Origin of the sequence: Sorangium sp. So ce590, assembly GCF_051521365.1 — a bacterium.
Lineage (GTDB): Bacteria > Myxococcota_A > Polyangia > Polyangiales > Polyangiaceae > Sorangium.
In genome coordinates, this window is record NZ_CP150346.1 from 6464328 (window position 1) to 6579670 (window position 115343).

The following is a 115343-nucleotide window of genomic DNA, read 5'->3' on the forward strand; positions in this document are numbered from 1 at the left end:
CAGGCCGGTGGTCACCCAGCAGGCCACGAGCCTCGATCGGCTCATGGGATCCTCGCGAGCAGGTCGACGAGCTTCCCACCCATCATCTTCCAGCCGTAGCGCGCGCCACCAAAGTTCTGCTTCTGGCCCGGTTTGAAGCCCGACTGCAAGAGGGACAGGCGGGTCCCCGACGCCGCGGGCGTGAGCGTGAAGGTCACGACGGTGTCCATGTCGCCGACGACCCATGCATAGCTGAGCTTCCTATGCGCCTCGATCTCGAGGACCCGGCAGTTCACGGTGCCATCCCACCCGGGGTACGGCTGCGTCTTGAACGTGAACGCGGCCCCCGGCTCGAGCTTGAGCTCGACGACGGGCAGGAGCCACTCGGTGAGCAGCACGGGGTCGGTGAGCGCGCGCCACACCTTCTCCGGCGAATGATGCAAATCGAATTCGAATGAAATGGACTCGGTTTGCGATGGGGCGGTCTTGTCGATGGGGTTCATCCGTCCATTTTCTCCAGCAGTTCTTCAAGGCGATCGATGTGGTCCATCCAGAATGCGCGGTAGTGCGCGATCCAGTCGATGAGCGGCTTCATCCCGCGCGGCTCCACCCGGTAGTAGACACAGCGCCCTTCGCGCCGGCCGTTCACCAGGCCGGCGTCTTTCAACGTGGCGAGGTGCTGCGAGACCGCCGGCTGCGAGATGTCGAAGCGCGCCGTGAGGTCCTTCACCGCCGCTTCGCCACGCGTGAGCGACTCGAAGATCGCCCGGCGGCTGGGGTCCGCCAGCGCATGGAAGATCTTGTCTTCGGCCACGGCCGTGCTCATGCACGATTCATAAGCCGACGCTTATCTATTGTCAAGCACGCGGATCGGGCCGCTCTCCTCTCTCCGCCGCCTCCCGAGGACGAGCCCGAGATCTCCGACGTCCTGAAGTCCATCGGAGGACGAGGCGGAGAGCCCCGCCACCGAGCCGTGCGGTGACGACGGGGGCGGCGCGGACGAGCTGCCCTGATCGCCCTCCCGTAGCCCGCGACGAAGCGCGAGGAGACGAGCCAGCGCCGTCTTGAGGCCCTCTCGAACAGCAGCTTGGAGCGCCGGAGCGGTCGTGATGCTCAGGCGCCCTCGGGTTCACCGTCCTGGCCTCTCGGGGTGGGACGCGGTAGGGAGGGCGCCATGCTCAAGCACAACAGCTACTTCAACGGCAATGTCCAGAGCGTCGCCTTCGAGCGCCACGGGCGCCGGCAGACGATGGGCGTCATCGACACCGGCGAGTTTCACTTCTCGACCGAGGCGCCGGAGCGCATGACCGTCGTCGCGGGCGAGCTCGCCGTCCGCCTCGACGGCTCGCAGGAGTGGCGCGTGTACCCGGCGGGGACGTCGTTCGAGGTGGCCGGCAAGAGCGGCTTCGACGTCAAGGCCTCGCAGCCCGCCGGGTACTTCTGCGAGTTCCTCTGAGCGCAGGCGACCGCCGACTACGCCCCCAGCCACCTCCGCTCCAGCTCCAGCGTTGCCGCGTTGTCCGGCACATTGCCGAGGAACTTCGCGCGCCACACCGGATCGCCGATCTTCCTCGCCCGCTCGATCAGGCGCTCGCGCGCCGAGGCGACCGCCATCATCGCCTCCCGCCGGTGGCCGCACGCCGAGAGCGCCTCGGCGTGCGCGAGGCGCACAAGCGACTCGCCCATCTCGGCGCCCACCGACTCGAGCAGGCAGAACGCCTCGGTCGTCGCCGCCAGCGCGTCCACCGCCTGCTCCGCGTCGAGCAGCGCTCGCCCGAGGACCGCATACGCGAACGCGCGCAGCGGAGGCGCGCCGTACAGGATCGCCACCGCGGCGCGCGCCTCGCGCTCCGCCCCTCCGAGATCGCCCGACTGGAGCAGGACCCTCGCGAGGCAGGTCCGCGCGGCGCCCTCCCGGCGCGCGTCGCCGAGGCCCTGGGACGTCGCGATCGCCTCCTCCGCCGTCCGCTGCGCCTCCTCGACGAGGCCGAGCCGCGCGAGCACAGGGCCCAGGCCAAGGAGCGCCCCGAGCCGCGCGTCCGACAGCCCCATCCGCTCCGCGTCCGCGAGCGACGCGCGCAGCGCCGCCTCGGCGCCCTCGAAATCGCCGAGCTCCGCGTAGCAGGAGCCCAGGTTGTTCCTCGCCCAGCAGGCGTTGCGCCGATCGCCGGCGTGCTCGAACGCCGCGAGCGCCGCCTCGAAGCCCGCGAGGCAAGCGCCGGGATCTCCGCCCGCCATCGCCCGGTACGCGCGCGCCTCGTGGAGACGCGCCAGCACCTCGACCTCCTGCTCGGTCTCCTCGGCGTCCTGCTCGATCGCGTCGAGCACCTCGTCCGCGAGCAGGTACCGCCCGCCGAAGACGAGGCGCCCGGCGCCCGCGCACAGGCACACGCTGCGCGCAGGGCGCCCCGACCTCCGCGCCTCCGTGCTCTGCGCGACCCGCAGCAGGCGCTCGACCTGGTCGTGATTCCCGCGCTTCGAGGCCGCGAGGATCATCTGCGTGAGCGCCGAGAACCACGGCGCCGACCCGGGCGAGAGCCGCTCCAGCGCCTCCATCCCCCGCCGCTCCGCCAGCGCGAACTCGCCGCGCCAGAGGTGCGCCTCGGCCTGGCAGAGCCGCAGCGCCCCCGCCGTCGCCTTCGAGGCGCCGCGCGCGATGCCGCGCTCCACCCGCTCGATCGCCGCGCCGAGATCGCTCCCGAGCAGCGCCTGCTCCGCCGCGCGCAGGGTCGCCGTCGCCGCCCGCGCCGGCTCGCCGCCCCGCTCGAAGTGCTCGGCCAGCGCCATCGGGTCCGCCGCCCCCGCCCGCTCCAGCCACTCGCCGGCGAGCCGGTGGCCGAGGCGGCGATCGTGATCGGTCAGCATCCCGTACGCCGCCTCGCGCACGAGCGCGTGCCGGAACCGGTACTCGACCGCCTCCGGCGCGCCCTCGACCGAGCGCCGGACGATGAGCTCCCGCCCCTCGAGCTCGGCGAGCAGCGGGTCGACCTCCGCCCGGCCCACCAGCGCGGCGACCCCGCTCCGCGAGAACGTCTCGCCGAAGACCGCCCCGGCGCGCAGCACCCGCCGCGCCGCGCCGTCGAGCGCGTCGAGCTCCGCCTGCACCATCGCCAGCACCGTCTCCGGCAGGTCCGCGCCCTTGCCCGCCGCCGCGGCGCGGATCTGCTCTTCCAGGTAGAACGCGTTGCCATCCGCGCGCTCCACCAGCGTCGCCACGAGCGTCTGGCTCTCGCCCTCGCCGAGCGCCTGCCGCACGAGCCGCTCGCTCGACCGGCGCGAGATCCCCGCGAGGCGGAGCTTGTGCCCGCGCCGCTCGTCCCACAGCTTCGGGAAGAGCTCGTGCACCTCGGGGCGGCCGAGCGCCATCACCATGAACGGCCGGTCCTTCAGGTTCCGGAGCGCGGCGTCGACCATCGAGAGCGTGGGCAGGTCGCCCCAGTGCAGGTCCTCGAGCACGAGCAGGACCGGGTGCACCGCGCACTCGGCGCGCAGGAAATCCTCCCAGGCGAGGCGCAGCTGGTCGCCCATGAGCATCGGGTTCCGCCGCGCCGCCCGGAGCTGGACGTCGTCGTCCGGGAACGGCGCGCCGACGAGCTCGCCGAGGAACGGCGCGACCCGCGCGGCGTCGAGCGCCGCGTGCCGCTCGACCCGCGCCCGCACCTTGCGCCGCCGCTCCTCGATGGAATCGCCCTCCGAGAGGCCGATCACCCGCCGGAGCGCGTGCGCGAGCAGGCCGAAGGTCGTGCCGGCGCTCATCGGGTCCACCTGCCCGAGCCACACCTCGACCGGCTCGCCGTCCCCCCGGATCGCGCGGACGAGCTCGTGGCGGAGCCGCGATTTGCCGATGCCCGCCGGCCCGGTCACGAGCACGACGCTCGGGGTCGACTCCTCGACGCACCGGGCGAGCTCGTCCCGGATGAGCGACAGCTCGCGCTCACGCCCGACGCACGACGTCGCCTTGCCGAGCAGGTGGGGCACCTCGTCCGGCTCCTCGCGCGCGCCGTGGAGCCACGGGCCGGACTCGCCGGAGGTGATCTCGAACCGCGCCCCGAGCAGCCCCGCCGTCACCTCGTCGATGCGGATCGCCGCCGCGCGGGACGGGGCGCGGCTCCCGGGGAGCAGCTGGACCACGCGGTCGATGAGATCGCCGATCGGCATGCGGGAGGCGATCTCGGCCCGGCCCGTGACGACCGCGACCGGCGCGCCGCCGAGCAGCGCCTGGACGGCGAGCGCGCAGCGCGCCGCCCGCGCCGCGAGGTCGGTCGTCGCGCCGGCGCCGGAGAGCACGACGAGCGGCAGCCGCGCCTCGACGAGCTCGAGCTGGCCCCTGTAGCGCGCCGCCGTGGCGGAGAGCGCCTGCGCGCGCGCCTGCTCGTCGACCTCGGGGAGCGCCGGCTCGGAGGCGGCGGGGGCGAGGCCGTCGCGCGCGAGCACGAGGCACATCACCTTGCGCTCGCCGGTCGTGAGCTCCGGCGGGCGGATGGAGCTCGACGGCGGGCGGACCGAGAGCGTCGCGGGATCCATGAGCGAGGCGAGCTCGGCCGCGACCGCATTGCCGTCGCTCGGCCGACCGTCGGGCGACTTCGACAGCATCCGCGTGACCAGGTCGTCGAGCGCCTCGGACACGTCGTCGCGGAGCCACCGGAGCGACGGCGGCTCCTCGATGAGCACCTTGACGAGCACGGCGAGCCCGCGCGCGCCGCGGAACGGGGCGCGCCCCGAGACGCACTTGTAGAGCACGCAGCCGAGCGCGAAGACGTCGGCGCGCGCGTCGACCTGCGCCTCGCCGCGGGCCTGCTCCGGCGCCATGTAGCCGGGGGTGCCGAGGATGGCGCCAGGCATGGTGAGCTGCTGGTCGAGGCCGGACATCCGGACCACGCCGAAGTCGATGAGCGTGATGCGGTCGATCGCGCCGCCGACGAGGAGCAGGTTGCTCGGCTTGAGGTCGCGGTGGACGACGCCGAGCCGGTGCACGGACCCGAGGGTGGTCGCGATGCGCCGGGTGAGCTTGAGGCTCTCGTCCAGGGTGAACGCTTGCCGGGCGAGGCGCTGGGAGAGGGTCTCGCCGGTGAGCCACTCCATGGCGAGGTACGGGTGGCCGAGGTCGGTGAGGCCGTGCGCGATGTACCGCACCACGCCCGGCACCCGCAGCGTGGCGAGCGCCTGCGCCTCGCGCGCGAGGCGGCTCGAGTCCTGGGAGGCGGCGTTCTGGAGGACCTTGAGGGCGACGGTCTCGCCGGTGCTGAGGTCGCGCGCGCGAAAGACGTGGCCCATGCCGCCGGCGCCAGCGAGCTCCGCGATCTCGAACCGGCCGTCGATGACGTTTCCCGCTCGCATTGCCCCTACCGCCGCTCCCGCGGATCGTCCGTCCTGTGTGGGAGCTACGCGAAGTTTACGAGAATGACCAGCGGTTCGGGGGTGCTGGCGTGTCACCGGAGCCGGGCGCCCCGAGGCTCCGCCTCCCCCATGCAATTCCCACCGATTGCCGCGCTTCGATCGGCATCGTCACCAGAGAGCGCGGCCAGGGGCAACTCTACAGCGTCGAGGCGCCCGGCGCGCCCCCGCCCGCGCGTCCGGCCGCGAGGACACGCCGGTATTCCTCCGCCGCCCTCCGGGCGCGCCGAGCGGCCTTTCCAGCGGCTCACGAGGCCGGCAATGCGGGGACATCGGAGCGACCGCGGCGCCCCTCGCCGGTCGTCCCCGTCGCGGCGACGCCCCGCGCCGCCGCGGCGCGCCTGGCGGGTGGCGCTCACCTCACCTCGCCCGCCTCGCCCGCGCCACGGGACTTTTTCGTCCAGGCGACCTCGAGCGCAACGGCCGGGCGATGCGAAGTGGCAGGTGTAGGCGTGGCCTCCTTTTCACGTCGCCCAGCGCGCGATGCTTCCTCTGTCGCGCCCGCGTGATAAATGAGCTTGTCTGGGGACTGGGGGGGGCGACCAGAATGCGCTCGACCCCTTTTTGTCAAGCGAAGGAGGCCGCTCTTGTCAATCGTGCCCGGAACCGTACTGGTCCAGCGCTACCGCGTGGTGCGCCATCTCCGCCGCGAAGGCCTCGGTGAAGTGTTCAGCGCCGAGGACGCGAGCGCTGGCCGCCACGTCGGGGTGAAGGTGCTCGGCGAGCCTCCGATGCGCCTCGACCCGGGGGGCGTGCTCAGCACGCCGGAGCGCATGCCCCTGGAAGAGGCCCAGGCGCGCTTTCAGCGCGAGGCGGCGGCGTGTCAGCGGCTGCGGGGCCCGCACACGCTGCCGTCGATCGATGGAGGCAAGGACCCGGAGCACGGACCGCTCCTCGTGTTCGAGCTGCGCGAGGGGGAGCTGCTCAGCGACCGCCTCGCCCGGCTGGGGCCGATCCCGTTCGGCGCCCTGCACCCGCTGTTCGAGCAGCTCTGGCTGGCGATCGCCGAGCTGCACGAGATTGGCATCATCCACCGCGACATCAGCTCCACGAACGTGCTCCTCGATCGGGGTCCGCACGGCGAGCGGCTGACGCTGCTGGATCTCGGCTCGTGCAAGCTCCCGCCCGCGCAGTCCGACGAGGCGGTGAGCCCGCCGAGCCGGTGTCTCGGCGATTTCAGGTTCGCGTCGCCGGAGCAGCTCGTGAAGGGGAAGACGGTGGATCACCGGGCCGACCTCTATGCGGCCATGACGGTGGTCTTTCAGGCGCTCACCGGCGAGCTCCCCTACGCCGCGCGCAATCTGATGATGCTCGCCGACATGAAGACGAGGACGCCGCCGCGCCGCATCGGCAACCTCATGCCTCCGCCGGTCGACAAGCATGTCGAGGTGTTCGTGAACCGGGGTCTGGCCCACAGCCCGGACCGCCGCTTCGCGAACATCGCCGAGGTGATCGACGGCTGGCGGACGCTGCGCCCCGCCACCTGAACGTCGCGACGGCATTCGCGCGGCGCCCCACCGCTCCAGGCTGGACACCCCCATCAGCGCTCGCTCCGCGGCGCGCCCTCCCGTGAGCCGGAAGGCGGCCAGGGGGCGTCGTGCGCTCCTGCCTTCCTGCTCCCCTGCCGATTTCTCCGCGAGACCAGCGCTCGTCTGCGTGGCTGAGACGGTCGATCCAGCGGCGCGCCTGACGCTCCGCTCGACCGGCAGCCACGACTGACCCATTACGGCAACGCTCCCATTTTTCTCATCATCGCTTCGGATCGGCCCTGTGCCGCACAGGCCGGTTGCCTTGCTGCGCGACGGCGCGCGCCGACGGGTGCTTTGCGCGATCGAGCCGCTTTATCCCGTAGCAACTTACGATCGTGCGCCGTTCCTTGTCTCGAAATCAGTCCGGGCCTTATCGCCTAGGGTCTTGATGGGAATACGCATCTTGGGACGAGAAACCGCATCTCACAGGATTGCAGAGCGTGAGCACGCATGTTAATCCGGGGTCCACACGCTCGTCGTCGCGCCCTCTTGCGCGGCGCCAGAGCAACCGGATCGACGTGCTGCTCTCTCTGCCGGGTTACCAGGCCAGGACTGGCCTGGGCTGCCTGGCGTGGCCTGGCCGCGCGACGCGAGGCCCGTTCCGGCCTCTCGGGCGCCGCCGCGGTGTGTCTCGGGACCGGGCCATTCGGGGCCGGCACGTCTTCTGGGATCTCTCAACCTTTGCCGCCACCACGTTATGACGACACCTACCTACCGCTATGTCTTCCTGGGTCTCTCCATCACGTCTTCGTGGGGCAATGGCCACGCCACGACGTACAGAGCGCTCCTCCGGGCGCTCGCCTCGCGCGGCCACCACGTGCTCTTTCTGGAGCGGAGCCTCTCCATCTACGATCAGCACCGCGACCTGCCCCACCCGCCTTACGGCACGACCGAGCAGTACTCGAGCATTACCGAGCTCCGCGATCGATTCTCGCGCGCGATGCGCGAAGCCGATCTCGTGGTCGTCGGCTCCTTCGTTCCGGAGGGGGCGACCGTCGGAGCGTGGCTCACGGAGGAGGCCCGCGGCAAGGCCGCGTTTTACGATCTCGACACGCCCGTGACGCTGGGCCGGCTCGCTCACGGGGATCACGCGTACCTCACGCCGGCGCTGATCCCGCGGTACGACCTCTACCTGTCGGCGACGGGGGGACCGACGCTGGAACGGCTGGAGCGCAGCCACGGCGCGGTGCGCGCGCGGGCGCTCTATTGCGCGGCCGATACCGACGTGTACTACCCGCAGCCGACGCCGATGCGCTGGGATCTCGGCTACCTCGGCACGTACAGCGATGACCGGCAGGCAGCGGTCGAGCGACTCCTGCTCGAGCCGGCGCGGCGCATGCGCCGCGGGCGCTTCGCGGTGGCGGGCGCGCAGTACCCGTCGTCGCTCGCGTGGCCCGAGAACCTCACCCGGACGGAGCATCTCCCGCCGGACGAGCACCGCATCTTCTACAACGCCCAGCGCTTCACGTTGAACCTGACCCGCCGGGCGATGGCCGAGTCCGGGTGGTCGCCCAGCGCGCGCCTGTTCGAGGCGGCCGCGTGCGGGACCCCGGTCCTGAGCGACACCTGGCCGGGGATCGAGACGTTCTTCCAGCCCGGCGAGGAGATCCTCCTCGTCCGCTCGCCGGAGGACGTGCTCCGGAAGCTGAGGGAGATGAAGGAGGACAAGCGCCTCACCGTGGGCCAGCGGGCGCGGCAGCGCGTCTTCGCCGAGCACACGGCGATGCACCGGGCCGAGGCGTTCGAGCGCTACACCCGCGAGGTGCTCGAGGCCACGAGCCGGACGCGGGCGCGCCGCGAGCGCGACGGGCAGCTCACGGCGGCGCACATCGAGAGCCAGAGCGGCTGACACCTCGGTCGGGCGCGGGCGCCCGCGCTCGTGCTCCCTTGCCGCTCGGGGCGGCGCGCATTACGCCACGGAGGTGCGCTCCACCCCGCTTCACCCTGTCGCCCGCCTGCCTGAAGACTGGTCGGCCTCGCTGGCTGCCCGCGGAGAGCGGTCGTTCGCGGCGAAGCAGGTATTCCACTGGATCCATCGCCGCGGCATCCTGGATCCGGCGGCGATGACGAACCTCCCGGCGCGGCTGCGCGAGCACCTCGCCGCGGAGGGGCTCGGCGAGGTGCTGACGCCCGAGCGGGTCCACCGCTCCGAGGACGGCACGCGCAAGCTGCTCCTGCGCCTCCACGACGGCGCGACCATCGAGACGGTCCTCCTCCCGTCGGTGTCGGGCCCCGGCTCGCAGGCGCAGCTCGACGCCGACGCGGCGGCGGCCGACGACGAGGACGACGACGCGGACGCGGAGGCCGGCGCGACGCCGCGCGTCCGCGTCACCCAGTGCATCTCGACGCAGGTCGGCTGCGCGATGGGGTGCGGGTTCTGCGCGAGCGGCGTGGCGGGGCTCAAGCGCCACCTCGGGGCCGAGGAGATCGCGGGCCAGGTGCTCCTCGGACGGGCGATGCTCGAGGAGGGCGAGGCCCTCCGCAACGTCGTTTACATGGGCATGGGCGAGCCGCTCCACAACTACGAGGCCACCGCGCGCTCGCTGCGCCTGCTCACGCACCCGGAGGGGATCAACCTCTCGACGCGGCGGGTCACGGTGTCCACGTCGGGCCTCGTCCCGGAGATCGCGCGGCTCGGCGCGGATTTCGGCGGGCAGATCGCGCTGGCGATCTCGCTGCACGCCGCGGACGACGAGACGCGCTCGGCGCTGATGCCCATCAACCGCAAGTACCCGCTCGACGCGCTGCTCGCGGCGCTGCGCGCCTACCCGCTGCCCCGGCGCCGGCGCATCACCGTCGAGTACACGCTCGTCGCCGGGCAGAACGACGATCCGGCCGAGGCGCGCCGGCTGGCGAGGCTCCTGCGCGGGCTGCCGGTGAAGATCAACCTCATCCCGATGAACCCGATCGAGGCCTCCTCGCTGGGTCCGCCGGGCCAGGAGCGCGTGGCGGCGTTCCAGGAGGTGCTCACCCAGGCGGGATACTCGTGCTTCGTGCGCCGGCGGCGGGGCGACGACGTCTCGGCGGCGTGCGGCCAGCTCGTGCTGCTCGGCGCCAAGCCGAAGGTGCGGCGCGCGCTGGGCTGATCGCGCGGGCGCTCGGCCCGGCCCGTGCGTCCGGCCAGCGAGCCGGGGCGGCCGTGGGTCAGGCACGGCCGTCCGCGCCCGTCCGACAGCGCAAGAAGGGCCGCGGCCTGCCGCGAGCGCCTTGACGCCCCCCCGCGCGGGAGCGTAGCTGTCGGCCGTGTTGAAGAAGATCCTTGTCGCCAACCGTGGAGAGATCGCCTGCCGCGTCCTCCGGACCTGCAAACGGCTCGGGATCGCGACGGTCGCCGTGTACTCCGACGCGGACGCGGGCGCGCCGCACGTCGCGATGGCCGACGAGGCGGTGCGCATCGGGCCGCCGCCGGTCCGGGACAGCTACCTGGTCGTCCATGCGATCGTCGAGGCGGCGCGCGCGACGGGCGCCGACGGCATCCACCCCGGGTACGGGCTGCTCAGCGAGAACGAGGCGTTCGCCGAGGCGGTCCTCGCCGCCGGCATCACGTTCATCGGCCCGCCGCCCGCGGTGCTCCGCGCCTTCGGCGACAAGATCCTCGCGCGCGATCACGCGCGCGGCGCCAACGTCTTCCCGCCGCCCGGCACGGGCGGCCCGATCGACCTCATCGACGCCGAGGCCGCCCAGCGCGCCGCCCAGAGCATCGGCTTCCCGCTGCTCGTCAAGGCCGCGGGCGGCGGCGGCGGCATCGGCATGCAGGTCGTCACCGAGCCGGGCAAGCTCTCCCGCGCCATCACCACGTGCTCGGATCGCAGCCGCTCCGCGTTCGGGGACGCGCGCGTGTACATGGAGCGGTACATCGAGCGCCCGCGGCACATCGAGGTGCAGGTGCTCTGCGACGGACAGGGCGGCGCGGTCGCGCTCGGCGAGCGCGAGTGCAGCGCGCAGCGCCGGCACCAGAAGATCATCGAGGAGACCCCGTCGCCCGCCGCGTTCTTCGAGGGAGACGTGGGCGAGACCCGCCGGAAGAGGCTCCTCGACAGCGCCCTCCGGGTCGTGACCAGCGCCGGCTACGTCGGCGCCGGCACCGTCGAGTTCGTCGCGGCCGAGAGCGGCGAGCTCTTCTTCCTCGAGGTCAACGCGCGGCTCCAGGTCGAGCACTGCGTCACCGAGATGTGCACCGGGCTCGACCTCGTCGAGCACCAGATCCGCATCGCGTCGGGCGAGCCGCTCGCGCCGGAGGTCCTGGGCCACACGATCCGCGGCCACGCGATCGAGGCGCGTCTCTGCGCGGAGGATCCGGCGAAGAAGTTCGCCCCCCAGCCCGGCCGCATCACCGCGCTCCGCTGGCCGGCCGCGGGCGACGACCTGCGGATCGAGACAGGCGTCGCCGAGGGGCTCGAGGTGACGCCGTTCTACGATCCGCTGCTCGCCAAGATCATCGCCCACGGGCCGACGCGCGACGACGCGATCGCCCGCCTCGACCGGGCGCTCGCCGAGACGGCGATCGAGCTCACCGGCCCGACGGGGCCCGCCGCGACAAACCTCGCATTCCTCCGCCGGATCCTGGCGGACGGCGACTTTCGCAGCGGGCAGTACGACACGCACTTCGCCGAGGCGCTCGCCGCCGGCAAGAAGGCCGGATAGCGCCGGCCCGGGCGGACCAGGGCAGCGCGTCGCGCTCGCCGCCCGCGCCGGATCGCGCGTGCGCCTGGTGCAAACCGCGGCCGGCTTGAATTAAAGATGATGTCGTGAGCCACGACTTCGTCCTCGAGCCCGCCGAGCGCTGGCTTGCCCACGACCCCGATCCGGAGACCCAGAGCGAGCTGCGCCGGCTCATCGACGCGGCCAGGGCGGGCGAGGAAGGCGTCCGCGCCGAGCTCGCCGAGCGCTTCGCCGGTCCCCTGGAGTTCGGCACCGCCGGCATCCGGGGCGTCCTCGGCGCCGGCGAGAGCCGGATGAACCGCGCCGTCATCCTCCGGACGACCGCCGGGCTCGCCCGTCATCTCCTCGCCACGCTCGGCGACAAGGCGCGGAGCGCCGGCGTCGTCGTCGGCTACGACGCCCGCCGGATGAGCCGCGAATTCGCGGAGGACACCGCCTGCGTCCTCGCCGCCGCCGGCATCCCGAGCCACCTCTCGCCCGTCCCCTGCCCCACCCCGATCGCCGCGTTCGCGGTCGGCCACCTCGGCGCGGCCGCGGGCGTGATGGTGACGGCGAGCCACAACCCGCCCGAGTACAACGGCTACAAGGTCTACTGGGACAACGCCGCACAGATCATCCCGCCGCACGACACCGGCATCGCGACGGCGATCGACGCCTCGCCGCCGGCGGACCAGGTCCCCCGCATGCCCTTCGACGAGGCGAGGCAGAAGGGCCTCGTGCGCGACTTCCCCGAGGAGCTCGAGCCGAGCTACCTCCGCGCGATCCGCGGCCTCGCGGTGCGGAGCGACGGCGATCGCAGCCTGCGCATCGTCTACACGCCGCTGCATGGGGTGGGCGACCGCCTCGTCCGCAAGGCGCTCGAGGAGGCTGGCTTCACGCGCGTGACGAGCGTGCCCGAGCAGGCCGAGCCGGACGGCGCGTTCCCCACGGTCGCGTTCCCGAACCCCGAGGAGAAGGGCGCGATGGACCTGGCGTTCGCCCTCGCGAGGAAGGAGGGCGCCGATCTCGTCCTCGCCAACGATCCGGACGTCGACCGGCTCGCCGTGGCGGTGCGGCGCCCTGACGGCGATTACGTGCAGCTCACGGGCAACCAGGTCGGCGTGCTCCTCGGCCATTACCTGCTCACCGAGGGGCGCGCCGGGAACGCCGCGAACGAGCGCCGCCTCGTGCTGGCCTCCTGCGTCTCGACCCCGCTGCTCGGCGTGATCGCCGCGGCGCTCGGGGTGCATTACGAGGAGACGCTGACCGGGTTCAAGTGGATCGCCAACCGGGCGATGGACATCGAGCGCTCGACCGGCGCCCGCTTCGTGTTCGGGTTCGAGGAGGCGCTCGGCTACACGATCGGCCCGCTCGTGCGCGACAAGGACGGCATCAGCGCCGCGGCGGTGCTCGCCGAGCTCGCGGCGGTGCGCAAGGCCGAGGGCAAGACGCTGCTCGACGAGCTCGAGGCGATCCACCGCAAGCATGGCCTCTATGTGAGCGGGCAGCGCTCCTACACGCTGCGCGGCGTCGACGGGGTCGAAAAGATCGCCGCGATCATGGACGCGCTGCGGAAGAGCCCGCCGGCCGACATCGGCGGCGTCCCCGTGACGGCGTGGCGCGATTTCGAGGCGCACACGCGCACCTTGAGCGACGGCCGGACCGAGCCGCTCGTCCTGCCCCCGAGCAACGTGCTCGTGTACGAGCTCGACGGCGGCAGCCGGATCATCGCGCGCCCGAGCGGCACCGAGCCGAAGATCAAGTTCTACGTCGACGTGCGCGAGGCGGTCGCCGCGGGCGAGCCGCTGGGCGACGTCGAGGCCCGCGCGGCGGCGCGGCTCGACGCGCTGGCGAGGGCGTTCTCGGCCCTCGCCGGCATCGGCTGACGGGCCCCTTCAGCCGCCGGGGCTGCGGAAGGCGGCGCGGCCGACGAAGAACGGGCCCATCTGGCTGATGAACTCCGCGGTCTGCCGGGTCTTTCGCATCGCCTGCACGATGTGCGAGAGCGGGTGGAGCTCCTTGCCGACGAGCCCGATCACGAACTCGTTGTCGCGGGCGTCGAGGCCGTAGCATGCGAGGCGGACGTCGTGAGCGAGGTCCTGTGCGCCGTAGGCGCGGCCGATGGTGCCGTGCTCGCGCAGGATGCTCCCCTGCTCGCGCCCTTCGAGCTTGGCAAAGCCGCCGCTGCGGCGCAGCGGGTACCACACCGCCCAGGGCCAGGCGGGGTTGAGGACGGTCTCGAACGGGCGCCGGAGCAGCCAGTAGTCGAGGTCCTGCTCGTAGCCGGTCGAGTACGTGCGCCCCAGCATCGTGAAATCGGGGCGAAGCTCCAGGGCGCGGAGCTCGCCGCGGTTGAGCGCCGGCCGGACCGTCTGAACGAAGACGGCCGGGTCCTCCGCCCACGTGAGCACCGCGATCCCGCGCGGATCGCTGATATCCTCGTAGACGACCGCGCCGATGCGCTGGGATGAAAGCGCCTGGCCGACCGCGGCGGTCAGCTCCGCCGGATCGGCGGCGCCGGGGCAGCGGAACACGAGCAACTGCATGAACAGCCGGCGGTCGATGACCTGCGGCCGCCCGTCGCGCGGCGCCCCCCGCTCGGTTACGTCGATATGCGGCAGCTCCGGCTCCGCGTGCCCGGCGCCGGGCCGGCCCGTCGTGGATTCGCTCATGGGCATAGGGGTACCGAGGTTCGCGGAGGACGGCAACTGCGAGGCGCAGCACCCCCGCCGCTCGTCCCGGGTTGCGGTCCGCTCCCCTCCCGGGTTGCGGTCCGCTCGTCCCTCCCGGGTTGCGGCTCGCTCGTCCGGTCGAGCCCGCCGTGCGAAGGCGCGTGATGCGCATTACACATTTACCCACCCCCGACGCCGATGGTGCCTCCCTGAGGTATGGCCTCTCGGGTCGAAAGGAGAGCTGGACAACGGTGTGAGCTTGCCCAGGGCCGCGGCGGCTCGTGTCGCGCGCCTGCTCCTGCCAATCATCTCTTGCCATCGAGCCCGACTCACGCTCCCCTGCAAGGTACAACCACGACTCCTGGAGTTGCCCCGACGATGTGCTCCCGGGAAGAGCTTCCCGCCCGAGGTTGCACGCGCCTCCGCCCGCGATCGGGCTCGGCTTCGCCGGGGCTTCCCCGCCGTAGGTTCGCCGCGATGAAGACGCACGATACGAAGAGCAAGTCCTCGATCCCCCCCGGCAAGTGCAAAGGAACGTTGCTGGTCAACCTCCGGTCGTTCGTCAATACGAACCGCGACGCCGGAGCCTGGGAGCGGCTGGTGACCTCGCTGCCCAAGTCAGACCGGGACGTACTTTATCAGCCGCTGCTGGCGAGCAGCTGGTACCCGATCGGCGTCTGGAACCGGGCCCTGCGAACGCACGTGCGGACAGCGAACGACCAGGCCGCCGAGATCAAGCGGTTTGCTCGCTACGTCGCGGACCGCGACCTCAATACGGTGTTGAAGTTCGCGCTCTCGATCGCCATGCCCGACACGATCGTCGCCCGCACTGGAATGTTCTGGTCGCGCTATTTCGACGCCGGCAAGGTCTTCCCGCGCATGGTGAAGCCGCGGGAGTGGATGCTGACCATCACGGGCCCGACGGGGGACGACGAGGGGCCCTCGGCGATGAACTGCGGAGACGGCGTCTGCGGCTGGGTCGAGCAGGCGCTGCTCCTGTGCGGCGCGTCCACCCCCAAGGTGACGCACCAGCGGTGCCGGTTCCGCGGCGCCACCGAGTGCCTCTCCGAGGTGGTATGGTGAACGACCTGAGGGAGCTCGGTCTTCCCGTCGTCTTGCCGGCGCCCTCGTTTGCCTATTGACTTGTTCCTTCGCCCTGATCCAAACTGGATGCAGGCGGGACACATATGTACACGAAGCCTCTCATGGTGAGGTCGTCGTGCTGGCTCCTTCGTCCCCCGAGCGTGGGGGTCAGCATCGTGCCCGCGCCGCGACTCGTCTCCTGACGGCCGCTGGCCGGTCAGCCTGAGGGGATGTGGTGGGGGTGGAGACCGGCGGGCAGGTACGAGGGAGATTGACCCTGTAACCCTCCAGGTATTTTCATGCTGTCACCTCGCTCGCAGCGGCACAAGGAAGTCAAGGACAGCCTCAAGGCGACGCCGCATCCGGTCTGGGTCGAGGACATGATCGAGTCCCTGGCCGATCAGTGGAAGGCGGCGGTCTACACGCCGCCGATTGCGCGAACGTTGACGGAGCCGATCGACCACGAGACCTGGGGCGTGCTCATCCGGGAGTTCTTCTGCGTGGTCGAGGCGTTCCCGAAGTACATGGGTCTCAGCCTGGCCAAGACGACCTACGGCCAGACGCCGCGCGATTTCCTGGTGCGCGACTGGCTCATCGGCAACATCCGGGTCGAGGCGCTGCATGTGCGCTGGTACCTCGACTGGGCGGCGGGGCACGGCATCAGCATGTCGGACATCACGAGCCACCGTCCGACGCCGGAGGTCGCGTCGCTCTTCGAGTGGCTCTGGTCGGTGTCCTACCGCGGCTCGCTCGCGGAGGCGGTTGGCGCCGTCAACTATGCGATCGAGGGGATCACGGGGGAGTGGTCGCGCGTGGTGCTGCCGGCCTTCACCAAGCTCTACGGTGAGGGGAGCAAGTCGCTGACGTGGCTCGCGGCGCATGCGAACTACGATGACGCGCACCCGCGCGAGGCGCTCGAGATCGTGAAGCTCGCGACCACCTCGGCCGAGGAGATCCGCCGGGTGAATTCGAGCGTCGCGCGCTCGCTCGAGCTGTTCGAGCGCGCCCTCAAGTCCTGCAGCGTCCCGCCCCGCGGCGGCAGCTGACCCGGGGCGCCCCCTCGGCGCTGGTCTCCCGGCGTACGACCGGCGCTCGACCTGCCGTGAAGGAGACAAGAGCTCTCCTGACAAGCCAACAGGAAACGGGGTAACAGCCGCGCAGTCCTGCCCGGACGCGGAAGCCGTCACGGTTCCTGGCGCGCGGCACTACGTGGCACGCCAGAGACCGATTGGCTCGAAACGAGAAACGTCCAAGACGCCAATAGGCCCAAGCGTTCTTCTTTACCCATCTTCTCGCATCTTCACATGAAGGCCATAGATCGGCGCCCGATCACCCGCCGCCATCGTGCCGACGCCTCGAGAAACCGCCCCGCCCCCCACGCATCCCGCTCCCCCCCCGCGCCCCCGCACGCCCCCCCAGATCCCAGAGCGGGGCTCGCCCGCACAGGAGACGGGCCCAGATCGGCGTTTTCGGCACACAGGCGTACTCCTGTCTCAGGATCCTACACATCTCGCTTGATGTGTGCTGGGCGGCGTGATCAAAGCTGCGGATGGGTTCACCTGCAGCAGAGCACGCGGCGGCACTCGCCGAGGAGATGAGCGAAGCGCACTTCGGTGATGCGCGGCTTTCGAAGCGTCAGAGCAAGCTGGTGCAGAAGCTGGCGCAGGCGCCGGACAAGCGCTTCCCCTCGCTCTTGTCCGACAGCGAGCTGGAGGCGGCGTACCGCTTCTTCGGCAACGACGCCGTCTCGCCCGCGGCGATCCTGGCTCCCCACGTGCGCGCCACCCTGGCGCGCATGGAGGCCGAGCCGGTCGTGCTCGCCATCCATGACACCACGACCCTCTCGTTCCGCTCCGACGGCCAGCGGCAGGGGCTCGGCCGTCTGCGGTCCTCTGGGCAGACGTTCTTCGCCCACTTCACCTTGGCGGTCAGCGGCGATGGAACGCGCCGCCCGCTCGGCGTGCTCGATCTGAGCACGCACGTGCGCGACGACCGCACGACGGGCAACGAGCACGACCGCTGGGGAGAGCAGGTGGAGCGAGTCGCGGCCCTGGGCTGCGCTCCTCAGCCCTTGGTGCACGTCATGGATCGCGAAGGCGACGACTACGGCCTGTTCGCTCAGCTGCTGAGCGCAGGGCATCGGTTCGTGATCCGACTCGCCCACAATCGCCTCGTGCAGGCGACGGCCTCCGGAGAGGAGGCGAAGCTCGAGCAGGCGCTCGCACCCGTCCGAGCGGTAGCCGTGCGCGAGGTGGAGCTTTCCTTAAGGCCGGCAGGCAACCGCAGCCCTCAGCAGAAACGCCTGCATCCCTCGCGCGCCGGACGCTTGGCGAAGCTGGCCCTCGGAAGCACGCGCGTGACGCTACGGCGACCGAGATCCCAGCCGCGCGAGCTGCCTGCGACGCTCTCGCTCCAGGTCGTACGCGTCTGGGAGCTCGAGCCGCCACCGGGCGAGGCGCCCGTCGAGTGGGTGCTGCTGACGAGCGAGCCGGTCGAGTCCGATGAGCAGCTGGCCCAGTTGGTCGACTGGTACCGCGCGCGCTGGATGGTGGAGGAGTTCTTCAAGGCCCTGAAGACCGGATGCGCCTACGAAAAGCGCCAGATCGAAGACCTGCACGGCTTGCGCAACGTGCTGGCGCTCTTCGCTCCCATCGCCTGGCAGTTGCTGCTGCTGCGCAGCGAGGCCCGGCGCGCTCCAGAGCAGCCGGCGAGCGCCGTGCTCACGCCCACCCAACTCGACGTGCTGCGGGTCTTCGCCCGCAAGCCGCTCCCCGACAACGCCACGGCCCGCGATGCCTTCCTGGCGATCGCCGCGCTCGGCGGACACCTCCGGAGAAACGGCGAGCCCGGCTGGCAGACCTTGGGGCGTGGCTACGAGCAACTCCTCATCCTCGTCCAGGGCTGGAGCGCCGCGAAGAAGGAGGGGGAAATATGATCAATCCTGAGACGAGAGTACGCCGAGCACCGAAAACGCCGAGATGGGCCCGTATCCGAAGCGGGCGAGCCCCGCTCTAGCGGCCGTAGACGGCTTTGCGGACCTTTTTCTTGAGATCGTCGAGCACGAAGGGCTTCGTGATGTAGTGACGAGCACCGGCCTGGATGCCGGCGATGACGTCCATCGGATCCGACTTCGCGGTCAGGAAGATGATCGGCACGCGGCGCATCGGCTCGTTCTCGCGGAGCCGCTTCGTCATCGTCACCCCGTCGAGCTTCGGCATCATGATGTCCACGATCACCAGATCCGGCCGCGGCTCCTGCTGGGCCAGCGCCAGACCCTCGACCCCGTTCGTCGCGATCACGGTGTCGAACTCGTCGCTGAGGAACCGGGCGATCATCGCCGCCGTGTCCTCCTCGTCCTCCACCACCAAAACTCGCTTTTTTGTCGCGGTCACCATCTGCGCCGGGAAAGAGTAGCGCGAAGCGGACGACGGGGGCCGTGTCCCGGGATTTTTTTCCAGCACATCGGAAACCCATCAATTTTCTTCACCGTCAGTACAATCGCCGCGTGCGCCGGCGGCCCGCGCAACAAGGGTGCGCGGCGCCGCACGGGCGCCACCAGGAGCTGGGCAGTCCCGGGCACACCGCGTGACGCGTGTGAGAGTGAGAGCCGGCGGCGCCGATGTCAACACCGCTCTTGCCAGGCGCTCCGCGGAAAAGAAGGCCGACCTGCCCGCGCCCGCGCCGCCCGGAGCGCTCCCCGAGCGGCGCATCGCGCCCGGCAAGGTCCGAGAGCGCGTATCACGCCCGGTAAGGGAGCGCCCCGGGCGTGAGCGCAGCACCCGGCCGGAAACCGACGGGATCGCGGGGGTTCAGGCGGGGCCCGCCGCCGCGCGCTCGAGCAGCGACGCGAGGCGGTCGAGCGGCATCGGCTCCACGAACGTGCTGCCGATGTCGCGCATCAGCACCGCCCGGACCGACGAGCCGCGGCGCTTCTTGTCGAGCGACAGGAAGCGCAGCGCGGCGGAGACCGGCTCGTCCTCGATCCGGGTGGGCAACCCGAGCCGGTCGAGCAGGCGGATCACCCGGTCGGCCGCCGCGCGGTCGGTCACGCCGAGCGAGCAGCCGACGCGGAGCATGGCCACCATGCCGAGCGACACCGCCTCGCCGTGGGCCAGCCGGACGAACCCACCCTCCGCCTCGAGGGCGTGCCCGAGCGTGTGGCCGAGGTTGAGGAGGGCGCGGTCGCCCGACTCGCGCTCGTCCCGGGTGACGATGGCCGCCTTCACGGCGATCGAGCGGCGGATGATCTCGGCGAGCAGGCCGGGGTCGCGCGCGAGGACACGGTCGGCCTCGCGCTCGAGCAGCGCGTGCAGCTCCGGATCGCCGATGCAGGCCGACTTCACCACCTCGGCGAGCCCGCTCCGGTAGGCGCGGTCGGTCTCGGTCGCGAGCGCCGCCGGGCTCGCGACGACGGCTGACGGCTGGTGGAAGGTGCCGACGGCGTTCTTCGCGGGGCCGAGGTCGACCCCGGTCTTGCCGCCGACCGAGGCGTCGACCATCGAGAGCAGCGTGGTCGGCGCCGCGACCCAGCGAACACCGCGGAGGAGCGTGGACGCAGCGAAGCCGCCGATGTCGGTCACCACGCCCCCGCCCTGCGCGAGCACCACCGCGTCGCGATCGGCCCCCGCGTCGATCATCGCCGTGAGCGCCGCCTCGACGGCCGCGAGCCGCTTGTGCTCCTCGCCGGGCGTCAGCACCGTGACCGCCGCGGCCGGCTTCCCCCGCGCCGCGAGCGCGGCGAGCAGCGGCGCGCCCCAGAGGCGGCTCACGTTCTCGTCCGTGACGACGAAGACCGACGACGGCGCGAGCGCGGCGACGGCGTCGGCCGTGGACGCCGCCCCGTCGGAGGCGATGCGCACCGCGTAGCTCTTCTCGCCGAACGGCACGAAGAGCGGGCGATCCGCGTAGGCGCGGAGGACGCGCGCGGCGACGTCCTCCGGGGAGACGCCGTCCGTCACGACGCGCGCGTGGGCCTCGGCGTAGACGGGCGCGCGCGCCGTCAGGAGCTCGCGGATGCGCGCCTCCCGATCCGGCGCGCCGTCGAGCAGCGGGCGGGTGCCGCCCGGCGTGCGCGCGGCGATCGTGCGCGGGGACGCGCTGAGCGCGACGACGCAGCCGCGCTCGAGCGCCTCGAGGCGGAGCGCGGGATCGACCAGGGCGCCGCCGCCGAGGGCGATGACGCGCGGGCCCCGCGTCGCGAGGAGCCGGCGCAGGGTCGCCGCCTCGAGCGCGCGGAAGCTCGCCTCGCCGCGCGCGGCGAAGAGCGACGGCACGCTCTCGCCGGCCTCGGCCGCGATGGCGTCGTCCAGGTCGATGAACGGGAGGCCCGCGCGCGCGGCGGCGATGCGGCCCACGGTGGACTTGCCGGCCCCCATGAAGCCGGTGAGCAGGAGCGGAGGTGCGTCGGGGTGGAGTGCCATGGCCTTCAGTAAGAGCGGACCTGCTGGAGGTAGCTGTCGACGTTGCGCGAGAGCTCGGTGAGGCTGTCGCCGCCGAACTTCTCGAGCAGGGCGGCGGCGAGCGTGATCGCCACCATCGCCTCGCCGACGACCGAGGCGGCCGCGACGGCGCAGACGTCGCTCCGCTCGAAGGCGGCGTCGAACTGCTCCTTGGTGCGCACGTCGACCGAGGGGAGCGCGCGCTTGAGCGTGGCGATCGGCTTCATGGCGGCGCGGCAGATGAGCGGCATGCCGTTCGTGATGCCGCCCTCGAGGCCGCCGGCGCGGTTCGACGGGCGGGTGAAGGCGTGCGACCCCTGGTCGTACGCGATCGGGTCGTGCACCTCGGAGCCCGAGATGCGCGCGGCCTCGAAGCCGATGCCGATCTCGACGCCCTTGATCGCCTGGATGCTCATCAGCGCCTGCGCGAGCCGGCCGTCGAGCTTGCGGTCCCACTGCACGTGGCTCCCGAGCCCGGGCGGCAGGCCGGTGGCGATCACCTCGAAGACGCCACCGAGCGTGTCGCCGCGGTGCGCGGCCTCGCGGATGGCGTCGCGCATCGCCTGCGCGGCCGCGGCGTCGACGCACGCGAGGTCGGAGGCGCGGGCGCGCTCGCGGAGCTCGGTGAGCGGGAGCTCGCCGGTCCCGGAGGCCGCGGAGGTCTGCGCCTGGACCGGGCCGATCGAGAGGACGTGGGCGAAGACCTCGACGCCGACCGACCGGAGGAGCTTGCGGCAGACGCCGCCCACCGCGACCCGCGCGGCGGTCTCGCGCGCGCTCGCCCGCTCGAGCACGTCGCGCAGGTCCCGCCGGGCATACTTCAGGCCGCCCGCCAGATCCGCGTGCCCCGGGCGCGGGCGGGTCAGCGCCTCGGGCGGCTCGGGGAACGGCTCGGGGCCCATCCGCCCGGCCCAGCTCGCGTGATCGCGGTTCTCGATCACCATGGCGATGGGGCCGCCGAGCGTCTCGCCGCCGCGCACGCCGGCGACGAGGCGGACGCGATCGGTCTCGATCTTCATCCGCCCGCCGCGCCCGTAGCCGCGCTGGCGCCGCGCCAGATCCTCGTCGACGTCCTCCGCGAGGAGCGGCAGGCCCGCCGGAATACCCTCGACGGTCGCCACGAGCTCCGGCCCGTGCGACTCGCCGGCCGAAAGCCACCTGAGCTGCGTCATCGTGTGGAAAACCTCCTCTGCGCCCGGAGCTCCGGGCCAAGCTTGCTGCGTATTACAGGTCGATCTGCTCCACGTCGACGCCCTGGGTGGAGGAACGGCCCGCGCCGTCGTTTTCCGCTTCGATCGGGGTCAGAGACCGGCCCGCGCCGTCCGCGTCAACGTGGGTCGGGGATCGACCGGCGCCTCCGACGATCGGCTCGCCCAGGAACCGGGTCGCCACCGCGGCGAAGCTCTTCGGCAGGTCGGTGACGAGCAGCGCGAGGCTGCCCGGCGCAGTCCGGGACGTGGCGAGCCCCCGCTCGGCGAGGAACGACGCCACGTCCTCCGCGGTCGCCGACGCGCTGTCCACGATGGGGAGAGGGCCGCCGGCCAGCGCCGCCGCCTCGGCCTCGATCGCGGAGCGGAGGAGCGGGAAGTGCGTGCACCCGAGCACGACAGAGCGGGCGCCCGCGCCGATGAGCGGCTCCAGGTAGCGCCGCGCGACGAGCCGCGGGACCTCGCCCTCGACCCAGCCCTCCTCCGCCAGCGAGACGAGCAGCGGGGCCGCCTGGCCGGCGACCTCGGTGCGGGTGCTGAGCGACGCCACGGCGCGGGGATAAGCGCCCGACGCGATGGTCCCGGCCGTCCCGAGCACGCCGATCGTGGCGCCGCGCGACGCGGCGACGGCGGCGCGCGCGCCGGGCAGGATGACCCCGAGGACGGGCAGATCGAGCTCGACCCGGAGCATATCGATCGCGACGGCGCTCACCGTGTTGCACGCGACGACGATCGCCTTGACGCCGCGCCCGATGAGCACGCGGGCGCAGCCGAGCGCGTAGCGGACCACCGTCTCGGGCGACCGGGTGCCGTACGGGACGCGCGCCGTGTCGCCGAGGTAGACGATGTCCTCCGCCGGGCAGCGCCGGCGCAGCGCGCGCACGACCGTGAGGCCGCCGAGGCCCGAGTCGAACACGCCGAGCGGCGCGTCGCGCTGGGACGTCACGGCTCCTCGATGCGGAAGAGGTGCACCGGCTCGCGGAGGAAGTGCTCGCGCGCGACCGCGTCGATCGCGCCCCGCACGAGCCCCTCCGGCGCGTCGTGCGTGATGAGCACCACGTCGACCGCGGGCTCGCGGGCCGCCGGGCCGCCCGCGGACGCCGCGCCCGAGCTCCCCTTGGTCGGCCCCTGCTGCACGATCTGCTCGATGCTGACGCCGGCGTCGCCGAGCGCGCCGGCGAGGCGACCCATGACGCCCGGGCGGTCCTCGACCGCGAAGCGCAGGTAGTACCGCGAGACGGTCTCGCTGAGCGGACGGACCGGGCGGGGCTTGATCGACATGCCGCGGCCCTGCATGCCCGCGACGCCCGAGGCGATCGAGCGCGCGACGTCGAGGATGTCGGAGACGACGCTGACCGCGGTCGGCAGGTCGCCGGCGCCGCGGCCGTAGACGAGCGACGGACCGACGGCGCGCCCCTCGAGGAGCACGGCGTTGAGCACGCCGGAGACGTTGGCGAGCACGCTCTGCTTCGGGATCAGCGTGGGGTGCACGCGTAGCTCGATGGAGTCGCCGAGGTCGCGGCCGATCGCGAGGTGCTTGATCGTGTAGCCGAACCGATCGGCGTAGCGGTGGTCGGCCTCCTCGATGGTGCGGATCCCGGACGTGGGCACGTCGGCGCTGTCGACCTGCGCCCCGAAGGCGAGCATCGCCAGCACGATCAGCTTGTGCGCCGCGTCATGGCCGTCGACGTCGAGCGTCGGGTCGGCCTCGGCGTAGCCGAGCTCCTGCGCCTCGCGCAGCGCGACGTCGAACGACGACCCCGTGTCGCGCATGCGCGTGAGGATGTAGTTGCAGGTGCCGTTCAAGATCGCGGTGACGCGCTCGACCCAGTCGCTCGCGAACGCGTCGCGGAGCGTCCGGATGATCGGGATGCCGCCGCCGACCGCCCCCTCGAACGCGAGGTCGACCTGGCGCGACGCGGCCCGCGCGAGGAGCGCGGGGCCGTGGGCGGCGAGCAGCAGCTTGTTCGCGGTGACCACGCCCTTGCCGCGATCGATGGCGCGCTCGATCAGCGCGCGCGCGGGCGTATCGCCGCCCATCACCTCGACGACGACGTCGATCGCGGGGTCGTCGACAACGTCCTCGGGCTTCGTGGAGAGCAGGCCGCGATCCAGGGCCGCGACGCGCTCCTTCTCGAGGTCGCGCACGACCACGCGCTTCACAACGAGGGGCACGCCGGCGCGCTCCGCCAGGTAGCCGGAGTTCTCGGCGAGGAGGCGGAGGACGCCGCCCCCGACCGTCCCGCAGCCGAGGAGCCCGATCTGGATGGGGGCGCCGCCACGCAGGCGCCTGCGATCGCTGGCGGCGTGGGGTTCAGGGTTCAAGTTCAGGGGCGAGGCGCCTTCCGTCTTCATGCGCGCGGAGCTTAGCGCTTCTCGCGCCGAGAGGTGACGCCTATGCTGCGAGGGCCATGGCGGAAACGATCAAGGGCGTTCTGGGCGACGAGTTCAGGTTCCACGTGGGCGAGGACGGGGGCGCCGTGGAGCGGGGGCCGCTGCTCCCGCTGCGCGTGCTCGTGGTCGCCGATCTCACCCCGCGCGATCCCCACAACGCCGGGGCGAGCCCGCCCGCCGGCGCGGCCCGCGTCGACGCGAGCCGGTTCGATAACCTCTTCGCGATACTCCGGCCGCGGATCGCGATCGAGGTGCCGAGCGTGCTCGCGGGCGGCCGGGCCGCGCGCGTCGACCTGTCGCCCACCGGTTTGAAGAGCTTCCGGCCCGACGCGCTGTGCGCCGAGGTGCCGCTGCTGCGCTCGCTCCTCGACGGCCGGCGCGTCCTCGAGCGGCTACGCGACGGCTCGGCCACGCTCGATCAGGCGCGCGCCGAGCTCGATCGGCTCTGGGGCGGCTCCCCGCTCGTGCGCGACATCCTCGGCCTGCTCCCGGCGGAGCGCGAGGGCGCGTCGCCGGGTCGACCCGCCGCGCCCGCGCCGGAGCGACCCGCCGCGCCCGCGCCGGCCTCGGACGTGGACGCGCTGCTCTCGATGGTTGATCTCGGCGGCGGCGGGGACGCCGGCGCGGCGCCCCCGCCGGCGGAGGCGGGCGGCGCCGGTCAGAGGCCCGCGGAGGGGGGGCGGTTCTCGGAGCTCATCGCGACCGTGGCGGCGAGCGCCCGCCCCCGCGCGGGGCAGGCCGCTCGGCCCGCCGAGGCGATCGGGCAGATCGAGCGCGCGATCGGCGCGCAGCTCGGCGCGATCCTGCAGCACCCGGAGGTGCGGCGCCTCGAGGAGGCGTGGCGGGGGCTGAGCCTGCTCGTGGACCGCGTGAAGGCGGCGGAGGGCGTCCGGGTCGAGGTCGTCAGCGCCCGGCCGGACGAGGCGGCCGGCGCGCTCGCGCGGGTGCTCGCGCAGACGGCGAGATCCGAGCCGCCGGCGTCGGTCGCGATCGTGGACGTCGCGATCGACGGCAGCGCCGCCGCGCTCGCGCGGCTCGAGGCGATCGCGCGCGTCGCCGAGGCGCACGCGCTCCCCGCCGTGGTGAACGGCGACGCGCGGCTGCTCGGGGTCGACGATCTCGACGGCATCGAGCGGCTCGACAACAAGGCCGCGCTGTTCCGCGCGCCGCACCGGGCGCCGTGGCGCGCCGCGGCGGCGCGGCCTTGCATGCGGTGGGTCGCGATCGCCATGAACCACGTGCTCGGCCGGATGCCCTACGACAAGTCGAGCTCGCGGATCCGGGAGGCGGCGATCGTCGAGCAGCCGGGCGACGAGGGCGGCCGCGTCTGGATCGCGCCGGCGTACGTCGTCGGCGCGCTGATCGCGGCGAGCTTCCGCGAGACGGCGTGGCCGTGCCGCATCGCGGGCGCGATAGGCGGCGGCGTGGTCGGGGACCTGCCGGTGCACGAGGTGAAGGGCGCGTACGAGGGCGACGAGGGCGTCGCGATCCCGACAGAGGCGTTCGTGTCGACGGAGACCCAGCGCGATCTCTCGAAGAGCGGCGTGCTCCTGCTCGCGTCGGCCCCGAACAGCGACGCCGTGTACGTCCTCACCGCGCCGACGGCCTATGTCCCTCCGGAGAAGCTCACGTACGACAGCCCGACGGCCGAGCCCGAAGAGCGCCTCGAGCGCGTCTCGCTCGTCGACCAGCTCTTCGTCGCGCGCGTTGTCCAGTTCCTGCGCGCGCTCTGCGCGAAGCTGCCCGCGGACAGCGACCCCGCGGAGGTGCAGCCGGTCGTCGAGGGGGCGCTGTGGACGCTGTTCGAGCGCGCGCCCCCGGCCAGCATCGAGCTCGCGGTGAAGGCCGGCCGCGGCGAGGGCGGGGCGCAGATCGCGGTCACGGTGCGCCCGCGCCGCTTCCTCGGGGTCGGGCTCGACGAGGTGTCGCTCGAGCTGCCGCTCGGCTGACGCCTCGGCAGGATTGACGCCGCCCGGCCCGCGGGGGAAGAATCGCCCGCATGCGGCTCCGCGTCGCGATCCTCATCTCCGTCCTGAGCACCCTCGTGACGACGTGCGAACGGCCGCCGGCCCCGCAGGCGCCGACGGCCGAGTGCGGCTGCCGCAAGAAATAGCCGCCGGGTTCGCGCATCTCGGCCGGGCCCTCCTCATCGGCCGTCTCGCGAAGAACGACACGGCGGCCCCCCGGGCCGAATCGGCCCCTGTCGCCGCGGAGCACGAGCTCCTCGGGCGGAGTTGACCTGTCTTGCGGGGGGATGAGCTTCCGGAAGACCTGAGATCGCTCACCCCACCTCGGCGGAGCTCCGGCGGAGGAATCCTGCGTGGCGCACTCACACGCACCGCAGAATCGCCACCCGCCATCCGGAGGCATCGTCTCGACACGATCTCTCCGAGGCGGTCGGCCGGCGCTTCTCCGGTGACGACGATGCGCGTGGAACGATCGCCTCTCTCGTCCCGACGGAGCGCATCGGATTGCGCCTTTACGCAGATGCTCCGCCACGCAGTCGCTCATTGCGCAGTCGCTCCTCGGCGCAGTCACCGATTGCTCAGTCGCTCCGCGGTGCAGTCGCTCCGTTGCTCAGTCGCTCCGTTGCGCGGTTGCGCGCGAATTGCGCAGCTCGCGCGACGCGCGCTGACCGACTCCTCAGGAGGCGGGCGTTGCGTCCGCCCTGCGTTCGTCGGGAACGGCCCGCGTATTGCAATCCCGACGCCGCATGAAGCCTTGCACCCAGCAGAACATCCGCTCCAACCACTCGTTCGCCGGCCGCAGGGCCGTGGTGATCGGTGGGAGCATCGCGGGCCTGGTCGCAGCCCGCGTGCTCGCCGACCATTTCGACGAGGTGGACGTTATCGAGCGCGACGGCATCCCCGACGACCTCCGCGAGGCCCGCAAGGGCGCGCCGCAAGCCCGCCACCTCCACGGCCTGCTCGCCCGGGGAGAGCGCATCCTGAACGACCTGTTCCCCGGGTTCACCGAGGACCTGATCCGGGACGGGGCCGTCGCGTACGACTTCGGGGTCGGCCTCGCCTGGCACCACCTCGGCGCGTGGAAGCCGCGCTTCCATACCGGCGTCCAGACCGTGTGCATGACCCGGCCGCTGCTCGAGGCGCACGTGCGCCGCCGCACGTTCGCGCTGCCCGCGGTGCGGCGCCTGGATCGGCGCGATGTGATCGAGCTCTCGGCCTCTCCCGATCGCTCCCGGATCACCGGCGTCGTGGTCCGGCGGCGCGACGACCCGGGCGGGCTCGAGGAGCTCTCGGCGGACCTCGTGGTGGACGCCAGCGGGCGCGGCTCGCGCGCGCCCGCGTGGCTCGAGGCGCTCGGCTACGCGCGGCCCGACGAGTCGACAATCCAGGTCCGGGTGGGATACGCCGGCCGGCAGTACCGCCCGCGGGATCCGGCGCAGGTCCCGTGGACGTCGCTCTACGTCCTCGGCTCGCCGTCCGACAGCCGGCGGTTCGGCTGTATCGCGCCGGTCGAGGGCGGGCGCTGGGTCGTGGTGCTCGCGGGCCTGTTCGGCGACCACCCGCCCGCCGATCCCGAGGGCTTCCTGGAGTTCGCGCGCGGGCTGCCGAACGACGCGCTCTACCGGGCGCTGCTCGGGGCCGAGCCGGTGACGGACATCGCCACCTACAAGTTCCCGGCGCACCTCCGGCGGCACTACGAGCGCATGGCGAGGATGCCCGAGGGGCTCGCCGTGCTGGGCGACGCGCTCGCGAGCTTCAACCCCGTTTACGGACAGGGGATGACGTCGGCCTGTCTCCAGGCGCTCGCGCTCGACACAGCGCTCGCGGAGCAGCGCCGCCGCGCGGGCCCCGGCGCGATCGCGGGGCTCGCGCGCCGCTACCACGTGGCCGCCGCGAAGGCGGTCGATCTGCCGTGGCAGATGTCCACCGGGGAAGACCTCGCCTACCCCGAGACCGACGGCCGGAGGCCGCTCCTCCAGCCGATCCTGCGCTGGTACACCGGCATGCTGCACCGCGCCGCGCAGGTCGATCGCGAGGTTTACGTGCGCTTCGTGCGCGCGATGCACATGCTCGACGGGCCCGAGGCGCTCGTGGATCCCCGCCTGATCCTGCGCGTGCTGCGCGCGGGGAGATCGCCCTCGCCGCCCGGGGTGGCCGCGGCCGCCCCGACCCACCGGCAGCCCGCCGACGCCTGAGCGGCCCCGGCTGCCGCCTCGCGGCGGAGCGCGGCGGCAGGCGTTGCCTGCCCGTCCTGTTCTGGTAAGAAGTACGCGCATTTACCCATCACCGCTCGGCGCGCGAGGCGGCTCCTCGCGGAGGCAGGACATGACCGACCCGATGAATCCGCTGCTCGAGCTCGTCACCCGGGATCGAGAGCACGACTGCGATGGGTATGGCCACGTGAACGTCTGTGTGCGGGTGGTCGGCGTCGCCGAGCTGCCGACGCGCGCCGGTCATTTCCGCATCGTCGCGTTCTGGAACAACCGCGACGCCAAGGAGCACATCGCGATGGTGCACGGCGACGTCGTCGGCGCCTCGAACGTGCCGACAAGGCTGCACTCCGAGTGCCTGACCGGCGACGCCATGGGCTCCTTGCGCTGCGACTGCCGCGATCAGCTCCTCGAAGGGCTGAAGAAGATCAAGAGCATGGGGCGGGGCATCCTGCTCTATCTGCGCCAGGAGGGCCGCGGGATCGGCCTCATCAACAAGATCCGCGCGTATGCGCTGCAGGATCAGGGGCTCGACACGGTCGACGCGAACCTCGCGCTCGGCTTCCGCGACGATGAGCGCGACTACGCCGTGGCGGCGCACATGCTGCACAGCCTGAACGTGAGGTCGGTCGAGCTCATCACGAACAACCCGGACAAGATCCAGCAGCTCACGCAATACGGGGTGTCCGTGACCGGGCGTATCCCGCACGTGATCCGGCCGAACGATCACAACCGCTTTTATCTGGAGACCAAGGCGAAGCGGTCGGGTCATTTCATCGATACGTGGGGCAAGCCGCACCTGGTCGAGCAGAGCGATCCGGTCGTTGTCGACGGGATGTCACCGCCCCGGTCCGAGCCGCCCCCCGCGAGCTGAGGCGCCGCGGGAGGGGGCCCGGGCAGAGCGGCGTCTGCGCCCGGCGGCCTCCATCGAGGTCGGTCAGACTCGGTCAGGCTTCGCGGGCGCCGCGCGGCGCTGTCGTCATCGTCTCACGGCGCGGCGAGCAGGCGGCGCACCCGGCCCGCGTGGGGGCTCGACGGGAACTGCGCGAGGAACGCGTCGGCGCGGGCGCGCGCGTGGTCGGCGCGCCCGCGGCGCAGCAGCGCGTCGATCGCGATGAGCTCCCGCTCCGCCGCGAGCCGGCCGTGGGGGAACTCGGCCCGGTGCTCGTCGAGCAGGGCGAGCGGCGCCTCCGGCGACCGCGCGAGCGCGGCCCTGATCGCCGCGAGCCGTCCGGCCTCCCGGAGCAGCTCGTCGCGCTCCAGCAGGGCGGCCCCCGGCGCGGCCGGCCGAGCCGCGGCACCGCCCTGGCCGGCGCTCCTCGAAGCCAGCTCCCCGCGCGCGGCGGCCCGCGGCGGCGGCTCGGCGCCGGGCACAGGCGCCCCGAGCGCCTGATCGCTGCAGCCCGCGAGGAGGACAGGGAGCGCGGCGGCGAGGCCGCCTGCGATCCATCGATGGCGTGACGAATGGTGAACGACGTTCATGTCGCCGGACTCCTTCATGCGGCCGAGCTGACGGATCTCCGCTGACACGGGCTCGCGCCGAGGCGCGCGCCCATTCCCGGCCGCAGCTCGCCGTCGCCGATGCCGCGGGGGCGGCACGGCGTAGTCGACGTGTTCGGTTCGCGCTCCAGCAACGGCGGCTCGAGCGCCAGCATCCGTGGCTGACAGGCGTAGTGTAAAAATCGAATACCGCTTTGTCAACTCTACTTACATAGGTCGTCTGAAAGCAGCGTGGGCTCTTGTCGAAGGCGGCGGTCGCCGCACTCGGCTCACACTCGGCTGAAAAACGCTCAAAACGTGCCGGCGATGCCCGCGCCGACGCCGCCGCTCGCGGGTGCGAGCGAGAGGCGGAAACCCTGCGTGTCCGGACCGGCAACGCCCGGGCGCGGACCGTGAAACAGAGCTGGAATCAGCACGCCGGCGGCGGAGCCGAACACGGCGCCCGTGAGCACATCGGTGGAATAATGGCGGTCGCCGGCGATGCGCAGATAGCCGGAGAGCGCGGCGATCGCCATTCCTTGCGCCCATACCCACGGCGCCGCGCGATAGCCGCGCATCGACGCCACGGTGCCGCTCGCGGCGGCGAGGGAGAAGGCGGCCGTGGCGTGGCCGGAGAAAAAGGAGAGATCGTCGTCGTGCGGGACGGGGCGCGAGCAGCTCTCGCCCGCGCAGAGCACATCCTGGTTGTCGTGGTGGGAATAGGGCCGCTGGCGGCCGACAATGTACTTGGTGAGCTGGTTCAGGCCCATCGCCACCACCATCGCTTCGGTGACGATCACGAGGTCGGCGGCGGTGTTCTCGGAGCGGCCGTCGTACCACGCGGCGAGCGCGGTGAGGCCCAGCGCGGAGGTGGGCGCGACACCGAAGACGGTCACGTTGCTGAGATCATGGGCGGTTTCCGGGTCGCCGCTCCAGACCAGCGCGTCGCGGATCGACGTGTCGAGCGCGTTGGCCGCGCACCAGCGGCACGACGCGGGCGCGAGGCCCTTCTTGGAGAGCTCGGAGATGACCCACCCGGCGCCGCCGACCACGGTGATCGGCAGATCGATCTCCGGCCGGTACGTGAGCTCGGGAGACGGCTCGGCGGCGGCGGCGGCCGGCGACAGGGTGGCAAGGAGGGCGGGCAGAGCGATCGCGGCGGTACGCACAAGGAGCGCGAGCGTAACCCGGGCGGCACGGCGCTGGAATCGATCCGCGGCGGGGATCGCCCCTCCCCTCCGCAAGGTGCCGCCGCTTGCCGGTGGCGCCCGCCTCGGGTCGCCGGCGGCGTCCACCGGGGTCGCCTCCCCGCTCAGGCGCGCGACGGCCCGGGCGCGGTGACGAGCAGCCCGTCGAGCAGGCGCGCGTGGGCGTCGTCGACCAGGCGCCGGAGCTCCACCGGGCCGGCCTTGGACAGCGCGCCCGCCGCCGCGAGGGTCGCGAGGCCGTGGTGCATCGCCCAGATCGGGACCGCCAGCGCCATCGGATCGCCCGGCGGGAACGCCCCGGCGCGCTGCGCCTCCTCGATGAACCCGAGGAGCACCCCGAGGTTCTGCGACGTGGCCGCCGCGACCCGCGGGTCCTCCACGTTCACCTCGCCGGAGTACATCACGAGGAAGGGCGCCGGGTGCTCCAGCGCGAAGCGGACATAGGCGAAGCCGGCGGCCAGGAAGCGCGCCCGGAGCTCGCCGCCGGCCTCCTCGAGGGCGGCCGAGATCTGCGCGCCGAGCGCCGCGCTCGCCTGCACCGCGAGCTCCGTCATCAGGGCGCGCTTGTCCGCGAAGTGACGGTACGGCGCGGCGTGCGAGACGCCGATGCGCCGCGCGACCTCGCGCAGCGTGAAGCTCGCGTTCCCCTGCGCCTCGATGAGCGCGAGGGCCTCCTCCAGCACGGCGCGCCGGAGGTCGCCGTGGTGGTAGGGCCGGTCGGCGGCGCGCGACGCGGGAGCAGGAGGGGTGCGCGCGCGCGGGCGGCGGCGCTTCAGGGGGGGAGCCACAGCGCAGGCGCACGGTACCACGAAGTCGGCCCGCCGCAGGGCCCGCGGGACGGCCGCGGCGAAAATGTTGGCAGTGGAAACTTTCGAATGTTGCCAGTGTCATCATCAGGCGCGCGGGCGGCCCGGAGGGGCCGGCGCGCCGTACCCCCGTCCAGGAAAGGAGCCCCGTATGTCCGAGCCCCGTCGATCCCCCGATCGCGAACACCTCCTCGCCGCGGTGGAGCGCGTCCGCGGCGTCGCCGCCGCCCACGCCGAGGCGTCCGAGCGGCTGCGCACGCTCGCGCCTGCGGTCGTCGACGCGCTGCGGTCGAGCGGCCTCCTCGCGATGGCCGCGCCGCGCGCGCTCGGCGGCGCGGAGAGCGATCCGCTGACGCAGCTGGAGGTCTTCGAGGCGATGGCGCGCGCGGACGCCTCCGCGGGGTGGTCGCTGATGATCAGCGCGCTGCTCGCCGCCCTCGCCGGGGGCACCTTGCCCGACGACGGGGCCCGGCAGGTGTTCGCGGGGCCGTTCCCCACCTTCGCAGGGCTCCAGGTCCCGAGCGGCCTCGCGCGGCGCGTCCCGGGGGGCTACGTGCTCGAGGGCCGCTGGGCGTTCGGCAGCGGCGTGCGGCACGCGCGCTGGGTGTTCACCTGCGCCGTCGTGGCGCCGGAAAACGGGGCCCCTCCGGCGGGGCCGCCCGAGATGATCAGCCTCGCCGTCCCCATCGAGCAGGTGGTGCTCGAGGACACGTGGGATGTCGCCGGCCTGCGCGGCACCGGGAGCGATCACTACCGGATCGAGGGCGCGCTCGTGCCCGAGGCGCTGACGTGCCCCTTCCCGGGGGCCCCGCGGCGGCGCGGCGGCGCGCTGTACGCGATCCCCCTGATCGCCCAGCTCGCGGCCGGTCACGTCGGCTTCGCGCTCGGCGTCGGGCGGCGCGCGCTCGACGAGATCGCCGCGGTCGCTCCGCGCCGCATCAAGGCGTGGCCGCAGCTCGCGCTGGGCAGCCACGCGGCATTCCACATGGACCTCGGGCGCGCGGAGGCGAAGCTCGCCGCGGCGCGCGCCTATGCGTTCGACGCCGTGGGGCGGATGTGGGACCGGGCGCGCGCGGGGGAGGCGCTCTCGATCGAGGACTGGGCGGCGATCCGGCTCGTCCAGACCTACGCGACCGACGTCGCCGCGGAGGTCGCGGGCTTCGCTTACCGGGCCGGCGGCGGGGGCGCGCTGTACGCGGCGAGCCCGCTGCAGCGCTGCTTCCGCGATATCCACGCGGCGACGCAGCACATCGCCGCGACCGACGACGCCTACGAGTTCGCGGGGCGCGCGCGGCTCGGGATCGCCGAGCTGCACCCGATGCTCGCCCCGCGACAGGCCGCGGGCGGCGACCAGGAGCGACAGGCCGGCTGAGCGAGCTCACGCACGGGGCCGGGGAACCAGCAGCGGAAAAGCGGTGGCCGTGATCCGTGCGTGATTCGACCAGCGCGGGCAGCTTGCCACGGCGTCGGGCGAGCCGCCGGCGACCGGCCAGGCATCGTGAATGTCGTGCTGCACGAAGCGGACGCGGGGGGAGACCACGCGGGCCCTCGCCTGCCGCAGCATCCCTTCGGAGAAATCCAGCGCGAGGACGCTCCCCGCGCGCTCGGCGAGCCACTGCGTGTTGCGCCCGGTGCCGCAGCCGATCTCGATCACGTCACGGCCGGCCAGCTCCAGGCCCCGTTGCCGGAGGACCGCGGCCGAGAGCTCGCGGGTCCGGTTGGGATCGTCATCGTACGTCGCGGCCCAGCGATCGTACGCCGTGGCGATCTCGGGCCTGCTCGGAGAGGCGGTCATGCGCCTGCCCGCCGCCTAGAGCCCGAGCTCGCTCAGCCCCGGGTGATCGTCCGGCCGGCGTCCGAGAGGCCAGTGGAACTTCCGGTCCTCCGCCGCGATGCGCACGTCATTGATGCTCGCCTCGCGCCGCCGCATCAACCCGTGGGCGTCGAACTCCCATTGCTCGTTGCCATGGGCTCGATACCAGCTCCCGCTGTCGTCGCGCCATTCATAGACGAAGCGCACCGCGATCCGCTCCTCCGTGAACGCCCAGACCTCCTTGATCAGCCGGTAGTCGAGCTCCCGCTGCCATTTGCGGTGCAGGAACGCCTCGATCGCCTCCCTCCCCTGGAAGAACTCCGCCCGGTTCCGCCAGCGGCTATCGACGGTGTACGCCTGAGCCACGCGAGCGGGCTCACGGCTGTTCCAGGCGTCCTCAGCCAGCCGCGCTTTCCGGGCGGCGGTCTCGGCGGTGAAGGGCGGCAACGGCGGACGCGGCGCGGCGGGATCCTGGCTCAAGGTGCACCTGAACGAACCTTCGTCCAATCTCCCCTTCCCGGCAACCCCCTTTTCGCGCTCGGCTCCCCAGCGGCTCTCCGGGGCTCCCCCGCTCCCCTCCTGCGGCCGGTACGCGCACGGCCGGCTCAGCGCGGGAGGGGCATCCACGCGCCGTCCACCGGAACGTGGATGTGCGCGGACAGGCGCTTCGTCGCGGCGCGCTGCACGAACGCCGTGACCGGCTCGCGGTAATGGCCGAAGGTGGTGTGGTGGATCGGGATCACGTGGCGGGCGCGGAGGAGCGCCGCGGCGGCCACGGCCTCCTCGGCGTCCATCGTGCGGAGGCCGCGCGCGCCGTCGACGCCGACCGCGCCGAGGTGCGGCAGCCAGAGGTCGATGGGCGCGAAGCGGGCCGCCACCGCGCGCATGGGATCGGTGAAGACCGAATCGCCGGTCCAGTAGATCGAATAGGGATTCTCGCCCTCCCAGCGCAGCACATACCCGTTCCCCTTTCCTAGCGTCGCGTCGAGCGCCGCATCGTGGGTATGGTTCGCCGGGACGGCGAGGATCCGGAGGCGGCCGGCGCGGGTCGGAATGACCGTCTCGCTGTCCCAGTCGAGCGGCGTCAGCCTCGTGAACCCCGCGGCGCGCGCCGCCTCGGCCGCGTCGGGCGGGAGGACGAAGGGGACGTCCTTCGGGAGCGTCTCCTTCGCGACCGCATCGAAGTGGTCGGCGTGGTTGTGGCTGAGGAGGATGACGTCGAGGCGCCCGAGCGGCTCGGCGGGAGGATCCGTGTAGCGGGCGACCGGCGCATTCTCGACGCCGGTCGACGGGTGCTTCGGGAAGACGAACGCGGCAGGCCCGCGCGGCCCGAGGACGGGATCGGTGAGGAGCCGGAGCCCGTCGCGCTCGAGGATCGCCGTCGGACCGCCACGCCACTGGAGACGCGCGCTCGAGGCCTCGGCGGCGGTCGATGCGCCTGCCGAGGGCCCGGCGGCGGCCGATACGCCGGCCGATACGCCGGCCGGCGGCGCGCTGGCGTCGACGCGGTTCGCCGGCGCGCACGCGGCCAGGGAGAGCGCGAGCAGCGGTGCGGCGAGGGCGGCCGCGCGCGCCGGCGGCGTCCGCGGGAGGCGCGCAGAGCGCTCGCCGTACCCGGGCACCGCCCCGGTGAGATGAGGGTCCGGAAGCTGCTCGGCACATCGAATCGACCCGCTCGGGACACGCATGCTCTGGTTCATCGTCGTCGCCTTCCTGGCCGCGCTGTGGCGAGGAGCACCTCGGCGAGGGAACGCGCGCGCGCGGCGGCGCCCGGTCCCCCCTCGCGGACGGCGGTCACCGTCGCGCCGTCGATCAGCAACAGGAGCTGCGGCGCCAGCGCGCCGGCGTCCGGCACGCCGGCGTCGCGCAGGAGCCCCTCGAGATAGTCGATGAGCCGCTGCTTGTGGCGCTGCGACGCCTCGTGGGCGGGGTGGCTCCGGCTCGCGACCTCGACCATCGTGTTGAGGAACGCGCACCCGCGGAAGTCGTTCGCGGCGAACCGCTCGGCGAACGCGTCGAAGACCGCGAGCGGTCGCTCGCACGGGTCGCTCGCGAGCTCCTCGACGCGCCCGGCCAGCCACGCGCGAAAGCGCGCGTCGCGCGCGTCGAGCACCGCCACGAGCAGCTCGTCCTTGGTCCGGAAGTGGCGATAAAAGGTGGCCTTGGCGACCTCCGCCTCGGCGATCAGGCGATCGACGCCGACGGCGCGATACCCCTCCGCATAGAAGAGGCGCTCCGCAACCTCGAGGATGTGCCGCCGGGCGTCGCTCACGTCCCTGATTAAGACAGACAGGTCTGTCTTGTCAAGGGCGCGTCGCCGCCGGCGCGAGCGCTCGGCGTGGAGCGCCAAGAAAGGAAGGGAGAAGACCCCTGTTTCTTCTCTTCCTGTCCTGGCGTCCTTGGCGCCTCGGCGGTTCACCCGCTCTGTGTCGCTGTACCCGACGCGGCCAAGCGCCGCTGCGCGGCGCGAACCCTCCCTCGCACCGGCGCCGCCCCTTCACTTCACGGGACGCTCATCTCGAACGCCACGCTGTAGTTCGGCTGGGCCTTGCCCGTGACCGAGCCGACGAACGGATCCGAGTCGCGCAGCTGACCCCAGCGCGTCGTGCCGCCCGCCATCGACGTTCCGTCGGTCGTCGCCGCGTAGCCGACCATCACGCCGGAAGCCGGGAGGCTCCGCGCCGTGATCTTCACCGCCTCGCCGTCAATCTCGACACCGCTGATCTCGATCCGGGTGTTGCCGCTCCAGACCTCGAATCCGCGGCCCTGCGCCCACTCGGTGAACGCCGTCTGGTGGGGAGACGGCAGCGCGCTGTCCCAGACGAGCGGCGGCACCGGGACGTGGAAGCGCACGGTGACGACGTCGCCGCTGCGCTCGACGCGCGTCGGCTGGAGCGGCTGCCAGTCCTTCCCGAGGACGACCTTCTCGAAGTAGACTTGGCCGTACTTCTCGCCGAGCTGCTGGTACCCGCTCGCGTTGAGGTGGATATGATCCGGCGCGTACGGATACTGGTACTTCGGACCCGAGCAGACGATATCGCCCGGATGGGTCACGCCCACGCGCCACTGCGCCAGGGTCGATGTCGACCGCGAGCCCACCTCGGTGTGCACCGAGTGCTGCTGAGATACAAGCATCGGGATGCTCCGCGACTGCCCGGTGAGCGGCGGGATGTCCTGGTTGTAGTCGGACCACAGCTTGAACAGCTCGTCCTCGTAGGTCGCGCTGCCGGCGTCAGACTCGCCGTGCGTGATGAGGATGGCGCCGACGCCGAAGGTCTTGCCGGCCTGGCTGGCGAGCCGCGCGATCGCCTCGGCCTCGAACAGCGTCGCCGCGTAGGCGCGGCCCATGGACGTGGCGCCGCTGGCCACCTCGGTGGCGCCCTTCCGGAGGACGCTCATCGGCTGGCCGCTCTCGCCGACGACGGTGTGCACCGTGACGTGATCGCCGCCCGCGGCCGCCTTCACCAGCGACGAGATCTGGTCGGCCATCGCCGTGTGGGGCGTCTCGCCGTAGAGGTTCTTCGGGTAGGCGCTCGGGTAGGTCGTCGCGAAGTTGCGGATGGGCTCGACGAGCGGCACAAGGGAGAGGGCGCTGCTCTCCGGATCGAACGGCGGCACGCTCGCGTCCCCGAGGGACAGCTTCAGGTTGTTGAAGCGCTGCTGCGTCCCGATGGGCGGCGTCCCCTCCGCGCCGACCGACAGGCTCTGTCCCGTGCCGACGATGCCGGTCCAGTCCCAGGCCGGCGCCGGAGGTACGCCGCCGCCGGTGCCGCCGGTGCCGCCGGTGCCCACCGAGCTGCCCCCCGTCCCTGTGCCGCCCCCCCCTTCCGCCGCGCCTCCGGAGCCGGCGGCGGCGCCGGAGCCGCCGGCGCCGCTCCCGCTGCTCGTCGCGCCCTGACCGCCGGCGCCTGCGTCACCCCCTGCGCCGGAGGATGAATCGCTCGATGAACCGCACCCGAGCCCCATCAGGAGAAGAACGAGGATACCTGACGAGCTGAGGCCCAAGAACGATGGTTTTCGCATGATGGCTCCTTGTCGCCCACGAGCTGGTCCGCAGATCCCTGCATGCGGGAGAGTGGATCACCGGTCCTCGCGATCGAGGCGGGACCGGCGATGCTGCGGAGGCGATCCGCGCTGGCGTCAGGCACGGCTGTCCAGGGCCGCGGCGCAGGGCGCGGGCTGTGGTGCGCGGTAGGCGCATAGTAGAACCAAACCGGTTAAGCTTGTCAAGTTTTCAAGGCTCCACTCGATACGCTCTCACTGTAATACAAACAACACGTGCTCGCTCCTTCGCCTGCGCACCGTGAGGGGCCGCTTTCACGCCACAGCGCTGCCGGGCGAGCCATGAGGAGGAGGATGGACTAGGCCCTCCCCCTGTCGCGCGGGGAGCGGCGTCGCCCCCCGCGCCGAGGAGGACCCATCATGGACCTGCGAATTTCTGGTCAACGAGCGATTGTCACCGGCTCGACCGCCGGGATCGGGCACGCCATCGCGCAGCGCCTCGCCGGAGAGGGGGCCGAGGTCATCATCACCGGGCGCACCCAGGCTCGCGTCGACAAGGCCGTCGCCGCCCTCCTCGAGCAGGCGCCCTCGGGGCGGGTGCGCGGCCTGGCCGCGGATCTGGGCACCGAGGCGGGCTGCCGCACGCTCATCGAGGCCACACCCGACGCCGAGATCCTCGTCAACAACGTCGGCGTCTACGGCCCCAAGCCGTTCGAGGAGATCACCGCCCGCGACTGGCAGGAGATCTTCGCCACCAACGTCATCTCGGGCGCGCTGCTCTCGCAGCACTACCTGCCCCGGATGCTCGCCCGCGGCGCGGGCCGGGTCATCTTCATCTCCAGCGAGTCGGCGGTGCAAATCCCGGCCGAGATGATTCACTACGGCGTCACAAAGACCGCCCAGTCGGCCCTCGCCCGCGGCCTCGCCGAGCTCACCCGGGGCACGGCGGTGACCGTGAACTCGGTCCTGGTCGGGCCGACCCGGTCCGAGGGCGTCGATCGCTTCGTGACCGATCTGGCGTCGAGCCGCGGCGCGAGCGTCGCGCAGGTCGAGAGCGAGTTCTTCACCACCACGCGCCCGACCTCGCTCCTCGGCCGCTTCATCACCACCGAAGAGGTCGCCAACGTGGTCGCCTTCCTGGCGAGCGGGCTCGCCGCGGCGGTGAACGGCGCCGCCGTGCGCGCCGAGGGCGGCCTCTTGAAGGGCGTCTTCTGAGATGAGCGACAAGGGATTTCTGAGCTGGGTGACGCGGCTGGTCCTCCTGCACCGCCGCGATCTGCTGGGGGTCGCGAGGCACCAGGGCCTCGCGGCCGAGGACGCGCTCGACGCCGTGCAACAGGCCTTCGTGACCTTCCTGCGATTGCCCCACGCGCGCGCCCTCACCGACGAGGAAGAGGACAGCCGCAAGCTCCTCACCGTCCTGGTGCGCAACGAGGCCCGCAATGGGCGGCGCCGGCATCATCGCAGCCGGCCGCACCTCGGCGACCCCGCGGCGATCGAGGAGCTCGATGCCGGCGCTCCCTCGGTCGAGGCGCTGATCGCTGCGGCCGAGGCGCACGTGACCGCGCTCGGCTGCATCGACCGCCTCGGCGAGGTGCAGGCGCGGGTCGTGACGTTGCGGCTGCTCGACGAGCTCCCCGGAGAGGCCGTGGCGGAGCAGCTCGGCCTCACGGCCAACCACGTGGCCGTGCTCCTCCACCGGGCCAAGCAGCAGCTCCGCGAGTGCATCGACGAGCGAGCCTGAGCGGAGCGATCGCTCACGCCGCCGGGCCGACGGCTCCGGCGGGCGCTCTCCTGGGCGCGCGTCGCGCCATGTACTCTCGAGCGGACTGGGCCATGGTGACCAGCGCGGCGCCGAGCATGATCGCGTCCTTGATCACCAGGCGGCCCCGCCCGCTCAAGTACGGGAACCCGTGCTCCGCGTCGCCGAGCTTCGGCACCCAGCTCTCGGGCGTGGTGATCAGGAACGACAGGGTGACGACGGACATCCCCACCACGAGGAGGCTGCCCACCGCGCCGAGCTCGGGCCTCCAGTAATGCGCGGCGATCAAGAGGCCAAGGCCGACGATCGCCGCGCCGAGCCCCCACGAGAATCGATAGGTCCCGTTGGCCTCGTGCCAGGCCCGGTTGGCCGCCACGAGCTCTCCCTCCTTGTTCATGTGCCTCGTGTACTCGGGCGCCGGGTGTTCGTAGAAGAAGCTCATCGCCGGGCTGTTGGCGACGAAGGGCACGATGCCATCGGCCTCGTAGGGAAACGCCTTGAGCCCGCCGATCCACAGGAGCACGGTGATCAGCCCGATGCGCAGCGCGTGCATTCCGAGGCGCTCGGCGCGCGCGGCCCATCGCATCGCAGCTTGGAACCAGGTCATGGGAATGCCTCCAGTCAGGGGAGCCCGGGGCCGGAGACTGCCCGGCCACGGGGATCACCCGCAGAGGTCGCGGAGCCGCCGGGCGTTACAAGGCGCCGCGACTTTCTGTCGGCGTGCGTCTCCAGCCCGTGCTCTCCACCCACGCCGCCAGGTAGGGCGCGCTCGCCTCGCGCCGCTGGAGCAGCACAAGGAACGGCGACGTCACCTGGAAGGACCGGGGCGGCGCGCGCTCGGCGAGGCGCTCGCGGCGTGGCTCTGGTCGCGGGGGGTCCGGGAGGACGCGCGGGGCGTGTCGCTCCAGGGCGAGCGGCTCCCGCGCGAAGAGAGCCCGCTTCGCGGCTGCTTCTTCAGAGTGCTTCGAGGAATTTCACGACCTGGAGCTGCTCTTCACGGCTCAGGCGGCGCCACCTCTCCATCACGTTCTTCGCCTCGCTCCGGTTCGGGCTGCTCCGGCGGCATATGTCGTACTCTGCGATGTCGAGCGTCGGCCTCGGGCAGAGTGAGTCATCGGGCCCGCCGTGCGCGTTGGGCGGCGGCGACGGCAGGTCATGGAGCTCGATGGCGGCCAGGAGCGCCTCATCGAGGTTCGTGATCACCAGACGCTCGTTGACGGCGCCCGCGTAGCTCGCCACGGTCTCGGCAGGGCGGAGGACGTTCAGGAACACCCGCGCGTCATGCAGGAAGGGCGCGCCCGTCTTGCCGATGCCCATGAGCGGCGGCGTCCTCCACTCGTTGCCCATCGCGCGACCCTGATCGGGCAGGGCGAAGTCGGCGAGGTTGCGGCTGATGCCGGGGTAGGGCGCCGGCCTGAGCGCCTCTGGGCGGACGAACGGGAACTTGCCCATGTCGTGGATCAGAAGATCGGAGAAGAGCGGCGCCCAGCGGTTGCTGAGCAGCTCGCCGCCCACCCTCGCCGGCGATCTCCCCGTCCTCATGATCGGGATGTGGCAACCGACGCAGTTGAGCTTCCGGTCCGCTGCGATGCCGCGGTCGGCGTCCGGATCGCCGAAATTCGTCGGCGTCATCCCGGGCACCATGCGGCTGCGGAACGCCTCGAGATCGACGCCGAAGAGCCTCGCGCCTGCGTGGATGTCGGCGGCGAGCGGCGTCGACGGCGTGGGTTCGAGCAGCTCGGACGCAACGTCAGGGATCCCGAGCAGGCGCAGGAGTGTGCGCAGATCTTCCACCGCCTCGGCGGTGAGCTCCGGATCGGGGACGATGTCGCAACCTCGGCCCTGGTTTTCCTGGTTCAGGGGTTGCTCGGTCGGAAGGAAGGGGCTCGTGAGCCCGATCTCCCCCTGTGTGCCGCCGACGTCGAACTGAAGGAGCGTCGGCCCTGCCGCCCGCAGCCCGAACCGCGAGAGCCGCACCTCGGAGTCGCCCCCGACGAACGCGAGGTCGGCGCGGTTCTCGTTGTGCCTTCCGGAGATGCAGTCGTTTGCACAGAGGCGCGAATCCGGGGATGGCGGGAGCGACGATGTGCTGCCCTCGACATCCTCTGGATCTTCGTTGGCCAGGATATCGCCGGCGTAGACAGCCTCCATCAGACCGCGCCCGATGTAGGGCGGAGCGGCCCGCTCACCCACCGCCCGCACGAACCCGAGGTCGCTGATCCCGGTGACCGGATCCGCGCCGCCCGCGAAGTTCGGATCGATGGACTCGGGCGGGATGGTGTCGATCTCGCAAAGTGGGACGGACCTGACGTGTTGAATGGGTCCGCCGAACTGCGTGAGCGGATCGAACCTGCCGGTGATGACGTTGAAGTCGCCGAAGAGCGTGAACGAGGCGGTTGGCGGCGGCTGCGAGCGCGAGATCTCCGAGTAGTCCGTCACGCCCTGCCGTCCGGCACGGGAGACGGGGGTGCTCTCGAAGTTGAGGTCGGCGGGCGGGCTCCAGAGCCTGCCGAGCGCCTCGGACTGGTTTCTCTCGATGTCGTCCGAGTTCAGATGGCAGCCGAGGCACCTCGGCTGGTTGAACATGGGCCCGACGCCCTCTTCTTGCGTGTGGATGGTGATGAAGAAGTGAAGCGGGCTGTTCGCGTCATCCGGGTCCAGGAAGCGGCGCTCGGCCGGCGTGGCCTCGGGGTACGTGAGGTGCTCCGCGTCGTTCCTCGCGCCGAAGAGCTCCCGCGGTACGCGCACGACAGGACGGAGCGCGCCCGGATCCGACGGACCTGCGATGCCGGCGAGGTCGTCTTCAGTCCCCGGGCCGCCTGCCCCGCCGGTGATCTCGCCCGTACATCCTGCCGCAGCCAGGGTGGCGAGCACGCTATGCATCAAGAATCTAGTCTTCAATGTCCCCTCCTCATAACCGACCGTGGTGGATCGCCGGCAATCCGTCCGTCCGGCGCCTGCGCGCGTCCGACGTCTCTGGAGGACTGCGGAGGACGCGTTCTGCTCCCTCCCGTCGGTCCTGCGGCGCGCCCAGTGGCCTGACGGCGCAGGCATGACGGGGACACTCGCGGATGAGCTCCTTCTTCGTGTTATGGGCACAATGCATCATTTGCGCGCAGCGCCTGTGTGATAAGGAGCCAGCGACTATCTCGACAGGCAGGAAATCTGCCAGGATGACGAAAAAATCTGCGACGGTGTCCGATGTTCGGAGCGCATGAGGCGTCTGAACCGTCGTGGTCGCGACCGCCGTGGCGGCTACCCCAACCTGGGTCGACGCGCGACGGTCGCCGCTACCGGATCGCGGCGCAGTCGAAGAAGGGAGGCGTCGTGCCCCGGGGTCCCTCACATCCGTGGGCCGACGGCTCGCTGCGGCTCCACACCTTTGCGACGGTGCTCGGGCTGATGCTCGTCAGCCTGGCACGCATCGCCCTTGGCACCGACGCCTCCGCCGCGCTGAGCAGCGCCATGATGGACAGCCTCGGCGACATCCGCGCCACGCTGGTCCGGACCGCAACGGGCGCCCAGGGACGGCGCCCCACGATCCCGCTCGCGCCCGAACTGAACCCAGAACAGCGCCAGCCTTGCGCCGGATTCCCAGCTTCTTGATCGCGAGCGCCCGCAGGAGGTGCTCGCGGCCGCACGTCGTACGGCGGCCGCGGAACGCGAGCTTGTGCATCAGGCCCTCCGCGATCCAGTGCTTGATCGTGCCGGTGCTCACGCCGGCGGCGCGCGCCAGCTCGACGGCGCTGTAACCGCGCGGGGCGACAGGGGGCGCAGGGACCAGGGGCATCGAGACATGCCTAGCCGAAGAACCAGACAAAACTCGACGTAATCTAGAAAATGCGTCCTGGATTCGAGGTACATGGAAGCTACAACGAGAGTTTCGTCGCTCTGATCTGGATAAATACGTGCTTGATCCAGAGAATTAACTCAAAAAACTGGGTCGAATCACCCTGGATCTAGAAAAACAGCTCAGAAATCGAGCAAATCGGGCACTCTTCGTGCCCGCTCGATGAAGACATGGCCCGGCTCGACTTCCGGGCGCCGGCCTCTCGACGCGCTGCTGCCGCTGCTGCTGAGTCGCACACCGATATCAAGCCGTCCCGCGAGGATATCCGCATGGTTCCTCTCGTCGTCGCCCGAAATCCCAGGCGCTCTCTCCGGGATAGGTCCTAAGCTCTCGGGCCGATGGATGTCGTCTCCGACCCTCCCCTACGAGGAGGAGGTCTTCGAGCACCGTCGTCTCCGGCGGGCGCTCCGTGGTACACCCTGCCGGCATGACGACGGGCGTGCCGCGATCCATCTACCTTCCCAGGGTCTTCGAGGCACACGACCTCGCTGGTCTCCACGATCTCGTCGACGCGCACCCCTTCGGCATGCTCGTCGCGCCCGGGGAGGACGGCGTGCCCATGATCGCGCACCTGCCCTTCCTGCTCGATCGCGACAGCGGCCCTCACGGCACCTTGCTCGCGCATGTCGCGCGGGCCAACCCGATCCGGCGCGCGCTTGACGGGAGCACGCCGGTCCTGGCCGTCTTCCGCGGGCCGCACGGGTACATCTCGCCCGGGTGGTACGCCTCGCGCGACGACGTGCCGACCTGGAACTACGCCGTCGTCCACGCGCACGGCGCGCCGCGGGCCATCGAGGACCACGACGCGCTCCTCGCGCTGCTCGCGCGCCTCTCCGACGTGAACGAGCACGGGCAGCCCGACCCCTGGAGCGTCGCGGAGCTCTCGCCGGAGAAGCGAAGCGCGCTGCTCCCCGCGATCGTCGGCCTCTCCATGGAGATCACGCGGATCGAGGGCAAGCTCAAGCTCTCGCAGAACCGCCGCCCCGAGGATCGTGACGGCGCCATCGCCGGGCTGCGCGCGCGGGGCACGCCCGACGACCGCGCGCTCGTGGATCTGATGGAGCGCGCCCGCCCTCGCTGAGCCGTCAGACCTCCGCGCTCTTGCCGACCTGCGCTTGAGGCGGAGGTGGTCAATGGCCCGTACCATGTCTCGAAGCCCCCCTCCTCGCGCCTCCCCGCGCGTCCTCTCGCCTACGGCGCGGCGAGGGCCGCCATCTCGTCGGCCGAGAGGGCGCGGTCGTAGATCCGGAAGTCGTCCATGTACCCCTTGAGGAAGGGATCCGCCTCGAACTGCGAATCGCCAAGGAAGTTCCTCATCGTGGGCGCCAGCTGGGACGGCTTCACGTCGTCTGGAGGCGCCGGCGTGGTCGATGCAACGGAGACACCATCGATCCATATCTGGTACGTGCCGCTCGAGATCGTGACGGCCACATGCTTCCAGACGTCGACGGTCAGCGGGTTCGGGACCGCCACGATCGCCTCGTTTTCGTCGTTGTAAACCGCGAAATGCAGCTCCCCGGCAGCGTTGGACGGGGTGAGATACATGAATCCGTTACCGCCGAAATCGAAGATGCGAGACCACATGTCGATGCTGCTCAGGTTGACCCAGGTCGCGATGGTGAGATCGTCGAGGCCGTCGATGAGGGCGTCGGGGAGATCGACGAAGGGGTCGGCGCCCTGCAGGCTGAGCGCGCCGCCGATTCGCCCCGCCGGCGACCATCCGGCGCTCCCGGCGAGCGTGGCGTCATTCGCGTTCCCCGACGCGTCGCTGGCGATGAGGCCGGCCTCCTCGTCGAACGTATAGTGCACGACGAGCGTCGGAGCCGGCCCGGCGCCGCCGCCGCCGCCCGCTCCGCCGCCGCCTTCACCACCGCCGCTGCCGCCGCTGCCGGTCGCACCACCGCTGCCGCCTGCGCCGCCGCTGCCGGTCGCACCACCGCTGCCGCCTGCGCCGCCGCTGCCGGTCGCACCACCGCTGCCGCCGGCGCCGCCGCTGCCGCCATCACCACCGCTGCCGCCGGCGCCGCCGCTGCCGCCATCACCACCGCTGCCGCCGGCGCCGCCGCTGCCGCCCGCGCCGCCGAGGCCGCCTGTCCCCTCGCCGCCCGCGCCCCCGATGCCGCCCGTCCCCTCGCCGCCCGCGCCGCCCGTGCCAGGCGTGGTCCCGCCGCTGCCGCCTGAGCCGCTCGTGGTGGAGCTTCCACCCGACGTCGTCCCGCTGCCGCCGCTGCCGCCGCCTCCCGGGTCGTCATCGCTCGATCCGCATCCGGTGGCGACTGTTCCGAGCATCACGGCCGTGAGCAGCATGGCCCCGAGACTACCCGACAAGATCGATGCCTCTCTCATAGCATCCTCCAATGAAGCGATTCCTCGAGCATCACGGAACGGTCCGACGGTGCTCGAGAAGGGTTGTTAAAGTGGAGCAGGTCGCGCCGACGACGGCGACCCTCGTCAAGATTCCAGCGTCCGGTCGAGAGATGATACCATCTCACATACCGCGGAACGACACCGTACCATACACTCCGGTCCGGTTCGGCTCCACGGACACCGTGATCGGCCGCTCCTCCGTGGGACGGAGCAGATAGGTCAGCGCGGCGCCCGCGAACGCCGCTGCGCCTACACCGAGAGAGATGTCGGCGATCAGGTACCGCGTATGCACGTTGGCAAGATCGCTGTCCGTGCACTTCGGCCTGCAGGTCTGTTCGAGGTGGTCCTGCTCGGATCGACCCATGAGGCCCCACACCGCAAAGCTCGCCGCGCCCGCGACCCCCACGCCCGCCAGCACGTAGGTCCACGCCGGCACCGGACGGTAGCTCTCCGTCATGAGGGCCTGAGCCACCGGGGCCTGCGGGACCACGACGGGCTCGAGCGCGACGTTCAGCTGCCGGAAGCGCTGCCCCTCGAAGAGGATGAGCTCCTTGGCCACCGGCCTGTGCCCGTCATGCTCGACACGGTACGTATGCTTCCCCGGATCGAGCCTGAGCGGCGCACCGCTCGACGACAGCTCGACCGGCTGGCCGTCGACCAGGACCCTCGACCCGGCGACCTGCTCGCCGCCGCTCGTCACGTTGAAGACGACCGACGGCGTCGCCCTCTCGATCTCGTCGACCCACGCGACGCAATCGCGAAGGACCGGCGCCGGGCATTCGGATCGCGCGCAGCCCTTCAGCACACGGCGCGCCTCGAGCAGCCGCTGATTCCTCCGGAGCGCCTGCACCTCGGCGTGCGCCGCGACACACTGCTCCACCCCCGAGGCCGCTCCCGCTTCCGGCACCACGGGCTCGTCCGCCGGCGCCGAGAGCGGCCAGAGAGAGGTCGCCAGCAGCGCGAGCCCCACGCACCCGCCGCGCCTCATCCCGAGAGGCTTCGCCCATCGCAGCACGTCCGTCTCTCCAGCCATCACGCCGAGCTCCTCGTGTCCAGCACACTCGCATCCGACAGCCCGTGGAGCAAACTTCCGACGGTCCGCCGGCCGCGGTCGCGCGCGGCCGCCGCCCCCGGTCACAGCGCCGCGAGGGCCGCCACCTCGGCCGCCGAGAGCGCACGATCGTAGATCCTGAAGTCGTCCACGATCCCGTTGAAGTAGGGATCCGTCGGGAACTGGGAGCGGCCGATGAAGTTCTGGGTCGTGTTCCCCACCTCCGAGGGTCGGGTGTAGATCAGATCGCTGGTCATCACCTCGACCCCGTCGACGTAAATCGAAGAGCGATTCGGGTTGAAGGAGGCCGTCACCGCGACGTGCCTCCACGCCCCGACCGTCAAGGTCCAGTCCGCTGTATACTCATCGACGCCCGCAAGGGAGTTCACCGAGAAGCGGAGGCCCGGCGGATCCGCCGCCTTCGGGCACAGGTAGATCCACGCCGATTCCCCGGATCCGAAGTCGAAGATCCGCTGCCACAGCTGCTGCCGGCCGAGGGAGACCCAGAGAGCAAACGTGATCTCGTCGAGCGTCTGCAAGATCCCGGGCGGAACCTCCACGTACTGCTCGACCCCCGAGAGGGACAGCGCGTTTCCGATGTGCCCCGGCACCCACGTCCCACCCATCACGATCGCGTCGTGCAGCACGTCGCCGGTGGCGTCCGCCGCGAGGTCCCCCTCGGTCTCGTCGAACGTGTAGTGCAGGAAGAGCCCGGATTCGAGATCGACGAGGGGACCGCCCCCGGCGCCGGCGCCGCCATCCCCGCCGCCATCCCCCCCGACACCGCCGGCGCCCCCGGCAGCGCCGGCACCGCCATCCCCGCCGGCGCCCCCGACGCCGCCATCGCCCCCGACACCGCCGGCGCCCTCAGCAGCGCCGCCATCGCCGCCGGCCCCGGCGAGGCCTCCCGAGCCACTGCTGCTCTCGCTGGAGCTCTGCGTCGAAGAGCCGCCCCCGGCGCTCGTCGTCTCCTGCTGGAGATGGGACAGGTCTTCGACGAACGAGCACGCCCCGAGGAACAGGGGAGCGATCGCCAGGAGCGCACGTGCCGCCGGACGAAGAGCCGCAGGGCCGGCCAGCATCCTTCCATGACCTGCCATGTTCATGTCACCTCCCACACGATGGATGTCTCCTGAGCGCGCGCGATGCAGTGGTCGTGGCCGCGGGGACCACGGCCACCGCGGGAGTATAGGGGAAGGAGCCCGGCGCCCGCGACAAACCGACGTATGAGCCACCCCCGAGCGCCAGCTCACGGCCCGCCGGACTCCGGCCAGCCATCGGTGCCCCAGCTCAGCTCGGCGACGCGAAGGGCCCACATGCCGTCCGCGTCGGCGTCGTACGAATGGTAGATGTGATACCAGGACTCACCATCTCGGATCAAGCCGTTGCTGCCAGGCCCACGCCACCTCGAGCTGCTGGTCAGCACGCGCGAGCCGCCGCCGTCGAGCATGCGGCTCCCGAGCCTGTCCACGTAAGGACCGGCGAGCGCCTGGGACCGGCCGACCATGATCTTGTACGTGCTGCCCGAGCCGGCGCAGCAGGTGTCGAACGAGGCAAACAGGTAATAATGTTCGCCTCGCCTCACGACGAACGGCGCCTCGATGGCCGTGCTCGGGCGTGAGGCGATGGACGTGAGCGTCCCGTCGACGGGAGCGCCTGCGAGGGTGAGCTGCATGAGCTTGAGCCCCGACCAGAAGCTCCCGAACACGAGCCAGGGTGTGCCCCGCTCGTCGATCACGACGTTCGGATCGATGGCGTTGTAATCGGTGCCCTCGCTGCAGACGACGGCGCCGTGATCCAACCAGCGGGTATGCGCGTCGTCCAGAGACGGCCTTGTCGCGTGACCGATGCAGGAGCGGTTCGTCCCGAAGTACGAGGCCGCATAATACAGATGATAGAGCCCGCCCCAGTAAGAGATGTCCGGCGCCCAGAGCGCGTCGACGTCTCCCACCGCGCTCGCGACCCATTCTGGCGTGGAGCTGAATACGGCGCCGGCGAGGCCCCAATGCACGAGGTCCGCCGAGGTCCGGATCGCGATCCCGGGGCCGGTGGAGAAGACATAATACAGATCCCCCGCCCGGAGGATCGACGGGTCGTGCACTCCCTGGACGTCCCCGCTGAGTACAAGCGCGACCGGAGGCAGGTCCGTCGTGACGGGCCCGCCGCCGTCACCCCCCGCACCCCCGGTGCCCGCGCCTCCAGAGCCCGCGCCCCCGGTGCCCGCGCCTCCAGGATTCGCGCCCCCGGTGCCCGCGCCTTCGGAACCCGCGCCTCCGGTGCCCGCGCCTCCGGAACCCGCGCCTCCAGTGCCCGCGCCCCCGGTGCCCGCGCCTCCAGTGCCCGCGCCCCCGGAACCCGCGCCTCCAGTGCCCGCGCCTCCAGTGCCCGCCGAGGAACCGGACGACACGCTCACCGTCGCCGGTCCGCCGGCGCCGCCCTGTGTTCCGGCGTCTCCGCCTGTCCCGCAACCGCTCATCACAGCCAGGGCCAGCGCGGAGAGCGCGCCCATACCCGAGGTCGTGTCGACAGACGACCTCACATGCACTCGACCTTGAAGCGTTTGATCCCATCGGCGTCGATGGTGTACGGCGGGTCGCATCGCACGCTCGGCGGGCTGACAGGCGCGGCGGGAGCTGGCTTGGCCGCCGACGCCGGAGGCGAGGCGACCTCGTCCGGCGCCTTCGCGGACGACCCGGCCTGCTTTGCCGTCGGCCTGGCCGGCTTCGCCGACGGCCTGGCCTGCTTCGCCGACGGCCTGGCCGGCTGCGCCGACGGCTCGGCGGGCTTCGCCGACGGCTCGGCCTGCTGCGCGGATGGCGCAGCGGCCACCGCGACGGAGGCAGAGCCCGACGAGGGAACGGTCTCCTCGCGCAGCGGGGGCGCCGGCTCCCCGGACGCCGTGACGGCGGCGGGCGCAACGGGTGTGGGCGACGGAGGCGGCGGCGCCAGCGCAGCACCGGCGTCCACGGACGGGCTCGGGGAGCGCGACGAACGGAAGGTGACGCCGAGGACGACGCCGACGCCGATCGCGAGCACGGCCGCGGCGAAGAGCGAGCGGGACGCCCGCTTCAGCCACGGGCGCGACGCCTCGCCTTGCGCGTCCGTGCGCCGCGAGTCCGAGCTCGTCATCGTCGCGTAGCCGGCGCGCGCGAGCGATTGCGACAGCGGCGGCGGCGACGACGACGCGACGTCGACCGGCGCGGACGAGCGCACCGTGGAGGCCCGGCGCTTCATCTCCTCGCCGATGATGCGCCTCGTCTGCGTGCGGAGCTCCTCGAACTCGCGCGACACGAACCTGCCGATGTCGCGGTTCGTCACGGGGATCATCCCGGCGAGGAACACCTCGAGGTCGACCTCGAGCTCCGGCGCGGTGGCATAGCGTGCCTCCCGCGAGAACGACAGCGCCTTGACAATGATGCGCTCGAGCTCCTCGGGCACGTCGGGGTTGGCGTCGCGCGGCCTCGGGATGTTCCCGTTCAAGACGCGATTCATGATGACGACGTCGCTCAGCCCCTTCCACAGCCGCTCGCCCGTCGCGGCCTCCCAGAGCATGACGCCCACCGCGTACAGATCCGCCCGCCGATCGACCTTGTTCCCCTCGATCTGCTCGGGCGGCATGTACCCGATCTTGCCCTTGATCACCCCCGTCGCCGTCTCGGCCCCCGTGCCCAGGAGCTTCGCGATGCCAAAATCGATGAGCTTGACCTGACCATCGTAGGTCACGAAGACGTTGTGCGGCGAGACGTCGCGGTGCACGACGTCGAGGGGCTCGCCGTCGAAGCCGGTGAGCTCGTGGGCGTAATGAAGGCCGCGAAGCACGTCGATGATGATGCGGAGGTGCATCTCCAGCGGGAGCTTGGTGCGCGCCTTCGACCGGACGACCGAGAGCGGCTGGCCCTCGAGGTACTCCAGCACGATGGCGGCCCCGCGGGTCGTCTGGACGATCGCGCTCGTCTGGACGATGTTCGCGTGGTTCAAGCGAGCCGAGAACCGCGCCTCGTTGATGAACATCTCGCGCAGCTCGGCGTTGTCCTGGAAGTCGGGCCTGAGAAACTTCAGGACGACGAGCTTGTCCACGCCCTCCGCGCCGCTCTGCACGGCGAGGAAGACGTGCGCGGTTCCTCCCCGCCCGAGCTCGAGCAGGAGATGATGCCCCTCCTCGATCGGACGACTGCTGGACGGCCCTACGTTCACCTCGTCGATGATGGCACGAAGAAAACGGCCACGACCAGACGGTTTCAACGAGCTCTCGAGCCATCCGCCGCGAGGCGCTGCATTGTTCCACCTCCCTGCGAAAACAAAGGTGAGATATTGTCGTAGCTCGTCGCGTCAACGCGGCGTACGCCCGAGCACCAGCATCCGCGATACGCGGGTGGGCTCACATGCGCATTGCCTTGCGGCGCCGGCTCGCCACAGGGCCCGCGCGCTCGACGGGGTGGGCACGCCTCGCGCCGAGTCTAGTTGACCCCCGCGGCGCACTGGCCCCAGGGGGCGCAGCGCAGGCCCGCGGCGCACGCGCCGCACGTTCCGCCGCACCTGTCGTCGCCGCACGACACGCCCGTGCAGTCCGGCTGGCAGGCGCGGTCCGCCGTGCCGAGGTAGAGGTTATCGAGGGTCACCTCGGTGCCGTCGTGGCGGCTCGCGCCGTCGTTCCCGAGGTCGATCTCGAATTTGTAGGTGCCGGCGCTCTCGGGCGTGAAGCTCGGCGGGCTGCAGGTCGACCAGGCGGTCCCGACATCGCAGTCGAACGTGGCGAGCGTCGTCCAGGGATCGTGGGCCAGCACGATCTTGATGGGCACGACGCGGGGCGCGCTCGCCTTGACGTCCACCTGCCATGTGTGCTCCGTGCCGGCTGCCAGCGGGAAGCCCTCCTGCCGGACCTGGACATTCCACGGCTGCGTGCCGCCGTTATCGATGCGCACCCACTGCACGTGGCCGTGGTCGCCGCCCTCGTCGATGATCTCGGTGAGGCCGCCGCCGCCCTCGAAGAAGATGTCGCTGCGGTGGTACGTGTGGTCCTCGTTGAACCCGCAGTTCTTGAGGAGGTTGTCCGGCGCGCCGTCGCCGTCGCCGTCCTGGCACGCGGCCGACGGCAGCCTGGGGTACCCCGAGGCGCGGTGATACCAGCGGACGTAGTCGACCTCGAGCCTGGCGAGGTCGCCCTGGGTCGCCCAGTCGACGTCGATGCACGACGCCGCGGTCTCGTCGCACTGGCCGTCCACGCACGCGGCGCCGTTCGCGCACTGGGCGGCGGAGGAGCACGCTCGGTCCTTCCACCCGAGGCAGCCGAGCTCGCCGCCCACGGCGAGGTTCATGATGAGGTACATGGGCTGGCGGTACTCGGTCGCGCCCTCTCCGATGCTGAACACGCCGACGGGCGTCCCGCCGTTCTGCGGCAGCTCGTCGATGTAGATCGCGAAGCGGTCCTCGTCCCAGAGGAAGCCCCAGGTGTGCCACGCGCGATAGTCAAGGGTCACGCCGTCCCAGGTCGACCTCGCGCCGCCGACGTCGGCGTCGCATTTCGCGTCGCCGCCGTTGGGCCACGCGCTGCAGGCGTTCGGCTCCCAGCCGCCGGGGCTCGCCGCGATCTCCCCCGCCTCGGGCCGCTCGCGCCAGAGCGCGTTGAAGCCCATCGCCCGGTTGTCGGGGTAAAGGGCGGGGTTCTCCTTGATCTGGGTGTACTCCATCACGTCGATCTCGCCGTTCATCGGCCAGCCGACGCTGTCGTCCACCCCGCCGTCCTTGAGGGCGCCGTTCGCGCCGAGCAGCCAGATGGCGGGCCACATGCCGCTCGGCGGGACGTCCCCCGCCGCGAGCTCGGCGAAGGGCATGCGCGCCCGGAACTCGAGGTAGCCGTACCGGAGCTCGATCTTCTCGTCCGTGCTGAGGCGGCCGGACGTGTACGTCATCCCGTTCGCGGGCGGGTTGGCGATGCCGGTGTGCGGAGCGCACTCGTCGTGGTCCCAGACGCTGTTCTGGTTCTTGTCGCTCAGGCAATACCCGTCCATGCAGGTCCCGTTCGCGTCGCAGTCCGCCGCGCCCGCGCACGTCTTCCAGACAACGCAATCGAGGGGCTCTTCGCGCGCGAGGAGGGTGAGCTTTCCCTCCTCGACGCAGTAGTTCCAGGTGTCGGGGTGGTCGGTGCACTCGCGGTTCGTGTAGGCCTGCTGCTCGAAGTTGACGCCCAGGTTTTCTTTGCTCCAGGAGCCGGCGTTGACCCGCGACCTCGGCTGGCCTGCGCCGAGATCGCCGCCGAACTCGTCGGCCCAGGTGAGCGTATGCGCCTCGCCGTCGATGACGATCGGCGGGCCGGCAGGCGCGCTGCCCCCGGCCCCGCCGCCCGCCCCACCGGCCCCGCTGCCCGCGCCGCCGCCGCCGCTGCCCGCGCCGCCGCCGCCGCTGCCCGCGCCGCCGCCCGCACCACCGCCGCCGCTGCCCGAGGTCGCCTGCGTCGCGCTGCCCGTGCTCGCGGTGGTCCCGGCGGCCTCGCCGCGGCCGTCCTCCCCCCCGCAGCCGAGCACGACGAGGCCGAGCGCGAGCGCGCCGTGACCGAGGGCGCCAGGTCGCCGGGTGCTCGCGCGGGAGCGCGCGCGTCGTCCGTGAGATCTCGCGTCGCGGTCTTCGTTGCGCATGGGGGGCAACGATAGACAGGAGGGAGAGCGAGCTCCAGATCGAATGAGGAGCCCCCGGGAGCCCGTTGCCCCAGCCCGTCGCCTGAACCGCTTAAGCCTGTCCGAGGGCCATGAAAAAACGCGCGCTTCTTTCCTCGGGGCGCGCGCACGTCGTTCGTCGCCACACCCGGGCGACGGCTCGAGTCCTCGGGTGCGCTCCGGCTTTCGTCGAGGAGCATGCAGGACCGCTCGCTCGCGCTCTGCTCTGAGGGCCGGAGGGGGTGCCGAGCCCGGGCAGGCGCTCTGTTTTGCGGTCCGGAGGGGTCCCTACCCCCCCTCTGGCACAAGATCCAGCACGTTCTCGGCGGTTCTGGCACAGAATTCCGGTGTAAAACGCGAATTCTGGCACAATCTGGCTCCCGGAGACGCTCTGCAGAGCGTCCTCGAGGGGTCCGGACCCCTGTGTGTCGCAATGCATTGCGTTTGTGCCAGTGCCGGACCCCCCTCGTCTGGCACAGATCACGGGGGTTGGCACAGGGCTCGGGCGCGCCGGTCGGCAGCTTGGTAGGAGCTGCTCGCCGAGCGCCATCGCGGGGAGGATCCGGTGGCGAGGGGGCGGTTCGTGCCGCCCAGCAGCGCGCCTCGGTCGTCGGCCCTTGTTGGGCGAGCGTGGTCCGGCTACGGTGCGTCGCCTCGCGGCATGCTCGCGCCGATCGGAAGGGGAACACGTTGAAGCTCGAGGACGTCACGAACGGCGCAAGCCTGGAAGGCGTGGAGCCGTCGAGCGTCGTCACCCTGGTCGCGACGATCCTCATCTCGCCGGACTCGCTTCAGCTCATCTACCGGCTGCCGGATGGCGCGCTGCGCGAGCGGCTCGTGTCGCGCGCCGACGAGGCCGTGCTCGCGCTCGCCACCTCTGCGCGTCCGTGGTCGTTCGACGGCGATGGCGCCGCCTTCCAGCTCACCGCGGAGGCGAAGCGCATCGACCTCGCCTTCCTCTTCGACCCGATGATGGCGGTCCACACGTCGAACATCGTCGCGCCGGCGGCGTCGTCGAGCAGTGGCGCGACGAGCTCTTCGAGAAGCTCGGCGCGCACACGCGGCACCTGCTGCTCATGACGGCGACGGCGCACAACACCCTGTGCGAGCGCCGCGGCGAGGCCGAGAGGGCGCGCGCCTGCAACGAGCTCATCACCTCCTGGTCCGCCATCGAGGCCGCGGCCGGCGAGGTCCCGGAAACGAAGGACCAGCTCGCTCTGTTCGAAGGCAAGCCATGATCAGGTCGCTTCATATCAAGAATTTCACCGCCTTCAGCGAGGCGGACCTCGACTTCGGACAGCACCTCAACGTGTTCGTGGGAGAGAACGGCACGGGAAAGACGCACGCGCTGAAACTCGCCTACTCCATCCTCGCGACGAGCTGGGAGGAGGGGCGCAAGCCGAACGCCGCGCCCCCGACCAAGGCGGCTCTGCAGACCCGCCTCGCGGACAAGCTCGTCAGCGTCTTCCGCCCGGAGGCCCTGGGGCGCCTCGCCCGGCGGAAGCAAGGGCGTGAGCGCTGCGATGTGCGGATGACCTGCACCAACGAGGCCTGGGATATCTCGTTCGGCTTCTCGACGCAGAGCAAGTCGGACGTCTCGATCGACACGCTCCCCACGGAATGGGTCGACGCGGCGCCGGCCTACCTGCCGACCCGGGAGCTCCTCACGATCTACCCAGGCTTCGTGTCCGTCTACGAGAACCACTATCTCGAATTCGAGGAGACATGGCGCGACACCTGCTTGCTCCTCGGCGCGCCCCTGAAGAGGGGCATCAAGGAAAAGCGCGTCCGGGAGCTCCTCGGGCCGCTGGAGGAGGCGATGGGCGGATGGATCGACCTCGACAGGAACGGTCGATTCTACTTCCGTAGCGGGAGCGGCCGCATGGAGATGCCGCTCGTCGCGGAGGGCCTCCGCAAGCTCGGCATGCTCGCCCGCCTCATCGCGACAGGGGCCTTGCTCGACAAAGGGTGCCTGTTCTGGGACGAGCCGGAGGCGAACCTCAACCCGCGCATCATCAAGAAGGTCGCCGGCAGCATCGTCGATCTGAGCCTCGGCGGCATCCAGGTGTTCATCGCGACGCACAGCCTGTTCTTGCTGCGCGAGATCGAGATGCTGCTCGCGCGCAAGGAGGGAGAGGTCGACGCGCGCTTCTTCGGGCTGCACCTGTCGGACGCGGGTGTCTCGGTGCAGCAAGGGCCCTCCGTGGACGACATGGGAACCATCGCCGCGCTCGACGAGGAGCTCGAGCAGTCCGACCGTTTCCTGAGCCCGGAAGGCTGAGCCATGCCGACCGTCGCCGTCGATGGCCTGAATTTCGAGTTCCCGAGCACCTGGGTGGTGAGCAAGTACGACGAGTGGACGTTCTACCGCACGCAGTTCTCCGTGGTGCGGGTTGGGCTCAAGGCGCTCGACCTGCTCGCCGTCGATCCAGACCGGACCGCGTGGCTCATCGAGGTCAAGGACTACCGGATCCACGCGCGCACGAAGCCGTCCGCGCTCGACGATGAGGTCGCGGGCAAGGTCGTGGATACGCTCGCGGCGATGCTTCCGGCGAAGATCAACGCCAACGACGCCCAGGAGGCGGAGGTGGCCATGGCCGTGCTCGACGCGAAGAAGCTGCGGGTCGTGCTCCATCTGGAGCAACCCAGCAAGCACTCGACGCTGCGGCCGCGCGCCATCAATCCCGCGGATGTTCAGCAGGCGCTGCGGCGCCGGCTCAAACCCATCGACGCCCACCCCTTCGTGGCGGAGACGAGCCGCATGGGCTCCCTCGCCTGGAGAGTGACATGACCCTCACAAAGCCCTGGCGCGAAGTCGGGGGGTTGGCACAGGGCTCGGGGCGTTGCGCGCTGTCCGGCAGGCATGAGGAAGCGGGACGGGACGCCCGGACGGCGGGACGCCCGGATTCCGGTGGCGCCGGTGGCGCCGGTGGCGCCGGGGGCCGCCACGGCGGCGGACAGGGCGTGCTCCTGGGCGGGTGACGCGGGGGCGAGCGGGCGTCTGGCGGGGCGGTGTTGCGCGAGCGGGCGTCCGGTGGGCGGCGTTACGCGAGCGGGCTCAGAGGTCGACCGGCGCCGGCTGGGCGCTCGGCGCATCGGGCGGAGGGGGCGTTGCGGGCTCGCCCTCGGGCTTGTCGTTCTTCCGGGCGGCGCCGCGACCGCTCGGCCCGACGCTCCAGGTCGCGAGCGGCGCGAGCAGCTTGTCGGCGAGCTCCTGCGTCTCCGGCTCGTCGGGCTCGACCGCGCCCATCACCTTGATCACGTACGCGCGCAGCACCTCGGTGAAGGCGTCGAGCGCCTCGCGCACGCTCGGCGGCGCCGCCGCGGCCGCGGCCGTGGGCGCCGTGACGCCGAGCGCCTTGCCGTAGGCGGCGTGCGCGGACTCCAGGACGACGAGGAAGCGCTTGCCGCCGAGCGCCTCGAGGCGCGCGTCGAGGCCGTTCTTGCGGATGCGCTGCAGCCGGAGCTCGCTCTCGGACCATTCGAGGACGTACGTGAGCTGGAGGAACTTGAGCCCTCCCGTGAAGATGGCCGCCTTCAGCGCGCTCGCCTCGGCGACCTCGGGCGCGTCGGACGGCAGCTTTGTGAACGCGGTCAGGAAGTCGTGGAGACCGCTCCAGCAACCGTCGATGACACGGTCGCACTGGACGGCATCCTCGCTCGCCTCCCCTCCTCCGGACAGCGACACCTGATCGCGCAGCGCCGACGCGAGCTCGCCGTGCCGCGACGAGAGCACGGCGAGCGCCCGCGCGATGCCCTTCGCGAGCTGCTTCTTCGCGGGCTTCGCCGCCGTGAGGAGCTGCTCGCCGAGCGCCATCGCCCCGACGGCGGTGAGGCGGGGGAGCTGGATCACTTCAGAAGCGGTGTATTTGCTCATGAGATCATCCTCGTCCGTGGCAGGAGCGCGGGATTGCGCTGGAATGCCAGACGGGCAAGCGTGCTCTATTCATGATGGGAAGAGAGGTGTCCAGAGAGAAGTGGAGGAGAAGATGATTTATAGAAGACGCGAGGGTGTCGAAATCCTGCGGTGTCCGGGGGAGCGCGGGGGATGGATGGGTGAGAAAAACGAGGGATGTTGCTGGGATAGCTTGGCTGGCATCGTTCTGGCCAGGAGGGAGGCCGGAGGCGCGCTGTGCGGCCTCGGGAGGCCCCGTCGAAAGGTTGCTCTCGGCAGCGGCGGCAGGGACGTCCCGGGCCTGGTGGTCGCTCCGCGCGACGCACGGGTCTGGCGGCGAGGACGCCGGTGGGCGCCAGGATCCCGACGGTCTAGCGGGATGAGCCAGCCCGGAAGACCGAGGCGAAGCGCCCGGCGGGCGTCAGGATGACGTGGTCCTGGAGGGGAACGCCGATCAGGTGGGCGGCGTGCTCGATCTCCCGGGTCAGCTCGACGTCGTCGTCGGACGGGGCGGGGTCGCCGCCGGGGTGGTTGTGGGCCAGCACGAACGCGACGGCGCCGAGCTCGATGGCGGCGCGAAGGACATCGGGGGCGCGGACGGAGCCGCCCAGGAGGCCGCCGCGGCAGACCATGCGCGCGCCGCGGACGCGATCGTGGGCGTCGAGCGCGGCGAGCCAGACCTCCTCGTGGACGAGCGGCGTGAGCGTCGCGTGGAAGAAGCGGGCGACGTCGCGCGGGCGGCGCAGTAGGGCCGGGGAGGATGGGGACCTTGCCCGGGATCGGGGAGAATGCTGCGCATGCGGACGTCGTACCTTCGGACGTGACGCAATAAAACAACGCATAGGTCATGTTAGGGTATCGTTCAGGTGAACGGCGCTCGACGTGCTCGGACGGGCACCACGACCCCTGCCCTCATGCCTCCGGCGGGGCATCGTCGGGCGGCGTGTCCTTCGCACCTCCGGCGGGCTGCTCGACGGACCCCAGCGGCGCCAACAAATCGGCGACCACGATCACCTGGTCGAGGAGGTTCTTCACCACGGTATCGCGCTCGGCTCCGACCGGCACCTGGAGCGCCACGGTCGGGAAGCCATCGCCGGCCATGAACATGCGCGGGGGCGTCACGGACTCGAGCGGAGCGAGCGCGCGTCGAGCCGTCGAGGCATCGCTCTTTTCCCATCGCACCCCGTAGACGGAGAGCCAGAGCGGCGTCGGGGCAAATTTCATCCACTTGCGGATGTCGCAGACGAGGAAGCAGCCCACACCCCGCAGCCGGAGGTAGCGGCCGGAGTACCCGTTGCCCGCAATGGCGCGAAGCCCGTTCATGTTCGCGATGCCCTGATGCCTGAGCGCCGTGCAGACCTCGTCGACGAGGCGTCCGAACTCGATGACGCGCCGGTAGATCTGCGTGGTGAGCTCCTCGGAGGTGACCGGGAGGAAGGCCTCGGCATCCATGCGTTCACAGAGGCCGCGCAGCTGCGCGACGTCCTCACGCGCCCGACGGTCGTCGGCCGCCTCCAGCCGGAAGCCGATCGGATCGAGGAGCGCGCGCCAGCTCACCAGCACGAGCCTCCTGCCGTCCACGAGCGCCCCCTGCCGGACATCGGGGATGCCGGTCTGGCTCTCCTGCACGCTGAGCTCGGCGTCCTGGCACCGTCGCAGAAGCTCGCCCCAGATCAGCATGACACGCGCGGCGGGGACGACGAAGACGAGGGTGCCTCCGTCGCGCGGGAGGCGCTCGAGATAGGTGACCGGCTGGTGCGATGTCAGCCCCGCCCAGAACTTCGCTTCGATGATGAGGCGCTGGTCCCCCTTGTCATCAAAGCCCACGAGATCAGGTTGCGCCTCGTCGCCTCCGGCAACCTGGTTCTGGTAGATGAGCGAGGAGGGGGCGACGGCCCCGACCTTGCCCAGGAGGTCCCGCACGGCCTCGCGAGCAGGGAGCGAGCGTCGTAGGATGTAGCCAAGCGCCTCGGTCGCAAGGTTTTCCGGGTGCGGGCCGAATTTCGTGGCGAGATGTGCGAAGAGGGTCTCGTTCATGGCGCCGAGGATACCCCAGATGAGGTCGCGCTCGTCGCCCGCACGCGGGGCGCGGCCGCCGTCCTCGGCTCGCTGGCGCTGGCGCTCGGGTGCGGCTCGGCGAACACGGCTTCGCCGCCGGTGCCGCCGGCCGCCCAGCACCCTTCCCCTGCGGCCGCCCAGCCACCATGGCCAGCCAGCGCCGCCGGGGCGCCTGCGCGTCCCCCCTGCGCAATGCAATAAGGGCTCAGGAGCGGCCGCCAGGTGGAAGATCTCCCGCCGGTAGGAAACCAGGGAAGATCGACCCAGGGCAGCGTGCCCGCACCTTGCCGGCCCTCCTGGTGCTAGACTCGGAGCATGGCCGAACCTCTGGAGCATGCCGCCGAGGAGCGAGACGACAGCCCCTACGACGAGAACGGCGTGGACCGCTCCCTCGTGCGCTGGATGCTCAGCCTGTCCCCCACGGAGCGGCTGGCGCAGGTGCAGAGCTCGATCGATCTGGTCATGAGCGTGCGCGAGCCATCCGATGGCGCTCGCTGATATCCTTCACGCGCTGGTATTGTCGTAGGAGGCATGCAGCAACGCTGCAGGGCCTCCGGTGAATACCGTCGATCCCCAATCGGCAGCGTGATGGATACGCCTGAGGTCCAGGAGATATTGAGGATGCGAGCAGACAGGATCATATTCGCCGCTCCTTTCTCCTTCTCATGGAAGCAACAACTGATCACACAGCGCCACCGCGAGCTAGGCGTGGCGCGACGCAAGGGCGGCGAGCGCCCGCGCTGCGCGCTGCATTAACTGCTAATAGTTGGGCGAGCGGCTGCCGGTGCTCGGGCGATCTGCCAGTTCTCGGGTCAGCGGAGCCCGGGGAACGGCCGGCGCCCGGCTCTCAACGACCACAAACCACCGTTGCCTAGCCCCCTGACACTACGCCTGTGAGGCTCTGTGTACTGGCGCAGCTCGGTCGGCTGCTGGCGCATTCAACATGACGCAACCTCTCGCGCTCTCGTCGTCATCGCTGCCGCAGCGACTTGTCTCACGAACCCGGCCTTGACACATACCATCTACAAAATCAAGCAACTGGACCAACATCTGAGCTACACTACCGCGATTCACCGGAGGCAGACCCGATGGCGTTGGGCAGGAGCATTCGAATTTATTTAGACGGCGGCGAAGTATCCGGCATTCGCCATGCGGAGCTGGTAAACTGGACGGGCCAAGCCCTTCTATGCCCTCGCAGCCGCGTAATCGAACTCACACAATGGGAAACAGCCGTCCGGCGCCCAGGCGTCTACCTGTTGATAGGCAGTGAAAACATCGCGCAGAGAGACGCTTACATCGGTGAGGCCGAAATCGCTGCAGAACGCATCAAGACACACTTATCAGGAAAGGACTTCTGGCAAGAAGCGATAATATTCACGAGCAAGGACGAGAACCTGACCAAGGCTCACATCAAGTACCTCGAAGCACGCATCATCCAGCTGGCAAAAATCGCCGGTCGCTATCGCCTCATCAACCAGAAGGACGAGACGCCGGTCGTGCTGCCGCGTGCTGACAAGGACGCGATGGAAGAGTACCTCAACAACGCCAGGATCCTACTAGGTGCCCTCGGCCATAGGATACTGGACCCCATCATAGGCCAACCGAGCAGTCACAATTCGCAGCTCATGCGACTGTTTTACGCCATCAAGGGAGCAAGCGCGTCCGGCACGGTAACGGACGATGGCTTCGTGGTGTTCAAAGGCTCGACCGCGCTCACACAGGTACATGAGAGCATCCGACCGAGCGGCTATGCGGCGCTCAAGGAAGGCCTGATCAAGTCCGGAAAGCTCATCAAGCGCGGAGATGCGCTTCAATTCACATCTGACACACTATTCTCAAGCGCGAGCGCTGCAGCCGCGGTCGTTTACGGCAATTCGGCAAACGGTCGAATCTGCTGGAAGACTCAGGAAGGACAAACCCTGAAAGACATCGAGGAGGAGCAGGCGCGCCGCATTCCCGCCAGCTCTATTGATGAAGCGGACTAGAAGACTACCTGTCGAGAACGCGGAGGGGTCCAATCGCACTCGAGGCATAGAACTCGGCCGCACGCGAGCACCGAGCTCATATCACTGAACCGAGACCGAACGGCGCCGCATGAGAGGACAACTCGGAGCTCCCCCTCTCTACTGCCTCACCGGCAGCTCAACAACGAAGCTCGCCCCCTCCCCCGGCGCGCTCTCCACCGTCACCGCCCCGCCGTGCGCCTCGACGACGCTCTTCACGATCGCCAGCCCGAGCCCCGTCCCGTTGCGGCTCTCGTCGGTCGTGAAGAACCTGTCGAAGATCCTCGCCCGATGCTGCGCCGGCACCCCCGGCCCCCGGTCGCGCACCGAGATCCTCGCCGTCCTTCCACCTCCCCCGCCCTCCCTGCCCTCCCCGCCCTCCACGGTCACCACCACCGCCTCCCCCGGCGGTGAGAACCTCACCGCGTTGTCCACGAGGTTCAGCAGCGCCGTCTCCAGGTCCGTCGGCCGCGCCCGGAGCAGCCGAGTCCGCATCTCGTACCGCAGCACGACCGGCTGCCCGGGGGTCGCGCACCGCTCCACGACGCGCGCCACGAGCGCCTCCAGGTCGAGCACCGTCATCGCCTCGCTCGAGGCCTCGATGCGGCTCAGCTCCAGGAGCCTCGACACAAGCCGGTCGAGCCGCGCCACGTCGAGCTCGATGTTCCGCAAAAAGCGCCGCCGCGCCTCGAGATCGTCCGCCGCCCCCTCGTCCAGCAGCTCGGCAGCCCCACGGATCGACGTGAGCGGCGACTTGAACTCGTGCGCCACGTCGGCCGCGAAATCCGAGATGTACCGCAGGCGCGCCCCCAGCCGCTCGTTCATCGCCGCGAACGACGCGCCGAGGTCGCGGATCTCGCCGCTGCCCGAGACGGGCACCACGATGTCGCGCTCCCCGGCCGCGATGCGCTTGGCCGCCCGCGAGAGCTTGCCGAGCGGCCTCGAGATCGACCACGCGAGCGCCAGCGTGACGAGGCCGGTGAACAGGCTCGCGATCAAGAGGACGCGGAGGAGCCCCGAGCGGATCCGGTGCAGCTCGACAAGCACCGGCTGCGTCGAGCGCACAACGTAGACGGCGCCCAGCACCTCGCCGCCCCGCCGGATCGGCTCGGCCAGGAACAGGAGGACCGCCGGCTGCCGCTCCCGGACGCGCGTCCTCGCGGCGCGGCGCCCGGCGAGCGCGTCGCGCACCTCCGGGCGGTCCGGGACCTCGGGCCAGCGCTCGCGCGCATCCTCGCCGAAAGACCGCACCTCGTCGGCGAGATCCGCGAGGCCCCGGCCCGAACCACCCTGGCTGCGCGGCGAGATGAGCCGGGGGGCGGCCGGCTCCGGCCCCTCGGGCGGACCGTTCTCGTGCGAGTCGGCGACCACCACGCCCGCCCCGTCGAGCACCCGGACGCGCGTGCGCGTGTGCCTCGCGGCCCGGGTCAGGACGTCGCCGTGCTCCGGCGCGTCGAGCTCGAGCCCCCGGTCGAGCGCCGAGGTGAGCATCGCCGCGACCAGGACCGCCTGGTTCGCCATGTCGCGCTCCAGCGAGCCGAGCAGCTGCCGCTCGTAGAGGCGCGCGAACTCGAGCCCCGCCACCGGCACGAGCAGGACCACCAGGTTGACGATGAGCAGCCGGACACGGATCCGGCCGAGCTCGCGGCGCAGGCGCTCGGTCATCGCAATGCCCGGCATCGCGCGGCCCGGCTACGCCCCGTGCACCTTGTAGCCGACGCCGTGGACCGTCGCGATCGGATCGCCGCCAACTACGCGAAATTTCGCACGAATCCGGCGAACGTGGGTGTCGATTGTGCGCTCCGTGATGAGGTTGTCGTAGCGGTAGGCGCGCTGCATGAGCTGGCCGCGCGAGAGCACCACCCCCGGCCGCTCGAGCAGCGCGCCGAGCACGCCGAGCTCGGTCGCGGTGAGGGACACGAGCTGCCCGAGGTAGCGGGCCTCGTGACGGTCGGTGTCGACCTCGATCGGGCCGTGGCGGAGCACCGCCGTGCGCGCGTCGGCGGGCGGCGGCGCGGGCGGCGGCGCCTCGGCCCGCCGGAGCAGCGCGCGCACGCGCGCCACGAGCTCGCGCGGCGAGAACGGCTTCGTGAGGTAGTCGTCGCCGCCGAGCTCGAGGCCGACGATCCGGTCGACCTCGTCGCCGCGCGCCGACAGGAAGAGGATCGGCATCCTGCTCGCGGCGCGCAGCCGCCGGCACACCTCCAGGCCGTCGAGCTCGGGGAGCATGACGTCGAGCACGATGAGGTCCACCTGCCCCGCCCCCGCCGCGTCGAGCGCGGCGCGCCCGTCGGCCACCGCCGTCACGGTGTAGCCCTCCTTCTGCAGGGCGTAGAGCAGGACCTCGCGGATGCGCGCCTCATCGTCGACGACCAGGATGTGCTTGCTCACGTCGCGATCGGTTCCTCTGATCCAGCGCCGCCGTGCGCGTCGATGGCCGCGCCGAGGCCCTCCACGCGCGCCCAGACCTCGGACACGATACCACCGACGCCCTCGACCGAGGATCCGGCGAAGCGCGCCAGGACGAGCTGCGTGCGCAGCGCCTGGACGAGATCCGCGAGCTCCTCGAGGGCGCGGGCGTCACGGTCGCGCATCGCCCGCAGGCGGCGGATGTTCTCGAGGTGGAGGTGCGCCGTCGCCAGCGCGCGCCCCCCGGCGCCGCCGCGCTCGATCTCGGCGACGCGCGTCGCGGCGGCGGCCTCGTCGAAGCCGTCCTGGCGGAGCAGCGCGTCGAGCTCGGCGTGGCGGGCGGCGGCGCGCGCCACCTCGGCCTCGATGCGCGAGGCGGCCTCGCGCGACAGGAGCGCCTCGAACGAGGTGCCGGCGCACGCGCTGACCCCCTCGCGCAGGGCCCCCTGGACGCGCGCGGCGGCGGTGCCCGCGCCGGCGTCCGGTCGCCCGCCGCCCTCCCCGCGGCCCGCGGTGAGCGCGACGGGCGCCCAGATGGGCCAGAGCGGCACGCAGAGCGCCGCGGAGAGCGCGGCGCGGCGGCGCGCGTCGCCGCGATCGCGCGAGGCGCGGTACACCGCCACGGCACAGGCGAGGCCCGCGATCAGGTACAGGATCGAGAGGTCGCGGAGGCTCATCGCGCCCCCTCCGGCAAGCCGCCGCGCGCGACGTCCTCGCCGCTGGCATAGGCGGGCGCGCCGTCCGGCTGCGACGCTCGGCCGTCGTCGTGCCCCTCGAGGGAGCACGGGTCGTCGTCGTAGATCCCGAGCGCCGAGCGGCAGCTCTTCACGAACGCGTCGGCGAAGCTCCCCTCGCGGGCGCGCAGGAACGGGACCTCCGTTTCGCTCGGACGGCCGAGGTACGGCCGGAGGATCCACGCCGCCTGGCCGCCGATCGCGAAGAAGACGGCCATGAAGGCGACCGCGGTGAGCGCGCGGCCCGGGCCCGCGCCGATGCCGCGCACGAGCACGCCGAGCGCCGCGAGGCCCGCGACGGCGTAGGCGAGCCAGGCGGCGACCGAGGAGGCGTGGTAGCCGAGCCCCAGGTCGATGAGCAGCCAGAGCACGGGCGCGAACGCGAGCAGCACGAGCGAGGAGCGGCCCGCCGACGCGAGGACGAGGGCGATGACGGACCGCATCGGCCAGGGTCGGCCGAGGACCGCCGCGAGCGCGTGGAACGCCGGGGCGCAGAGCGCGAGCGTGATCAGCATCGCGAGCGGCACCTTGACGGCCGCGTAGAGGATCTGCTCGTCGCCGCGGAAGCTCCCGATCACGCCGCCGAACACGGCGGAGCCGAGGGCGATGGCGCCGAGCGACGCGAGCGCGATGGCGCGGACGTCCCTGTCTTCGCGGCAGCTCGCGGCCACCGCGGAGGGCGCCCGGAGCAGGCGGCTCAGGACGACGGCGCTCACGAGTTACCCCCGTCCAGGAGCGGGAGCGCTTCCCACCAGACGCGCAGGGCGAGCACGACGGCGAACGCTGCGAACCCGAGGAGCGCCGCGGTGTACCCGGACCGGGTGAAGAGGCCCTGATCGCGCCGGAGCGCGGCGCCGAGGTCGCGCAGGAAGACGCGCACGCCGAGGGCGCCGCCGACCGCGAGGCCGAGCAGCCCCATGAGCGCCGCCGTGTCCTGCGACCCGCTCGTGACGACGAAGAGCGCGGCGGCGGGCGCGAGGCCGCCGAGCACGAGGCCTGTCGTCGCGGCGGCGCGCGCGGTGGCCGACAGGACGCGCGCGGGGTCGAGCGGCGCGTCGAAGAGGGTCAGGACGATCGCCAGCGCGGGGACGCCGAGGCAGGCGACGGCGACCATGGCCGCGGGGACGCCGGCGGCGTGGTGGACGAACGACATGCCGCCCTGCCGCGCGCCGAGCGCGAGGCCATAGACCGAGGCGAGGCCGACGCCGACGCCGAACCTGGACAGGTCCTGACGGAGCTCGGCCGCCGGCCGCTCGACGAGGAGAGCGGCCGTCCAGCTGGGATGTCCAGCGCGCGCCGCGGTCTCGGCGACCGCGCCGGCCGCGGGCGGCGGCGGCGCGTCGTCTCGGGGCGCCGCGGGCCCGGGATCACCGGCTTCCATGCCGGGCTCCGGCGAGGGTGGGATGAGAAGACAGGGAGCTTGCGCGTGCACAGGACCTCCGGGGTGGTGAGCGCTGCGCGGCACGCTCGACCGAGCCTCCTGGACCGATCGCCCGGGAGGCCCGGCCTGCTCGCTGCCGCCGCAGGCCTCGATGGGAGTACCCCCCGGGCGAGGCGCGCCCGCGCCCGCGACAAGGAACGGACGCGGAGAGGTTGTGGCGAAGTTGTGGCAGGTCGCCCGCCGTGGCCGGAGCCACCCGGGAGCAGGGACGTCGTCCACCCCCGGACAGGCGCCGGCCGCCGTCGGCCTGCAAGCGAGCGGCAGCGCGCGCTATGCTGGCGGGATGTCGGTCGCCTTCCAGCTCGGGCCCCGGGCCGGCCTCGCCGATCTGCTGGCCATCCCGGAGGAGCAGCGCTTTCACGAGATCCTCGACGGCGAGCTCGTGCGCAAGGCCATGCCCAGCGGCCCCCACGGCAGGGCGCAGCGCGTCCTCGGAGGCCGCATCGGCGATCCGTACGACCGGCGTCCAGGCGGGCGGCTCCCGGGCAGGTGGTGGATCGTGACCGAGGCCGAGGTGCAGCTCGAAGAGGATCAGGTCTATCGCCCCGACGTTGTCGGATGGCGGCGGGAGAGGTTGCCCGAGCTGCCCAGGACGACGCCGATCTCGGTACGGCCCGACTGGGTGTGCGAGGTGCTGTCGCCCTCCAGCGCGCGCAACGATCGGGTGAAGAAGATGCGCGTCTATCAGCGATGCGGGGTGCCACGATTACTGGATCGTGGATCCCGAGGACCAGACGCTGACAGTCCACCGCTGGACGTCCGAGGGATATCTGCTGATCCTCACCGCCGAGCGCGGAGAGCGCGTCAGGGCAGAGCCGTTCGGGGAGGTGGAGCTGGAGATGGACGCGCTCTTCGGAGACGAGGCCCCGTGACAGCGGTCGATCGGCCGTCAGCGTGGCCGGCGGGTGACGTCAACGCGGGACGGGCGGGGCCACGACGTCGTTGATGCTCTCGACGTTGCCGCCGGCGGGGTAGCCGTACGAAGCGAAGAAGTCCGTGCCCCAGACGGTGACGCCGAAGGCGCCCGCGCTGCTCGCCTCGTGCTGACTCGTCTCGCACGCGGGGGTCGCGCCCACGAAGCCGCGGCTCAGATCGACGTGGGCCACCTCGAACGCGCCCGCGGTCCCGACAGGGCGCCACCCGGTCACCGGACCGAGACAGCTCAGCTCCACGTCCGCGAAGCCGTTCGGGCCTCTGACGCGGGTGATCACCAGGCTTGTCGTGGCATAGGTCGGATCGGTGAAGAACACGTATCGCTCGAGGAACTGCTCGGGCGGCAGCTGGATGACCCACTCCTCGTCCCCGAGCTGGCACGGTGAGCCGGAGACCGGGATCTCCGCCACGCAGCCAGGGCGCGTCCAGGCGGGGGCGCCGGGCATGTACTGCGTGAGCATGAAGGGGTGATCGCCGCCCTGCGACCGCACCGAGAACAGCGACGTCGTCTGGAACTCCGCGACCTCGCCCGCCTCCAGGGTGACGGGCGCGCCGGCCGGCGGCGCCGGATCCCAGGAGAGCGTCGTGTCGTCGGCCACGCCCAGGAGACGGTAGACGACGCTCTCCGGCTCCTGCGAGGACAGCCGCGAGACAACGCCGGCGCCGACGTACTCGCCGCCGAGAGCGCTGATGGGGACGATCTGCTGGTGGGCGGCGTCCTGACCGCCGCCGGCCGGGGACGTCTTTGTCGCCACCTGCAGGTACGTGTTGCCGGTCCACACGCCGATGGGCTTGCTCGACTGGAGCACGGCGCCGCTCGGGTCGACGCCCATCCACTGGACGACATCGCCGGCGCCGAGCTGGATCTGCGTGGCGGTGTTGGCCGGAGCGCCCGGGACGCCGGGACCACCGGGGAGGCTCGACGGGGGAACGAGATCCACCGTTGTGTCGTCCTCGGCGGCGACGAGCATCATCCACGGAACGCCGAGGCCGTGGAGGTGCGGCGCCAGGGCGTAGTAGTTGGTGCCCCACGTGCTGCGCGGGAGCAGGAGCGAGGCGCTGGGGAGGAAGCTCGACGCCCCGCCGTACGGCAGGATGTCGTACGCCGAGACGGGCGTGTCCGACGCGACCTGAAACGCGGCGCCGGTGCCGCTGTTGTGCACCGCTACATCGGCCAGCACGGCGGGAGGCCGCGGGCACTCGAGCGAGTCGAAGCCGGTCGATGCACCCGTCCGGTGCGAGAGGAACAGCACCGCCACCTCGCCCGGCGGGATGCCGTTCTTGGGCAGGCGCGTGTACCTGGTGCTCGGACCGATGCCGCTCGGGAGGTAGGTGAACCCGGTCGCGTCGAGCGCCTCGCCGTCGTAAGCGACGCGGAGCCTGGCGTGGCGATCCCAGGTATTCGCGAGGAAGACCGCATGGCACGCGCCGCTGAACGTGGAGCCGGCGAGATCGTTCTGGAAGAACGGCGGCGACGGCGCGAGGTAGTCGCAACCGATCGAGCCGCCCGCCTTCTCGGCGGCCTCGCAGGCGGGGATGCACTGCCCCTGGTAACACCCCAGCTGGGGCGGGCACGCGCCGAGGACGTTCCCCTCGGCGTCCACGACGTCTCTCATGTCCGCGGAGCATCCGCTCCCCGTCAAGCCGCCGCTGATGCCGCCGCCGACACCCAGGTCGCCGATGGTCCCCGAGCCGCCCATCCCGTCCTCGGCCGCCGGTCTGGGCGGGTTCCGGAACGGGTCGGCCCTGGGGGTGCAGGCGGCGGCGAGGAGGGACGGCGGCAATAGCGCGACGAGAAGATAAGTGAGGGAGAACCTCATCTCCTGAAGTCATCGTGTCGCCGGAGAACTGTCAAGCGCTGTCGGGCCGTCGGCTGGCGAGGCGTGCCGCAGCTGCGCGAAGTTCCTCAGCAAAATCATCGTCGTGCTCCCGCGCGAAGCAAGAAGCCGACGGATCGCGGCCAGCGCGCGCAGAGCCCCCTCGCGCCGCCGCGCTGGACAAGCAAGAGCACGTTCGCTAGGCTGCCCCGCGATGTCTGTCGTGCCCGCGCGCTCCCTTTGCCCCCGCCTAGGCCTACGGCCTCGGGGGCTCTGCGCGCGCTGCTGACGACGTTCATCCTCGCAGCTCGGCCCCCCTCGGTCTCTTGTCCCGGTGGGGGTCCTCGCATCGTCGTCGCGACGACTCCCATCTTCATCTTCCAGGGAGTCCTGTCATGTCCACGATGCCCGTCCACAAGTACAAGCCGTTTCAGCCCATCCATCTGCCCGATCGGCGCTGGCCCAGCCGCGTGATCGAGAGGGCGCCGCGCTGGTGCAGCGTGGATCTGCGCGACGGCAACCAGGCCCTCGTCGAGCCCATGGGCCCCGAGCGCAAGCTCCGCATGTGGCACGAGCTCCTGCGCATGGGATTCAAGGAGATCGAGGTGGGCTTTCCCAGCGCGTCACAGCCCGACTTCGACTTCGTGCGCCGGATCATCGACGAGGGGCTCGTCCCGGACGACGTGACCCTCCAGGTGCTCACGCAGGCGCGCGCCGACCTGATCGAGCGGACCTTCGAGGCCATCCGCGGGGCGCGCCGCGCCGTGGTTCACCTCTACAACTCCACGTCCACGCTCCAGCGGCGCGTGGTGTTCGGCCTGGACCGCGCGGGCATCGTCGACATCGCCGTGCGCGGGGCGAGGCTCGTGAAGGAGCTCTCGGCGCGCATGCCCGAGACCGAGGTCGTGCTCGAGTACTCCCCCGAGAGCTTCACGGGCACCGAGCTCGATTTCGCGAAGGAGATCTGCGAGGCCGTGATGGACGTGTGGCACCCCACCCCGTCACGGAAGATCATCCTGAACCTGCCATCCACCGTGGAGATGGCCACGCCGAACGTCTACGCGGATCAGATCGAGTGGATGCACCGGAACCTGAAGCAGCGCGACTGCATCGTGCTGAGCGTGCACCCGCACAACGATCGCGGGACCGCGGTGGCCGCGGCGGAGCTCGCCGTGATGGCGGGCGCCGACCGCGTCGAGGGCACGCTGTTCGGCAACGGCGAGCGCACGGGGAACGTCGATGTCATCACGCTGGCGCTCAACCTGTTCTCCCAGGGCGTCGATCCGGAGCTCGAGATCCACGACGTCCAGGCGATCAAGGAGACGGCAGAGCACTGCAACCGACTGCCGGTCCACCCGCGCCACCCCTATGTCGGCGAGCTCGTGTACACCGCCTTCTCGGGCTCGCACCAGGACGCGATCAAGAAGGGCTGGAAGGCGCTGCGCGAGAGTGGGAGCACGGTCTGGGAGGTGCCCTACCTGCCCATCGATCCGCAGGACGTGGGGCGCGGCTACGAGGCGGTGATCCGCGTGAACAGCCAGTCGGGGAAGAGCGGCGTGGCGTACGTGCTCGAGCACGACCATGGCTATGCGCTGCCGAAGGGGCTCGCGATCGAGCTGAGCCAGGCGGTGCAGCGCAGGGCGGAGCGGACCGAGGGCGAGGTGCAGAAGGCCGAGATCCTGGCGATCTTCGAGCGCGAGTACGTGAACCGCAGCGGGCCGCTGCGCGTGACGGCGCACAGGCGAAGCGGCCAGGGCGAGGGTGAACGACACGAGTTCCACGTCCAGATCCGCGGTGTCCCCCAGGTGCTGAGCGCCGCCGGAAAGAGCCCGGTCGAGGCCTTCGCCAGCGCGCTCTCGCGTCACGCCGGGATCGCGATCGCGCTGGACGAGCACGCGGAGCAGGCGGCCGAGCGGAGCGCAGGCGCCGAGTCCGTGGCGTACGCGGCGATCTCGGTCGGGCGCAAACGCACCTTCGGGGTGGGGACGCACCGGAGCGCCGTCATGGCGTCGCTCGCCGCGGTCGCGTCGGCGTGGAACCGCGCGCGGCCGGCGGAGCCGGCGCGGCTCGCGGCGGCGGCGGCGGAGTGAGCGGGCGCGCGGCCGGGCAGGCCGCGGCGCCCCGCAGCAAGCTACCTCGCGAGAGGCCCTACGCCGTTGACGAGACGATCGCCAAGCGGCTACTCATCGGTCCCTGACGAGACACGCTGCCCAACAAAGGAATGCAGTCAACGCGTGAACAGCCTCGCTTCGCTCGGCAGCGCACGCGCGACGGATTGCCTGGCTCGCTGGGCGGACGGGAGGATGCGGATGGATTGGCGCGCGGAGTACAAGATATTGACCGACGCGGGAGTCACGATTGCGCCCGGTTTGACGGAGGCCGAGATCACCCGAGCCGAGTCCGCAATCGGCGCCGGATTTCCGCCAGATCTGCGCTCCTTTCTCTCGAAAGGGCTCCCGATCGGTGCGCGATTTCCCGACTGGCGGGAGCCAGACTCGACGGAGATTCGTCGTCAGCTCGACTGGCCCTTCGAAGGCATGGCGTTCGATATCGAGCACAACGTGTTCTGGTGGGACGCATGGGGCGTTCGGCCCTCGGAGCTTCCAGCGGCGTTGCAGATTGCGCGGGCCATGGTCGCAGAGGCGCCTCGCCTGATTCCAGTTGCGGGCCACCGCTACATTCCGGCCGAACCAGCGCTCGCCGGAAACCCCGTCTTCTCAGTCTACCAGACCGACATCATTTACTACGGCAACGATCTCGCAACGTACCTGCGTCGCGAGTTTCTTCGACATCCTCGCGACGCCGCCGTCCGGGGAGAGGTGCGCAGGATCCGGTTCTGGAGCGAGCTCGTGGACGCCAACGAATAGCGGGCCGCTCAACGTAAGGACACCTTCCTGCACGGCGCGCCCGCCGACGACGGTCGACGCTGTGTCCGGCCATCGACGTGGCGCTGCACGGGCCGGCTAGGCTCAAGGCCCTCTCCCCGCGCGGTCGCCCCGTCGATCTCCTTCCAGGAACGCGCGCGCTCGCGCAGATGCTTTATCGCAACGAGCAGCGCTCGTACCGGTCGGGCCCCGGCCTTTCGCTGGCGCTCGCGGCTGAACGCCGGTACCTTGAGCAGACGCATGGCCCCGGCGCTGGTCGCGGAAGTGTCTCGCCTCTATCAGGCAGCGTGGAGGGATCCCGCTCAGTGGAGGTCCGCGCTCGATCGCGCTGAGCGCTTGTTGCGCCAACATCTCGAAACGGAGCCGGACTGCATCGATGCGCTGACGTCGCTCGGTGCTGTTCTGTCCGACGCGGGGCGGCACGCTGAAGCCCTGATAGCGCTGCGACGCGCCGAGGGGCTCGGCTCCACCGACGCGAACACGTATTACAATCTGGCCGTCGCCATGATGAACACGAGCGAGCGCGGCGAAGCGCGCGGCTACTTCAAGCAGGCCGCTCGGCTCGAAGCGGGGGCAGGCACCCTGCAGGCCTACTTTGATCCACACGCACACTGAACAAGCACTCCGGCCCTGAGGGCCGATGCGCCGTCAGGCCCGGGCGCCGTACGGGCAGCCGTTGGACCTCGCGGCGGGCGTCGCCGCGGGGGCGACCGCGACGGGCTCCGCGGCCGCGGGCTCGCCCCGAGTCGCCGGCGCCGCGCGCGCCGTCCTCACCGGCTCCCGCCGCTTCAGGATCATGCGCATGCCGTTCACCGGCTGCAGCGAGATGAAGCCGCGGCAACGCGGGTCGAAGCCGGGGACCAGCCGGAGTCGATACCGCTGGAGCGCCATCACGACCATGATCTTGCCTTCGAGCTGCCCCATGAACTCGCCCAGGCAGATCCGCTGGCCGGCGCCGAAGGGGATGTAGGCGAGCTTGTCGTCCGCGCTCCGCCGGTGATTCGCGAAGCGCTCGGGGTCGAACCGCAGCGGATCGCGCCAGAACTCCGGGTGCCGGTGCGTCACCCACGGGACGATGGCCACCGTCGACCCCGCGGCGACGTGGTGGCCGCCGAGGACGTCATCCTCCAGCGGGCTGCGGAGGATGAACGGCACGGAGGGCAGGAGCCGGAGGCACTCGTTGAAGACCATGGCGAGGTACGGCATCGACTCGACGTCCTTCGCCGTCGGGGCCCGGCCGCCGAGGACGCGGTCGATCTCGTCGGTGAGCCGGGCGGACACCTCGGGGTGCTGCGCGAGGAGGTACAGCGCCCAGGAGGCGGTGACGCTCGATGTCTCGTGCCCGACCATCAGGATGGTCTTGATCTCGTCCCGCAGCTGCGCGCGGTCCATCGTGGCGCCGGTCTCGGGATCGACCGAGCTCATGAGGCGCACGAGCACGTTGTCCGCGTCGCCCGCGCCGCGCTGATAGCCGTCGATGATGCCGTCGATCACGGTGTGCACGCGGTCCATGGCCCGGCGGAAGCGCAGGTGGCTGGGCAGCGGCCAGGACAGGGGCGGGTTGACCAGGGAGTACATCCGGTTGAGCGCGATCGACAGCGCGTATTTGAACGCCTCGCGGACAGTGTCCGTGTGGGCCTGCAGCGCGGCGCCGAAGAACGCCTCGCCCGCGATACCGAACGTCACGTCCATCATGTCGTCGTTGATGTCGCGCTCGAACTCCCCCGGCTGGGCGTCCCAGCGCCGCAGCGCCGCCTCCATGTGGTCGACGATGATGGGCACGAGCTTGAGCGTGTTCGCGTGGTTGAACTGGGGCTGCACGTGCCGGCGCTGGCGCCGCCAGAGCTCGCCCTCGCTGTTCACGAGGCCCCAGCCCAGCACGTGGGCGAGCTCGTGATACCGCTTGCCCTTGGGGTAGTTCCGGATGTTGGCGCGGAGGACATGCGCGATGTCGTTCGGGTGAAACGCCATGACGAAATCCTCGGCGCCGGGCGCCCGCAGGCGCACGACGTCGCCGTACCGCGCGAAGAGGTGCTCGTAATGGCGCATGTCGCCGGTCCTGAAATTCGCCAGGTACCGCAGGCTGGCCAGCGGGCCCGGGCCCGGGGGCTGCCGGTAGAGATTGGCAATCATGATTCCTCCTTCTCCGCTATCTGAAAGGGAGCTTTCGCGCGCTCACGCGAGATTCCGCGCGCCGAGACCAGGCCGGTACCCACCATCGCAGCCGTCAGATGCACAGCGAGCCCCCGCCGTCGACGGTGAGGGTCGCGCCGTTGATCATCCGCGCCCCGTCCGACAGGAGCAGCAAGACGGCCTCGGCGACGTCCTCCTCGGTGCAGAGCCGGCCGCCCGGCGTGCGAGACTCCCAGTAAGGCAGGATCCGCTCGTGATCCGGGTAGTTGCTCGTCACGTGGCCGTAGATCGGCCCGGCGGAGATGCAGTTGACCTGCACGTTCCGCGGGGCGAGCTCGACGGCGAGCGCGCGGCTGAGCGACTCCACCGCGGCCTTCACGGCGCCCATGGCGCCGAAGTGCTCCAGGTACCGCGACGACCCGTTCGACGACAGCGCGACGATCCGCCCGCCGCCGTGGCGCTCCATCAGGCGCGCCGCGCGCATGGCGCACTGGTGATAGCCGATGACGTTCGTGCGGAACGCGAGCTCCCAGTGCTCCGGGGTCGTCTGTTCGAGGGGGCCGAACCGGCCGTTCGACGCGTTGCTGACGAAGTGGTGCAGCTCGCCCACGTCGCGCGCGATCGCCTCGAAGAGCTTGTCGACGTGCGCGGGGTTGGCGACCGAGCCCCAGACGTGCACCGCGTCGCCGCCGGCGCCGCGGATCTCGTCGGCGACCGCGTCGCCGTCGTCCCGCGAGTGGAAGCTGTTGATGACGACCCGCGCGCCGGCGCGCCCGAGCTGCGTCGCGATGGCGCGGCCCAGCCCGCGGCTCGATCCGGTCACGAGGACCGTCTTGCCCGCGAGCGCTGCCAGAGGAGCTAGGTTCGCGCGCTGCGCGACGGGAGCCGCCGGCGCGCGCGCCGCGGCGACCTGCGCGGACGGCGCGGGCGGCGTCGCGCCGAGGAGGCGCGCGAGGCCGCCGACCGTGCGGGCCTCGTCGAGCGCCCCCGCGAGGGCGTCCGGCAGGGCGCCGCGCTGCCGGAGGAGCGCGTGGACCTCGTCGCGGCGGCGGCGGTCGATCCCGAGGTCCTCTTCGAGCCGCGCGTCGGGGACGAGCAGCTCGACGGGGTGGCGCGTCACGTCCGCGAGCGCCTGGACAACGACGCAGAGCGCCTCGCCCGCTGACTCCGGCGTCGGCCTTGCCGTCAGGCCCGCCGGCTGGGCGGCGCTGCTCGCCGCGCCATCGCCCGCAGCGTGGCCATTGACGTGCCCGGCCGGCTCCGCGTGGCCGTTGGCGTGCCCGGCGAGCCCCGCGTGGCCGTTGGCGTGCCCGGCGAGCCCCGCGTGGCCGTTGGCGTGCCCGGCGAGCCCCGCGTGGCCGTTGGCGTGCCCGGCGAGCCCCGCGTGGCCATTCCCATGCCTCCCGCCCCCCGCAACGTCGGTCCACGGCGCGGCGTCGGAGTGCGCCGCGAGCGTGCGCGAGAGGAAGTCGCTGACGCGGGCCACCGTGCGCAGCTCGTCGGGCTTCGCCTTGAGCGCCTCCGAGAGGCCGAAATCCGCGCGCAGCGTCGCGAGGATCTCGCCGCGCTTCACGGAGTCGATACCGAGATCCTGCTCCAGGTCGGCGTCGGCGACGACGACCTCGTCGGGGTAGCGCGTCATGCGCACGAAGACGGAGCGAACGTGTTCGAGGAGATCTTGAGCTTGCATCGTCGAAACCTCGTGGTTGTGAGAGCCATTCATCCCAGAGCGGCGACCGGAGAGACCGGCACGGTCGCGACGAGCGCGAACGCACCGGTCAGCACGGCCCGGCCGAAGAACTGCCCGCCGCGCGCGGTCAGCGCGAAGGCGCGGACGGAGGGCGGCGCCAGGCGCACGCCTCCCGGCGGGAGCGCGATGTCGATGTCCCGGAAGGAGAACCGGGCGGGCAGATCGAGCGCTCCCGTCTTGTAGAGCGCCTCCTTCGCGCTCCAGAGCAGCGTCTCGAGCGCGGCGCGATCGACCCCCGCCGCGGCGCCGCGCGCGAGCCCCCGGCGCTCGCGCGGCGTGAAGTGCTCGTCGGCGAAGACCGCCGCGCGCGCCTCGACCCGCTCGACGTCCACGCCGACGGCGCGCGCCGTGGTGACCGCCGCCGCCGCGAGGTCGCCCGCGTGGGAGAGCGACAGCGCGAACGCGCCGTCGTCGAAGCGCGGGGGACCGCCGCCGGGCCCCGTGATCGCGCAGGCGAGGTAGTCCGCCGGCCGGTGCGCCGCGAGCGCGGCCGCGTCCAGCGAGACCAGCGGCGCGCCGCGGCCGGCGGCGAGCTCCAGCCGCAGCCACTTCGCGGCGACGCGCGCGCACGCGGACTGCGCCCGGCGGGCAGCGACGCGCTGGCCGGCGCACGCGCGGCGCTCGCCGGCGGTCAGGTAGGGATCGAGGCGCGCCGCCGTGCATTCGTCCGCCCGGACGACCGCGATCGCGAGCGGCGGCGTCACGATGCCCCCAGCGGCAGCGACGCCGGCGCGGCCCCGCGCGCGTCCGCGGCCACGCGGCCCACCACGAGCCCCTCGAGCCCCTCGACGTCGAGCAGCACGCCGCCCGCCGGGTCGAGCGCCTGCGCCCACGCGCCGAGGACGCGATCGCCCGCCGCAGCCGGGACCGCGGCGACGAGCCGGACCGCGCCGCCCGCGTCGCGGATCGCGAGGTCGTTCGCGGCCGCTCCGAAGCGGATGCGATCGACGCCGCCCGCGGCGCACACCGGGAACGCGCCCGCCTCGTCGCGGCGCAGCGTGCCGAGCGTCAGGAGGGCGTCGAGCAGGAGGAACGGCGTGGCGGCCGCGCGCAGCCGCCCGAGGGCGCCGTCCTCAGGGGCGCGGAAGCGGGCCGATTTGAGCGCGTCGCCGAGCACGAAGGTGCCGAGGTGATCGAACCAGCCCGCGTGCCGGAGCGGCGCGCCGGGGCTCGCGTAGGGATCGCGGACCGCCGGCCCCTCGACGCGCCCGGCGTGGCGCGGGGCGAGGGCGTCGCGGCGGGCGTCGATCGCGCCGAGCTCGACGACGCAGGTCGCGAAGACAACGTCGGCGCGGAGGAGCACGCCCGACCTGTGGACGAAGTCGCCACGGACCTCGACGGCGCACGCGGCGCGGCCGCCGGCGAGCCGCTCGTGGCGGGTCGTCACCGTGCGCACCTCGCGCGCCGCGTCGTCGGGCAGGCGCAGGAACTCGAGGAAGCGCACGTCGCGGACCTCGCGGACGAGCGCGCCGCCGTCCGCCGTCGCGAGCGCGTGCCGGACGGCCAGCTCGACGAGGAACGCGCCGGCCGCGACGGCGCTCGAGCGCGCCCGGTGGTCGGAGAGCCACGGATCGACGCGCGGATCGAGCGTCCACGTGCGGTCCGGCGGGCTCGCCGCCGCGATGCGCGGCGCCGGCGCGCCCGCCGCCGCGATGCGCGGGGCGAAGCGCTCGATCTCGCTGTCGGTGAGCAGGACATGGGCCCCGCCGGCGGGGCGCTCGGCCACGAGATCGATGAAGATCTGCCTCCCCTCCTCCGGCTCGATGCCCCGGAGCCCGCGCGCCGCGCCGAGCGCGCTGTACTCCGACCCGGCGGTCATGCCGACGCCGTTCCAGCCGAGCCACGCGATGCTGGACCACGGGCCGGCGTCCGCCTCGGCCGCGAAGTACGCGGCGGCGCGGTTCAGCGCCTCGTTGGCCGCGCCGTAGTCGGGCTGCCCGTCGTTGCCGAGCACGCTGAACGCCGACGTGACGAGGTGGACGTGCGGGCGGGCGGCGGGCAGGTGGCGCGCGAGGGCGCGCCGGAGATGGCAGAGGCCCGCGAGCTTCGTGTCGACGATCCGCTCGAAGAGCTCGAGCGACTTCGACGTGAGCCGGCTCGACACCTGGATGCCGGCGCCGTGCACGATCAGGTCGACCCGGCCGTAGGCGGCAGCGACCGCGGCCACGGCGCGATCGACGTCGGCGCCGCTCGTCACGTCGGCGGCGTGGTAGTCGACGCTCCCGCCCCGCGCGCGCAGGTGGGAGAGGACGCGGTGCGCCTCGCGCGCCGCCCGGATGCGCGCGTAGCGCTCGCGCAGCGCGGTCATCCGCACGCCCCGGCCCTCGCGCAGCGCCTCGGCGTAGAATTCCCGCTCGTACGCGTCGAGCTCCGCGTCGGTCATCGCGAGCGTGCGCGGGGGAGCGTCCTCCAGCCGCGAGCGGCCGAGGAGCACGGCGCGGCAGCCGAAGCGGTCGAGCAGGCCCTCGACGAACTGCGCCGTGATGCCGCGCGCGCCGCCCGTGACGATCGCGACCGCGCCGGGGCCGAGCGGAGAGGCCGCGCGCGGGGTCAGCTCCGAGGCGGCGCGGGCGAGCTGCACCACGTGCCGCACGCCGCCGAGATCGACCACCTCCTCGGGGGCGGCCGGCCGGGCGCGCCGCCACTCCTCGAAGAGCGCGCCGAGCGCCGCGGCGGCGCCCTGCGCGTCCGTGTGGACGACGCGCACGTCGCCGCCCGGGAGCTCGCGCGCCAGCGACTTCATGAAGCCGCCGACCGCACCGCTCACCGGCGCGAGCCGCCCGGCCGGGTCCACCGCGCCGACGACGACGGCGGCGAAGGCCACGTCGCCGCGCGCCACGGCGTCGTAGTAGCGGCGCGCCGCGCCGAACAGCGCGCGCAGCGCCGGCCGGTACGAGCCCGGCGCGCCGTCGAGGAACGCGCGCGCATCCCCGGCGCGGGTGAGCACGACGACCGCGTCGACGTCGTCGGGCGCGAGGGCCCCGAGCGACGCGCTGAGCCGCTGCTCGTCGCGGGCGTCGATCGACGGCCCCCCACCGCCGCCGGCCCCGGATCCCGGCGCCGCGAGATCGCGCGGGGCCCCGGGCGCGGCGTCGGGCGCCGCCTCGCCGGCGAGCTCGAGGACGCGCGCGCGCTCCTCGGCGGAGCGTGCGGCGCGCCGCACGTCCGCGGCCAGCGCCGCGTCGGCGCAGACGTAGAGGACGCGGGACGGGACGCGCGTCGCAGGCCCTGACGCCGGCACGCGCGCGATCTCGGGGACGTAGCGGTGGATCGGCGTGCCCGTCGCGAAGCCCGAGGGCGGGGGCGCCGGCGCGACGCGCACCCCCTCGGGGGGCGTGACGTGGACGGCGCGGGCGTCCGAGGGCCAGCGCACGACGGCGGCGCCTTGCGCGCGCGCGTCGCGGATCGCCGCGAGGAGCTCGACGGCGCCCTCGGCCCCGCGCAGCCGCGCGCGCGGGCCGCGCGGGTCGTTGACGACGAGCTCGCGGCCGGCGAGGCCGCCCTCCGCCGCCCCGGCGCCTGTCGCGACGTGGAGGCGCGCGAGCACCGGCCAGGCGTGGCGCGCGGCGGTTTCCTCGGTGCACAGCGCGACGAGCAGCGCCGCCTCGCCCACCGGCCGCGGGTCACGGGTCGCGGACGCGCCGCGCGCGACGTCGTCGCTGAACGCGTTGACGGCCCCGGCCAGCACGACCTCGCAGTCCTCGTCGAGCACGAGATCGGCGGCCGCGAGCGCGTCGAGCAGCGAGGTCGCGGAGGTGTCGACGACGAAGTTCGGCCCGCGCAGGCCGAAGACGTTGGCGACGCGCCCGGAGATGACGTTGGGCATGTTGCCCGGCTGCGCGTACGGCCCCGTCGCGGGCGAGCCGGCGCGGAGCGCGCCCACCGTCGCGGAGGCCAGCGCGGGGCTCACGCCGCGCGCGCGGAGGGCCCGCGCCACGCGGTCGGCGAAGAGCCGCTCGTTCGCGCGCGCGCCGCGGCGCGTCTTGCCCTCGTGGCCGACGACGACGCCGATGCGCTCGCCGAGCTCGCGCGCGGGCAGCGCCGCGAGCGCCTTCTCCGCGGCCATCGCCGCGAGCAGCTGCGTCGGGTCCATCGCCTCGAGGGCGTCCGGGAGGACCGGCGCGCGGGCCGGCAGCCGGAGCGCGCGCTCGTCGAACGCGAGGGTATCCGAGGGCGTGTCCGCGGGCGCGCCCTCGGCGCCGGGGAACACGGCGCCCAGCCCGACGACGCACAGCGCGCGGGCCTCAGGGCGCGGCCGCTGCCGCGGCGCGTGGCGGCCGGGCCGGTGCTCCTCGACGATGAGGTGGGCGTTTGTGCCGCCGAAGCCGAAGCTGTCGAGCGCGGCGCGCAGGGGGCCGCCGCCGTCGGCGGCCCACGGGGCGGCCGTCGTCGAGATGGCGAACGGCGAGCGCGGAAGGTCGATGCGCCCGCTCGGCGCCTTGAAGCCGTGCTGCGCGAAGAGCGTGCGCTCGCGGATCGCGAGCACGACCTTGATGAGCGACGCGACGCCGGCGGTCCAGCCCGTGTGGCCGAGCAGCGACTTGACGCTGCCCAGGGCGATGCGCGGCGCGCCCTCCTCGCCGGCGAACACCTCGGCGAGCGCCTGGAACTCGGTGGCGTCGCCGACCGGCGTCGCGGTCGCGTGCGCCTCGACGTACTGCACGGATCGCGGCGCGACGCCGGCGCGCTCGTAGGCGCGCCGCATGGCCAGGCTCTGCCCGCGGCTCTGCGGCACCGTGACCGACGGGCTCGGGCCGTCGCTCGACACGCCGCTGCCGAGGAGCACGGCGTCGACGCGATCCCCCCGCGCGCGGGCGTCGTCGAGCCGCTCGAGCACGACCACGGCGGCGCCCTCGCCGAACACGACGCCGTCGGCCGACGCGTCGAACGGGCGGCTGCCGGTCGCGGAGAGCCCGCCGAACTGCGAGAACTGGCAGGCGTTGGTCGGGCCGGGCTGGTAGGCACCGCCGGCGATCACGACGTCGGCGAGGCCGCGGCGCAGCATCGCGGCGCCGAGGTGCACCGCGTGCATCGACGACGCGCAGGCCGCGTCGACGACGACGGTGTGCACGCCCTCGCGCACGACGTCGCGCACGACGCGCGCGAGCGGCTCGAGGTGGCCGCGGCACGCGGCGCGCCGCTCCGGGTCGAGCCCGAGCTCGCCCGCGAGCGCCTCCGCCACGGCCGCGCTGTCCGCCGGGCCGGCGGCGATGCCGGCGAGCGCCCGCTCGACGCCGAGCAGCAGCGTCGCCTCGTCGTGCTCGATCGAGCCGTCCGCCGTGGACCCGAGGAGGCACGCGATCCGCAGCGGCGCGCCGTCGCGGAGCACCGCCGCCTGCGACCTGGCCTCGGCGAGCGCGCACGCCAGCATGCGGGCCGTCTTGGGCAGCCGCTCGAGGGTGGGCCCGTCGTACCCGGTCTGCGCGGCGTACGGCCCGAGCGCGTCGACCGTGCCGACCAGCAGGCTGTAGGTCTTGTCGGCGGCGCGGTCGGGGTTCAGAAAGTCGGTCGCGAGCTCCGGGTGTCGCGCGCCGGTGTCGGTGATCCCGCACGTTCCCGCGCGCAGCTGCGCGAGGTAGGCGTCGACGCCGCCGGACCCGGGCAGCACCGCGCCCATGCCCACGATCGCGATCGGGGTGGCGCCCGCCGTGGAGGCGTCGTCCGGGGTCGCCGCGGGCGCGGCGGGGGTCGCGGGCGGCGCGGCGCTCGCGGGCATCTCGGCGCTCACGGGCGCGGCGTCTCCGCGCGGGCCGCGGTCGTCCCGGTCCTCCTCGGGGAGCGGCGCGACCGCCGTCAGCGCATGTCCAGCGGCGCGCAGCGCCTCGACCGCGCGCCGGTGCTCGGCCGCCACGTCCTCTCCGGCGCGGAACGTCGCGATCACGCGCAGGTCGGGCCCCGGCGGCGCGTTCCGCCGTACGAGGGCGGTCAGGGTGCCGCCGCCGCCGCACTCGACGAAGGTGCGGCAGCCCGCCGCGTGGAGGTCGCGCACGGCCGCTCCGAAGTCGAGCGGCGTCACGAGGTGCATGGGGAGCAGGCGCGCGGGCGCGAGCGGGCCCTCGCCGTAGTGAACGCGGTCGATCGGCGAGTACGTGGCCAGCGCGGGCCGCGCCGCGCCGGCGCGCCCGACCGCGCGCGCGAACGGACCGACCGCCGTTGCGAGCAGGGGCGAATGGAAGGCGTACCGGCTCGCGAGCACGGTCGCGCGGACGCCGGCGCCCTCGAGCCGCCGCTCCAGCGCCGCGATGCCGTCCGCCGTCCCCGAGGCGACCGCCTGGTCGGCCGCGTTGACCACCGCGACGAACACGTCGTCCCGGCCGAGCGCCTGCACCTCGTTGCGCAGCCGCTCGGCGCCCGTGTGCGCCGCGAGCATGCGGCCGGGCGGCGCGCCGCGGAGGGCGAGCACCCGCCAGCACACGATCTCCGCGGCCGTCGCGAGGGAGAAGGCGCCCCCCGCGGCCAGCGCGGCGATCTCCCCGAGGCTGTGACCCGCCACGACGTCCGGCTCGAGCCCGGCGGACCGGAGCAGCGCGACGGCGACGTAGTCCTGGACGAGGATGCCGAGCTGATCGAGGTCGGCGCACGCCTCGAGGGCGCCCCGCGCCTCCGCCTCGCCGGCGGCCACGAGCGCCGCGAGCGACGCGCCGAGCAGCGCTCGCGCCACGGGCTCGGCCGCGGCGACGGCCGCGCGCGCGGCGTCAAAGCGCGCGTGGAGCGCGCGCAGCAGCCGGAGGTCGAACGAGCCCTGGCCGGGCAGGAGCAGCGCGACCTTCGCGGCGCCTTCGCGGCCCTCCCGCGCGGGCTCCCCTTCCCGCGCGGGCTCGTCCGCCGCGCCCCTCCGCGTGCGGTGCGGGCGCGACGCGTGCAGCGGCCCCCGCGCGACCTCGACGGCGTGCCGGAGGAGGTGCTCGGGGAAGAGCTCGCGCAGCGCGGAGCCGCCGCGCAGGGCCAGCTCGACGAAGCGCTGGTGCGGCGCCTGCTCGTCGAGGGCCCCGGCGTGCATCGTCACCGAGCGCGGCAGCGGCGCGAGCTCGTCGCTCGTCGCGGAGACGGCGACGATCCGCTGGTAGCCGCACGCCACGGGCTCGCCGTCGAAGCGGACCGTGCGGAAGTAGCCGTACGCGCTCGAGCGCGTCACGGCGCCGAGGGTCATGAAGATCGCGACGCGCTCGCCCACGCGGACCGGCGCCAGGTTCCGGCTGTAGCCCTCGGTGGTGAGCAGCCGGATCGCCGCGCGATCGTCCTCGTACGGGAGCGTGCCGTCCGCGGCCTCGGCGAAGTAGAGCGTCTCGCGCGCGATGCACTGGAAGCGGAAGTTGGTGAGGTAGTGATGGCTCCCGTAAGCCATGCTGTCCTCGAACTTCACGCAGTACGGAACGACGAAGTACTCGCCCATGGGTCCTCTCCACGCAGCCCACCCCCGCGCGCGGCGACGCACGTCGTGCGTCCCTCACCGCCGCGCGGTCCGGGCCATCGAAATAAGTGTACCTACACGCAAATGCGCACCGCGGGCCCACGGCCTCCGACCGCGCCACGCGCCGCGGGTGCGCACCTCGGCGCCTCGCGGCCCGAGCAGCGATCCATCGGCGGATCGGTCAGAGCGCGCCGGAGCCCTGAGAACCCCGGCGCCGAGCCAGCGATCGAGCGGAGAATGCCGCCCCGCATCGTGGAGATAGGTGTACCCGCACCTGAACATATGTCAAGCAGTTCAGGGCGTCCCAGTTAGCCGGTCCGCTCGAAATGGTGTACATACACTTGTGGTTGATTTTGCTCGGGCCTCCGAGATCATCGCGAGCCAGTGCGCCCTCGTGCGCGTGCGCCGCGCGTCGCGCGCGCTCACGCGGCTCTACGACGAGAGCCTGCGGCCCTCGGGGCTCCAGGCGACGCAGCTCACGATGCTCGTCGCGGTCGCGACGTGCGGCGACGGGGGCGTGAAGCTCGGCGCGCTCGCGGACGGGCTCGTCATGGATCGCACGACCCTCACGAGGAACCTCGTGCCGCTGGAGAAGGCGGGCCTGCTCCGCGTGGCGCGCGCGCCCGACGACGCGCGCGTCCGCCTCATCTTCCTGACGCGCCAGGGCGAGCGCGCCATCGAGGCGGCGTTCCCGCTGTGGGAGCGGACCCAGAAGCACGTCCGCGAGCGGCTCGGCGCCGGCAAGGCCGACGCGCTCCGCGAGGAGCTCGGCCGCGTCGTGGCCCTGGCCGCGCGACCCGAGAGGGCGCCGGCGCCGGAGCCGCCGCCGCGCCCGGCCAGGCGCAAGGCGAAGTGACACGAGCGCCTGAGGTGCGATGGCAAGGAGCCGGCGGGACCGCGCGAGAGGCGCTCAGCGCGCCCTGAAGGTCTGGAAGAAGACGTCGGCCTGCGAGTGCTTCTCACCCGAGATCGGGTTCTCGGGGTGGCGAGGCTCCCTGATGAGATTGCGCAGGTCGCCCCAGGCCGAGTGGAGCTTCCTCCGCTCCGACGTGACGTCGAGATACTCGCCGAGGTTGTAACAGGGCCGGACGACCCGATCGAAGTTCGTCGTCGGGAAGACGTCATCGACAGGCACGTCCAGCGGGATGTTCGTCGGCGAGAGGCGGAAGGAGGTGTCCGTGACCTGCTGCCTGTCGCCGTCGCCGAACGATGCCCCGTATTCGAACGAGCTCGCCATCTCCACGTCGATGGACCTGTCACGATTCTGCGTGTAATAAACGATGTGCACGTCGCTCTGGCGATTGCCGATGGTCACGGCCGGGAGCACATGATGGATGTTCTCCCCGGCCGTGGAGGTGACGGGGATCGGCGGCGTCCACGTCCCCCCGCGGTCGTCGGAGCGGATGAGGAAGACGTTCGAGCCCGAGCCCGCTTCGCCGACGGTCTCGCTGGTGGAGGCCGACCAGGTCAGGTAGAGGACCCCACGGAGCGCCGCGAGCGCCGGCTGAACGATGAGGCGAGAGGCGTGCACGTACGTGGGCAGACCTCGCCGCCCCGTGCGGCGCGGCCCGTCGGTGATGGCCAGGCGGATACCGCCGTCGTTGCCGCAATCGATGCGCTCGCCGGGCTGGACCACGGGCAGGAGCGTCGGGTCCGGGGCTCCCGCGAGGTTGAACTCCACGAACTCGAACGTCTCGCCGGCGTCACGGGACACCAGCATCCGGATGAAATCGGCGTTCGCGCCGCTGAACTGAAGGAACGGTAGGTAGAGCGCGCCGTCGTAGGGATCCACGACGGGGTTCGTGAACTGGATCGAGTCCTGCGGCAGCGTGGGATCCGGGTTCGCTTCGGGAGCGAAGACGACCTTCGATGTCCAGGTCGCGCCGCCGTCGGTCGAGCGCGCGAAGCGGAGCTCGCTCCGGACGGGAGCCTCCGGGGGCTCCAAGCTGGTCCAGGTCACGTAGATGTTGTCGCGGCGCCGGCGCACCGGGTCCGGGCCCACGGCCAGCCAGCTCTTGTCGGCGCCGTCGTCCTGGGCCACGAGCGCTCCCTCGCTCCACGTGCGGCCGCCGTCGGTCGACCTGTTGGCCTGCACGGCCCTCCGGCCCTCCGCGTCCTGCGCGAGCCCGGCGAAATGGAAGACCCCGCGGCGGTCCACGCGCACGACCGGATCGCCGAGCGTGGTCGTGCTCCCGGGCAGCGGAGGGATGAAGCCGCTCTTCCAGGTCACGCCGCCGTCGTTCGAGGTCGAGAAGCCGGAGAAGAACAAGGGATCGAGCACGATTGTGTTGTCGACCAGAACAGGTTCCACCCCCGAGGACGTGTTGTAGGCAACGACGATGTCGTGGCCGTGTGCGGCGATCGAGGTCTCGCTCTGGGTCACGTTGACGAAGGGACGTGTCGGCGGGCGAGTGAAGAATTTATGAATCTCGTCGAGCGCCGGATCGTTGACCTGAACGTTCTCTCCGCTCGGCCGGATCGACGGCGTGTATTCCGGCCAGTGGTACGAGGATGTTCGCTCGGTGATCCTCGCCCACTCGCGGCCGGTGAGCCTCTCGGACGCGGCGGGGTTCACGGTGCGGACAGACAGCGCGACGCCGTTCTTCATCACGCTGCCGAGCGCGAGCTCCTGGCCGTCCGCAAGCGGCGCTCCGTCGAGCTCCGGTCCTTGCGAGCACGCTGGGAGCGCTGGCAGGGCAGAGAGGAGAAGTGCGATGAAAACGATGTTCGATTGTGAAGAACGCATACGATCTCCTTGGGCTGGGCGCTCCGTCGAGCACACGCTCGCGCTCGCGCTCATCGCCCGCGTCGAAGCGGCAGTGCGCAGCAGCCGCCGAAGAGAGCGCCCCGCGGCGATCTGCGCTAGGCGCGGCGGCCCCCTCGCCCGGCCGAGCGATCGCGAGATCGCGGAAAGCCCTGCTTACTACTCCGTACGGCGGAGTCGCGCAACTCACAGAACACACGAACTCCGCCTTTGACTCGGACACTCGCTCAAGCTCGGACGCTCCATGGCGTGTCGCAGGGATGAACAGACGGAGGAGGTCAATTCACGGGATCATCGACGCTGCGACGCCGGGCAGTTCCAGCGTCAAGGTGACCACAACGTCGCGGCGAGCCCCGCTCAACGGAGATCCCGCCCCACGGGGGCCGGGCTTGGCGACGGGCATGCTCCCTCGCTGGCGCCCGGAGATTCGAGCGGCCGGGGCGGCGCGTGGCGCGCCGGCGTCCCGCTCCGGCTGTCGCGGGCTGTCGCAGCGTAGAGCGCTGTCGGGCTCGTCAGCCCGGATATTTGGTGTACGCTCCGGCCTCAGCGAGGCGCCCCCCCCCATGAACGCGAGCGATCCACGCCCCCCCGGGCCGAGCGACGGCGAGGGCATCACGGTCCTCCTTCACGCCGCCCAGGAGGGCCGGAAAGACGCCGCGGACGCCCTGCTCCGCGCCGTCTACGCCGAGCTCAAGGCGATCGCCCTGGCCCGTGTCCGCCACCTCCGCGCCGGGCAGACCCTCGGCCCCACCGCGCTCGTCCACGAGGCGTACGAGAAGCTCTTCCGGGACGGCGAGGCCCGCTTCCAAAGCCGCGCCCATTTCTTCGGCGCCGCCTCCCAGGCCATGCGCGACCTGCTCGTCGATTACGCGCGCCACAAGGCCGCCCGGAAGCGGGGCGGCGACCAGGAGCGCACCCCCGAGGAGGCCATCGACGCGCTGGCCCTCCCGATCGACCTCCCCTTCGAGGACATCCTCGCCCTCGACGAGGCCCTGCGCAGGATGAGCCGGGAGCACCCGCGCAAGGCCGAGATCGTGATGCTGCGCTACTTCGCGGGCCTTACCGAGGGCGAGATCGCCGAGCTCTCCGGCGTGACGACGCGCACGGTGGAGCGCGAGTGGCGGTTCGCGAAGGCGTGGCTCTACCGGGCGCTGCACGGCGGAGATGAGTCAGCTCCTTGATCCGAGCGAAGTAGAGGCGCTCTTCGAGGCAGCGATCGACCAGAGCCACGGCCTCCGCCGGGCGTTCCTGGAGGCCCGGTGCGCGGGTCGCCCGGAGCTCTTCCGGGAGGTGTGGAGCCTGCTCTGGTGCGACGGCGCGCAGCCGGACGGGTTCCTGCAGGGCGCCGCCGTGTCCCTGCCCGCGCCGGGTGAGCCGCTGAGCCCCGGCACGCGCATCGGGCGGTTCACCGTGCTCGCCCGGGCCGGCGAGGGCGGCATGGGCATCGTCTACGCGGCGTACGACGCGGAGCTCGACCGCCGCGTCGCCCTGAAGCTCATCGCGCCGGGGGGCTTCGATCCGGAGGATCGGGCCCGCCTCGTGCGCGAGGCGCAGGTGATGGCCAGGCTCTCCCACCCGAACGTCGTCCCCATCTACGAGATCGGCGAGCACGGGGGGAGCGTGTTCGTCGCGATGGAGTTCGTCGACGGCCGGACGCTCCGCGACCTCGGCCGCGAGCCGCCGCGCGCGTGGGAAGCCGTGCTCGCCGCGGGGATCCAGGCCGGCCGCGGCCTCGCGGCGGCGCACCACGAGGGGCTCGTCCACCGCGACGTGAAGCCGGACAACATCCTGATCGGCAAGGACGGCCGGGCGCGCATGGCCGATTTCGGGCTCGCGCGCCTCCAGATCGAGGAGGACCAGCTCCCCTCCGGGGGTGGTGAGCGCGGCGGTGCGAGCGCCGATGTGCCCGGGAACGGCCTGCTCCATGCGCCGCTCACGGCCGGGGGCGCGCTCATGGGAACGCCGGCCTACATGGCTCCCGAGCAGGCCGAGCGGCTGCCGGCGACGGAGAAGAGCGATCAGTGGAGCTTCTGCGCGACGCTCCACGAGGCGCTGTACGGCGAGCTGCCCTTCGAGGGCGAGGACCTCCACGCGCGGCTCGATCGGGCGCGGCGAGATCTCCTGAGGCCGGCGCCGCCCGGCTCCAAGGTGCCCGCGTGGGTCCGGAGCGCGCTCGCGCGGGGGCTCCGCGCTCGCCCCGAAGAGCGGTGGCCGAGGCTCGACGCGCTGCTGGACGCCCTCGCCGAGCAGCTCGCGAAGAGCTCCGACATCGATCTCACCGTATCCAGGCGCGAGCGGATCCGGTTCGGCCTCACGATCGGCGCCGTCGGCATCGTCATGGCGACGATCGGCGTGGGCCGCCTCGTTCCGGTGGTGCGCCCGGTGGACCTCCTCGCGATGGGCTGCGTCACGGCGCTCGCGGGGCTCTCGCTGCTCTGGGCGTTCCGCCGGCCGCTCTCGAAGAACGCGGTGAACCGGCGGATCGGCCATGTGGTGAAGGTGCTGTTCGGCGCGATGCTCCTGCACCGGGCGATCGCCGTGATCACGGACGAGCCCGTGGAGCGCGCGCTCGCGACCGATCTGGTCCTGTTCGCGGCGGTCCACGCGACCGCCGCGCCGAGCCTGCCGAAGGCGAGCTGGCTCTCGGCGGCGCTCTGCGCGGTGTGCGCGGTGGCCGCCGCGGGGTTCCCCGAGCACGCGGCCGTCCTCTACGTTACCGGCGTGCTGGGCTCGCTGGCGAACTCGCTCGTCGCGTGGCACCTCGACTAGCGCGCGGCGCGACGAGCACGGACTCCGACGGCCTACGGTGATTCAGGGCGAGCTGCCCCACATCGGCGCTCCCCGCGCGACGAGCACGGCCCCCAAGGGGAGAGCTCTAACGATGTGTTATTCCGTCACGATAGAGATGGGGTTGAAATAGACCCTGACTCCCGTCTTCGTCCCCGCGTCGTTCCCCTTGGTGTCTCCGACGTAGTCCAGCTTGTTGACGAGGCTCTCCGGCGCGAACGAGAAGATGTCGTGGGCGTGGTCCGTGTCCGTGTACGAGTGGCTGAACTCGACCGGACTGACCACCTCCACGATCGGGCGGCTCGCGGTGTGCAGCCGGTACCAGGCGGTCCCCGCGGCCCGGGTCCAGTTGCTCTTGGTCTCCAGCGCGTCCATGTAGACAGCCGCCCAGAGCTCGTTGCCGTTGAAGACGCTCAGCTCGACCTGGAGCGACACGCTCGGCCCGTGGCCGTCGTACTCGGCATCTCCGCCGACGCGCGGGGGGACATAGAATCCCGTGGAGAGGCCGACGAGCGTGCTCGCCGACAGGAGCGCGTCCGCGCCGGCGCCGGCCGTCGAGAGCTCCGCGCCGTCCTCGATCGCCAGAGGGGCCATGGTGGCTGCGAGCTCGGCGGAGTCGGTCCCGGTCTCCGCGCCATCCGACGCCGGGGCGTCCTCGGCAAGGGAATCGACCTGCGTCTCGGCGGCCGTGGCCACGCAGCCGGGGGCGGCGACGAGGAGGGCGAGGGCGAGGGGCGAGCAGCTGCGGAAGAGGGCAATGTGGTTCATGATGGCTCCCAGGGATTTCGTTCGGGTGTTGAGCGCAGGCGCGCGGCCCCGGGGTGGCCTCACCCCGGTGTTCGCGCGCCTCACCACGTCATCCGGAGGCCGGGAGAAAAACCCGACAGCGGGTCGATCGATTTTCTCCGGAACCGCCCACGGCTCGGGTCCAGGGCGAGCCCTCCGCCGCCCGGCGCTCCCGCCGGGGCGGGCCCGGCGGGGCCTTTCCGGTTGCCCTCTCCGGCGCCCGGGCGCCTACGGCGCAGAGCCGCCGGACGACATCCCCCTCGCGAGCAGCTTCATGAGCGCCGCCGGCTCGACCGGCTTCAGCAGGTGGTGATCGAACCCGGCGTCGATGGCGCGCTGTCGGTCGGCGTCCTGGCCGTAGCCGGAGACCGCGATGAGCATGCACCGATCGAGCGACGGCTCGCCCCTCAGCCGCCGCGCGAGCTCGCATCCATCGATCCCCGGCAGGCCGATATCCAGCACCGCGACGTCCGGCCTGTGCTCCCGCACCAGCTCCAGCTCCAGCTCCAGCTCCAGCTCCAGCGCCACGAGCCCGTCGTGCGCGACCACGACGTCGTGACCCCACCGCTTCAGGGAAACGGCGAGCAGGTTGGCCGCATCGTGGTTGTCGTCCACCACGGCGACGTGCAGACGCGCCGCACGCATTGCCGGTTCGCGCTCGCGGGCGCCCACCGCCGCCCCGCGCAGAGCGCCGCCGAGAGCCAGCTCGCCGAACGGGCACGCGCGGTTGCCGAGCACGAGCTTCTCGTCGCTCTCCTCGATGACGTAGAGATCACCCTGGATCCGCCGCTTGAGGTCCACCAGCACCTGGGTGACCTGCTCGCGTGTGAGCGTCGGCGCCTGAAACCCCGACCGGTACTCCTCGTTGAGCCTGTCGCCGATCTTCTGGCCCACGATGCTCACGAAGCCCTCCGTGACGGGGAGATCCGAAGCCCGGCGACCGCGCTCCGCGGGCGCGCCGAGACCTGCGGGCGAACCCTCGCCGGCGCAGCAGGGCCGAGGCGCCGCAAGCGCGTAGTTGATGCCAGGGAGATCAAGGAGCGCATATGACCACGGAGCCGAGAGCGGCAGTCGAGATCGGCGCAGGAGCACTCGACCTGTCAGGTGCGCACACCTCGGCTCGGGTCTGACGACGAGCTGGAGGAGCAAGCCGGCAGGCGGCGCGGAGCTCCGTCCCGGCGTGGCGCAGCGCGACGCATGGACCTCGCGACGAGCGTGTCCAGCGCGGACGCGCCCTCGCGGACGGGCCACCGCGACGCGGTGTGGCCGGCGCCTCGACACATGACGAGCGCGCCCTCGCATTACGTCAGGAACTGATCGGGAACGCCGGTGATGCCGGTGATGCCGGTGATGCCGGTGATACGACGAGAACGTATCTGCCGACATTATAAATGGCTCTATCGAAGCGATGGCCTGCTGGTATAAACAGGGACAGGCGCATCGATCCCATCGTGCCTGTGGAGATCGAGGCGCCGCGGAACAGCACAGCCCTGTGGGTGAGTCTGCCCCAGCGAGCGAGGTCTATGAACACGCAACCGACCGCGCAGCCTTCCTTCGAGTTGTTCTTCGAGGCCTGCCAGCACCCCTTCTGCGTCGTGACGGCCGAGGGCCGCCTGGTGAAGTGGAACGCGGCGTGCGCGCGGGCGCTCGGCCGGTCCGACCTGGATCTCAGCGGCAAGCCGCTCGACGAGCTCGTCGTCGAGACGGATCGCGCGCAGGTGCGCTCGACGCTCGGCGGCCTCTTCCCCGGCCCCTCGACGGCGGACATCGAGTGTCGCGTGCTCCGTGGCGACGGCTCGACGCGCCTGCTCTCGCTCCGCGCCTCGACGTACGGCCGAGGCGACCTGGCGTACGGCGTCTTCGAGGACATCACCAACCGACAGGCGAGCGCGGACGGGCGCTTCCTCGCGGGGGAGGTCTATCCACGATGCCGATCATCGGCGTGGTCGACAGCGTCCGCGCGGCCGAGATGATGACCGCGCTCCTCGAGGCCGTCAGCGTGCGCAGGGCGCGGTTCACCATCGTGGACCTCACCGGGGTCGACATCGTGGACACGGCGACCGCGAACCACCTGCTCAAGCTGGTGCGGGCCGCGCGCCTGCTCGGGACCACGTGCGCGCTCTCCGGCATCTCGGCCGCGGTGAGCAGGATGCTGGTGGGCCTCGGCGTCGAGCTCGGCGAGCTGCGCACGTTCAGCACGCTGCGCGCCGCGCTGCGCCATGTGCTCGGCCAGCTCGGCGTCTCGGTCGTCCAGGTGCGCGCGTGAGCCGGGGCAGGCCGCGCGCTCGCGTGAGCCGGGGCAAGCCACGCGAAGCCGCAGACGACCCGGGGGATCGGCGGCGCGTCGTGGCTCCACACATCGGCTGAGCCCGGCGGGCGCGGCCCGCGGGTGCGGCGCCGGCGCTCGGTTGCGGTAAGCTCCGCGAAAAGCACGGCTGCTTCCTGGCGGCACACGAGGCAGAATCCGCGCTCCCCCCCCCCCCCCCCTCTCTCTCGCCCGAGCAAGAGCACCTCCTCATGGCCGATCTGAACGATCCCGCGCGCCTCGCCGAGCTGCACCAGGTGCTGCTGCGCGACGACGCGGACGCCATTCTCGACTCCTGCGTGGAGCGTGCGGCCGAGCTCGCCCAGGCGCCGATGGCGCTGGTGAGCTTGATCGTCCGTCACATCCAGCTGTTCCGCGCGCACCGCGGCCTGCCGCCGGAGCTGTGCGTGAGCTGCGCGACCTCGCGGAGCAGCTCTTTCTGTCAGCTCGTGGTCCGCCAGGAGGCGCCGCTCATCGTCGAGGATGCCGTGCACGACGAGCGCGTGCCCAAGGAGCTCGTCGAGCGTTATGGCATCCGCGCCTATGCGGGGGTGCCCATCCGGGTGCGCCGGCACGTGGTCGGCTCGTTCTGCGTGCTCGACGTCGTCCCCCGCGGGTTCGGCCCGCGCGTGCTCGAGGGCCTCGAGCGGCTCGCCGCCGAGGTCGGCGCGCGGATCGAGGTCCTGGAGAGCGACGCGCCGCCGCCGAGCCGTACCGTGAGGGAGCGCCTCGCGTGGTTCGAGCAGACCGCGCGCACGCTGGAGCACGCGCTCGGGGCCATCGCTCCGGTGATCGCCGAAGCGCAGAGCGCCGCGGCGACGCTGCCGGAGGCGCCCCCGGCGTCGCTGAGCCCGGCCGACCTGCGCGCGGCGGTCGACTGCTACAGGGACATGTTCGCGATCGCGGCGGAGCTGGCCGAGGACGCGATGCTCCTTTCGCGCTCGTCGCCGGCCGAGACGGCCGCCGAGATCGCCCTGGCGACGCGCTCCCTCGCGCGGGACATGGTCGAGATCAGCCCGCTCATCCGCCTCGCCGAGGGCGTGCTGCAAGGCACGCTCGACGAGAGAGCCGCCGCCAGGGCGGCGCACGTCGTGCGGGACGCGCTGGCGGCGCACGAGACCGCCTCTGCCGCGGTGCGCCGGATCCTTGCCACGGTCGAGCGCGCGCGAGCAACGGAGGCGTGGTGAAGGGCAGAGCCTACCAGCTGCTCCGTTCCTGTCTCGGCGACAAGGATCCTCCGAGCGCGCGCGATGCGTTCATCTATGCGCGGATCATCATGCGCGCGCGCGTGGTGCCCGAGGAGATCACGCCCGTGCTCGACGACCCCGAGGTCGAGCGCCGGCTGGAGCACGCGCTGGAGGAGATCCTCCGCCGCGCATAGGGCCACGGGCGCGCGCGCCATGAGGGGCCGGGCAGCGCGCTCACGGGCACGTCGAGTGAGGCACGAAGGAGCGGGACCGGACGGGCGCGCCTCGGCGGCCTCGGATCGCCGGGCCGGCCGGCGCGCTTCGATGTCGGCAGGCGCCCTCTGCGACCGGCGCGACCGGCGGCCGGTGCAACCTGTGTGACCGAGTCGATAGCTCTCCCGCTTTTACCTTCACCCTTCGGGGTGGGCCTGCTATGCAGCGAACCTGTCTTCTTTGCTGACGCGCCTGCTTGACATCCCTTGCTCGATGCCGGGCGCTTCGATCGAGAGCCTTCCTTGGAGAGTACAATGAGCCACGATGTGACGACTGGACTGTTCGCTGGGCCGAGGTGGACGCGCGGCTTTCTACATCTCGCGCTGCCGGCGATGATGCTGCTCGGCTGTAATGGCTCGTCGGGGGACTCGGCATCAGGGGGCGGCGACGCGACGACATCGACGTCCTCGGGAGGCGGCGGCGACGCGTCCACGTCAACCTCGACGTCCTCGGGGAGCGGAACGGGCGGCGCCGGCGGAACGGGCGGCGCCGGCGGAACGGGCGGCGCCGGCGGAACGGGCGGCGCCGGCGGAACGGGCGGCGCCGGCGGAACGGGCGGCGCCGGCGGAACGGGCGGCGGCGACGCATCCACCGTGGCGTCCACGTCGGCCTCCTCGGGCGGCGGCATGGGCGGTTCCGGCGGAACGGGCGGCGACGACGCATCCACCGTGGCATCCACGTCGGCCTCCTCGGGCGGCGGCGCGGGCGGCGCCGGCGGCATGGGCGGCGGCGATTCCTCCACGTCGAGCGTGACCTCCACGTCGGCCTCCTCGGGCGGCGGCGCGGGCGGCGCCGGCGGCATGGGCGGCGGCGATTCCTCCACGTCGGCCGTGACCTCCACGTCCGCCTCCTCGGGCGGCGGCGCCGGCGGCATGGGCGGCGGCGACGCGTCCACGTCGAGCGTGACCTCCAGCTCCAGCGGCGTGACCTCGACGACCTCGACCGGGACAGGCCCGGCCACCGGAACGCCGGTCGAGCGGCACGGCCGCCTCCGCGTGATGGGCAACCGCGTCGTCGATGAGTACGGGGAAGAGCTCCAGCTCAAAGGCATGAGCATGTTCTGGAGCATCTGGGAGGGAGAGAAGTTCTACAACGCTTCCGCCGTCAACACGCTCGTGGACGACTGGGATGCGACCATCGTCCGCGCCGCGATGGCCGCCAGCATGTCGGGACTCGGCTACGTCCACAGCCCGGAGGCGGAGAAGAACAAGGTACGAGCGGTCGTCAACGCCGCCATCGCCAAGGGCATTTACGTGATCATCGACTGGCACGATCACAATGCAGCCCAGGATCCGAACAGGGAGGCAGCAAAGCGCTTCTTCCGGGAGATGGCCACGGAGTACGGCGACGAGCCCGCGGTGATCTTCGAGATCTTCAACGAGCCGGACAACGAGAGCTGGGCAGAGGTGAAGTCGTATGCCGAGGAGGTGATCGGCGTGATCCGCAACGCCGGCTCCGACAACCTCGTGATCGTCGGGACGCCGACCTGGTCGCAGGACGTGGACGTGGCCGCCAGGAGCCCGATCACGAGCGACGACAACGTCGCCTACACGCTGCACTTCTACGCCAACACGCACAGGGGTGCGCTGCGCACCAAGGCGACGAACGCGATGGCCGCGGGGCTCCCGCTCTTCGTGACCGAGTGGGGCACCTGCGACGCCAGCGGGAGCGGCACGCTGGATCTCGACGAGGCGCAGAGGTGGCTCGACTTCCTGAACAGCAACAACATCAGCTGGCTCAACTGGTCCATCGTCGACAAGGCGGAGGCCTGCGCCGCGCTGAGGCCCCGGGCGAGCACGGGCGGCCCGTGGTCCGATGGGCAGCTGACCGAGTCGGGGCGGTGGGTCAAGGAGAAGCTCAAGGCGCCTTGACCCGGACGGGGATGCGGAGCTCATCGCTGGAGATCGAGCTCCGCTCATGACCGTGTGGGTCCGTGTTCGTACGACATCGCGGAGCGCCCTTGCGGCGACGTCCGCGTGAGCGTGGGTGCGGTCGCTGGGCCTACCGCGCCCTCGAGAACGACGCGCTCCACGTCGGCGCCACATCGGCGATGATCTCCCTGTACCGCGGGGGGATGTCGGAGAGCTCCGTCATCTGCTGGATCGTGAGCACCTCGTCGCTCCCGAGCCCGACGGGGCAGCGCAAGGCCCATTCGATGGCCTCTTCCTTGGAGCTCACCTCGATCAGGTAGAAGCCGCCGACCAGCTCCTTCGTCTCGATGAAGGGCCCGTCGAGGACGGTGCGCTTCCCCCCGGAGATGCCGACGCGGGCGCGGGCCCCGCTGGGATTGAGCCCCTCGGACGCGACCAGCACGCCGGCCTTCATCATCTCCTCGTTGAATTTCATGTACGCGGCGAAGAGCTCGTCGTCCGGAGGCCCATCCGCCTCCGCCTTCGCCTCGTTGGTGCCAGGTGCTGCGGTGATGATGAATCGCATCGTCGTGTCTCCTTCGGGTGGGATGCGGGGCGCCCGGACGGCCTCGACCGGCTGAGCCCTGCCACTACCGTCACGACGAACGAGGGGGCGCGCGATCGACAGGGCGGACGCGCTTTTGTGCGGGGTCGGAAGATTGCGACAGTGAAGGAATTTTGCAACTGTGCTGTTGTGATCGGCTGATGTGGGTTCACCTCGGTTCACCTCAACCCGGGTGGCCGGGTCCGGGCACCTCGGGCACCTCAACCCGGGTCGGGTCCGGGCACCTCAACCCGGGTCGGGTCCCGGGCACCTCCGGGCACCTCAACCCGGGTCGGGTCCGGGCACCTCAACCCGGGTCGGGTCCGGGCACCTCAACCCGGGTCGGGTCCCGGGCACCTCCGGGCACCTCAACCCGGGTCGGGTCCGGGCACCTCAACCCAACCCGGGTCGGGTCCGGGCACCTCAACCCGGGTCGGGTCCGGGCACCTCCGGGCACCTCAACCCGGGTCGGATCCGGGCACCTCAACCCGGGTCGGGTCCGGGCACCTCAACCCGGGTCGGGTCCGGTCAGGTCGGCCCCGGTCAACCCCGGTCCGGCCCGGCCGGTGAGCCCCCGCACGCCGCTACAGACCATCGACAAGCGTCTCGCCGCCCGTGATCTCCAGCACCGAGCCGGTCATCTGTGGGTTGGTCATCAGCGTGCACGTCGCGAGCGGCTGGCTGCGCGACGACCGCGTGACCGTCGCCGAGGCGGCCGTGCGGCTCGGCTACGACGCCGAAGCGGCCGTCAGCCGCGCCTTCAAGCGATTCTCGGGGTTGCCGCCGAGCTCGGTGCGGCGGCAAGATCGCGACGAGGGCTCCCGGGCCTCGCGCGCCAGGGTCCCCTGACGGCAATGAAACGAACGACGCGACGGCCCGCGAGGCGGTCCCCTCTCAGATCAGCGTCGTCAACGCGCCTCGCAGGAAGTCACGCGCGACAACGACGTCGTGGACCTCGTCCGGGCCGTCGGCGATTCGAGCGGCGCGGGCGAAGCGGTACCAGAGCGAGAACGGCATGTCCTCGCTGTATCCGAGCGAGCCGTGCATCTGGATCGCGTCATCGAGCACCTGGCAGAGGAGCCGCGCGACGTGGTTCTTCGCCATCGACGAGTAGGGTCGCGCCTCCTTCTCCCTGCCTTGCTCGAGCATCGCCGCGCAGTGCAGCGTCATCAGGTTGCCGGCGTGGATGCCCGACGCCGCGTCGGCGATCTTCTTCTGGATCATCTGGTGGTGCGCGAGCGCCTTGCCGAAGCTCTCCCGCGTGAGGACGTACTCGCGGCACATCGCGAGCGCGCGGTCGGCCCAGCCGAGCCAGCGCATGCAGTGCGTGAGGCGCGCCGGTACGAGGCGCCGCTGCGCGAGGAGGAAGCCCTGGCCGACGCCGCCGAGGACCGCGTCGTCGCCGACGCGTACAGCGTGGAAGCGGAGCTCGGCCTCGCGGTGCGCGAGCATCGGCGGGCTCATCACGGGGATGTCGCGCACGTGCTCGACGCCCTCGGCGTGACGATCGACGACGAACATCGTCGCGCCGGTGCGAGGATCGTCGGATGTCCGCGCCATCACGATGAGGAACGCCGCGTCGCCGCCGCCTGTCGTGTACCACTTGTGGCCGTCGACCACCCAGCCGCCGTCGACCCGGGTCGCCTTCGTGCGCAGGTTCGATGGATCGGCGCCGGCGCCGGGGGCGGGCTCGGTCATCGAGAAGCCGCTCGTGATCTCGGCCCGAGCGAGCGGCGCGAGGTACCTGGCGCGGATCGCGGGCGAGGCCGTCTTGAGCAGGAGGTCCATGTTGCCCTGATCCGGCGCATCGCAGTTGAAGCAGGCCGCGCCGAGCGGAGAGCGGCCCATCTCGCGAAAGAGCGCGCACATGCCCATGATGCCGAGCCCCAGCCCGCCGTGCTCCGCCGGCAGGTGCGGAACGAAGAGCCCTTCGGCCCGCGCGCGCCCGCGGAGCGCTGTCAGCGTGTCCTTCCGTCGCGCGCGATCCTCCTCGAGGATCGAAGTCTCGCTCGGGATGACGTGCGCGTCGACGAACGCGCGCACTCGGCCGCGGAGCTCGGCCAGCTCGGGGGGCAGATCAAAGGAGATCGTCACGGCGGCAGTATAGGAGGCCGGAGGGCTGCGTGATAGGTTCGGGCGCGCGATGGCCCTCACTCCGCCGACCAACACACGCGCGCCCCGCGAGGCGCACCGGATCGACGAAGCGGCCCTCGGTCGCTGGCTCACCGAGCACGTCGAGGGTTGCGCGGGAGGCACCGTGACCGTCGCCCAGTTCAAAGGCGGTCAGTCGAACCCGACCTACTGGGTGGGCGTCGGCGGCGGGGCCGGCGGAGATCTCGAGCTCGTCCTGCGAAAGAAGCCGCCCGGCAAGCTCCTTCCCTCCGCTCACGCCGTCGAGCGGGAATACCGGGTCATGCGCGCTCTCCGCGACACGGAGGTGCCCGTTCCGGACGCGCTCGCCCTCTGCGAGGACGCCTCGGTGCTCGGCACGCCGTTCTTCATCATGCGGTACGCCGCCGGGCGGATCTTCTGGGATCCGACCCTGCCCGAGGTCGGGACCGCCGGAGAGCGCCGCGCGATCTACGCAGAGTACATCCGTGTCCTCGCGGCGCTCCATCGCGTCGACCACGCCGCCGTGGGGCTCGCGGACTATGGCAAGGTGGGCGGCTTCGCCGCGCGGCAGGTCGACCGCTGGTCGAAGCAGTACGAGGCCTCGCGCACGGGCGAGGTGCCGGCGATGGAGGCGCTGATGCGCTGGCTCGCCGCGAACGTCCCCGCGAACGACGAGACAACGCTCGTCCACGGCGACTACCGGATCGACAACCTCGTCTTTTCGTCCGGCTCTCCCCCCGAAGCGGTCGCGACGCTCGACTGGGAGCTCTCGACGCTCGGACATCCGGTGAGCGATCTCGCGTATGCCTGCATGGGCTATCGCATCAACCTTCCCGGTCGCGGCGGCCTCGCCGGGGTCGACGTCGCGTCGCTCGGGATCCCGACCGAGGACGAGATGGTCGCCTCCTACTGCGAGCTCTCCGGTCGCGACGGCATCGCGGCGTGGCCGTACTTCATGGCCTTCGGCATCTTCCGCCTCGCCGCGATCGCCCAGGGCGTCTACAAGCGGAGCCTTCAGGGCAACGCGAGCTCCGACGACGCGGGCGGATACGGCGCGGCCGTGACGGTGCTCTCCGAGCTCGCCTGCGGGATCGCGGGGATCTCTCCGCGGTAATACGATAATACGATGTCGCCGATCTCGTTCTGCCGGTGACCGGTTTCAGCCGCGCTCCATCGCGAACGCGATGCCACTCTGCAGGTTGCCGCGCACGACGGGCCGCTCGAACGCCACGCCCAGACCGATGAGGGTCCGCGCCATCTCGGGCCGAATGCGGCGGCTCGATCCAGGCGCCGCTCCCGACGACGGCGCTCAGGAGGATCCCCGTCGTCGGCTGGTGGGAGACGGCGCTCGCTGCCGCCCTTTCGCGGCGGCCAGGGCCGACCCCGGGCGGGGGCCGCCGTGGCCCTCCTGGAGGTGCCGCGCGAGCGGTGAGCCGTCTTGCGACGCTGCCGTGACTTAAGGGTCCGGTCGGCTCACGAGGCGGCATCAGGCGTTCGGTCATTTCCAGCGGAGCCCCACGATCATGGTGATGCGCGCCCCAGCTCTTGCCCCCCCTCGCAGGCTCGGCGTGGTCGCCTATGCGAGCGACGAGGCGCTCGTGGAGGGTCTCCGCGCGAGGCATCCCGCCGCGCTCTCCGCCTTCCACGAGCGCTTCTCCGGGCACGTGCTCCGCGTCCTCGGCCGGCTGCTCGGCGGCCGTCACGACCTCTCCGACGCTCATCACGACGCCTTCGTCCGCGCGCTGTCCTCCCTCGACACCCTGCGCGATCCGGCCGCGCTGAAGGCGTGGATCACGTCGGTCGCCGTGTTCACGGCGCGGACCTGTATCCAGCGACGCGCGCGCCGGAAATGGCTCCTCTTCTTCGCCCCCGACGATCTCCCACCCGTCGTGGAGCGCCCGTACGAAGGCGAAGCGCACGAGGCGCTGCGCGCGACCTATCGCGCGCTGGAGCGGCTCCCGGCCGACGAGCGCATCGCGTTCGCATTGCGGCGCATCGAGGGGATGGATCTCAAAGAGGTCGCCGACGCGTGCGGCGTCTCGCTCGCGACCATCAAGCGAAGGCTGGCCCGCGCGGAGGCCAACTTCCTCGCGGCGGCGCGGGACCAACCCGCCCTCGAAGAGTGGCTGAAATGAGGCTCATCATGAGCGATCGTCCCTCGCTCGATCGTCTTCGTGAGCTCGGCCGCGCCCAGGATGAGGAGCTCGCGGCGCTGGATCTCGAGGGTGCGCGCGAACGATTCCTGGAGAGCGCGGCCGGCGGATCCACCCATCCCGGGGCTGCCCGGCTCGGGCCCTCGCGTCCTCGGTGGATCGCGCCCGCAGCCTTCGTGACGCTGGCAGGAGCTTGTGCGGTGCTGCTCCTCGTCCTGCTCCCATCGTCTGCGTCGCTCTCGTTCGCGGTCGGATCGGCGCAAGGGCAGGTCGGGACGTGGATCGCCGCCACCGCGGACGCTCCTCTGCCGGTCCGCTTTTCGGACGGCACGTCGCTCGCGCTGGACGCGAACGCCCGGGCGCGCGTGGTGGCCGCCGACGCTCGTGGGGCGCGGGTGCTGCTGGAAGGCGGCCGGCTCACGGCGACGGTGACCCACGCCGCGACGAGCACCTGGAGCTTCAACGTCGGCCCGTTCGACGTGCTGGTGACCGGCACGCGCTTCGAGCTGAGCTGGTCCCCGGTGCGCGAGGAGCTCAAGCTGGTGCTGCGGGAAGGATCGGTATCCGTGTCGGGGCCGCTCGTGGGAGGGCGGCGCACCGTCTCTGCGGGAGAGACGCTCGAGGTCTTCTGCCAGCAGCGGCGCTTCGAGCTCACACGCGGGGAACCGCGCGCCGGCGCCCCGCCTCCGCCGTCTTCCACGCCCATCGCTCCGGCGGCCTCCGGGCCGGCCCCCGCGGCGACCGGCGACAGAGCGATCGTCCCGAAGGCCGCGGACGCCTCCCCGCGCCGGCCGAGCTGGCGCGACCTCGTGGCCGCCGACGAGTACAAAGAGGCCATGACGGCGGCCGAGGCCGAGGGCTTCGACGGGCTCGTTGCCCGCGCGAGCGCGGCGGATCTGCTGATGCTCGCCGACGTCGCGCGCTTCTCCGGGAAGCCGGCGCGCGCCGCGGCAGCGCTCACCGTGACGCGGAGCCGATTCGCGGGCTCGGGCGAGGCGGCGACGGCCGCCTTCCATCTCGGCCGGATGGCGTTCGATCAGCGGCGATCGTACGCCGAGGCCGAGCGTTGGTTCGGCGTGTACCTCGCGGAGCAACCGGGCGGATCCTTCGCGCAGGAAGCGCTCGGGAGAGTCATCGAATGCCGGGAGTTGACAGGCTCGGCCAGCGGGGCCCGCGAGGCCGCGCGCCGCTACCTGGCGCGCTATCCGGCGGGGCCCCACGCCGCGCACGCCAAGAGTCTCCTCGAGGAGGAGTGAGTGCGATCTCGAAGGCCGGCGCGCGCGACGCACGGCGGAGCCTGGAAGCTCGGGCTCTGCCTCCTCGTCGCATCCGAGGCGCGCGCGGCACCACCGGAGCCTCCGCCGGAGCCTCCGCGCCCGAAGGTCGTCCTGATCGCCGATCGCCGGACGGACCCCATCATGGCCCGCGTCTACGCCGAGCTCGCCACGCTCGGATTCACGGTAATGGTCGTGCGGGGCGACGCCGATCCGCCCTCACACAGGCCCATCGAGACGAGCGCGCGCGAGGCCGGAGCGGCGGCGGTGATCCGCGTGACGGACGTGCCGGGTGGAGTCGGTGTCTCGATCGCCCATGGTGCGACGGCCCAATCGATCCAGCGCACCGTGATGGCCCACGATGCCCCCACGGTCGCCATTCGCGCGGTGGAGCTTCTGCGCGCGATCCTCCTGGAGGTGCGCTCGCCCCATCCGGCGCGGGGCGCGGTCGAAGCCGATCCGGCGGCCCGCGCCGCCGCCGATGCGCAGCGACCGCCGCCGGCCCAGCCTGCGCCCGTCGCCGCCGCCCGCCCGCGAGCCGACGGCACCTCCCACGCGCCCCCTTCTCCGCCATCCAGGCCAGGCGCGACCCGAAGCGTATCGACGACATTCGGCGTCGGGGCGGCGCCCGCGGTGCTGTGGAGCGCAGGCGGCCTGCCCGCCTCCCCGATGCTGGACGTGTCGGGGTACGCGATGATCGGGTCTCGACTGGGGCTCTCCACCTTCGTCCAGATCCCGCTCGCCGGCGTGAGCCGCGAGGGCAAGGAGGGCACGCGGCGCGCGCGGGTGGCTCTTGCCGCCCTGGGGGTGCGCGTCCCGCTCGGCCCCACCGACTCCGCGTGGCTGCCTTCGGTCGGCGCGGGGCTCGCCGCCGCCTGGCTGCACGTCGAGGGCGAAGGCCGCTCGCCCGAGTACGTCGGCGCGTCGAAGGACGCCTTCGCGCTCGCGCCATACCTGCGCGCGGGGCTCTCGTTCGCGCCGATTCCACGCCTGCGAATCAGCGAGCACCTGCTTGCCGGGATCGGGGTGCCGCGCGTCGTGATCGACGCCGCAGGTCGTGCGACCGAGTCGTGGGGTCGGCCGTTCCTGGGCGCCTCTCTCGGGGTGGAGGTCGTGCTGCCATGAGCCGAAAAGGGCAGCTGCCGTGACCTCAGCGCAGCACATCTTGACGCCGGGCGCCTCGGCGCCCCGCGTGGAGGACCCAATGAAGATCACGATGACGAAGCTCTGGGCTCTTGGCTCGTCGATGGCCCTCGCGTCCGCGCAGGCGGCGTGCGTCGACACCCATGTCGATCCGATCGTCCAAGTTCGCCTGGCGACCTCCGTCGAGGGGGCTACCGAAGGGCCGTGGGCTGTCTGCGTTGCCCCCGGGGGCGAGGACTTCCTCCCCACCCTTTGCCCGGATCCCGGACCGGGCGGCGCGGAGCGCGCATGCATGGTGTCGAGCGTGACCGAGAGACAAGACGATGGATCGATGTGGTGCGATGTGGCGGCGCTCTGCATCTACGAGTGCGAATCGGCGGAGGACTGCCCGCAGCCGCAGAGCGGAACCGCCAGGCCCGCGTGCAACGCGATCTGCTCGTTGCCCTGCGACGAGAACGCCACGTGCCCGAATGGAATGACGTGCTGGTACCAATACCACGGGTCCGGCATCACGGACGAGCAGGGCGTCTGCATGTGGAAGTACGAATGTGACTGAAGGTCGAGATCGACGAACCTGGCGAATCCGCCTCGGTCCGACCGCGAGCGCTCAGTAGAACAGATACGGCCACACGCTCTTCATCCGGCGGCCGTCCGCGAACGTCTTCGCGGCGCCGAACGCGGGCATGGACTGGTACCACCACGTCAAGAACCCGCCGCCGCAGTCGCCGTGCAGCGCCTCGTAGGCGGCCCACGTCTCCTGCGTGACCGCCTCCGTCTCGTCGACGCCGCACGCCAGGCCGTTCTCGCCGAACGCGGCGCACGACGACATCACCTCGCCGGAAGGCGCGTAATCGTAATGAGAGCGGCCATTGGGCGGGAAGTGGACATTGCCGCAGACCGCGTCGTACGGCTCGACCTCGAACGTCTGGTCCCCGGCCGTGAAGACCGCGTCCGTGGGGCCGGGGAGCTCCACGCAAGGCGGCGTCGCGCAGTCGAGGCCGTACAGGCTGGAGAACGGCAGCCCATATTTCCTGTCGAGGTCGAAGGCGGCGAACGGCGCGAACCACTCCGAGAGCCCCGGCGCCACGCCATGCGCCGCGGCCGACTCCAGGCCGTGCCCCTGCGAGTGCATGTAGCAGCCCGGGCCACGCGTGTAGTTGACGAAGCCGATACGCACGCTGCGGCCGCAGAAGGGCACGTCCGGCTCGAAGCAGCCGTTGCCGGCGCACCTCTCGAACGCGCCCGCGATCCTGGTGCCCGACGCTGTGTAACGCTGCTTGTTCTCCAGCACCTCGAACGCCGGAGCGTCCGGCACGTCGCCCGACCCGACCATCCAGACCTCGTGCACGAGCCCGCGATCCAGGAGCGCGCAGAGGTCCAGGAACTGCCCCGGATCGTCGGGATCTGAATACCCGTAGAGCTCGGCGAACTCCTCGGAGAAGAACGCCCCGTAATCGAGCACCAGGCCGTCCGGCGTGCTCTTGCGCGGGTACAGCGTGCTGTTCTCGTAGGGATAGTCGGGCGGCGCCGGCGGCCGGCCGTTCACGCCGTCGCGCAGATCGACCACCTTGTCGATCTGGTAGACGAGCTGCGGGGCCGCCTCGGCGTCCCTGTAGGCATGGAACCGCGAGCCGTCGGCGAAGCCGGCGACGACGTCGGACACGATCGTGGACGTGGCGGGGTCCGACGGGTTCGGGAAGTGCAGCACCAGGAGCCGCGGCCTCAGCACCTCGATCTCGTCGTGGTGCGCTGCGATCCACGGATCGCTGTTGGCGCGGCTCGTGGGATTGGGCCACTCCGCATGGACGCCGTCGTCCTGCAGGGCACAGGCGCCGTCCTTCTCGACGAAGCCCTCGGCGCACTCGCCGCAATCGGGCCCCGTCGCCCCGAGCTCGCACGAGCAGCCCAGCGACAGAGGTTCGCACGCGCCGCGGCCGGAGCAGCCCGACGGGCACGACACGGCGCAATTTTCCCCTTCCTGCTTGAACGAGAGCGCGTCCACCGACAGCGAGAAGCCCGCGTCCCATGTATCGGTGCGGATCTCGATGGCGGACACGCGCGCCATGTCGATCGCGGGCCCCTCCACCGTCCACCCGTCGCCTCCCGCGACCGGCACCGAGAGCAGGCGCCACGCGATTCCGTCGACCGGCAGGAGGACCGACCCCGGCGTGTAGATCCGCTGTGCCCCGTCCTGGTCCTCGACGACGAGCACGGGCGAGTTGATCTGCCACCCGAAGCCGCTCGTGTTGTTCGCGCGCACCGCGAGCTGCAACGACGCCGCGGCGCTCGCGTCGACAGGGGACTCCGGCTCGAAGCGCAGGTGAAACGCGAAGGCAGCCTGCGTGTCCGCCTGCACGAACGTGCCGTTCACCCCGCCGTCAGGCTGCGTGATCGACGTGGTCGCGCCGTCCTCTGCAAACGCGGACCACTGTCCTGTCATGTCCGTGAGATCGGCGCACACCACCGTCGTGATCGGCGTCGGCGCACAGCCCCCCTCGCCGCCCGCGCCCGTTCCCTCCGCGCCGCCCGCGCCTGTTCCCCCCGCGCCGCCCGCGCCCGTTCCCCCCGCACCGCCCGCGCCTGTTCCCCCCGCGCTCGTGCTGCCCCCACCCGCGCCCGTGCCGCCTGCACCCGCGCCCGTGCCGCCTGCACCTGCGCCGCCCGCGCCAGACGCGGCCGGCGGCTCCCCATCACCGCCACACCCTGCGCCTCCGAGCAGCAAAGTCCCACACAGCCCCACACAAGCCATACGCCATCGCATACCTGGAGCTGAGCACCGCCCCGTGCGGACGGCAATCGTGTCGCGGGAGCCCCGGCGCACCGTCGCGCAGCCGCTTGTGCGGGAGCGCGCCCGCGCCTGCCCCTGCCATGCAGCCGTCCTCCTGCGCCTCGATCTCAGCGCGGCGCCGCCTCCCAGACCTTGATCGTCCCATCATCGCTGGCGGAGGCGAGCCGGCGCCCGTCGGGGCTGAACACAACGTGTGTTGACGGCCTGGGTGTGTCCGCGAAACGTGCGCACCTCCCGGCAGGCAGCGACGTCCCAGACCCTCACCGTCTGGTCCTCGCTCGCCGAGGCGAGGCAGCGGCCATCCGGGCTGAACGCTACCTTGTAGACGCGCTCGGTGTGCCCGCGCAGCGGCCCGATGACGTCGCCACCGAGGCGGAGTTCGAGCGCGTCTCGGCGCGCGTCCGCGCCCAGGACGACCCGGGCACCTTGCTCGAGCTGCTCGCCGATCCGCACGCCCGGCCCCTCGGCACGCTCGACGACGAGCGCCGAGATGCCACGGCGACGCAGGGCGATCGCGGCGGAAGCGCCGGCAGGGCCGCCGCCGAGCACCAGGACGTCGGGGCGCACCGGCAGCTCTCCGTGCGATCGCCCCCGAGGCGGGGATCCTCTCGACATGAGGCACGCTCGCTCCATCATGCCGGAACAGCAAGCCGCACAGGCGCGCACGGACCCTGCAACTCGCGCCAGCTCGCTGACGTCGTGAGTGGTCAGCGCGCGCTCACCCGGTGTCAACGCGGGTCAGGTCGCGATGAGCCTGGACGATTGGATGGCGACGCTCTTCAGCCCGGACCGCCCGGATACGGGCGTCATGGAATGGTACATCGAGCGCACCGGGCGGTGTATCGTTCAGATCTGGACGCTGACCGAGAGGCTGCTCGATGCGGGCACCCGCGAATCGTTTTGCCTCTCTTTCTCTCACCCCCGGCCGCATCCTCACCCACTTTGGTGGACGCATCGGACTCATCGCCAGTGGCGTCGATTGCGCATGGCTCCGGGCTTGAGGCGCCGCAGCCGTGACGTGGGGTACTCGCAGGGTCGGTCGGCGCTCGACGCTCAGCCAGCGCGCAGCGCGTAGACCTCGAACGGCTTGAACACAAAGTTGTCGAGCTGCTTGTGCACGAGCGGACTGTAATCGGGAGAGGGATCGACCTGCCGGGCCTGGAGCCCTTTCCTCTCCTCACCGTGACCTTCGAGCGTGTGGAGGAAAGAGGCATCGCGCTCGTGGAGGTAGCGCAGAAATTCATCCTTCAGCTTCGGCGCGCCGTGCCGCCTGAACTCGGCGACGCGCTGGAGGCGCGCCTTGAATCGTGTTCGCTTGAACTCATCGGCCCGGAGCTCGTCCGTTGCCCCCGCGCTGCCCGGCCAAGCGACTGGCGCGGTCGACGACGCCGCCTCCCCGTCCACACCGGGCGAGGCAGCGGCTACAGGTCGCCCGTTGGGTCCGCGTTGGGCCATGCCCAAGGCTCGCCCGGCTGTAAATCGGTCATAAGCCACTGAAATTATTGATATTTCCACCAGCCCCGCCTCGTCATTTCAGAAATTCTGGAAAATTCTTGATAGGTCAGAATGGCTTTGCGCTGGCTATCCTCCCCACACCGCGCCACGAGCCCCCTCCCCAGGGGCCTACCGCCTTCCATCTTGTTCATGTCGATGCCCGTCGGACATCGGCCCTCCCCCACACCGCGCCACCAGCCCCTCCTCAGGCGGCCTACCGCTTTCCATCTTGTTCATGCTTACTCACGATCGGCCCTCCCCCACGCCGCGCCACGAGCTTCGCCTCCGGCAAGAAGCTCAGTCGGTCTCGCCACCGCGAATCGCCAGCGGTCGGCCGCAAAAGGCAGCAAAGCGACGGACCGATGTTCATCGGAACACATACAGACGCTCGTGTGGTGAGACCGACAAGCAGCCGAGCGGCGCCATGAGCGTCTCGATGCGTGGCGCGCACCAGGGTGGACCAGGCGCTCGGCCACCATGCGCTCCGATGAGCGGCAAAACATCAGGGCGCGCAAAATCGCAGAAGGAAGAGCAGAAAAAGGTTGGCCTCGAGCAGGGCGCGGAGCGAACATCGACGCTGCAGATCGGAGCGCCTCTCTCACACCGTGCGAACCATTTGCACGAACCACGGAAACTTCGAACGAAGCCGCGGTTAATTTCGAGTCCTGATTTTCGGTTTTGCTTCGCGACCGTTTCGACGATTGCTATCATGGGCTGACAGCGGCCGTTGGCCAGCTTCTCTCGGATGGCGTCCGCGGCTGCGCCTAGACAGGCTCGTACCGCACGTGCTCGCATCGCTCTTCGGTCGCGAGCCTGTCAGCGCCCGGCGCAGCCGCGTGGCCTTGACATTGTGAGAACGGAGGCGATTCCCATGAACCTTGCACTCTGGCCGAAGCTCTCGCTCCAGCGAGGCGCGCTTTCGCGAAACGAGAGCGGTGAACAGCGCAGGGCGAGGAGGGAGGCGCCTGTCGGCTCGGCAGGCGCTCGCCAGACCGGAGCTCGCTGCGCAGGCCATCGCCGTTTATCGGGGTGCGCTCTGGTCGGGATGCTCGCCGTGCTCGGCGCGTGCGTCGCGGAAGATGCCGGCGATTCCGAGCTGGGCAACGAATCGCAGGTGGCGCTCGACAACGGCCTGTCCGCTGCGGTGAACTACCAGCAGTACGCGGGCAACCGCTACTGCGCCAAGATCACGGTGTCGAACGCCAGCGCGAGCGCGACCACGTCGTGGACCGTCGTCATGGACGTTCGGGACGCGACGGTGACCAGCTCCTGGAATGCCGAGCTCTCGAGAAGCGGCGCGCTGCTGACCGCGACGGCGCTCGCCCGCAACGCGCGGATCGCCGCCGGGGGTGCCACCGACTTTGGCTTCTGCGGGACTGGCAGCTCCCGCCCGATCGTCGTGTCCGTCACCGGCGCCGGCACGCCGTCCGGCGCGACCAGCACGGGCAGCGGCTCCAGCGCAACGACCACGAGCGGCTCCGGCGGCTCTGGCGGCTCCGGCGGCTCCGGCGGGGCCGCCACGAGCGGCTCCGGGGGTGCCGGCGGCTCCGGGGGTGCCGGCGGTGCCGGCGGTGCCGGCGGTGCCGGCGGTGCCGGCGGCTCCGGGGGTGCCGGCGGCTCCGGGGGTGCCGGCGGCTCGGGCGGCAGCACGGGCTCGGGAGGCGACGCGGGAAGCGCGCCGACCGCTCTGCCCACCGCGCGGGAGGCGTGCCCGACGATCACCACCGGGACCATGAAGTTCCTCGGCCGCGAAGTGCGCGTGTGGGCCGGCCAGAGGTCCGCCACACCGGCTCCGGTGGTCATCTACTGGCACGCCACGAGCTCCGTCCCGCAAGAGGCGTTCTCCGGCCTCGGCCAGGCGGCCATCGACGATATCACCAGGCGCGGCGGCGTCGTGCTTGCGCCCAACGCGTACGATGGTCAGGGAGGAAAGGACGGTACGAAAACCACGTTGAACAACGTGTGGTACGTGGGCGACTTCAACACCGCCGACGAGGCGCTCGCGTGCGCCATCCAGCAGCGCAACATCGACACGCGCCGCATTCACGCGCTCGGGTTCAGCGCGGGCGGCGTGCATAGCGCGTGGATGGCGTACGCGCGCTCGAGCTATATCGCGAGCATCGTGACGTACTCGGGCGGCAAGACGGGCTACGGCTGGCCAGGCCTCCAGGACCCCAGCAACCCGCCTGCCGCCATGGCCGTTCACGGCGCGCCGGGCTCCGACGTGGTCGTGATCGACCTCGCGCAGACCAGCGCGGCGCTCGCGGCGGATCTCAAGGCGAAGGGCGGCTTCGCCATCGATTGCAACACCGGCGGCGGACACAGCATCCCGACGGACATCGCCGCGTCGAGCTGGCAGTTCCTGAAGGACCATCCGTACAAGGGTCGACCCGAGCCCTACGCGTCGGGCATCCCGTCGAGCTTCCCGAGCTATTGCCGCGTTCCCTGAGCGCGCCTATCCGCTCACCTGGCCGCGCGCGGCGGCGGCCAGCGCGGGCGCGGCGTCCACGAAGCTGCGATGGCGCTGCACCGCTGCCCGCGGCACGCCTCGTGTTTGCACCGCGGCGAGCGTGTCACCGGACCGCAATCGATCGCGAGACACCTCGCATGGGATCGACGCCGCTGGACGTCGAGCTGCGTCCGGCGCGGTCGACCCGATGCGGTCCGTTCACGGCGCGCTGGCTCCGCCGCGAGAGGGGCGCATGTCGAAGCTGAAGTCGCACGGACCCGTCGACGCAGGCGGGATGATCGCCGGCAAGTACAGGCTCGTCGAGAACATCGGCGAAGGGGCCATGGGCTCCGTCTGGTCGGCGCACCGGAACGTCGTCGATGTCTACGACATGGTCGAGACGGCCGGCGGCGAGCCGTTCCTGGTGATGCAGCTGCTCTCGGGCGAGACGCTGGCCGAGCTGCTCGCGCGCAGGCGCCGGGTCGAGCCGGAGCTCGGCGCGGCCATCGGCAGGGACGTCGCGAGGGGCCTCGCGGCAGCGCACGCGCTCCACATCGTCCCCCGGGACCTGAAGCCATCGAACATCTTCCTGCACCGGGAGCTCAGCGTGGTGTAGACAAATTTACACAGCCGAGTGAACTCGTTGGATCTGTTGGTTTTTGTAGGCGGATCAGTGGGTCGTACTTTTTGTACATTATGTGAACTGCCGGTCGTTGGCGGAAAATTCTTGTCAGGTCGGAATGGCTTTGCGCGGGCTATGCTCTCGGCGACGTCCCGCGCACCTGCCTCTCCGAAGCCGCCGCGAAGCGGCGCAGAAGTCCGGCCATCCATGGCCGGGCTTCTGGCGGAACCAGGACGGGGGACGGACAACGGGAGACGGAGGATTCGAGACGCACGTGGTCCTTTGACCTTACCAGGGCGCGGAGGACATCGCGCCACGGCGTATCGGCGTGACATGGCCCACGACCACGGCGCGGGCCGCGGCGGAGCGGGAGTCGCCCCCCGCCGCGCCGAGCTGAGCGCCCTTGTTGGACCGCGGCCCGGCGACGACCGGTGGGCCGCGGTCCGGCGGTGTGCGAATTCACGTTCGATGTGAAAAGCGGTTGACACAGAAGGCGCTCTTTCGTCTTTTGCTCGGCGCGCGGCGCGTTCGTGCGCGTCCGGGCCACGTCATCAACCACGAAGACGGCGACGCCAAGAGGATCGTCGACGATCTATCGCGCATTCTGAAGATGCCTTGATCCGATCGGTCGCGCTCTGCGACGATGCCATTGTTCACCAGGCGCCCCGTACGAGCCTGGCCCGCCAGACTCCCCTCGCTATCCACGCCGGCGGGGATCGCTGGGCGGACCAGAATCACCGACGATCCCTGCCGTGAGGTCAGCGGCCTAGGGCTCAACCCGATGGTGACAGTGGCGCTATCACCCAATGTTCCGGCCAAACGGGCGTACAGCTTGCATCGCCACGCGCGGTGGCACCCCTGCCGCGCGCGCCATGTAGAAGGAGTCGACGATGAAGCATGTAGAACTGATCGCAATCCTCGCGGCAACCGCGGCGGTTTCGGTAGCACCCAGCTCGCCGCGGCTGACATCACCACGCCTGTCGAGGATCTCGCGCTGGTCGAGGAGGTGCCGGCCCCCGGGGTCGGCGCCGCCGATACTTCGTCACATCCAGCGAGCACAGCAGCCGTGGTGCCCATCTTGTATACATAACATCTTTAGCCATCGCAGCTCGTGATCAAAGGCTCGCTTCCCGGGCATACACCCGTGCCCGCGGAGCTGCGCGCTTCGCGCGTGAAACGCTGACATAAGATTCTTACTTGAGCATCTTGTCGATTACCTTGCGGCTCATCCGGCCGCTCGAAGGAGAAATTTATGCGTCTTACCAGCTTACTGAGCTACGGCTCGGTCGCGATCGCATGCTGCCTGCTCGCCTGTAGCGGCGGCCCGTACGGCGACGACGACGAGATCGAATCGCTGGAGAGCGATCTCCGCAGCGCGGACTCCGCGGTGTTGGCGGAGCTCACGCTCCAGTCGCAGTGGTCGACGGGGTACTGCGCGAACGTGACCGTGAAGAACACGAGCTCCGGCGGGATCACCGCCTGGGGCATGACCGTCGCGCTCAACGGTTCCACAGTGACCAACGTGTGGGGGGTGCGCAAAACGGAGCCGGTCGGGCAGCAGCTCATCGCCTCCAACGAGAGCTACAACGGCTCGCTGAGCCCGGGAGCGACGACGAGCTGGGGCTTCTGCGCGAACGGCACCGGCAGGCCATCGCTCGTGTCCGTCAACAGCAGCGGGACCGGGGGCTCGACCTCGGCGAGCAGCAGCAGCAGCAGCAGCAGCGCTTCGAGCAGCAGCTCCTCGGCCAGCTCCGGCGCGGGCGGCGCAGGGGGCAGCGGCGGCGCAGGAGGCGCAGGCGGCGCAGGGGGCAGCGGCGGCGCGGGAGGCGGCGGCGGTACCCCGGGCGGGAGCTCGGGGCTCCCGGTCCCGCCTGGCGGCGGCGTGCCCAGGCCGTCCGGCGCGCCCGGGAACCTGGCCGTGCTCAACTGGGCGGGGTTCCAGGGCGCCGTCTCGTATACCTTCGACGACTCGAACTCGAGCCAGATCCAGAACTACGACGCGCTGAATGCGCTCGACGTGCCGTTCACCTTCTACCTCCAGACCGGCAAGAGCGAATCGAACAATCCGGTGTGGCAGAGGGCGGTGATGGACGGGCACGAGCTCGGCAACCACACGAAGAGCCACTCGAGCAACGACAGCGGCGCCGATACGGACGCCGCGACGCAATTCATCGAGCAAAAGTTCGGCGTCAAGGTGTGGACGATGGCGGCCCCGAACGGCTCATCGGTGTACTCGAACATCGCGCGGACGCGCTTCCTCATCAATCGCGGCGTGGCCAACGCCCTGATCGGCCCGAACGACTCGACCGATCCGTTCACGCTGCCCTGCTTCATCCCCCCGACCGGCGCCTCCACGGCGACGTTCGATCAGCAGGTCACGAGCGCGCGGTCCGCCAACAGGTGGCGCACCGTCCTGGTGCACGGCTTCACCGGCGGCAGCGACGGCGCCTATCAGCCCGTACCGCTCCGGGCCTTCCTCGATCACGTCCAGCACACAAAGGATCTCGGCGACGTGTGGATCGACAGCGTGGTCAACATCGGCGCCTACTGGCGCGCCCAGAAGGTGCTCTCATCGGTCACGCCCATGACGTCGGGCAGCGACAGGACGTGGAGGTGGACGCTGCCGGCCCACTTCCCGCCGGGCAAGTATCTGCGCGTCAAGGTGGGCGGCGGAACGCTCAAGCAGGGGGGCCGCACGCTCGCGTGGGACGAGCACGGCTACTACGAGGTCGCGCTCGACGAGGGCTCGCTCACCCTGTCGCCGTAGAGTCCGATACCTATCCACCCCTCGCGGTGGTGGCCGGATTTGAACATGAAGGCGGATCGGCCGGCGCGCCGTGAAGGCGGCCGGCGGGCGATCTCGTCCTGACCCCGCAGGCTATGGCGTGATGGCTGCTCCTTCGGCGGAGCGGTCATCGAGCGCGCGCGCGGAGGGCGCGCTCGACGTCGTCCTCGGCGAGCTCCCCCTCGGCCACCTTCTCGAGGGCCGCGCCGAGCGCGTCGTCGGCGCAGGCGCCGGCGGCGATGCGGATGCGGTGCCGGTGGCCTGGGTCCGGCGCCGTCGAGAGCGCCATGGCTGCGCCGATGCGGCGCTCCACGGGGGCCGCGCCGTCTTCGACGACGGAGGCGAGGTCGTCGGCGTCGAGGGGCGCGTGGCGGTAGCCGCCGCCGCCGTCGCGCCGGACGAGCGCGCCGAGGGCGCTGCGCCACTCCGCGAGCGCGCGGCCGCGACGATCGAGCGCCGCGAAGCGCGCGGCGGCGCCCTGGCCGCTGCGCGCCGCCATGGCCTCGCGCACCCGTGCGAGCAGCACCTCGGTGCTCGCGGCGAGGCTCGCGGGCGCCGACCCCGCCGCGGCGGAGCCCTTGCTCATCCGCGCCATCGTCGGCAGGAGCGTGCGTGCGCCGCCGGGGTGAGCGAGCCAGACGCCGCGCTCGTCCGCAGACACGCCGGTGACGAGCGCAAAGGGGATGAGGCGCCGGTGAAAGAAGCCCTTGATGGTGACGCCGTCCGTGCCCACGAGCGCCGTCCTCGCGCCGAGGAGCCGGAGCGGCGGATAGGCGAGGAGCGGCACCGCCACGGCGAGCGTCACCGCGAGGAGCGCCGCCGGGCCGCTCCACAGCGCGATCAGCGCGATGGGCGCGGTCGGATACCCCATGCAGACGGCGAGGCAGATGAGGCCGACGCGCTCGGCGCGGGTCAGCCGCTCCGCGGCCACGCTCACGAGGCGCGTCGAGAAGACGTGCTGATCCGCGGCGAAGCCCGCGGCCCGGAGCAGCGCGCTCGCCTCCGCCGCGCCGCGCACCCGGATCCACGCGGCGTCTCCGCCCCGGTCCCGGAACACCACGTGATGCTGGCCGGCGAACCCATCGATCCAGCCGGCCTCGAGGCGCGCGCGCAGGAGCCGCGTCGCTCGCGCGGCCTGCGCGACGACGATCTCGTCCTTCTCGACCGCGACCGTGGCGGGGCGCGCGGAGCCTCGCCTGGGCGTGCGCCCGGGGGACGTGTGATGGCCGATGAGGAAGAGCACGGCCCAGACCATCGCCCACTGCGTGAGCACGACCAGCACGGGCGCGGCGGCCGTGAACGCGACGCCCCCGATCAGGACGGCCCACGCGGCGATGCGCGCGCGGCGCGCGTGGACGAACGCGACGCCCTCGCTCTCGATGCGCAAGCTGTTCACCCCAGCATCGTACACGCTCGGCAGCCCCTCACCCGGACGATGTACGTCGGCTCGACGCGGGCGCGGGTCGGGCGCCCGCGATCTCCGAGGGCGAGGTCGACGAGGGCCTCGCGGCATACGCGATGCCCTCGGCGCGGATGAAGCTGGTCAAGGCGTGGGCTTGGCCTTCTCCTGCACATCCCGCAGGTAGAGCGCCTCCACCTGCTGCCGGGCCCACGGCGTCCGCCGCAAGAATTGCAGGCTCGATTTGACGCTGGGATCGTACTTGAAGCAGCGAATGTCGATCATGCGCCCGAGCTTCTCCCAGCCGTGCTGCGCGACCAGGTGCTCGACGATCCTCTGGAGCGTGACGCCGTGAAGCGGGTTGTTGGGCTGGGGCTGGGACATATCGATTGTGCGGGGCGGCGGGGGGATCGGGCCGGAGGGGCGGGCGCGATCCCTGCTATGTAGCACGTCTCGCGTCGCCGCACGCGCAGGCTCGCCACGGGTGGATCCAGAGTTGCGCAATTCGCGCAAACCGGGAGGGACGTGGCCCGCGTCGCGTGGCCCCTCGCCGCGGGCACGGGCGAAGGTGGCGTGTCCGATCCGCGAGCCAGCGGGGCTCGTCTGTCCACAACCCGGCAGGCCCGGGCGGGGAGCACCATGACCGCCGTGTCCGCGACGGCTCACCTCGGACAGTCGAGGTCGATCACCGCGAGATCGTAGCTCACCACGCCCGGACGGCTCGTCGGGATCCGACGTGCCGTCCAGCTCGGCCATGGTTTTCCGCCGGCGCGATGCGCGCGGAAGGGGCTCGTCCTTCCTTCCTCGCTCAACCTGGGGGCTCGTCCTTCCTTCCTCGCTCAACCTGGGTCGGCGTCGCCGGCTCACACGCCGACTCCCTCTATGCGGCCACGCCGGAAGGGGCCACCCGCAACCTGGGTCGCCGGAGGGGGCCACCCGCAACCTGGGTCACCCGGCCACCCGCAACCTGGGTCGGGTAGCGCCGGCCAGCCACCCTCAACCTCGGTCGAGTCGGCCCACCCGCAACCTGGGTCGGGTTGGTCCCACTGGTCCCACCGCCGCCAGGTGGGTTCCGGGTCGCCTAACCTGGTCGCGGGTCCCGGTCCCGGTCCGTTCCCAACCCGGGTTGGGTCGTTCCAGCTGGGTCGCCGCCGTTCGTGGTCGCCGCCGTTCGGACAGCCAGGGCCTACGATTATGTTATCGCTGGCGCCCCTTGGTGCGCGCTTGGAGTGGCATCCCTCATATGACTGCAGCCGCGCAGCGCTATGCGAGGTGGTCGACCGCACGCAGTACGCTGTGAAGACGAGCGTTTCCCACCACGACGTGCCGAAGCCGTCGCTCGCCCTCGCCCACCGGGGTGTGTAGCGCGCTCGCCCAGTGCCTACACCATGAGCACGCCGTCCATCACGCTGGCGCCATGAAACGTACGCATCCACCACGTCCCCGCCGGAAATACGACGCTGCGCACACCGGTATGCCATTGTTCGAGCGCTGCGCGATATGACGCGCGAAACGCCCGTACAGCGGCACCGGCGATTCGCCATGCGTCACCCTGCGCACGGCCTACCGCAAATGTAGGATTGCGTTCGCGCAGCG

At 71.7% G+C, this 115343-nt stretch carries 95 protein-coding genes and 3 pseudogenes (2 of these 98 cut by a window edge); 46 read left to right on the forward strand and 52 right to left on the reverse strand.

Translation table 11 applies throughout. The features are described 5' to 3' along the window. The 3 genes in view from WMF28_RS23995 to WMF28_RS24005 are tightly spaced (at most 56 nt apart) and all read right to left on the reverse strand, a layout consistent with a single transcriptional unit that may run on beyond the window. Window positions 1-45, reverse strand: the 5' portion of a protein-coding gene (locus WMF28_RS23995) for a hypothetical protein (RefSeq protein WP_437595617.1). It extends 189 nt beyond the left edge of the window; only the first 45 of its 234 coding nucleotides appear in the window; it begins with the start codon at window positions 43-45; the stop codon falls past the left edge of the window. After that, the gene (locus WMF28_RS24000; protein ID WP_437595618.1) at window positions 42-422 is read right to left on the reverse strand and encodes an SRPBCC family protein; all 381 of its coding nucleotides are present in this window, start codon (window positions 420-422) and stop codon (window positions 42-44) included. Before WMF28_RS24000 ends, WMF28_RS23995 begins: the two co-directional genes overlap by 4 nt. A gap of 56 nt (window positions 423-478) precedes the next feature. Beyond that, window positions 479-805, reverse strand: coding sequence for an ArsR/SmtB family transcription factor (locus tag WMF28_RS24005; RefSeq protein WP_437595619.1), 327 nt, complete (start codon window positions 803-805; stop codon window positions 479-481). A gap of 348 nt (window positions 806-1153) precedes the next feature. Between WMF28_RS24005 and WMF28_RS24010 the strand changes: the two genes are divergently transcribed. After that, window positions 1154-1435: a pyrimidine/purine nucleoside phosphorylase gene (locus WMF28_RS24010; protein ID WP_437595621.1), complete on the forward strand. Its 282-nt coding sequence runs from the start codon at window positions 1154-1156 to the stop codon at window positions 1433-1435. Window positions 1436-1452: 17 nt separating this feature from the next. Here the strand turns inward: WMF28_RS24010 and WMF28_RS24015 are convergent, their stop codons facing one another. Further along, window positions 1453-5316: a serine/threonine-protein kinase gene (locus tag WMF28_RS24015; protein ID WP_437595622.1), complete on the reverse strand. Its 3864-nt coding sequence runs from the start codon at window positions 5314-5316 to the stop codon at window positions 1453-1455. Between the two features lie 653 nt (window positions 5317-5969). On the opposite strand from WMF28_RS24015, the gene WMF28_RS24020 reads away from it, so the two are divergent. The 5 genes from WMF28_RS24020 to WMF28_RS24040 all read left to right on the forward strand — a co-directional run bounded on the left by WMF28_RS24020 (window position 5970) and on the right by WMF28_RS24040 (window position 13429). After that, on the forward strand, window positions 5970-6860 hold the full coding sequence (locus tag WMF28_RS24020) for a serine/threonine-protein kinase (protein WP_437604303.1): 891 nt from the start codon (window positions 5970-5972) through the stop codon (window positions 6858-6860). Between the two features lie 739 nt (window positions 6861-7599). Beyond that, a complete protein-coding gene (locus tag WMF28_RS24025) occupies window positions 7600-8751 on the forward strand; it encodes a CgeB family protein (protein ID WP_437595623.1) in 1152 nt (383 codons plus the stop codon). A gap of 73 nt (window positions 8752-8824) precedes the next feature. Then, complete coding sequence (gene rlmN / locus WMF28_RS24030; protein WP_437595625.1) at window positions 8825-9988, forward strand: 23S rRNA (adenine(2503)-C(2))-methyltransferase RlmN; 1164 nt, start codon at window positions 8825-8827, stop codon at window positions 9986-9988. Window positions 9989-10145: 157 nt separating this feature from the next. After that, the gene (locus WMF28_RS24035) at window positions 10146-11546 is read left to right on the forward strand and encodes an acetyl-CoA carboxylase biotin carboxylase subunit (RefSeq protein ID WP_437595626.1); all 1401 of its coding nucleotides are present in this window, start codon (window positions 10146-10148) and stop codon (window positions 11544-11546) included. A gap of 104 nt (window positions 11547-11650) precedes the next feature. Next, entirely contained in the window at window positions 11651-13429 is a 1779-nt protein-coding gene (locus tag WMF28_RS24040) for a phospho-sugar mutase (protein WP_437595627.1), read from the forward strand. Between the two features lie 9 nt (window positions 13430-13438). On the opposite strand, the gene WMF28_RS24045 is transcribed toward WMF28_RS24040, so the two are convergent. Next, window positions 13439-14215, reverse strand: coding sequence for a chlorite dismutase family protein (locus tag WMF28_RS24045; RefSeq protein WP_437595628.1), 777 nt, complete (start codon window positions 14213-14215; stop codon window positions 13439-13441). A 477-nt stretch (window positions 14216-14692) separates the two neighbouring features. Between WMF28_RS24045 and WMF28_RS24050 the strand changes: the two genes are divergently transcribed. The 3 genes from WMF28_RS24050 (at window position 14693) to WMF28_RS24060 (ending at window position 18233) form a co-directional block, all read left to right on the forward strand. After that, window positions 14693-15298: a hypothetical protein gene (locus WMF28_RS24050; RefSeq protein WP_437595629.1), complete on the forward strand. Its 606-nt coding sequence runs from the start codon at window positions 14693-14695 to the stop codon at window positions 15296-15298. 299 nt (window positions 15299-15597) lie between these two features. Beyond that, entirely contained in the window at window positions 15598-16344 is a 747-nt protein-coding gene (locus tag WMF28_RS24055; RefSeq protein WP_437595630.1) for a TenA family transcriptional regulator, read from the forward strand. Window positions 16345-16847: 503 nt separating this feature from the next. Next, window positions 16848-18233 carry an IS4 family transposase gene (locus tag WMF28_RS24060; protein WP_437595632.1) on the forward strand — a complete coding sequence of 462 codons (1386 nt, stop codon included), beginning with the start codon at window positions 16848-16850 and terminating at the stop codon, window positions 18231-18233. 76 nt (window positions 18234-18309) lie between these two features. On the opposite strand, the gene WMF28_RS24065 is transcribed toward WMF28_RS24060, so the two are convergent. The 5 genes from WMF28_RS24065 to WMF28_RS24085 form a co-directional block, all read right to left on the reverse strand. Continuing rightward, on the reverse strand, window positions 18310-18663 hold the full coding sequence (locus WMF28_RS24065; protein ID WP_437595633.1) for a response regulator transcription factor: 354 nt from the start codon (window positions 18661-18663) through the stop codon (window positions 18310-18312). Between the two features lie 444 nt (window positions 18664-19107). Beyond that, complete coding sequence (gene aroB, locus WMF28_RS24070) at window positions 19108-20718, reverse strand: 3-dehydroquinate synthase (RefSeq protein WP_437595634.1); 1611 nt, start codon at window positions 20716-20718, stop codon at window positions 19108-19110. Between the two features lie 5 nt (window positions 20719-20723). Next, window positions 20724-21908 (reverse strand): chorismate synthase, encoded by a 1185-nt coding sequence (gene aroC, locus WMF28_RS24075; protein WP_437595635.1) that lies wholly within the window; start codon window positions 21906-21908, stop codon window positions 20724-20726. Window positions 21909-21960: 52 nt separating this feature from the next. Beyond that, window positions 21961-22890 (reverse strand): glutamate racemase, encoded by a 930-nt coding sequence (murI, locus tag WMF28_RS24080; RefSeq protein WP_437595636.1) that lies wholly within the window; start codon window positions 22888-22890, stop codon window positions 21961-21963. Next, entirely contained in the window at window positions 22887-24299 is a 1413-nt protein-coding gene (locus WMF28_RS24085; protein WP_437595637.1) for a homoserine dehydrogenase, read from the reverse strand. Before WMF28_RS24085 ends, murI begins: the two co-directional genes overlap by 4 nt. A gap of 56 nt (window positions 24300-24355) precedes the next feature. On the opposite strand from WMF28_RS24085, the gene WMF28_RS24090 reads away from it, so the two are divergent. From WMF28_RS24090 to ribA, 3 genes are all read left to right on the forward strand, one after another. Beyond that, a complete protein-coding gene (locus WMF28_RS24090; RefSeq protein WP_437595639.1) occupies window positions 24356-26287 on the forward strand; it encodes a type VI secretion system contractile sheath domain-containing protein in 1932 nt (643 codons plus the stop codon). 764 nt (window positions 26288-27051) lie between these two features. Beyond that, window positions 27052-28500, forward strand: coding sequence for an FAD-dependent oxidoreductase (locus WMF28_RS24095; protein WP_437595641.1), 1449 nt, complete (start codon window positions 27052-27054; stop codon window positions 28498-28500). Window positions 28501-28630: 130 nt separating this feature from the next. Further along, window positions 28631-29389, forward strand: coding sequence for a GTP cyclohydrolase II (gene ribA / locus WMF28_RS24100; protein ID WP_437595642.1), 759 nt, complete (start codon window positions 28631-28633; stop codon window positions 29387-29389). A gap of 113 nt (window positions 29390-29502) precedes the next feature. Here ribA and WMF28_RS24105 read toward each other — a convergent pair whose 3' ends face one another. From WMF28_RS24105 to WMF28_RS24115, 3 genes are all read right to left on the reverse strand, one after another. Continuing rightward, a complete protein-coding gene (locus tag WMF28_RS24105; RefSeq protein ID WP_437595643.1) occupies window positions 29503-29997 on the reverse strand; it encodes a hypothetical protein in 495 nt (164 codons plus the stop codon). A 308-nt stretch (window positions 29998-30305) separates the two neighbouring features. Continuing rightward, entirely contained in the window at window positions 30306-31289 is a 984-nt protein-coding gene (locus WMF28_RS24110) for a phosphatase PAP2 family protein (RefSeq protein WP_437595644.1), read from the reverse strand. 17 nt (window positions 31290-31306) lie between these two features. After that, entirely contained in the window at window positions 31307-31990 is a 684-nt protein-coding gene (locus WMF28_RS24115; protein ID WP_437595645.1) for a TetR/AcrR family transcriptional regulator, read from the reverse strand. A 169-nt stretch (window positions 31991-32159) separates the two neighbouring features. On the opposite strand from WMF28_RS24115, the gene WMF28_RS24120 reads away from it, so the two are divergent. Next, window positions 32160-33380, forward strand: coding sequence for an acyl-CoA dehydrogenase family protein (locus tag WMF28_RS24120; protein ID WP_437595646.1), 1221 nt, complete (start codon window positions 32160-32162; stop codon window positions 33378-33380). A gap of 6 nt (window positions 33381-33386) precedes the next feature. Here the strand turns inward: WMF28_RS24120 and WMF28_RS24125 are convergent, their stop codons facing one another. From WMF28_RS24125 to WMF28_RS24145, 5 genes are all read right to left on the reverse strand, one after another. Further along, on the reverse strand, window positions 33387-33803 hold the full coding sequence (locus WMF28_RS24125; RefSeq protein ID WP_437595647.1) for a class I SAM-dependent methyltransferase: 417 nt from the start codon (window positions 33801-33803) through the stop codon (window positions 33387-33389). Between the two features lie 15 nt (window positions 33804-33818). After that, window positions 33819-34301 carry a DUF1348 family protein gene (locus tag WMF28_RS24130; RefSeq protein WP_437595648.1) on the reverse strand — a complete coding sequence of 161 codons (483 nt, stop codon included), beginning with the start codon at window positions 34299-34301 and terminating at the stop codon, window positions 33819-33821. 125 nt (window positions 34302-34426) lie between these two features. After that, on the reverse strand, window positions 34427-35521 hold the full coding sequence (locus WMF28_RS24135; RefSeq protein WP_437595649.1) for an MBL fold metallo-hydrolase: 1095 nt from the start codon (window positions 35519-35521) through the stop codon (window positions 34427-34429). Next, window positions 35518-36093 carry a TetR/AcrR family transcriptional regulator gene (locus WMF28_RS24140; protein WP_437595650.1) on the reverse strand — a complete coding sequence of 192 codons (576 nt, stop codon included), beginning with the start codon at window positions 36091-36093 and terminating at the stop codon, window positions 35518-35520. The genes WMF28_RS24135 and WMF28_RS24140 overlap by 4 nt, the downstream gene beginning before the upstream one ends. A gap of 230 nt (window positions 36094-36323) precedes the next feature. Next, window positions 36324-37844 carry a dockerin gene (locus WMF28_RS24145; RefSeq protein ID WP_437595651.1) on the reverse strand — a complete coding sequence of 507 codons (1521 nt, stop codon included), beginning with the start codon at window positions 37842-37844 and terminating at the stop codon, window positions 36324-36326. Between the two features lie 399 nt (window positions 37845-38243). Here WMF28_RS24145 and WMF28_RS24150 point away from each other — a divergent pair, with 399 nt between their 5' ends. Further along, the gene (locus tag WMF28_RS24150) at window positions 38244-39038 is read left to right on the forward strand and encodes an SDR family NAD(P)-dependent oxidoreductase (protein ID WP_437595652.1); all 795 of its coding nucleotides are present in this window, start codon (window positions 38244-38246) and stop codon (window positions 39036-39038) included. A 1-nt stretch (window position 39039) separates the two neighbouring features. Next, window positions 39040-39567 carry an RNA polymerase sigma factor gene (locus tag WMF28_RS24155; protein ID WP_437595653.1) on the forward strand — a complete coding sequence of 176 codons (528 nt, stop codon included), beginning with the start codon at window positions 39040-39042 and terminating at the stop codon, window positions 39565-39567. Window positions 39568-39580: 13 nt separating this feature from the next. Here WMF28_RS24155 and WMF28_RS24160 read toward each other — a convergent pair whose 3' ends face one another. Next, complete coding sequence (locus WMF28_RS24160) at window positions 39581-40192, reverse strand: DUF417 family protein (protein ID WP_437595654.1); 612 nt, start codon at window positions 40190-40192, stop codon at window positions 39581-39583. A 347-nt stretch (window positions 40193-40539) separates the two neighbouring features. After that, window positions 40540-42486 (reverse strand): di-heme oxidoredictase family protein, encoded by a 1947-nt coding sequence (locus WMF28_RS24165; protein WP_437595655.1) that lies wholly within the window; start codon window positions 42484-42486, stop codon window positions 40540-40542. Between the two features lie 426 nt (window positions 42487-42912). On the opposite strand from WMF28_RS24165, the gene WMF28_RS24170 reads away from it, so the two are divergent. Then, window positions 42913-43191, forward strand: a complete 279-nt coding sequence (locus WMF28_RS24170; protein ID WP_437604384.1) for a hypothetical protein — start codon at window positions 42913-42915, stop codon at window positions 43189-43191. Between the two features lie 49 nt (window positions 43192-43240). Here WMF28_RS24170 and WMF28_RS24175 read toward each other — a convergent pair. Further along, window positions 43241-43375 (reverse strand): annotated as a pseudogene (locus WMF28_RS24175) (MerR family transcriptional regulator); the annotation flags it as partial. A gap of 487 nt (window positions 43376-43862) precedes the next feature. On the opposite strand from WMF28_RS24175, the gene WMF28_RS24180 reads away from it, so the two are divergent. Next, window positions 43863-44516 (forward strand): FMN-binding negative transcriptional regulator, encoded by a 654-nt coding sequence (locus tag WMF28_RS24180; RefSeq protein WP_437595656.1) that lies wholly within the window; start codon window positions 43863-43865, stop codon window positions 44514-44516. A 110-nt stretch (window positions 44517-44626) separates the two neighbouring features. Here the strand turns inward: WMF28_RS24180 and WMF28_RS24185 are convergent, their stop codons facing one another. The 6 genes from WMF28_RS24185 to WMF28_RS24210 all read right to left on the reverse strand — a co-directional run bounded on the left by WMF28_RS24185 (window position 44627) and on the right by WMF28_RS24210 (window position 53485). After that, complete coding sequence (locus WMF28_RS24185; protein ID WP_437595657.1) at window positions 44627-45742, reverse strand: LamG domain-containing protein; 1116 nt, start codon at window positions 45740-45742, stop codon at window positions 44627-44629. 181 nt (window positions 45743-45923) lie between these two features. Further along, a complete protein-coding gene (locus tag WMF28_RS24190; RefSeq protein WP_437595658.1) occupies window positions 45924-46835 on the reverse strand; it encodes a hypothetical protein in 912 nt (303 codons plus the stop codon). Window positions 46836-46936: 101 nt separating this feature from the next. Further along, on the reverse strand, window positions 46937-47953 hold the full coding sequence (locus WMF28_RS24195) for a LamG domain-containing protein (RefSeq protein WP_437595659.1): 1017 nt from the start codon (window positions 47951-47953) through the stop codon (window positions 46937-46939). Window positions 47954-48102: 149 nt separating this feature from the next. Further along, entirely contained in the window at window positions 48103-48954 is an 852-nt protein-coding gene (locus WMF28_RS24200; RefSeq protein ID WP_437595660.1) for an arabinan endo-1,5-alpha-L-arabinosidase, read from the reverse strand. A 434-nt stretch (window positions 48955-49388) separates the two neighbouring features. Beyond that, window positions 49389-51047 carry a serine/threonine protein kinase gene (locus WMF28_RS24205; protein WP_437595661.1) on the reverse strand — a complete coding sequence of 553 codons (1659 nt, stop codon included), beginning with the start codon at window positions 51045-51047 and terminating at the stop codon, window positions 49389-49391. Window positions 51048-51310: 263 nt separating this feature from the next. Continuing rightward, window positions 51311-53485: a carbohydrate binding domain-containing protein gene (locus tag WMF28_RS24210; RefSeq protein ID WP_437595662.1), complete on the reverse strand. Its 2175-nt coding sequence runs from the start codon at window positions 53483-53485 to the stop codon at window positions 51311-51313. Between the two features lie 708 nt (window positions 53486-54193). Between WMF28_RS24210 and WMF28_RS24215 the strand changes: the two genes are divergently transcribed. From WMF28_RS24215 to WMF28_RS24230, 4 genes are read left to right on the forward strand one after another with little or no spacing between them, the layout of a single operon-like run. Then, on the forward strand, window positions 54194-54583 hold the full coding sequence (locus tag WMF28_RS24215; protein ID WP_437595663.1) for a hypothetical protein: 390 nt from the start codon (window positions 54194-54196) through the stop codon (window positions 54581-54583). Continuing rightward, on the forward strand, window positions 54580-54741 hold the full coding sequence (locus WMF28_RS24220; protein WP_437595664.1) for a hypothetical protein: 162 nt from the start codon (window positions 54580-54582) through the stop codon (window positions 54739-54741). The genes WMF28_RS24215 and WMF28_RS24220 overlap by 4 nt, the downstream gene beginning before the upstream one ends. After that, window positions 54738-55784: an AAA family ATPase gene (locus WMF28_RS24225; protein ID WP_437595665.1), complete on the forward strand. Its 1047-nt coding sequence runs from the start codon at window positions 54738-54740 to the stop codon at window positions 55782-55784. Before WMF28_RS24220 ends, WMF28_RS24225 begins: the two co-directional genes overlap by 4 nt. 3 nt (window positions 55785-55787) lie before the next feature. Further along, window positions 55788-56294: a hypothetical protein gene (locus WMF28_RS24230; protein ID WP_437595666.1), complete on the forward strand. Its 507-nt coding sequence runs from the start codon at window positions 55788-55790 to the stop codon at window positions 56292-56294. A gap of 267 nt (window positions 56295-56561) precedes the next feature. On the opposite strand, the gene WMF28_RS24235 is transcribed toward WMF28_RS24230, so the two are convergent. The 3 genes from WMF28_RS24235 to WMF28_RS24245 form a co-directional block, all read right to left on the reverse strand. Continuing rightward, window positions 56562-57380 (reverse strand): hypothetical protein, encoded by an 819-nt coding sequence (locus WMF28_RS24235; protein WP_437595667.1) that lies wholly within the window; start codon window positions 57378-57380, stop codon window positions 56562-56564. Between the two features lie 389 nt (window positions 57381-57769). Beyond that, complete coding sequence (locus WMF28_RS24240) at window positions 57770-58240, reverse strand: JAB domain-containing protein (RefSeq protein ID WP_437595668.1); 471 nt, start codon at window positions 58238-58240, stop codon at window positions 57770-57772. A gap of 70 nt (window positions 58241-58310) precedes the next feature. Continuing rightward, the gene (locus WMF28_RS24245) at window positions 58311-59792 is read right to left on the reverse strand and encodes a hypothetical protein (protein WP_437595669.1); all 1482 of its coding nucleotides are present in this window, start codon (window positions 59790-59792) and stop codon (window positions 58311-58313) included. On the opposite strand from WMF28_RS24245, the gene WMF28_RS24250 reads away from it, so the two are divergent. Further along, window positions 59772-59954: a hypothetical protein gene (locus WMF28_RS24250; protein WP_437595670.1), complete on the forward strand. Its 183-nt coding sequence runs from the start codon at window positions 59772-59774 to the stop codon at window positions 59952-59954. The genes WMF28_RS24245 and WMF28_RS24250 overlap by 21 nt on opposite strands. 590 nt (window positions 59955-60544) lie before the next feature. After that, window positions 60545-61441 carry a GIY-YIG nuclease family protein gene (locus tag WMF28_RS24255; protein WP_437595671.1) on the forward strand — a complete coding sequence of 299 codons (897 nt, stop codon included), beginning with the start codon at window positions 60545-60547 and terminating at the stop codon, window positions 61439-61441. Between the two features lie 138 nt (window positions 61442-61579). Here WMF28_RS24255 and WMF28_RS24260 read toward each other — a convergent pair whose 3' ends face one another. Genes WMF28_RS24260 through WMF28_RS24280 form a run of 5 tightly spaced genes read right to left on the reverse strand, consistent with a single transcriptional unit; the run spans window position 61580 to window position 65983 of the window. Continuing rightward, a complete protein-coding gene (locus WMF28_RS24260; protein WP_437595672.1) occupies window positions 61580-63139 on the reverse strand; it encodes a sensor histidine kinase in 1560 nt (519 codons plus the stop codon). Window positions 63140-63151: 12 nt separating this feature from the next. Next, on the reverse strand, window positions 63152-63850 hold the full coding sequence (locus WMF28_RS24265) for a response regulator (protein WP_437595673.1): 699 nt from the start codon (window positions 63848-63850) through the stop codon (window positions 63152-63154). Next, entirely contained in the window at window positions 63847-64545 is a 699-nt protein-coding gene (locus WMF28_RS24270; protein WP_437595674.1) for a hypothetical protein, read from the reverse strand. The genes WMF28_RS24265 and WMF28_RS24270 overlap by 4 nt, the downstream gene beginning before the upstream one ends. Then, complete coding sequence (locus WMF28_RS24275) at window positions 64542-65318, reverse strand: hypothetical protein (RefSeq protein WP_437595675.1); 777 nt, start codon at window positions 65316-65318, stop codon at window positions 64542-64544. The genes WMF28_RS24270 and WMF28_RS24275 overlap by 4 nt, the downstream gene beginning before the upstream one ends. Beyond that, window positions 65315-65983, reverse strand: a complete 669-nt coding sequence (locus WMF28_RS24280) for a hypothetical protein (protein WP_437595676.1) — start codon at window positions 65981-65983, stop codon at window positions 65315-65317. Before WMF28_RS24280 ends, WMF28_RS24275 begins: the two co-directional genes overlap by 4 nt. Window positions 65984-66326: 343 nt before the next feature. On the opposite strand from WMF28_RS24280, the pseudogene WMF28_RS24285 reads away from it, so the two are divergent. Beyond that, a pseudogene (locus WMF28_RS24285) lies at window positions 66327-66671 on the forward strand (Uma2 family endonuclease); the annotation flags it as partial. A gap of 88 nt (window positions 66672-66759) precedes the next feature. Continuing rightward, window positions 66760-66915 carry a hypothetical protein gene (locus tag WMF28_RS24290; RefSeq protein ID WP_437595677.1) on the forward strand — a complete coding sequence of 52 codons (156 nt, stop codon included), beginning with the start codon at window positions 66760-66762 and terminating at the stop codon, window positions 66913-66915. A gap of 39 nt (window positions 66916-66954) precedes the next feature. On the opposite strand, the gene WMF28_RS24295 is transcribed toward WMF28_RS24290, so the two are convergent. Then, complete coding sequence (locus tag WMF28_RS24295) at window positions 66955-68796, reverse strand: IgGFc-binding protein (RefSeq protein WP_437595678.1); 1842 nt, start codon at window positions 68794-68796, stop codon at window positions 66955-66957. 392 nt (window positions 68797-69188) lie between these two features. Between WMF28_RS24295 and leuA the strand changes: the two genes are divergently transcribed. The 3 genes from leuA to WMF28_RS24310 all read left to right on the forward strand — a co-directional run bounded on the left by leuA (window position 69189) and on the right by WMF28_RS24310 (window position 72293). Continuing rightward, the gene (gene leuA, locus WMF28_RS24300) at window positions 69189-70883 is read left to right on the forward strand and encodes a 2-isopropylmalate synthase (RefSeq protein ID WP_437595679.1); all 1695 of its coding nucleotides are present in this window, start codon (window positions 69189-69191) and stop codon (window positions 70881-70883) included. Window positions 70884-71027: 144 nt separating this feature from the next. Next, entirely contained in the window at window positions 71028-71660 is a 633-nt protein-coding gene (locus tag WMF28_RS24305; protein WP_437595680.1) for an SMI1/KNR4 family protein, read from the forward strand. A 258-nt stretch (window positions 71661-71918) separates the two neighbouring features. Beyond that, window positions 71919-72293: a UDP-N-acetylglucosamine-peptide N-acetylglucosaminyltransferase gene (locus WMF28_RS24310; protein ID WP_437595681.1), complete on the forward strand. Its 375-nt coding sequence runs from the start codon at window positions 71919-71921 to the stop codon at window positions 72291-72293. A 33-nt stretch (window positions 72294-72326) separates the two neighbouring features. Here the strand turns inward: WMF28_RS24310 and WMF28_RS24315 are convergent, their stop codons facing one another. The 4 genes from WMF28_RS24315 to WMF28_RS24330 all read right to left on the reverse strand — a co-directional run bounded on the left by WMF28_RS24315 (window position 72327) and on the right by WMF28_RS24330 (window position 82954). Next, the gene (locus tag WMF28_RS24315) at window positions 72327-73811 is read right to left on the reverse strand and encodes a cytochrome P450 (RefSeq protein WP_437595682.1); all 1485 of its coding nucleotides are present in this window, start codon (window positions 73809-73811) and stop codon (window positions 72327-72329) included. Window positions 73812-73905: 94 nt separating this feature from the next. Continuing rightward, window positions 73906-75501: an SDR family oxidoreductase gene (locus tag WMF28_RS24320; RefSeq protein WP_437595683.1), complete on the reverse strand. Its 1596-nt coding sequence runs from the start codon at window positions 75499-75501 to the stop codon at window positions 73906-73908. A 29-nt stretch (window positions 75502-75530) separates the two neighbouring features. Next, on the reverse strand, window positions 75531-76265 hold the full coding sequence (locus tag WMF28_RS24325; RefSeq protein WP_437595684.1) for a 4'-phosphopantetheinyl transferase family protein: 735 nt from the start codon (window positions 76263-76265) through the stop codon (window positions 75531-75533). Next, a complete protein-coding gene (locus WMF28_RS24330) occupies window positions 76262-82954 on the reverse strand; it encodes an SDR family NAD(P)-dependent oxidoreductase (RefSeq protein ID WP_437595685.1) in 6693 nt (2230 codons plus the stop codon). The genes WMF28_RS24325 and WMF28_RS24330 overlap by 4 nt, the downstream gene beginning before the upstream one ends. Before the next feature lie 361 nt (window positions 82955-83315). On the opposite strand from WMF28_RS24330, the gene WMF28_RS24335 reads away from it, so the two are divergent. Beyond that, the gene (locus tag WMF28_RS24335; RefSeq protein WP_437595687.1) at window positions 83316-83828 is read left to right on the forward strand and encodes a MarR family winged helix-turn-helix transcriptional regulator; all 513 of its coding nucleotides are present in this window, start codon (window positions 83316-83318) and stop codon (window positions 83826-83828) included. Window positions 83829-83882: 54 nt separating this feature from the next. On the opposite strand, the gene WMF28_RS24340 is transcribed toward WMF28_RS24335, so the two are convergent. After that, entirely contained in the window at window positions 83883-85718 is a 1836-nt protein-coding gene (locus tag WMF28_RS24340) for a sialidase family protein (RefSeq protein ID WP_437595688.1), read from the reverse strand. Window positions 85719-86299: 581 nt separating this feature from the next. Between WMF28_RS24340 and WMF28_RS24345 the strand changes: the two genes are divergently transcribed. Continuing rightward, the gene (locus WMF28_RS24345; RefSeq protein ID WP_437595689.1) at window positions 86300-86917 is read left to right on the forward strand and encodes an ECF-type sigma factor; all 618 of its coding nucleotides are present in this window, start codon (window positions 86300-86302) and stop codon (window positions 86915-86917) included. Further along, complete coding sequence (locus tag WMF28_RS24350) at window positions 86901-88505, forward strand: serine/threonine-protein kinase (protein ID WP_437595690.1); 1605 nt, start codon at window positions 86901-86903, stop codon at window positions 88503-88505. Before WMF28_RS24345 ends, WMF28_RS24350 begins: the two co-directional genes overlap by 17 nt. A gap of 117 nt (window positions 88506-88622) precedes the next feature. On the opposite strand, the gene WMF28_RS24355 is transcribed toward WMF28_RS24350, so the two are convergent. Both WMF28_RS24355 and WMF28_RS24360 read right to left on the reverse strand, forming a co-directional pair. Further along, window positions 88623-89291 carry a hypothetical protein gene (locus WMF28_RS24355; protein ID WP_437595691.1) on the reverse strand — a complete coding sequence of 223 codons (669 nt, stop codon included), beginning with the start codon at window positions 89289-89291 and terminating at the stop codon, window positions 88623-88625. 246 nt (window positions 89292-89537) lie between these two features. Further along, window positions 89538-90212: a response regulator gene (locus WMF28_RS24360; RefSeq protein ID WP_437595692.1), complete on the reverse strand. Its 675-nt coding sequence runs from the start codon at window positions 90210-90212 to the stop codon at window positions 89538-89540. A gap of 620 nt (window positions 90213-90832) precedes the next feature. Between WMF28_RS24360 and WMF28_RS24365 the strand changes: the two genes are divergently transcribed. The 5 genes from WMF28_RS24365 (at window position 90833) to WMF28_RS24385 (ending at window position 94945) form a co-directional block, all read left to right on the forward strand. After that, on the forward strand, window positions 90833-91282 hold the full coding sequence (locus tag WMF28_RS24365) for a PAS domain S-box protein (RefSeq protein ID WP_437595693.1): 450 nt from the start codon (window positions 90833-90835) through the stop codon (window positions 91280-91282). Then, entirely contained in the window at window positions 91237-91575 is a 339-nt protein-coding gene (locus tag WMF28_RS24370) for an STAS domain-containing protein (RefSeq protein WP_437595694.1), read from the forward strand. Before WMF28_RS24365 ends, WMF28_RS24370 begins: the two co-directional genes overlap by 46 nt. A 251-nt stretch (window positions 91576-91826) precedes the next feature. Beyond that, window positions 91827-92801, forward strand: a complete 975-nt coding sequence (locus tag WMF28_RS24375; RefSeq protein WP_437595695.1) for a GAF domain-containing protein — start codon at window positions 91827-91829, stop codon at window positions 92799-92801. Further along, window positions 92795-92995 (forward strand): hypothetical protein, encoded by a 201-nt coding sequence (locus WMF28_RS24380; protein ID WP_437595696.1) that lies wholly within the window; start codon window positions 92795-92797, stop codon window positions 92993-92995. The genes WMF28_RS24375 and WMF28_RS24380 overlap by 7 nt, the downstream gene beginning before the upstream one ends. A gap of 345 nt (window positions 92996-93340) precedes the next feature. After that, window positions 93341-94945 (forward strand): glycoside hydrolase family 5 protein, encoded by a 1605-nt coding sequence (locus WMF28_RS24385; RefSeq protein WP_437595697.1) that lies wholly within the window; start codon window positions 93341-93343, stop codon window positions 94943-94945. 130 nt (window positions 94946-95075) lie between these two features. Here the strand turns inward: WMF28_RS24385 and WMF28_RS24390 are convergent, their stop codons facing one another. Continuing rightward, window positions 95076-95510 (reverse strand): YciI family protein, encoded by a 435-nt coding sequence (locus tag WMF28_RS24390; protein WP_437595698.1) that lies wholly within the window; start codon window positions 95508-95510, stop codon window positions 95076-95078. A gap of 633 nt (window positions 95511-96143) precedes the next feature. On the opposite strand from WMF28_RS24390, the gene WMF28_RS24395 reads away from it, so the two are divergent. Then, complete coding sequence (locus tag WMF28_RS24395) at window positions 96144-96377, forward strand: helix-turn-helix domain-containing protein (RefSeq protein WP_437595700.1); 234 nt, start codon at window positions 96144-96146, stop codon at window positions 96375-96377. Between the two features lie 45 nt (window positions 96378-96422). Here WMF28_RS24395 and WMF28_RS24400 read toward each other — a convergent pair whose 3' ends face one another. Next, entirely contained in the window at window positions 96423-97622 is a 1200-nt protein-coding gene (locus WMF28_RS24400) for an acyl-CoA dehydrogenase family protein (protein WP_437595701.1), read from the reverse strand. A 49-nt stretch (window positions 97623-97671) separates the two neighbouring features. On the opposite strand from WMF28_RS24400, the gene WMF28_RS24405 reads away from it, so the two are divergent. From WMF28_RS24405 to WMF28_RS24425, 5 genes are all read left to right on the forward strand, one after another. Beyond that, entirely contained in the window at window positions 97672-98754 is a 1083-nt protein-coding gene (locus WMF28_RS24405) for a phosphotransferase (protein WP_437595702.1), read from the forward strand. A 454-nt stretch (window positions 98755-99208) separates the two neighbouring features. After that, window positions 99209-99775, forward strand: coding sequence for an RNA polymerase sigma factor (locus WMF28_RS24410; RefSeq protein WP_437595703.1), 567 nt, complete (start codon window positions 99209-99211; stop codon window positions 99773-99775). Window positions 99776-99783: 8 nt separating this feature from the next. Then, entirely contained in the window at window positions 99784-101049 is a 1266-nt protein-coding gene (locus WMF28_RS24415; RefSeq protein WP_437595704.1) for a FecR domain-containing protein, read from the forward strand. Between the two features lie 162 nt (window positions 101050-101211). After that, the gene (locus WMF28_RS24420) at window positions 101212-102192 is read left to right on the forward strand and encodes a hypothetical protein (RefSeq protein WP_437595705.1); all 981 of its coding nucleotides are present in this window, start codon (window positions 101212-101214) and stop codon (window positions 102190-102192) included. Between the two features lie 79 nt (window positions 102193-102271). Then, window positions 102272-102766, forward strand: coding sequence for a hypothetical protein (locus WMF28_RS24425; RefSeq protein ID WP_437595706.1), 495 nt, complete (start codon window positions 102272-102274; stop codon window positions 102764-102766). Between the two features lie 51 nt (window positions 102767-102817). Here the strand turns inward: WMF28_RS24425 and WMF28_RS24430 are convergent, their stop codons facing one another. From WMF28_RS24430 to WMF28_RS24445, 4 genes and pseudogenes are all read right to left on the reverse strand, one after another. After that, complete coding sequence (locus tag WMF28_RS24430; RefSeq protein WP_437595707.1) at window positions 102818-104650, reverse strand: calcium-binding EGF-like domain-containing protein; 1833 nt, start codon at window positions 104648-104650, stop codon at window positions 102818-102820. 455 nt (window positions 104651-105105) lie between these two features. Beyond that, window positions 105106-105186 (reverse strand): WD40 repeat domain-containing protein, encoded by an 81-nt coding sequence (locus tag WMF28_RS24435; RefSeq protein ID WP_437604304.1) that lies wholly within the window; start codon window positions 105184-105186, stop codon window positions 105106-105108. Between the two features lie 112 nt (window positions 105187-105298). Continuing rightward, window positions 105299-105634 (reverse strand): annotated as a pseudogene (locus WMF28_RS24440) (NAD(P)-binding protein); the annotation flags it as partial. Between the two features lie 417 nt (window positions 105635-106051). Then, window positions 106052-106402 carry a hypothetical protein gene (locus tag WMF28_RS24445; RefSeq protein WP_437595708.1) on the reverse strand — a complete coding sequence of 117 codons (351 nt, stop codon included), beginning with the start codon at window positions 106400-106402 and terminating at the stop codon, window positions 106052-106054. A 961-nt stretch (window positions 106403-107363) separates the two neighbouring features. On the opposite strand from WMF28_RS24445, the gene WMF28_RS24450 reads away from it, so the two are divergent. The 4 genes from WMF28_RS24450 (at window position 107364) to WMF28_RS24465 (ending at window position 112330) form a co-directional block, all read left to right on the forward strand. Beyond that, window positions 107364-108941, forward strand: coding sequence for a cellulose binding domain-containing protein (locus WMF28_RS24450; protein ID WP_437595709.1), 1578 nt, complete (start codon window positions 107364-107366; stop codon window positions 108939-108941). A gap of 253 nt (window positions 108942-109194) precedes the next feature. Continuing rightward, complete coding sequence (locus tag WMF28_RS24455; protein ID WP_437595710.1) at window positions 109195-109557, forward strand: protein kinase domain-containing protein; 363 nt, start codon at window positions 109195-109197, stop codon at window positions 109555-109557. A 487-nt stretch (window positions 109558-110044) separates the two neighbouring features. Next, entirely contained in the window at window positions 110045-110182 is a 138-nt protein-coding gene (locus WMF28_RS24460; protein ID WP_437595711.1) for a hypothetical protein, read from the forward strand. Window positions 110183-110815: 633 nt separating this feature from the next. Continuing rightward, window positions 110816-112330, forward strand: coding sequence for a cellulose binding domain-containing protein (locus WMF28_RS24465; protein ID WP_437595712.1), 1515 nt, complete (start codon window positions 110816-110818; stop codon window positions 112328-112330). Between the two features lie 145 nt (window positions 112331-112475). Here the strand turns inward: WMF28_RS24465 and WMF28_RS24470 are convergent, their stop codons facing one another. The 3 genes from WMF28_RS24470 to WMF28_RS24480 all read right to left on the reverse strand — a co-directional run. Continuing rightward, window positions 112476-113744, reverse strand: coding sequence for a PH domain-containing protein (locus tag WMF28_RS24470; protein WP_437595713.1), 1269 nt, complete (start codon window positions 113742-113744; stop codon window positions 112476-112478). 147 nt (window positions 113745-113891) lie between these two features. Beyond that, window positions 113892-114131, reverse strand: a complete 240-nt coding sequence (locus tag WMF28_RS24475) for a VF530 family DNA-binding protein (RefSeq protein ID WP_437595714.1) — start codon at window positions 114129-114131, stop codon at window positions 113892-113894. A gap of 997 nt (window positions 114132-115128) precedes the next feature. Beyond that, a protein-coding gene (locus WMF28_RS24480) for a transposase (RefSeq protein WP_437595715.1) crosses the window boundary here: on the reverse strand, window positions 115129-115343 show its 3' portion. It continues 706 nt past the right edge of the window; 215 of the gene's 921 nt are visible here — the last part of the coding sequence; its start codon lies off the right edge, out of view; its stop codon occupies window positions 115129-115131.

Coding starts and splice junctions, on each gene's coding strand:
- WMF28_RS24005 (WP_437595619.1), bottom strand. CDS start 805: ATGAGCACGGCCGTGGCCGAAGACAAGATCTTCCATGCGCTGGCGGAC.
- WMF28_RS24010 (WP_437595621.1), top strand. CDS start 1,154: ATGCTCAAGCACAACAGCTACTTCAACGGCAATGTCCAGAGCGTCGCC.
- WMF28_RS24015 (WP_437595622.1), bottom strand. CDS start 5,316: ATGCGAGCGGGAAACGTCATCGACGGCCGGTTCGAGATCGCGGAGCTC.
- WMF28_RS24025 (WP_437595623.1), top strand. CDS start 7,600: ATGACGACACCTACCTACCGCTATGTCTTCCTGGGTCTCTCCATCACG.
- WMF28_RS24045 (WP_437595628.1), bottom strand. CDS start 14,215: ATGAGCGAATCCACGACGGGCCGGCCCGGCGCCGGGCACGCGGAGCCG.
- WMF28_RS24050 (WP_437595629.1), top strand. CDS start 14,693: ATGAAGACGCACGATACGAAGAGCAAGTCCTCGATCCCCCCCGGCAAG.
- WMF28_RS24055 (WP_437595630.1), top strand. CDS start 15,598: ATGCTGTCACCTCGCTCGCAGCGGCACAAGGAAGTCAAGGACAGCCTC.
- WMF28_RS24060 (WP_437595632.1), top strand. CDS start 16,848: ATGGGTTCACCTGCAGCAGAGCACGCGGCGGCACTCGCCGAGGAGATG.
- aroB (WP_437595634.1), bottom strand. CDS start 20,718: ATGGCACTCCACCCCGACGCACCTCCGCTCCTGCTCACCGGCTTCATG.
- aroC (WP_437595635.1), bottom strand. CDS start 21,908: ATGACGCAGCTCAGGTGGCTTTCGGCCGGCGAGTCGCACGGGCCGGAG.
- WMF28_RS24085 (WP_437595637.1), bottom strand. CDS start 24,299: ATGAAGACGGAAGGCGCCTCGCCCCTGAACTTGAACCCTGAACCCCAC.
- WMF28_RS24090 (WP_437595639.1), top strand. CDS start 24,356: ATGGCGGAAACGATCAAGGGCGTTCTGGGCGACGAGTTCAGGTTCCAC.
- WMF28_RS24095 (WP_437595641.1), top strand. CDS start 27,052: ATGAAGCCTTGCACCCAGCAGAACATCCGCTCCAACCACTCGTTCGCC.
- ribA (WP_437595642.1), top strand. CDS start 28,631: ATGACCGACCCGATGAATCCGCTGCTCGAGCTCGTCACCCGGGATCGA.
- WMF28_RS24105 (WP_437595643.1), bottom strand. CDS start 29,997: ATGAACGTCGTTCACCATTCGTCACGCCATCGATGGATCGCAGGCGGC.
- WMF28_RS24120 (WP_437595646.1), top strand. CDS start 32,160: ATGTCCGAGCCCCGTCGATCCCCCGATCGCGAACACCTCCTCGCCGCG.
- WMF28_RS24125 (WP_437595647.1), bottom strand. CDS start 33,803: ATGACCGCCTCTCCGAGCAGGCCCGAGATCGCCACGGCGTACGATCGC.
- WMF28_RS24135 (WP_437595649.1), bottom strand. CDS start 35,521: ATGAACCAGAGCATGCGTGTCCCGAGCGGGTCGATTCGATGTGCCGAG.
- WMF28_RS24145 (WP_437595651.1), bottom strand. CDS start 37,844: ATGCGAAAACCATCGTTCTTGGGCCTCAGCTCGTCAGGTATCCTCGTT.
- WMF28_RS24150 (WP_437595652.1), top strand. CDS start 38,244: ATGGACCTGCGAATTTCTGGTCAACGAGCGATTGTCACCGGCTCGACC.
- WMF28_RS24155 (WP_437595653.1), top strand. CDS start 39,040: ATGAGCGACAAGGGATTTCTGAGCTGGGTGACGCGGCTGGTCCTCCTG.
- WMF28_RS24160 (WP_437595654.1), bottom strand. CDS start 40,192: ATGACCTGGTTCCAAGCTGCGATGCGATGGGCCGCGCGCGCCGAGCGC.
- WMF28_RS24180 (WP_437595656.1), top strand. CDS start 43,863: ATGACGACGGGCGTGCCGCGATCCATCTACCTTCCCAGGGTCTTCGAG.
- WMF28_RS24185 (WP_437595657.1), bottom strand. CDS start 45,742: ATGCTGCTCACGGCCGTGATGCTCGGAACAGTCGCCACCGGATGCGGA.
- WMF28_RS24190 (WP_437595658.1), bottom strand. CDS start 46,835: ATGGCTGGAGAGACGGACGTGCTGCGATGGGCGAAGCCTCTCGGGATG.
- WMF28_RS24195 (WP_437595659.1), bottom strand. CDS start 47,953: ATGGCAGGTCATGGAAGGATGCTGGCCGGCCCTGCGGCTCTTCGTCCG.
- WMF28_RS24210 (WP_437595662.1), bottom strand. CDS start 53,485: ATGCGCAACGAAGACCGCGACGCGAGATCTCACGGACGACGCGCGCGC.
- WMF28_RS24220 (WP_437595664.1), top strand. CDS start 54,580: ATGACGGCGACGGCGCACAACACCCTGTGCGAGCGCCGCGGCGAGGCC.
- WMF28_RS24225 (WP_437595665.1), top strand. CDS start 54,738: ATGATCAGGTCGCTTCATATCAAGAATTTCACCGCCTTCAGCGAGGCG.
- WMF28_RS24230 (WP_437595666.1), top strand. CDS start 55,788: ATGCCGACCGTCGCCGTCGATGGCCTGAATTTCGAGTTCCCGAGCACC.
- WMF28_RS24235 (WP_437595667.1), bottom strand. CDS start 57,380: ATGAGCAAATACACCGCTTCTGAAGTGATCCAGCTCCCCCGCCTCACC.
- WMF28_RS24240 (WP_437595668.1), bottom strand. CDS start 58,240: ATGCGTTGTTTTATTGCGTCACGTCCGAAGGTACGACGTCCGCATGCG.
- WMF28_RS24250 (WP_437595670.1), top strand. CDS start 59,772: ATGGCCGAACCTCTGGAGCATGCCGCCGAGGAGCGAGACGACAGCCCC.
- WMF28_RS24245 (WP_437595669.1), bottom strand. CDS start 59,792: ATGCTCCAGAGGTTCGGCCATGCTCCGAGTCTAGCACCAGGAGGGCCG.
- WMF28_RS24255 (WP_437595671.1), top strand. CDS start 60,545: ATGGCGTTGGGCAGGAGCATTCGAATTTATTTAGACGGCGGCGAAGTA.
- WMF28_RS24260 (WP_437595672.1), bottom strand. CDS start 63,139: ATGCCGGGCATTGCGATGACCGAGCGCCTGCGCCGCGAGCTCGGCCGG.
- WMF28_RS24270 (WP_437595674.1), bottom strand. CDS start 64,545: ATGAGCCTCCGCGACCTCTCGATCCTGTACCTGATCGCGGGCCTCGCC.
- WMF28_RS24280 (WP_437595676.1), bottom strand. CDS start 65,983: ATGGAAGCCGGTGATCCCGGGCCCGCGGCGCCCCGAGACGACGCGCCG.
- WMF28_RS24295 (WP_437595678.1), bottom strand. CDS start 68,796: ATGAGGTTCTCCCTCACTTATCTTCTCGTCGCGCTATTGCCGCCGTCC.
- leuA (WP_437595679.1), top strand. CDS start 69,189: ATGTCCACGATGCCCGTCCACAAGTACAAGCCGTTTCAGCCCATCCAT.
- WMF28_RS24310 (WP_437595681.1), top strand. CDS start 71,919: ATGGCCCCGGCGCTGGTCGCGGAAGTGTCTCGCCTCTATCAGGCAGCG.
- WMF28_RS24315 (WP_437595682.1), bottom strand. CDS start 73,811: ATGATTGCCAATCTCTACCGGCAGCCCCCGGGCCCGGGCCCGCTGGCC.
- WMF28_RS24320 (WP_437595683.1), bottom strand. CDS start 75,501: ATGCAAGCTCAAGATCTCCTCGAACACGTTCGCTCCGTCTTCGTGCGC.
- WMF28_RS24330 (WP_437595685.1), bottom strand. CDS start 82,954: ATGGGCGAGTACTTCGTCGTTCCGTACTGCGTGAAGTTCGAGGACAGC.
- WMF28_RS24340 (WP_437595688.1), bottom strand. CDS start 85,718: ATGCGTTCTTCACAATCGAACATCGTTTTCATCGCACTTCTCCTCTCT.
- WMF28_RS24345 (WP_437595689.1), top strand. CDS start 86,300: ATGAACGCGAGCGATCCACGCCCCCCCGGGCCGAGCGACGGCGAGGGC.
- WMF28_RS24350 (WP_437595690.1), top strand. CDS start 86,901: ATGAGTCAGCTCCTTGATCCGAGCGAAGTAGAGGCGCTCTTCGAGGCA.
- WMF28_RS24355 (WP_437595691.1), bottom strand. CDS start 89,291: ATGAACCACATTGCCCTCTTCCGCAGCTGCTCGCCCCTCGCCCTCGCC.
- WMF28_RS24365 (WP_437595693.1), top strand. CDS start 90,833: ATGAACACGCAACCGACCGCGCAGCCTTCCTTCGAGTTGTTCTTCGAG.
- WMF28_RS24370 (WP_437595694.1), top strand. CDS start 91,237: ATGCCGATCATCGGCGTGGTCGACAGCGTCCGCGCGGCCGAGATGATG.
- WMF28_RS24375 (WP_437595695.1), top strand. CDS start 91,827: ATGGCCGATCTGAACGATCCCGCGCGCCTCGCCGAGCTGCACCAGGTG.
- WMF28_RS24390 (WP_437595698.1), bottom strand. CDS start 95,510: ATGCGATTCATCATCACCGCAGCACCTGGCACCAACGAGGCGAAGGCG.
- WMF28_RS24405 (WP_437595702.1), top strand. CDS start 97,672: ATGGCCCTCACTCCGCCGACCAACACACGCGCGCCCCGCGAGGCGCAC.
- WMF28_RS24415 (WP_437595704.1), top strand. CDS start 99,784: ATGAGCGATCGTCCCTCGCTCGATCGTCTTCGTGAGCTCGGCCGCGCC.
- WMF28_RS24420 (WP_437595705.1), top strand. CDS start 101,212: ATGGCCCGCGTCTACGCCGAGCTCGCCACGCTCGGATTCACGGTAATG.
- WMF28_RS24425 (WP_437595706.1), top strand. CDS start 102,272: ATGAAGATCACGATGACGAAGCTCTGGGCTCTTGGCTCGTCGATGGCC.
- WMF28_RS24430 (WP_437595707.1), bottom strand. CDS start 104,650: ATGACAGGACAGTGGTCCGCGTTTGCAGAGGACGGCGCGACCACGTCG.
- WMF28_RS24450 (WP_437595709.1), top strand. CDS start 107,364: ATGAACCTTGCACTCTGGCCGAAGCTCTCGCTCCAGCGAGGCGCGCTT.
- WMF28_RS24455 (WP_437595710.1), top strand. CDS start 109,195: ATGTCGAAGCTGAAGTCGCACGGACCCGTCGACGCAGGCGGGATGATC.
- WMF28_RS24465 (WP_437595712.1), top strand. CDS start 110,816: ATGCGTCTTACCAGCTTACTGAGCTACGGCTCGGTCGCGATCGCATGC.
- WMF28_RS24475 (WP_437595714.1), bottom strand. CDS start 114,131: ATGTCCCAGCCCCAGCCCAACAACCCGCTTCACGGCGTCACGCTCCAG.